At 61.1% G+C, this 95,717-nt stretch carries 82 protein-coding genes, 4 pseudogenes and 1 riboswitch (1 of these 87 running past the window's edge); of the genes and pseudogenes, 41 read left to right on the top strand and 45 right to left on the bottom strand.

What is annotated here, in order from left to right; genetic code table 11:
• Positions 1-85: 85 nt before the first annotated feature.
• A pseudogene (locus ASD03_RS17160) lies at positions 86-536 on the top strand (helix-turn-helix domain-containing protein); the annotation flags it as partial.
• A gap of 290 nt (positions 537-826) precedes the next feature.
• Here ASD03_RS17160 and ASD03_RS17155 read toward each other — a convergent pair.
• Both ASD03_RS17155 and ASD03_RS17150 read right to left on the bottom strand, forming a co-directional pair.
• Positions 827-1,864, bottom strand: coding sequence for an IS110 family transposase (locus ASD03_RS17155; RefSeq protein ID WP_025428935.1), 1,038 nt, complete (start codon positions 1,862-1,864; stop codon positions 827-829).
• Positions 1,865-2,312: 448 nt separating this feature from the next.
• Positions 2,313-3,344, bottom strand: a complete 1,032-nt coding sequence (locus tag ASD03_RS17150; RefSeq protein ID WP_057208601.1) for an IS110 family transposase — start codon at positions 3,342-3,344, stop codon at positions 2,313-2,315.
• A gap of 112 nt (positions 3,345-3,456) precedes the next feature.
• On the opposite strand from ASD03_RS17150, the pseudogene ASD03_RS17145 reads away from it, so the two are divergent.
• The 3 genes and pseudogenes from ASD03_RS17145 to ASD03_RS17135 all read left to right on the top strand — a co-directional run.
• A pseudogene (locus ASD03_RS17145) lies at positions 3,457-4,374 on the top strand (ISNCY family transposase); the annotation flags it as partial.
• A 393-nt stretch (positions 4,375-4,767) separates the two neighbouring features.
• Positions 4,768-5,316, top strand: a pseudogene (locus tag ASD03_RS17140) (IS30 family transposase); the annotation flags it as partial.
• 210 nt (positions 5,317-5,526) lie between these two features.
• Positions 5,527-5,949 carry a DUF4864 domain-containing protein gene (locus tag ASD03_RS17135; RefSeq protein WP_057214358.1) on the top strand — a complete coding sequence of 141 codons (423 nt, stop codon included), beginning with the start codon at positions 5,527-5,529 and terminating at the stop codon, positions 5,947-5,949.
• A 13-nt stretch (positions 5,950-5,962) separates the two neighbouring features.
• Here ASD03_RS17135 and tgt read toward each other — a convergent pair whose 3' ends face one another.
• The 5 genes from tgt to coaD form a co-directional block, all read right to left on the bottom strand.
• The gene (tgt, locus tag ASD03_RS17130) at positions 5,963-7,093 is read right to left on the bottom strand and encodes a tRNA guanosine(34) transglycosylase Tgt (protein ID WP_057208604.1); all 1,131 of its coding nucleotides are present in this window, start codon (positions 7,091-7,093) and stop codon (positions 5,963-5,965) included.
• Positions 7,094-8,176, bottom strand: a complete 1,083-nt coding sequence (gene queA / locus ASD03_RS17125; RefSeq protein WP_025427067.1) for a tRNA preQ1(34) S-adenosylmethionine ribosyltransferase-isomerase QueA — start codon at positions 8,174-8,176, stop codon at positions 7,094-7,096.
• Positions 8,177-8,254: 78 nt separating this feature from the next.
• A complete protein-coding gene (locus tag ASD03_RS17120; protein WP_025427068.1) occupies positions 8,255-8,764 on the bottom strand; it encodes a peptidylprolyl isomerase in 510 nt (169 codons plus the stop codon).
• A gap of 22 nt (positions 8,765-8,786) precedes the next feature.
• Complete coding sequence (locus ASD03_RS17115) at positions 8,787-9,359, bottom strand: peptidylprolyl isomerase (RefSeq protein ID WP_025427069.1); 573 nt, start codon at positions 9,357-9,359, stop codon at positions 8,787-8,789.
• A 35-nt stretch (positions 9,360-9,394) separates the two neighbouring features.
• Positions 9,395-9,889: a pantetheine-phosphate adenylyltransferase gene (coaD, locus tag ASD03_RS17110; RefSeq protein ID WP_025427070.1), complete on the bottom strand. Its 495-nt coding sequence runs from the start codon at positions 9,887-9,889 to the stop codon at positions 9,395-9,397.
• Between the two features lie 362 nt (positions 9,890-10,251).
• Here coaD and ASD03_RS41125 point away from each other — a divergent pair, with 362 nt between their 5' ends.
• Positions 10,252-10,380: a hypothetical protein gene (locus ASD03_RS41125; protein ID WP_255569870.1), complete on the top strand. Its 129-nt coding sequence runs from the start codon at positions 10,252-10,254 to the stop codon at positions 10,378-10,380.
• A gap of 122 nt (positions 10,381-10,502) precedes the next feature.
• Here the strand turns inward: ASD03_RS41125 and ASD03_RS17105 are convergent, their stop codons facing one another.
• From ASD03_RS17105 to ASD03_RS17095, 3 genes and pseudogenes are all read right to left on the bottom strand, one after another.
• Positions 10,503-11,900 carry an MATE family efflux transporter gene (locus ASD03_RS17105; RefSeq protein WP_025427072.1) on the bottom strand — a complete coding sequence of 466 codons (1,398 nt, stop codon included), beginning with the start codon at positions 11,898-11,900 and terminating at the stop codon, positions 10,503-10,505.
• 149 nt (positions 11,901-12,049) lie between these two features.
• A complete protein-coding gene (locus tag ASD03_RS17100; protein WP_025427073.1) occupies positions 12,050-13,342 on the bottom strand; it encodes a tetracycline resistance MFS efflux pump in 1,293 nt (430 codons plus the stop codon).
• 167 nt (positions 13,343-13,509) lie between these two features.
• A pseudogene (locus ASD03_RS17095) lies at positions 13,510-14,418 on the bottom strand (LysR family transcriptional regulator).
• Between the two features lie 115 nt (positions 14,419-14,533).
• Between ASD03_RS17095 and ASD03_RS17090 the strand changes: the two are divergent.
• Complete coding sequence (locus ASD03_RS17090; protein WP_025427074.1) at positions 14,534-15,529, top strand: aldo/keto reductase; 996 nt, start codon at positions 14,534-14,536, stop codon at positions 15,527-15,529.
• A gap of 221 nt (positions 15,530-15,750) precedes the next feature.
• On the opposite strand, the gene ASD03_RS17085 is transcribed toward ASD03_RS17090, so the two are convergent.
• Both ASD03_RS17085 and ASD03_RS17080 read right to left on the bottom strand, forming a co-directional pair.
• The gene (locus tag ASD03_RS17085) at positions 15,751-16,698 is read right to left on the bottom strand and encodes a neutral zinc metallopeptidase (RefSeq protein WP_025427075.1); all 948 of its coding nucleotides are present in this window, start codon (positions 16,696-16,698) and stop codon (positions 15,751-15,753) included.
• Positions 16,699-16,800: 102 nt separating this feature from the next.
• Positions 16,801-17,322 (bottom strand): DUF2306 domain-containing protein, encoded by a 522-nt coding sequence (locus ASD03_RS17080; RefSeq protein ID WP_057214355.1) that lies wholly within the window; start codon positions 17,320-17,322, stop codon positions 16,801-16,803.
• A 90-nt stretch (positions 17,323-17,412) separates the two neighbouring features.
• Between ASD03_RS17080 and ASD03_RS17075 the strand changes: the two genes are divergently transcribed.
• From ASD03_RS17075 to ASD03_RS17065, 3 genes are all read left to right on the top strand, one after another.
• Positions 17,413-18,276: a LytTR family DNA-binding domain-containing protein gene (locus ASD03_RS17075; protein WP_025427077.1), complete on the top strand. Its 864-nt coding sequence runs from the start codon at positions 17,413-17,415 to the stop codon at positions 18,274-18,276.
• Between the two features lie 521 nt (positions 18,277-18,797).
• On the top strand, positions 18,798-22,289 hold the full coding sequence (carB, locus tag ASD03_RS17070) for a carbamoyl-phosphate synthase large subunit (RefSeq protein ID WP_025427078.1): 3,492 nt from the start codon (positions 18,798-18,800) through the stop codon (positions 22,287-22,289).
• A 209-nt stretch (positions 22,290-22,498) separates the two neighbouring features.
• Positions 22,499-22,819, top strand: a complete 321-nt coding sequence (locus ASD03_RS17065; protein ID WP_038576103.1) for a hypothetical protein — start codon at positions 22,499-22,501, stop codon at positions 22,817-22,819.
• Here ASD03_RS17065 and ASD03_RS17060 read toward each other — a convergent pair whose 3' ends face one another.
• Positions 22,820-24,310, bottom strand: coding sequence for an MFS transporter (locus tag ASD03_RS17060; RefSeq protein ID WP_025427080.1), 1,491 nt, complete (start codon positions 24,308-24,310; stop codon positions 22,820-22,822).
• A 295-nt stretch (positions 24,311-24,605) separates the two neighbouring features.
• On the opposite strand from ASD03_RS17060, the gene greA reads away from it, so the two are divergent.
• Both greA and ASD03_RS17050 read left to right on the top strand, forming a co-directional pair.
• Positions 24,606-25,082: a transcription elongation factor GreA gene (greA, locus tag ASD03_RS17055; RefSeq protein WP_025427081.1), complete on the top strand. Its 477-nt coding sequence runs from the start codon at positions 24,606-24,608 to the stop codon at positions 25,080-25,082.
• An 87-nt stretch (positions 25,083-25,169) separates the two neighbouring features.
• Positions 25,170-26,225, top strand: a complete 1,056-nt coding sequence (locus tag ASD03_RS17050) for a glycosyltransferase family 4 protein (protein ID WP_025427082.1) — start codon at positions 25,170-25,172, stop codon at positions 26,223-26,225.
• Between the two features lie 23 nt (positions 26,226-26,248).
• On the opposite strand, the gene ASD03_RS17045 is transcribed toward ASD03_RS17050, so the two are convergent.
• The 4 genes from ASD03_RS17045 to ASD03_RS17030 form a co-directional block, all read right to left on the bottom strand.
• Entirely contained in the window at positions 26,249-27,271 is a 1,023-nt protein-coding gene (locus ASD03_RS17045) for a glycosyltransferase (protein WP_057214353.1), read from the bottom strand.
• Entirely contained in the window at positions 27,268-28,299 is a 1,032-nt protein-coding gene (locus tag ASD03_RS17040) for a glycosyltransferase (RefSeq protein ID WP_025427084.1), read from the bottom strand. The genes ASD03_RS17045 and ASD03_RS17040 overlap by 4 nt, the downstream gene beginning before the upstream one ends.
• Before the next feature lie 18 nt (positions 28,300-28,317).
• On the bottom strand, positions 28,318-29,127 hold the full coding sequence (locus ASD03_RS17035; protein ID WP_025427085.1) for a glycosyltransferase family 2 protein: 810 nt from the start codon (positions 29,125-29,127) through the stop codon (positions 28,318-28,320).
• 83 nt (positions 29,128-29,210) lie between these two features.
• Positions 29,211-29,681 (bottom strand): Lrp/AsnC family transcriptional regulator, encoded by a 471-nt coding sequence (locus ASD03_RS17030; RefSeq protein ID WP_025427086.1) that lies wholly within the window; start codon positions 29,679-29,681, stop codon positions 29,211-29,213.
• An 847-nt stretch (positions 29,682-30,528) separates the two neighbouring features.
• Here ASD03_RS17030 and trxB point away from each other — a divergent pair.
• The 5 genes from trxB to ASD03_RS17005 all read left to right on the top strand — a co-directional run bounded on the left by trxB (position 30,529) and on the right by ASD03_RS17005 (position 35,452).
• Entirely contained in the window at positions 30,529-31,503 is a 975-nt protein-coding gene (gene trxB / locus ASD03_RS17025; protein ID WP_025427087.1) for a thioredoxin-disulfide reductase, read from the top strand.
• A gap of 115 nt (positions 31,504-31,618) precedes the next feature.
• Complete coding sequence (locus ASD03_RS17020; RefSeq protein WP_038577011.1) at positions 31,619-32,515, top strand: LysR family transcriptional regulator VtlR; 897 nt, start codon at positions 31,619-31,621, stop codon at positions 32,513-32,515.
• 616 nt (positions 32,516-33,131) lie between these two features.
• On the top strand, positions 33,132-33,422 hold the full coding sequence (locus ASD03_RS17015; protein WP_025427089.1) for a metalloregulator ArsR/SmtB family transcription factor: 291 nt from the start codon (positions 33,132-33,134) through the stop codon (positions 33,420-33,422).
• A 40-nt stretch (positions 33,423-33,462) separates the two neighbouring features.
• The gene (locus ASD03_RS17010) at positions 33,463-34,584 is read left to right on the top strand and encodes an alkene reductase (RefSeq protein WP_025427090.1); all 1,122 of its coding nucleotides are present in this window, start codon (positions 33,463-33,465) and stop codon (positions 34,582-34,584) included.
• A gap of 67 nt (positions 34,585-34,651) precedes the next feature.
• Positions 34,652-35,452: an aminoglycoside phosphotransferase family protein gene (locus tag ASD03_RS17005; protein WP_025427091.1), complete on the top strand. Its 801-nt coding sequence runs from the start codon at positions 34,652-34,654 to the stop codon at positions 35,450-35,452.
• A gap of 2 nt (positions 35,453-35,454) precedes the next feature.
• Here the strand turns inward: ASD03_RS17005 and ASD03_RS17000 are convergent, their stop codons facing one another.
• Positions 35,455-36,024 (bottom strand): XRE family transcriptional regulator, encoded by a 570-nt coding sequence (locus tag ASD03_RS17000; protein WP_025427092.1) that lies wholly within the window; start codon positions 36,022-36,024, stop codon positions 35,455-35,457.
• 36 nt (positions 36,025-36,060) lie between these two features.
• Here ASD03_RS17000 and ASD03_RS16995 point away from each other — a divergent pair, with 36 nt between their 5' ends.
• Together ASD03_RS16995 and ASD03_RS16990 are read left to right on the top strand one after the other, a co-directional pair.
• Positions 36,061-36,570 (top strand): GNAT family N-acetyltransferase, encoded by a 510-nt coding sequence (locus ASD03_RS16995; RefSeq protein ID WP_025427093.1) that lies wholly within the window; start codon positions 36,061-36,063, stop codon positions 36,568-36,570.
• A 151-nt stretch (positions 36,571-36,721) separates the two neighbouring features.
• Positions 36,722-37,603, top strand: a complete 882-nt coding sequence (locus tag ASD03_RS16990) for a lytic transglycosylase domain-containing protein (protein ID WP_234907880.1) — start codon at positions 36,722-36,724, stop codon at positions 37,601-37,603.
• Here ASD03_RS16990 and ASD03_RS16985 read toward each other — a convergent pair.
• Positions 37,593-38,627, bottom strand: a complete 1,035-nt coding sequence (locus ASD03_RS16985; protein ID WP_025427095.1) for an NAD(P)H-binding protein — start codon at positions 38,625-38,627, stop codon at positions 37,593-37,595. The genes ASD03_RS16990 and ASD03_RS16985 overlap by 11 nt on opposite strands.
• 94 nt (positions 38,628-38,721) lie before the next feature.
• Here ASD03_RS16985 and ASD03_RS16980 point away from each other — a divergent pair, with 94 nt between their 5' ends.
• Positions 38,722-39,636, top strand: coding sequence for a LysR family transcriptional regulator (locus ASD03_RS16980; RefSeq protein ID WP_025427096.1), 915 nt, complete (start codon positions 38,722-38,724; stop codon positions 39,634-39,636).
• 46 nt (positions 39,637-39,682) lie between these two features.
• Here ASD03_RS16980 and gyrA read toward each other — a convergent pair whose 3' ends face one another.
• A complete protein-coding gene (gene gyrA, locus ASD03_RS16975) occupies positions 39,683-42,457 on the bottom strand; it encodes a DNA gyrase subunit A (protein WP_025427097.1) in 2,775 nt (924 codons plus the stop codon).
• A 334-nt stretch (positions 42,458-42,791) separates the two neighbouring features.
• Here gyrA and ASD03_RS16970 point away from each other — a divergent pair, with 334 nt between their 5' ends.
• Positions 42,792-43,421, top strand: a complete 630-nt coding sequence (locus ASD03_RS16970) for a MarC family protein (RefSeq protein WP_025427098.1) — start codon at positions 42,792-42,794, stop codon at positions 43,419-43,421.
• 262 nt (positions 43,422-43,683) lie between these two features.
• Here ASD03_RS16970 and ASD03_RS16965 read toward each other — a convergent pair whose 3' ends face one another.
• Positions 43,684-44,232, bottom strand: coding sequence for a single-stranded DNA-binding protein (locus ASD03_RS16965; protein WP_025427099.1), 549 nt, complete (start codon positions 44,230-44,232; stop codon positions 43,684-43,686).
• 280 nt (positions 44,233-44,512) lie between these two features.
• On the opposite strand from ASD03_RS16965, the gene uvrA reads away from it, so the two are divergent.
• The 5 genes from uvrA (at position 44,513) to ASD03_RS16940 (ending at position 54,430) form a co-directional block, all read left to right on the top strand.
• On the top strand, positions 44,513-47,434 hold the full coding sequence (uvrA, locus tag ASD03_RS16960; protein ID WP_025427100.1) for an excinuclease ABC subunit UvrA: 2,922 nt from the start codon (positions 44,513-44,515) through the stop codon (positions 47,432-47,434).
• 44 nt (positions 47,435-47,478) lie between these two features.
• Positions 47,479-47,952 (top strand): GNAT family N-acetyltransferase, encoded by a 474-nt coding sequence (locus tag ASD03_RS16955; RefSeq protein WP_057208748.1) that lies wholly within the window; start codon positions 47,479-47,481, stop codon positions 47,950-47,952.
• A gap of 35 nt (positions 47,953-47,987) precedes the next feature.
• The gene (locus tag ASD03_RS16950) at positions 47,988-48,791 is read left to right on the top strand and encodes a DUF72 domain-containing protein (RefSeq protein WP_025427102.1); all 804 of its coding nucleotides are present in this window, start codon (positions 47,988-47,990) and stop codon (positions 48,789-48,791) included.
• A gap of 684 nt (positions 48,792-49,475) precedes the next feature.
• On the top strand, positions 49,476-53,279 hold the full coding sequence (locus ASD03_RS16945) for a vitamin B12-dependent ribonucleotide reductase (RefSeq protein WP_057208619.1): 3,804 nt from the start codon (positions 49,476-49,478) through the stop codon (positions 53,277-53,279).
• 716 nt (positions 53,280-53,995) lie between these two features.
• Entirely contained in the window at positions 53,996-54,430 is a 435-nt protein-coding gene (locus tag ASD03_RS16940; protein ID WP_025427104.1) for a GNAT family N-acetyltransferase, read from the top strand.
• Between the two features lie 225 nt (positions 54,431-54,655).
• Here the strand turns inward: ASD03_RS16940 and ASD03_RS41120 are convergent, their stop codons facing one another.
• The gene (locus tag ASD03_RS41120) at positions 54,656-54,784 is read right to left on the bottom strand and encodes a hypothetical protein (protein ID WP_255569869.1); all 129 of its coding nucleotides are present in this window, start codon (positions 54,782-54,784) and stop codon (positions 54,656-54,658) included.
• A gap of 393 nt (positions 54,785-55,177) precedes the next feature.
• Entirely contained in the window at positions 55,178-55,420 is a 243-nt protein-coding gene (locus ASD03_RS16935) for a hypothetical protein (protein ID WP_025427105.1), read from the bottom strand.
• A 253-nt stretch (positions 55,421-55,673) separates the two neighbouring features.
• Between ASD03_RS16935 and ASD03_RS16930 the strand changes: the two genes are divergently transcribed.
• A complete protein-coding gene (locus ASD03_RS16930) occupies positions 55,674-56,594 on the top strand; it encodes a J domain-containing protein (RefSeq protein ID WP_057214350.1) in 921 nt (306 codons plus the stop codon).
• A complete protein-coding gene (locus tag ASD03_RS16925; protein ID WP_057208621.1) occupies positions 56,591-56,905 on the top strand; it encodes a chaperone modulator CbpM in 315 nt (104 codons plus the stop codon). The genes ASD03_RS16930 and ASD03_RS16925 overlap by 4 nt, the downstream gene beginning before the upstream one ends.
• Here ASD03_RS16925 and ASD03_RS16920 read toward each other — a convergent pair.
• On the bottom strand, positions 56,869-57,336 hold the full coding sequence (locus tag ASD03_RS16920) for a nuclear transport factor 2 family protein (protein ID WP_025427107.1): 468 nt from the start codon (positions 57,334-57,336) through the stop codon (positions 56,869-56,871). The two genes, ASD03_RS16925 and ASD03_RS16920, sit on opposite strands and share 37 nt — an antisense overlap.
• 432 nt (positions 57,337-57,768) lie before the next feature.
• Between ASD03_RS16920 and ASD03_RS16915 the strand changes: the two genes are divergently transcribed.
• Positions 57,769-58,125, top strand: coding sequence for a hypothetical protein (locus ASD03_RS16915; protein WP_025427108.1), 357 nt, complete (start codon positions 57,769-57,771; stop codon positions 58,123-58,125).
• Positions 58,126-58,153: 28 nt separating this feature from the next.
• Here the strand turns inward: ASD03_RS16915 and ASD03_RS16910 are convergent, their stop codons facing one another.
• Together ASD03_RS16910 and ASD03_RS16905 are read right to left on the bottom strand one after the other, a co-directional pair.
• Positions 58,154-59,140 carry a DUF1775 domain-containing protein gene (locus ASD03_RS16910; RefSeq protein WP_057214347.1) on the bottom strand — a complete coding sequence of 329 codons (987 nt, stop codon included), beginning with the start codon at positions 59,138-59,140 and terminating at the stop codon, positions 58,154-58,156.
• A gap of 95 nt (positions 59,141-59,235) precedes the next feature.
• Positions 59,236-59,619: a hypothetical protein gene (locus ASD03_RS16905; protein ID WP_057208627.1), complete on the bottom strand. Its 384-nt coding sequence runs from the start codon at positions 59,617-59,619 to the stop codon at positions 59,236-59,238.
• A 161-nt stretch (positions 59,620-59,780) separates the two neighbouring features.
• Positions 59,781-59,868, top strand: a riboswitch (glycine riboswitch).
• Between the two features lie 146 nt (positions 59,869-60,014).
• On the opposite strand from ASD03_RS16905, the gene gcvT reads away from it, so the two are divergent.
• Genes gcvT through gcvP form a run of 3 tightly spaced genes read left to right on the top strand, consistent with a single transcriptional unit; the run spans position 60,015 to position 64,397 of the window.
• Positions 60,015-61,154 (top strand): glycine cleavage system aminomethyltransferase GcvT, encoded by a 1,140-nt coding sequence (gcvT, locus tag ASD03_RS16900; protein WP_057214345.1) that lies wholly within the window; start codon positions 60,015-60,017, stop codon positions 61,152-61,154.
• A gap of 16 nt (positions 61,155-61,170) precedes the next feature.
• Complete coding sequence (gcvH, locus tag ASD03_RS16895; protein ID WP_025427112.1) at positions 61,171-61,533, top strand: glycine cleavage system protein GcvH; 363 nt, start codon at positions 61,171-61,173, stop codon at positions 61,531-61,533.
• Positions 61,533-64,397: an aminomethyl-transferring glycine dehydrogenase gene (gcvP, locus tag ASD03_RS16890; protein WP_025427113.1), complete on the top strand. Its 2,865-nt coding sequence runs from the start codon at positions 61,533-61,535 to the stop codon at positions 64,395-64,397. The genes gcvH and gcvP overlap by 1 nt, the downstream gene beginning before the upstream one ends.
• Before the next feature lie 46 nt (positions 64,398-64,443).
• Here gcvP and ASD03_RS16885 read toward each other — a convergent pair whose 3' ends face one another.
• The 9 genes from ASD03_RS16885 to ASD03_RS16845 form a co-directional block, all read right to left on the bottom strand.
• On the bottom strand, positions 64,444-64,872 hold the full coding sequence (locus ASD03_RS16885; RefSeq protein ID WP_025427114.1) for a response regulator: 429 nt from the start codon (positions 64,870-64,872) through the stop codon (positions 64,444-64,446).
• 10 nt (positions 64,873-64,882) lie between these two features.
• Entirely contained in the window at positions 64,883-66,388 is a 1,506-nt protein-coding gene (locus tag ASD03_RS16880; protein ID WP_158071672.1) for an ATP-binding protein, read from the bottom strand.
• A gap of 92 nt (positions 66,389-66,480) precedes the next feature.
• Complete coding sequence (sufA, locus tag ASD03_RS16875) at positions 66,481-66,873, bottom strand: Fe-S cluster assembly scaffold SufA (protein WP_025427116.1); 393 nt, start codon at positions 66,871-66,873, stop codon at positions 66,481-66,483.
• Between the two features lie 98 nt (positions 66,874-66,971).
• The gene (locus tag ASD03_RS16870) at positions 66,972-67,352 is read right to left on the bottom strand and encodes an SUF system Fe-S cluster assembly protein (RefSeq protein WP_025427117.1); all 381 of its coding nucleotides are present in this window, start codon (positions 67,350-67,352) and stop codon (positions 66,972-66,974) included.
• 71 nt (positions 67,353-67,423) lie between these two features.
• Complete coding sequence (locus ASD03_RS16865; RefSeq protein WP_057208634.1) at positions 67,424-68,665, bottom strand: cysteine desulfurase; 1,242 nt, start codon at positions 68,663-68,665, stop codon at positions 67,424-67,426.
• Between the two features lie 27 nt (positions 68,666-68,692).
• A complete protein-coding gene (gene sufD, locus ASD03_RS16860) occupies positions 68,693-69,970 on the bottom strand; it encodes a Fe-S cluster assembly protein SufD (protein WP_025427119.1) in 1,278 nt (425 codons plus the stop codon).
• Positions 69,971-69,992: 22 nt separating this feature from the next.
• Positions 69,993-70,748, bottom strand: coding sequence for a Fe-S cluster assembly ATPase SufC (gene sufC, locus ASD03_RS16855; protein WP_025427120.1), 756 nt, complete (start codon positions 70,746-70,748; stop codon positions 69,993-69,995).
• A gap of 77 nt (positions 70,749-70,825) precedes the next feature.
• Complete coding sequence (sufB, locus tag ASD03_RS16850) at positions 70,826-72,295, bottom strand: Fe-S cluster assembly protein SufB (RefSeq protein ID WP_025427121.1); 1,470 nt, start codon at positions 72,293-72,295, stop codon at positions 70,826-70,828.
• 152 nt (positions 72,296-72,447) lie between these two features.
• On the bottom strand, positions 72,448-73,614 hold the full coding sequence (locus ASD03_RS16845; RefSeq protein ID WP_025427122.1) for a cysteine desulfurase family protein: 1,167 nt from the start codon (positions 73,612-73,614) through the stop codon (positions 72,448-72,450).
• 224 nt (positions 73,615-73,838) lie between these two features.
• On the opposite strand from ASD03_RS16845, the gene ASD03_RS16840 reads away from it, so the two are divergent.
• Positions 73,839-74,516: an alpha/beta hydrolase gene (locus ASD03_RS16840; RefSeq protein WP_025427123.1), complete on the top strand. Its 678-nt coding sequence runs from the start codon at positions 73,839-73,841 to the stop codon at positions 74,514-74,516.
• 18 nt (positions 74,517-74,534) lie between these two features.
• Here ASD03_RS16840 and ASD03_RS16835 read toward each other — a convergent pair whose 3' ends face one another.
• Together ASD03_RS16835 and ASD03_RS16830 are read right to left on the bottom strand one after the other, a co-directional pair.
• Positions 74,535-75,734, bottom strand: coding sequence for a GGDEF domain-containing protein (locus ASD03_RS16835; protein ID WP_057208642.1), 1,200 nt, complete (start codon positions 75,732-75,734; stop codon positions 74,535-74,537).
• A gap of 137 nt (positions 75,735-75,871) precedes the next feature.
• The gene (locus ASD03_RS16830) at positions 75,872-77,008 is read right to left on the bottom strand and encodes an anhydro-N-acetylmuramic acid kinase (RefSeq protein ID WP_057208644.1); all 1,137 of its coding nucleotides are present in this window, start codon (positions 77,006-77,008) and stop codon (positions 75,872-75,874) included.
• A gap of 124 nt (positions 77,009-77,132) precedes the next feature.
• Here ASD03_RS16830 and tyrS point away from each other — a divergent pair, with 124 nt between their 5' ends.
• Positions 77,133-78,386 (top strand): tyrosine--tRNA ligase, encoded by a 1,254-nt coding sequence (gene tyrS / locus ASD03_RS16825; RefSeq protein WP_057208646.1) that lies wholly within the window; start codon positions 77,133-77,135, stop codon positions 78,384-78,386.
• Positions 78,387-78,436: 50 nt separating this feature from the next.
• Here tyrS and ASD03_RS16820 read toward each other — a convergent pair whose 3' ends face one another.
• Positions 78,437-81,832 carry a DUF3971 domain-containing protein gene (locus tag ASD03_RS16820; protein WP_057214332.1) on the bottom strand — a complete coding sequence of 1,132 codons (3,396 nt, stop codon included), beginning with the start codon at positions 81,830-81,832 and terminating at the stop codon, positions 78,437-78,439.
• A 320-nt stretch (positions 81,833-82,152) separates the two neighbouring features.
• Between ASD03_RS16820 and ASD03_RS16815 the strand changes: the two genes are divergently transcribed.
• The 5 genes from ASD03_RS16815 to ASD03_RS16795 all read left to right on the top strand — a co-directional run bounded on the left by ASD03_RS16815 (position 82,153) and on the right by ASD03_RS16795 (position 87,046).
• On the top strand, positions 82,153-82,620 hold the full coding sequence (locus tag ASD03_RS16815; protein WP_025427128.1) for a peroxiredoxin: 468 nt from the start codon (positions 82,153-82,155) through the stop codon (positions 82,618-82,620).
• A 20-nt stretch (positions 82,621-82,640) separates the two neighbouring features.
• The gene (locus ASD03_RS16810; RefSeq protein WP_057208648.1) at positions 82,641-83,510 is read left to right on the top strand and encodes a ferritin-like domain-containing protein; all 870 of its coding nucleotides are present in this window, start codon (positions 82,641-82,643) and stop codon (positions 83,508-83,510) included.
• 48 nt (positions 83,511-83,558) lie between these two features.
• Positions 83,559-84,890, top strand: a complete 1,332-nt coding sequence (locus ASD03_RS16805) for a M23 family metallopeptidase (protein ID WP_025427130.1) — start codon at positions 83,559-83,561, stop codon at positions 84,888-84,890.
• A 198-nt stretch (positions 84,891-85,088) separates the two neighbouring features.
• The gene (locus ASD03_RS16800; protein ID WP_025427131.1) at positions 85,089-86,600 is read left to right on the top strand and encodes a DEAD/DEAH box helicase; all 1,512 of its coding nucleotides are present in this window, start codon (positions 85,089-85,091) and stop codon (positions 86,598-86,600) included.
• Between the two features lie 8 nt (positions 86,601-86,608).
• Complete coding sequence (locus ASD03_RS16795) at positions 86,609-87,046, top strand: NUDIX domain-containing protein (protein WP_025427132.1); 438 nt, start codon at positions 86,609-86,611, stop codon at positions 87,044-87,046.
• 15 nt (positions 87,047-87,061) lie between these two features.
• Here ASD03_RS16795 and ASD03_RS16790 read toward each other — a convergent pair whose 3' ends face one another.
• The 7 genes from ASD03_RS16790 to ASD03_RS16760 all read right to left on the bottom strand — a co-directional run bounded on the left by ASD03_RS16790 (position 87,062) and on the right by ASD03_RS16760 (position 92,823).
• The gene (locus ASD03_RS16790) at positions 87,062-87,379 is read right to left on the bottom strand and encodes a TfoX/Sxy family protein (protein ID WP_025427133.1); all 318 of its coding nucleotides are present in this window, start codon (positions 87,377-87,379) and stop codon (positions 87,062-87,064) included.
• 4 nt (positions 87,380-87,383) lie between these two features.
• Entirely contained in the window at positions 87,384-89,000 is a 1,617-nt protein-coding gene (locus ASD03_RS16785; RefSeq protein ID WP_025427134.1) for an NTP transferase domain-containing protein, read from the bottom strand.
• Positions 88,997-89,704, bottom strand: coding sequence for an XdhC family protein (locus tag ASD03_RS16780; protein WP_025427135.1), 708 nt, complete (start codon positions 89,702-89,704; stop codon positions 88,997-88,999). Before ASD03_RS16780 ends, ASD03_RS16785 begins: the two co-directional genes overlap by 4 nt.
• Positions 89,705-89,707: 3 nt before the next feature.
• Positions 89,708-90,040, bottom strand: coding sequence for an XdhC family protein (locus ASD03_RS16775; protein WP_025427136.1), 333 nt, complete (start codon positions 90,038-90,040; stop codon positions 89,708-89,710).
• Between the two features lies 1 nt (position 90,041).
• Positions 90,042-91,319, bottom strand: coding sequence for a VWA domain-containing protein (locus ASD03_RS16770; protein WP_057214329.1), 1,278 nt, complete (start codon positions 91,317-91,319; stop codon positions 90,042-90,044).
• Positions 91,320-91,321: 2 nt separating this feature from the next.
• Entirely contained in the window at positions 91,322-92,251 is a 930-nt protein-coding gene (locus ASD03_RS16765; protein WP_025427138.1) for a MoxR family ATPase, read from the bottom strand.
• Positions 92,252-92,373: 122 nt separating this feature from the next.
• Entirely contained in the window at positions 92,374-92,823 is a 450-nt protein-coding gene (locus ASD03_RS16760) for a flavin reductase family protein (protein ID WP_081788855.1), read from the bottom strand.
• A 339-nt stretch (positions 92,824-93,162) separates the two neighbouring features.
• Between ASD03_RS16760 and ASD03_RS16755 the strand changes: the two genes are divergently transcribed.
• The 3 genes from ASD03_RS16755 to rpe all read left to right on the top strand — a co-directional run.
• Positions 93,163-94,251, top strand: a complete 1,089-nt coding sequence (locus tag ASD03_RS16755) for a branched-chain amino acid ABC transporter substrate-binding protein (RefSeq protein WP_025427140.1) — start codon at positions 93,163-93,165, stop codon at positions 94,249-94,251.
• Positions 94,248-95,255, top strand: coding sequence for a P1 family peptidase (locus tag ASD03_RS16750; protein ID WP_025427141.1), 1,008 nt, complete (start codon positions 94,248-94,250; stop codon positions 95,253-95,255). The genes ASD03_RS16755 and ASD03_RS16750 overlap by 4 nt, the downstream gene beginning before the upstream one ends.
• Before the next feature lie 76 nt (positions 95,256-95,331).
• On the top strand, positions 95,332-95,717 hold the 5' portion of the coding sequence (gene rpe, locus ASD03_RS16745) for a ribulose-phosphate 3-epimerase (RefSeq protein WP_025427142.1). 289 nt of this gene lie beyond the right edge of the window; only the first 386 of its 675 coding nucleotides appear in the window; it begins with the start codon at positions 95,332-95,334; its stop codon lies beyond the right edge, outside the window.

The following is a 95,717-nucleotide window of genomic DNA, read 5'->3' as shown; positions in this document are numbered from 1 at the left end:
CGTGTAGCCGCAAAGTTGAAGTGTCCTGATCCTGCAAAGTAAGAATGTCACTCTCCCCGGGTTTTGATGACCTGGGAGATTGCGGATGGGATTGATTGCGATGAGCGAGCGTGACCTGCAGCGGATYGAGRTYTTGTCGAAAGTGAYYGCCGGGCGSATGACGYTGGTGTCGGCRGCSCATGTSCTKGGCTTRAGTACCCGCCAGGTGCGTCGTCTGTTGGACCGGATCGGCGCTGGCGGTGCGGCGTCGATCCGGCACCAGGCGATCGGCCGGCCATCGAACAACCGGATCTGCGACGGCGTACGCGATTACGCCATGGCGATCGTGCGCGAGCGCTATGCGGACTTTGGTCCGACGCTGGCGGCCGAGAAGCTTGCGGAGCGTGATGGTCTGACGGTGTCGCGCGAGACCTTGCGCCAATGGATGTCGGAGGCCGGCCCTGTCGCGCAAGCAGCGACGGACGTTCCATCAGCCGCGGCTGCGGCGCGAGGCCTACGGCGAGCTGGTTCAGATCGACGGTTCCGAGCATCGCTGGTTGTCTTCTCTATTCGGCGTGGTGAGGTCAAGCACCTTCTGACTGTCCGTAGCTATGGTTGATTGATGTCTTCGCAGTATCGCGCTTCTCTCCGGGATCGGCCTGCGTGGCCCTCCCACTATGGGACCAGAAGAATGAGGCGGAACAATCTAATCGGCGACCTGATCGCAATAGACGACCGTACCAAGACAACCAGCGAACTCACCCCATCCGTCGTCCTGCGAAGGACATCTTTCCACCGTCGGCGGAATCTTCTTGTCTCCTTTTGTTCTTGTCACCTTGGTTGCTAATTACGCAGCAACAGGCAAGCTCTCCCGTGTCCAACAGAATTCGGTTCCGTCACTCCACATGCGATGCATGATCACAGCAAGCCGTCGGGCCAACGCTACAACCGCCTTTTGCCTCCCGCGGCGTCTGGCGATATTCATCGCCCACGCTTTTAGCCACGACCATTTCTTAACGTTTACAAGCAGGACTTGCGCTGCTTCGTACAGCAGGGATCGCATCATCGCGTCACCGCAACAGGATACTCGCCCGACCCGTTTGCTTTCACCAGACTCGTTCAGTTTCGGCGTCAGCCCGAGCACAGAACCGACCGCCTTTGAATGTGCAAACCGGCCAGGAATATCGATGGTTGCCGTGTAGGTGAGAGCGACAACAGGGCCGACACCAGGGATCGTCGTCAATCGGCGACAGACTTCATCCTCGCGGACCAAATCCAAAACCTTCTTGTGCAGCTTGGTGAACTCGGCGCGCAGTAGTTTGCGTGCAGCCAACAATGGCTGCATGATGTCGTGTAGATCAGGCCTGTCTTCGACGAGCTCATTGATCCGCTCCTCGAATTTGATCTTGCCGACCAATCCGACTTTCAGACCGAAGTTGCGCAACAATCCGCGAATGTCATTCGCGATGGCGATGGCTTTTTCCTGCAAGAGTTTGCGCGCGGTCAGCAATGCTCGGTGCTTCTGGCTCGTCAATGTCTTCACATGCACAGGCCGATAGAGATTGACGCGCATCATCTGGGCCATGCCACGCGCATCGTTGCGGTCCGTCTTATTCGGTTGGGCTTTCAAAAATGCCTTGGCATGCCTGGTCTCGATGCAGATCACCGGCAATCCTGCCTTGGCGAGCCCTTCATAAAGCCATTGCGACAGTGGTCCGGCTTCAAGACCGATCCGCTCAATCTGCCACTTCGAATCCTTGATCACCGAGATCAAATCCTCAGGGTGAGTAGCAACTTTCGACTCCCGGCAAATCTTGCCTGTCTCATCAACAATGCAGACCGCGGTCTCTTTCACCGATACATCCAGTGCACAATAGTGTTTCACTGCGCTTCTCCCTCTGACGTTTGAGGCTGTTGAAAGACATGACCTCATTTTACCATCAGTCAGAAGCGCAGCACCGCAATCCACAACGGTCAACGCTGAAACGCAAAGCCGAATATCCCATCTAATCGCACTCCATCCGTCAAGCTGGTTTGAGCACGCAATTCCCTTGCCGGCTTGCGAGAGAGGCAACACGGCTGGAACGGATTGAATGGACTGCCCTCACCGGCCATGTCCTTCAGAGCTATCCAGTGCTGGGAGCAGGGTTGTCTCCGCGGTCGACAAATGTCGCCGCACAATGGTCTTCGCAGGTGGGATCTTCCTAATGTTCGAAACGCAGTCTCAACGAGCTGCAGCCAGCGATAGCGGAATGATCCTGCCCACGTCCGCAGCAGGGACGCTCAGCACGCAAAGTTACATGGCGCGCTGAGGGACGAAGGCTGAGCGTCTCCTATATGGTCGCGCCAGCCGATGCGTTGAACACTTCTCCCGTCTTGAGCATGCTGTGCATGATGACCGCGAGTTTCCGGGCGACGGCCACAGCGGCCCGCTTGAAGCCAAGTCGCTCCCGCAGCTTAAGTCCCCAACTCTTGAGACTGCTCTCGGTCCTGGCACTGGTTCTCGTCAGCAGCGCTGTCGCCGCTTCATAAAGCAGCCCACGTAAACGATTGTCACCCCTTCGCGAGATATGGCCGTCACAATCGACTTCGCCTGATTGGTAGCGCCGGGTTGTCAACCCAAGCCAGGCGCCAACCGACCGCGACGTTCGAAAGTTTCCTGGGTCTTCAATTGCCGTAACGTAGGATACCGCCGTGACTGCGCCGATGCCCGGGATTGTCATCAACAGCTTCGTGGCTTCGCTCTCACGTGCCACTATCAGCAACTGGCGACCAAGATCGGCTGCGCGCTTGCGGATATCGTGCCACGCCTCCAAAAGAGGCAAGATAATCTTCGCAAGCTCGTTGTTCCCATCCAAAAGCTTCCGCACATCGCCATCAAACACTCGCCCCTTCGTTTTCGGGATGATCAGACCGAAGGTCTTCATCAGGCCGCGGATTTGATTGCCAAGTTGTGTCGAGATGTTCAGGAGTTGTTCGCGGGCAGCCACCAATGTGCGGGTCATCATAGCGTCAAACGACTTGACGCGAACCGCTTTGTAAAAGCCCGCTTCAGCGAGTTGCGCTAAACCATCCGCATCGTTGGCATCAGTTTTGTTGAGCGTCTCGCTCAGTACCTTTTGCGCGTGTCGCGCTTCAATGCAGATCGCCGGCAACCCCTCGCTCGTCAGCGCGTGATAGAACCACGTCGACAGCGGTCCCGTTTCGAATACCACGCGCTGGGCGCGCGGAGCTTTTTTGCGGATCATCTGTGCGAGAAGATTGGGATCCGAAGGACATTTCCCCCGCCAGATCCGCTTCCCGTCTTCCCGGATCGAGATTGCGGTGTCTTTCAATGAAACATCAAGCCCAATATATTGGTTCATGGTTGCCTCCATCCGATGTTTGGGCCCGGTTCCAATCGAGAGCCCGTTTTTTCATCCTATCGGGGGCAACCACCCTCGCCAGCCAAAAAGCCAGAGACGGTCGCGCCGCGAGTTCGAAGATCGCGGTGATCCATGTTCATTACTGGTGTTCATCGATGATGCGACCGGCAAGCTGATGCAGTTGCGGTTTGTACGATCGGAAAGTGCGTTCAGCTACTTCGAGGCGCTGGAACTCTATCTGAAGGCGCATGGTGCTCCAGTCGCCTTCTATTCCGACAAGCAYTCGGTGTTCCGGGTTGCGAAGAAGGATGCCAAGGGCGGCCAGGGCATGACCCAGTTCGGGCGTGCACTTTGCGAGTTAAACATCGAGATTCTTTGCGCAAACTCGAGCCAGGCCAAGGGCCGSGTCGAGCGGATGAACCGGACGCTRCAGGACCGGTTGATTAAGGATCTGCGCCTGGAGGGCGTCTGCGGCATGGACGACGGCAACGCTTTCCTGCCTCGGTTCATGGAGCGCTATAACCRSCRGTTTGCCATTACCCCTGCCAGATCTGATGATCTGCATCGGCCGCTGAACCTTGCCCCGGATCGGCTGCGCGACGTGCTATGCAAACGTGAGCAGCGTTATGTCGGTGCCCAGTTGACGTTTTCGTTCGAGCGCCAGCGGATCATRCTGGAAGAGAACGAGGTGACGCGCGGGCTGGTCGGTCGCTATGTCGAGACCTACGCGCTTGCCGACGGCAGGCTGGATGTGCGTTGGAAGGGGCATTCCCTACCCTACCGGGTGTTCGRCAAGGACCAGCGGGTGACGCATGCGGCGATCACCGAGAACAAGCGGCTCGGTGAACTCCTGACCTACATCAAGGAACGTCAGGAGCAGCAGACGAAGCCCGCCGTGAAGACGAACAGCGAGAAGAACGGCTACGTTCGACGCGCGCGCGGCCCGGGACGTCGGAAGGATTTCATGAACGATCCTGCGGTCATTGCCCGGCGGCGACAGGCGCTCTCTGACCTCGATGCGGCGGAATGACCGGCTGCTTCAACTGTCCAAGCTAAAGCCGAAGGGGAGCGTCTCATCCGCCCCCTCCCTTCCCTTGCAACCCGGNCTGACCTCGATGCGGCGGAATGACCGGCTGCTTCAACTGTCCAAGCTAAAGCCGAAGGGGAGCGTCTCATCCGCCCCCTCCCTTCCCTTGCAACCCGGYCCAGCCGGTCCGGTCGGGGGCTTGCCTCAGCGCCAGTGGAGATGTCGAGTGTCGCATGTCTAAATGGCTGACGACGCGCCGCCCAAAGTGACATTTCTACTTTGCGCCAACGTGGACAGTTCAACCTTGCTGCCACATCTCGTGTAGCSGGGTACATTCTAATTCGAAGTGCGACTTGCGATAGATACCAATGGGTTGTCACGCGCAAGGAATGGCTCATGAGACGCACCTACTCCCAGATCGATATGGATGAACGCCGCAAGATTGCCCGCTGGCGATCGGCTGGCATCAGCGTTGACGTAATCGCTGAGAAACTGCACGGACATCGTTCGACGATTTTCCGCGAACTCAGGCGCAATACTTTTGTTGATCCGCAGATGCCAGACCTTAGCGGCTACTATTGCGTCACCGCCAACGCGATGGCGCGTGAGCGCAGAGCCAAGCTACGCAAGCTTGCTCGTTTCTCGCATGTGCGCCAATCGGTGATCGAGCGCATCATGCATGGCTGGTCGCCGCAGCAGAACGCCGGCCGCATGCGGCTGGAGCGCGATCCAGTTTCTGTCAGCCATGAGACGATCTACAAGTACGCCTATTCCGCGGATGGGCACGCGATCAAGCTCTGGCGGCATCTGCCGGAGCACCGCGCCAGACGTCGGCCGCGGCATGCCAGGCGTCGTCATGGCAGGCGGTTCAGCCCGGATGTCAACATTCTCTACCGTCCCGACACCGTCGCCGAGCGCAAACAGTTCGGCCATTGGGAATGCGATTGGGTGCGCTCAGGTGACAATTGCGAATATCACTAAGTTATGATGTTTGAAAGATTAATTTAGAAGTTCCGTTTAAGGCATTGAATATGAACGATATTGTATATATGTGCTTGGTGTGAAGAAGCGCACGGCGCTGTCCGCGCCATTTCCAGAACGTGCAAACGACCTATGCTTTCAGGAGCAGGCAGAAACGTCTGGTGGAGATCGGTGATGATCAGGACATTTGCCATTGCCTTCGGTATCGCAGCGCAACTCGCAGGCGCGGGCCTTTGTCGGGCGGAAGAACCGGTCGATACGGCACGCTCGATCATCCAGGATCAGATCGCGGCTTTCCTCAATGACGATGCGGACGCCGCCTACTCCTTCGCTTCGCCGGCGATACGCGGCAAGTTTCCCGACAAGACGGCCTTCTTCGACATGGTCACGCGCGGCTACCAGCCGGTCTATCGGCCCGGAAATTTTGCCTTTGGCCGCTCCAAGGTGGTGGGCGATCAGGTCATTCAGGAGGTGCTGATCTCGGCTCCCGATGGTAAGGACTGGACGGCGGTCTACCAGCTGATGAAGCAGCCCGACGGCAGCTACAAGATCAACGGCGTCATGATGCTCCAGTCGGCCCCAGGTCCGGAGATCTGAGCAGGTCTGGTCCTCAGAGTGGCGCCAGATCCCCTCGCCGCCAGGTTTCCTGGGTTTCGGCCATGAAGTCGGCAAAGCGGCCCTCTTCGATTGCCAGGCGAATGCCCGCCATCAGTTCCTGGTAATAGGCAAGGTTGTTCCAACTGAGCAGCATGCCCCCGAGTGACTCATTCGAGCGGATCAGGTGGTGCAAATAGGCGCGCGAATAGTCGCGCGTCGCCGGGCACGAGGATTGTTCGTCTAGCGGCCGCAGGTCTTCGGCATGGCGCGCATTGCGCAGGTTGATGCGGCCATGGCGGGTGAAGGCCAAACCATGTCGTCCGGAGCGGGTCGGCATGACGCAGTCGAACATGTCGATGCCGTGTGCGACCGACCTTAGGATATCGTCGGGCGTGCCGACGCCCATGAGATAGCGCGGCTTTTCGGCAGGTAGCTCGGGGCATGTGATGTCGAGCATTCTGAGCATCACCTCCTGCGGCTCGCCGACCGCAAGTCCACCGACGGCGTAGCCCTTGAGATCCAGCCCCTTCAGGGCTTCCGCCGAGCGCACGCGCAGTGCCGGAATGTCGCCGCCCTGGACGATGCCGAACATCGCCTTGCCCGGTTGGTCACCAAACGCCACCTTGCAGCGTTCCGCCCAGCGCAATGACATTTCCATTGCCCGCTCGATCTCCTTGGGCTCGGCCGGCAAAGCCACGCACTCGTCCAGCTGCATCTGGATATCGCTGCCGAGCAAGCCTTGAATTTCGATCGACCGTTCCGGCGACATGTGGAACAGCGCGCCGTCGACATGGCTCTTGAAGGTGACGCCCTGCTCGTCGAGCTTGCGCAGCCCGGCAAGCGACATCACCTGGAAGCCGCCGCTGTCGGTGAGGATCGGACCCTGCCAGCGGATGAGGTTGTGCAGACCGCCAAGCCGCGCCACGCGTTCAGCACCAGGGCGCAGCATCAGATGGTAGGTGTTGCCGAGGATGATGTCGGCGCCGAGATCCTTGACCTGATCGAGATACATCGCCTTGACCGCGCCGACGGTTCCGACTGGCATGAAGGCAGGCGTACGGATGGTGCCGCGCGGCATGGAAACCTCACCGAGGCGCGCCTTGCCGTCGGTTGCGTGCAGCTTGAACTGGAAGGTTTCGGTCATCTAGTCTTTCCGAAAAAGCAGGCTGGAATCGCCATAGGAATAGAAGCGGTAGCCGCTCTCGATCGCGTAGGTATACGCCGCGCGCATCGTCTCGAGGCCACAGAAGGCCGAAACCAGCATGAACAGCGTCGATTTCGGCAAGTGAAAATTGGTCATCAGCATGTCGACGGCGCGGAAGCGGTAGCCGGGCGTGATGAAGATGCCGGTCGGGCCTGACCAGGGATGGATGATACCGTGTTCGTCCGCCGCACTTTCGATCAGCCGTAGCGACGTCGTACCGACGCAGACCATCCGGCCGCCCCTCGCCTTGACGGCATTGAGGCGTTCGGCGGTTGCGGCATCGACCTGGCCAATCTCCAGGTGCATCACGTGGTCGTCGGTATCATCGGCCTTGACCGGCAGGAATGTCCCGGCGCCGACATGCAGGGTGACGAAATGACGTTCGATGCCGAGTTCGTTCAGCCTGGAAAACAGCCGCTCGGTGAAATGCAGGCCAGCGGTAGGGGCGGCTACGGCGCCCTCCTCACGGGCGTAGACCGTTTGGTAGTCGACGCGGTCCTGAGCATCCTCTGCGCGTTTGGAGGCGATATATGGCGGCAATGGAATGTGCCCGACGGCCATGATCGCTTCGTCGAGCAGCGGTCCGGCGAGATCGAAGCGCAGCGTCACCTCACCGGCGTCGCCCTTTTCCTCGACAGTTGCGTCGAGTGTGCCGAGCATGCAGCTGTTGCCGCCGTGGCCAAAGGCAATGCGGTCGCCGACCTTGAGGCGGCGTGCCGGCCGGGCAAACGCCTTCCAGCGATCCGGCGCGACCCGCATATGCAGGGTCAGCGAGACGGGCGTGGTAATCTCTTCGCCGCGTCGACGAATGCCTTCGAGCTGCGCCGGAATGACCTTGGTGTCGTTGAACACCAGTGCGTCGCCGGGACGCAGGAAGGACGGCAGGTCGAGCACGCCGTGATCCGTCAGGAGTTCCGGCGCCTGCGGGTCGACGACGAGCATGCGGGCGCTGTCGCGCGGATTTACGGGCCGCAACGCAATCGAGGTTTCCGGAAGGTCGAAGTCGAACAGGTCTACGCGCATGGATCGTTTCTGAAAAAAAAGCAAACCCGCCCCAGGGCCTTTCGGCGCGACCGGGGCGGGTTTGTGCATTAGCGCAAATCAGGCGTCGGCGGCAACCCGCATGGACACGATGGTGTCGGGATCACGCACCGGTTCGCCGCGCTTGATCTTGTCGATGTTGTCCATGCCTTCGATGACCTGGCCCCAGACCGAGTACTGCTTGTTCAGCCACGGAGCATCGGTGAAGCAGATGAAGAACTGCGAATTGGCCGAGTTCGGCATCTGGCTGCGCGCCATCGAGCACGTGCCACGAATGTGGCTGACGTTCGAGAATTCAGCGTTCAGGTCCGGCTTGGATGAGCCGCCCATGCCGGCACGCGACGGGTTGAAGTGCTCGCCGCCGGTCTTGCCGTACTGGACGTCGCCGGTCTGTGCCATGAAGTCCTCGATCACGCGGTGAAACACCACGCCGTCATAGGCGCCTTCGCGTGCCAGTTCCTTGATTCGGGCGACATGACCCGGAGCCACGTTCGGCATAAGCTCGATGACGACCTTGCCCTTGGTGGTCTCCATGATGATCGTGTTTTCCGGATCTTTGATCTCGGCCATGGGTTTTCTCCTTCTGTTGACTTTACTTGCCGACCTTGACGCTGATCATGCGGTCGGGATCGGCGACGGAGCCGTTGTTGGCGTCGTCACCGAGTTTGATCTTATCGACGTTCTCCATGCCGGAGACGACCTTGCCGACGACCGTGTACTGGCCGTTGAGGAAGTCGCCCGGGGCAAACATGATGAAGAACTGCGAATTGGCGCTGTTGGGATCCTGCGAACGGGCCATGCCGACCGTGCCGCGCTCGAACGGTACGTCGGAAAATTCGGCCGGCAGGTCCGGCTTGGACGAACCGCCCGTGCCCGCAGCCTGGGGCTGGAAGCCGTTTTCCATGTCGCCGTACTGGACGTCGCCTGTCTGGGCCATGAAGCCCTTGATGACGCGGTGGAAGGCGACGTTGTCGTATTCGCCGGCTGTTGCAAGCGCCTTGATCTGCTCGACGTGCTTCGGCGCGATATCAGGGCGAAGCTCGACGACAACAGGGCCATCCTTCAGCGTGATTGTGAGGAAGTTGTCGGCCGACTGCGCAAGCGCCGTTCCCGTCCAGGACGCAAGCGTGACGGCACCGGCGAAAGCGAGGTGGAGGATTTTCATGGTTTCTCCCTGAGTGGTGAATGGAGTGTGGCGGCTCAGGCCTTGCGTTTGGCCTGCAGCGCCGCGTGAACAGCCTTGGGCACGAAGGCACTGACGTCGCCGCCCATGGCCGCGATCTGGCGGACCAATGTGGCTGTAATGGGCCGCGATGCCGTGCCAGCCGGCAAAAACAAGGTCTGGACATCCGGCGCCATCTGCCGGTTCATGCCAGCCATCTGCATCTCGTAATCGAGGTCAGTGCCATCGCGCAAGCCGCGCACAAGCAGCTTTGCGCCGCTTTGCCGCGCAGCGTCGACCACGAGATTGTCGAAGGAGACGACGTCGATGTCGGCGGCACGCTCGGGCAGAAACTCGAGCAGCGACTGGCGAATGAGGTCCGAGCGCTCGTCGAACGAGAAAAGCGGCGCCTTGCCCGGATGGATGCCAATTGCCACGATGACTTTGCGCGCCACGTTCAGCGCCTGAACAAGTACGTCGAGATGCCCGTTCGTCATCGGATCGAAGGAGCCGGGGTAGAATGCCGTCGTCATCGCACCTGTTTCCGTTTGGTGAAGCCTTTTGTCATGGACGGCGACAGATCGCAAGAGTTGTGCAGGAGCGCGGGCCTGTTCCCTGGGAAACAGTGGCACCAAAGAAATGAATGCTAGATGAATGCCATGTTCAAGAGTGTTTCACGTTGCAATCGGTAATGTGAAGCAAGAAAGAACGGAACCTTTTTGAAGATACTGCCGTTTAGGAACCTGAAAGGATGACGGCTATGGGACTTGCTCTGTTTTCGATGACGATGTTTTTCGCAATGATATTTGCGACGATACATGCACTCCGCGACGAGTCCCGTGAGCAACGTGACCGTTCAAGCAACCGTAAGATCTTCGGCTAAAGGTATCATGTCATGGCGACAGTCTTCATGACCGCCGCGGCGGTAATCAGTTTCGTCTTTCTCGTCGATTTTGCCCGCACGATACGCGACCTCCAGCGCGATCGACTGGGCTCCAATGAGACCGGCGGGTTCAACGTTTAGAGACCTTGAGAAACTTCCTCCAGGAGTTTCGGAATAAGCGACCGACATTCTCCCCTGATGTGGTCGCCTTTTGTAAGCCGGACGGCATCCCCTGCCCGTCCGGCTTTTTCTTTGGTCGATGCTTAAGCCGCCGTCACCTTGTGGTCGCGGATCATCCGGAAGAACCGCCAGTTCAGGAACAATGCTGCAGCGGCAAGTCCCAGCACGAAGCCGAACCACACGCCGATGCCGCCGAACTTGAGCGGGAACGCGAAGGCCCAGGCGCAAAGGAACCCGATCGGCCAATAGGAGATCATCGCCAGGATCATCGGCACCTTTGTGTCCTTGAGCCCGCGAAGCATGCCGGCGGCGATTGCCTGCAATCCGTCCACCAGCTGGAACGCGCCGGCGATCACGATGAGCGGAGCGGCAAAGGCGAGCACTTGCGCGGCATCCGGCCGGTTGGTGTCAAGATAAAGGGCGGCGAGCTGGCTCGGGAAGAGAGCGAAGATGGCGCTGCCGATGATCGCAAAGATGGCTCCGAGCACCAGTGCCGAGATCGCGGCACGCCGGACGCCGAGCATGTCGCCACGGCCGTAGGCAAGGCCGACGCGCACGGTTGCCGCCTGCGCAATTCCGAGCGGGATCATGAAGGCGAGCGAGGCGAACTGCAGCGCGATGCCGTGTGCGGCAAGCTCGATCGTGCCGATGGTTCCCATCAGCAACGAGGCGACGGTGAACAGGCTGACTTCGGCAAGAATGGTCAGCGAGATCGGTATGCCGAGATAGACGACTTCCCTGAAGGCGGGCCAATCCGGGCGCCAGAAACGCACGAACAGCTCATACTGGTTCAGTTCCGGTTTGCTCTTGATATAGGCGATGGTCAGCACCGTGCCGAGCACGGCCACGCCAAGGGCGGCGACGGCCGCGCCGAAGATGCCCAGCTGCGGAAAGCCGTAGTGGCCGTAGATCAGCACGTAGCAAAGCGCTGCATTGAGAACCAGCGTTGCCAGTGTGACATAGAGAATGATCCCCGCCCGCTCCAGACCGCTCAGGAACGCCCGCAGCACCATGAAGATGAGGCCGGGAAAGATCGCCCATTGCGCAATGTGCAGATACTCGGCCGCGAGTGCCGCGACCTCCGGCTGCTGGCCGGCAAGCAGCAGGATCGGTTCCGCCAGCCAGAGCACCGGCGCCGTCAGCACGCCATAGCACAGCACCACCCAGAGACCCATGCGCACGGAGCGACGCACGGAGACCTTGTCGCCCCTGCCCTGGGCTTGCGCGGCCATCGGTACGACCGCGTTGGCGAAGCCGCTGCCGAAGATGTAGATGGTAAAGTACATCTGCGTCGCCAGGATGATTGCCGCAAGCTGCGTTGCGCCAAGCTTGCCCACCATCAAGACGTCGGTTGTGTTGATCGCAAGCTGCGCCAGCTGTGCGCCGATGAAGGGCACCCCGAGATAGAGGCTTGCACGATAATGAGTGCGCCATGAATTGTCGGTTTGCACCGGGGTCGGGCTCGCAGTGGCGGTCAGCATGACGGATTCCTGGATGTCGACGCGGCCGAAATGCGGCAGGTCAGAACGAAGGCAAGGATGACCGAAATAGATCACGGCCGGCAAAAGAACCAGTAACAAAGCTCCGACTGCTCAATTTTTCATCCAAAGATCACGAATATTGATCAATTTCAGTGCATGGCACTGCGATCGGAGTAGCGCGGTTCGGCCATGGACACTGCGGGCTCGATATGTTCAGCCGCGACCGCGAGCCGTTTTGGTGCCTTGAGCCAGAACACCGCGAGCGCACCGACGACGAAGCAACTGGCGAGTGCATAGGGGGCGCCTGAGAAGGAGACCGTGGTCGTCGGGCTCGTGAAGTAGCCGAAGATCTGGGTGAAGATCAGCGGGCCGATGATCGTCGTGATGCTGCCGATACTGGTGAGCGCCCCTTGCAACTCTCCCTGCGCCGACGGCGGCACATGGCCGGCGGCGATGCTGCGCAGCGGCGGATCGGCGAGGCTTTCGAGCGCGGTGGCGATAATCACGGCATAGATCATCCAGCCCTGCCAGGCAGCAGCGTAGCCCGCGGCACCGAGTGCCGTGAAAATCAGGCCGAGGACGGCCGTCCGCCACTCGCCAAGCCGCGGCACGACGCGCGGCAGTACGAACGCCATCACCATGGCACCGCCGATGCCGAAGATGCCGAGCGACAGGCCGATTTCCCCCTCGCTCCAGCCGTACCGGTAAGACGATACGAACGACCAGACGGACGGATAAACCGAATGCGCCATCCAGAACAGGAAGAACACCAGCCCGACCCAGCCGATGCCGGGATAGTTGCGCATCTGCCTGAGCGCGCCGAGTGGATTGGCGCGCCGCCATTCGAAGCGGCGACGATGCGCCTTGTCCAATGTCTCCGGCAGCAGAAAAACGCCGAGCAGGAAGTTGATGAAGGAAAGTGCCGCGGCACCATAGAACGGCACACGCGGACCCAGTTCGCCAAGCAGCCCGCCAATGACCGGCCCCAGTGCAAAGCCGGATCCGAACGCGATTCCGATCAGGCCGAAATTCTTCGCCCGGTTTCCGTCATGGCTGATGTCGGCGATATAGGCCGAAGCGGTGCCGAAGCTGGCGCCGCTGATGCCGGCGAGCACACGGCCGACGAAGAGCATCCAGTAGCTGGTCGCGAGAGCGCAGATCAGATTGTCGATGGCGAAGGTGAGCACGGAGGCAAGCAGGATCGGCCGGCGTCCGAAACGGTCGCTGAGGTTGCCGATGAGGGGCGCGAACAGGAACTGCATCGCGGCATAGACGAGCAGCAGCCAGCCGCCGTCGATCGCCGCGTCGCTGACATTGGCGCCGGTCAGCTCCTCCAGATAGGTGGGCAGCACCGGCACGATGATGGCGATGCCGATGATGTCGAGAAGCAGGATGAGAAAGACGAGGAACAGGCCGCGCCGCACGAACTTTTCGTCGAGCATGAAACTCTCCCTGCGCCATCCGTCGCCAGCGCGGAGACAGAACGTGAACGACGTTACCAATTTAGGTGTAACGCATGATTTTAGTCGAAACAATACGTGAACATCTCAAAGTTTTTTATGAGAACAATCGCGTTTGTTGATCCATTGCTCCCCAAAATGGCCGCCATTCAGCGCACCCCTGACCGTTGCTCGGCCTTGAGAAAGTCGACGAAGGCTCGAAGCGGCGCCGGCATGTGGCGGCGGCTGGCATAGTAGAGAAACGGCCCTGGAAAGGGCGTCACCCATTCGTCGAGGATCGTCACGACGGCGCCGGATTTGAGATGCGGCGCCAGGAACTCCTCGAACGTCCGGATGACGCCGAGACCTTCGACTACAGCGGCAATTTCAAGATCGACCGAGTTCGCGATGACGACAGTCGGAGGGGCGATCGAGATTGCTGCGTCTCCGTCACCGAACTCCCAGGCTAGGCTGACGCCGCTTGCGAAGCGATGCCGGATGCAGGCATGCTCCAGAAGATCGTGCGGGTGTTGCGGCAAGGCCGTGTCGCGCGAGATAGTCCGGCGACGCGGCAGTGATGTAGCGTTGCTGCCGCGGTCCGATCGGAATGGCGATCATGTCGCGCTCGACCCGCTCTTCGTAGCGGATGCCGGCGTCGAAGCCGGCGGCAAGGACGTCGATGAAGCCGTCGTCTGCCGTCACCTCCAGCAAATGGCAGGATTTACCTTCAGAAAGCGCCCAATGATCGAGGGCAGGATCACGCGCGCGACGACCGTGGGCACGTTCAGTTTCAGGGTTCCTGCGGGACTGTCGCGCAATTCGCTCACCTGGTCGAGCGCGCCGGCAATCTCCCCGAGTGCCGGCTGCAGGCGCTCGAGTAGCCGCATGCCGGCTTCCGTCGGTGTTACACTGCGGGTCGTGCGGTTGAGGAGCCGCACATCGAGTTTGGCTTCGAGCCGCCGCAGCGCTTCGCTCAGCGACGAAGCGGAAACGCCCCGCTTCTCGGCGGCAGCGCGAAAGCTGCGCTCGCGCGCAACGGCGGTGAAGGCATCGAGGTCGGCGAGAGGAAGATCGTTCATTGTGCGAAATGCCGTACGGCTTGTTCTGACTGTACGGGATTATCGCACGATAGGACCGGGCGTAACAATGGGGACGAAGAAGGGCGCAAAGGCGCGCCGCCGAAGGAGAACGAGAATGGATCAGGTTTCGCTCGGAAAAGTCGGCCCTATGGTTTCCAACATCGGCCTTGGCTGCATGGGCATGTCGGGCATGTATGGCCCGTCGGATCGTACGGAAAGCATCGCCACGTTCCATGCGGCGCTCGATGCGGGAATTACGCTCATCGATACCGGCGACTTCTATGGCATGGGCCACAACGAGATGCTGATTGGCGAAGCGCTCAAGGGCCAGGACCGCGATCGGGTCGTTCTCAGCGTGAAGTTCGGTGCCTTGAGAGACGCTGGTGGCAGTTGGGTGGGCTATGATTGCCGACCGAAGGCGGTGCGCAACTTTCTCGCCTATACCCTGCAGCGGTTGGGCGTCGACCATATCGACATCTACCGCCCTGCCCGTCTCGACCCGGACGTGCCGATCGAAGAAACAGTGGGCGCAATCGCTGATCTGGTGCAGGCAGGTTATGTCAGGCATATCGGGCTTTCGGAAGTCGGATCCGAGACCATCCGAAGGGCAGCGGCCGTCCATCCCATCGCGGATCTGCAGATCGAATATTCGCTGATCTCGCGCGGCATCGAGGACGATATCCTGCCCACGTGCCGTGCGCTCGGTATCGGCATTACCGCCTATGGCGTGCTGTCGCGCGGCCTGATCAGCGGCCATTGGCAGAAGGATGCGGTCGCACGTGGCGACTTCCGCGCGGCCAGCCCACGTTTTCAGGCGGGCAATGTCGACACAAATCTGGCCCTTGTCGACGCGCTGAAGCGCGTGGCGGATGCGAAGGGCGCCACCGTGGCACAGATTGCGATCGCCTGGGTCGCAGCCCAAGGCAAGGATATCGTGCCGCTCATCGGTGCACGTCGTCGCGACCGGCTGGCCGAAGCGCTGGCATCGCAAGCGGTACATCTGACACCGGAAGATCTGGCCGCGATCGAGCGGGCGGTGCCGAGGGATGCGGCCGCAGGCGCGCGCTATCCCGAGGCGCAGCTCGCCCATATGGACAGCGAGCGCCATTAGAGCATTTCCAGGAAAAGTGCGAAGCGGTTTTCCGTCAGGAAATGCGTGAAAACATGCAGCAATTCAAAGTGCTACAGCGATCTTTGCGCGTCGAATAAGACGCGCAGCGCTGTAGAGTGTTCTCTGCAACTTTGTCTAACCCAGAGCGCTCTAATCCCGGGTAACGAAAGGGGCCGACAGTTCTCGCCGGCCCCTTTGCTTTTTCCCTGGACGGTCTGGAATCAGACCTGGCCGGAGAAGGTGTCGCAGGCCGCCATCTTGCCGCTGTCGAAGCCGCGCTTGAACCAGCGCATGCGCTGCTCCGATGTGCCGTGGTTGAAGCTTTCCGGGACGACGTAGCCCTGCATGCGTTTCTGCAGCGTGTCGTCGCCGATCTGGGTGGCGGCGTTCAGCGCCTCTTCCAGATCGCCCTGCTCCAACAGGCCCTTCTGCTGGGTATACTTGCCCCAGACGCCGGCGAAGCAATCAGCCTGCAGTTCGACGCGAACCGACATCTGGTTGGCTTCGGCTTCACCCATCGACTGGCGCATCTGGTTGAACTTCGGCAGCACGCCGATCAGGTTCTGAACATGGTGGCCAACTTCATGCGCAACGACATAGGCCTGCGCGAAGTCGCCAGATGCGCCGAACTTCTGCTCAAGCTCGTCGAAGAAACCCATGTCGAGATAGACCTTGCGGTCACCAGGGCAGTAGAACGGGCCGGACGCTGCCGAGGCAAAGCCGCAGGCGGAGCGCACGGAGCCGCTGAACAGCACCATCTTCGGCTCTTGATATTGTTCGCCGCTCGCCTGGAAGATGCCGTTCCAGGTGTCTTCGGTTTCGGCCAGCACCGTCGACATGAAGGCTTTCATCTCTTCTTCCTGCGCCGATCCGCGGGGTACCGGCGAGCCATCGCTCTGCTCGAAGCCCGGCTGCGCGACCGGACCGCCGCCGCCGTTCAGCACCTGCAGCATGTCGATGCCCAAGGCCTTCAGGATGAAATAGAGCACGACCAGAAAGATGATGGTGCCGAAGCTCATGCCGCCGCCGGCGCCACGCATGCCTCCGCCACCGCCGGGCATGCGGAAGCCACCACCGCGGCCGAATGGATTACCGCCCAGACCGCCGCCGGGGCTCGCCCCGCGCTGGTCCTCAACGTTTCCGGATTGGCGGCGGCCTTTCCATTCCATGATCTGTCCTCCCGGCATGGATCGATACGCAATATCGGTCAGACCTTTTATATGCCGGGCCGAATGCCGTTGTAAAACGCAATCAGGCCCGTAAGGTTGCGATCAAGCTAATCTTTTCGAGGACTTGCGGCGACCGAAGAGACGACCCTGTCGGATCGACAGGACGGCTGCGGAAATGAGCAGCGCAGCCAGCAGAGCCGCCATCACCGCTGACTGCCAGATCGAAAGCTCGGAGAACAGGCTCGCATGCAGCAGCCTTCCGGGCAGCAGTGTGAAGAGGCCGGCAACGACAATGCCGCCGAGATACATGCCAGCCACATGCCCGCGATGCGCGGGGATGTCGTGCCGCCGGGCGGCCGCAATCGTCTGCCAGCTGCCGAAGAGCACATAGATCGACAACAGGTGAATGGGGTTGAAACCGCCGACCAGCTTGATTTCATGGATGAAGAACGTGGAGAATGCGGTCACGACCATGAGTGCGAGCCAGATTTTGCCGAGCAGCCTATGCAGGCGTGTGCCCTTCGGACGGGCAAGCAGGAAAGCACCAAGGATGGCAGCCGGGATGACGGTCGCGACGTGCAGCTGCACTGCGAACGATGCATGGAGAAGAGGTGAAAATGTCATGAAAAATTTCTATGCTGTTGATTTTCCCCGAACTTGCGGCAGGCTCCGGGCTGCGCTCAAACGCTTTGACTGGAACGGACGGAAAACTTCGTGAAACGCCCATTTCTGCAATCCACGCTTCGTGAGCTGCATCTTGTCGTCAAGGCGCCACGCCTCTGGGCAACCTTTGCTGCAGTCGTGCTGATCTTTTGGGTCACGGGGCCCTATGGCACTGCCGAACGCCTGGCTGTCGTGCCGCGGCTCGGGTTCTGGCTCGTGCTGCACGCCGTCACCTGGGCGATCGCAATCGTTTCGGCCGTGCTTGCCAATGGCCTGCTGCGCGAAAAGGTTGCCTCCGGTTTCGTTCGCATGATGATCGGTGCAGCCGTTGCCAGCATACCGATCGGCCTCGTGACCACCGCGATCGGCTCGGCGACCTTTTCGGCCATTCCAACAGTCGCTGACGTCATGACGGACATCGCGACCGGCCTGTTCCTGTCGCTCTTGTTCTGCACCTTGACCTGGATGACGATGAACACTGAATTCGCCTTGGAGCTGAATGACGCCGGCACCACCGCAATCGCGTCCGACGAGGCCGGGCAACAGACGTCCCGCAACCCGGCTCTTCTCAAGGAGACGGGCCGGGTACCGCTGCTTCTGCGCCTGAAACCCGCCAATCGCGGCCTGCCGCTGCACGTGACGGTTAGCGATCACTACACGGAAGTGACGACCACTCTCGGCCGTGAACTCGTCCTGTTGCGCTTCGCCGATGCGCTCGGTGAACTCGGCCCGGTGGCGGGCCTGCAGGTCCATCGTTCCCATTGGGTGGCGGACGCGCATGTTGCACGCCTCGTCCGTGATAACGGTCGCATGACGATCCTGCTTTGCGATGGAACCGAAGTGCCGGTGAGCCGCACCTATGCTGCGGCCGTGCGGCAGCGCTGGGGTTATCGCCTTCCTCGATCGCGTCCTTGACCGTCCCGCTTTGACAATCCTATTGGCACCAGGGAAATTGTGGAGGGAGGCATGGTCATGAAGGCGTTGCGGCTCGAGGCGATTGACGACCTGTTCCTGGGTGAAGTGAACTTCCTGCGTAAGGTGGACGCCTGCTCCCGGCCCTGGTGACCTGCTGGTGCGCGTCGAGGCGTGTGGCACCGACAGGCACCTCTTGCACGGAGGATCGCGCGGCACGTTTCGCTCGATGAAGCCGCCAGCGTGATTGCCCATCCGCCTGCTGCCGGCGAGGTCGAGGTTCTGGTGGTACCGGGCGTGATTTGACGGCCCGCATGCGGCTTTGGGACCGCCGTCCGACACGTTGCAAAAGCCCATGCCGAAATATGTCGGCTTTCCTGTCGATTCCGGAATTTTCGGGGTTTCGCTTGCAGATACATTTGCCTATAAGCCGCTTCTAGCCTGAAAAGACCATCAATGCGTGCCCGGCCGGTGACCTCCCACTTTGGCCGGTTTTTCGCGCAGCTAGAAACGGATGACCGACCATGCCGAAGCGCCAAGATATCAAATCGATCCTCATCATCGGCGCGGGGCCGATCGTCATCGGTCAGGCATGCGAATTCGACTATTCCGGCACCCAGGCCTGCAAGGCGCTGAAGGAGGAAGGCTACCGCGTCATCCTCGTCAACTCCAACCCGGCAACGATCATGACCGACCCGGGTCTGGCGGACGCAACATACGTCGAGCCGATCACCCCGGAAGTCGTTGCCAAGATCATTGCCAAGGAGCGCCCAGACGCACTGCTGCCGACCATGGGCGGCCAGACCGCGCTCAACACCGCGCTGTCGCTGCGCCGCATGGGCGTTCTCGACCGCTACAATGTCGAGATGATCGGCGCCAAGCCGGACGCGATCGACAAGGCAGAAGACCGCGCGCTCTTCCGCGAGGCGATGGCCAAGATCGGCCTGGAGACGCCGAAGTCGCGCCTGGCGAACGCCACCGACATCAAGGACCACGACCGCAAGGTGCATGAGGCCGAACGCGCCGAACTGAAGGGCCGCCTTTCCGGGCCGGAACTCGACACGGCGCTCGACGAACTGGAAAACCAGTGGAACCTCGGCGAAGGCGATCGCAAGCAGCGCTACATGAACCATGCGATGGCCATCGCCGCGCAGGCGCTCGACGATGTCGGCCTGCCGGCGATCATCCGCCCGTCGTTCACACTCGGCGGCACCGGCGGCGGCATCGCCTATAACCGCACCGAATTCTTCGACATCGTCGGCAGCGGCCTCGACGCATCGCCGACCACCGAAGTGCTGATCGAAGAATCGGTTCTCGGCTGGAAGGAATACGAGATGGAAGTCGTCCGCGACACGGCGGACAACTGCATCATCATCTGCTCGATCGAAAACATCGACCCGATGGGCGTGCACACCGGCGATTCGATCACCGTTGCTCCGGCGCTGACGCTGACGGACAAGGAATACCAGATCATGCGCAACGCCTCGATCGCGGTGCTGCGCGAGATCGGCGTCGAGACCGGGGGCTCGAATGTGCAGTTCGCCGTCAACCCCAAGGATGGTCGTCTCGTCGTCATCGAGATGAACCCGCGCGTTTCGCGCTCCTCGGCTCTCGCTTCCAAGGCAACCGGCTTCCCGATCGCCAAGATCGCGGCCAAGCTCGCCATCGGCTACACGCTCGACGAACTCGAGAACGACATCACCGGCGGCGCGACGCCGGCATCCTTCGAGCCGTCGATCGACTACGTCGTCACCAAGATCCCGCGCTTTGCCTTCGAGAAATTCCCAGGCGCCTCGCCGGTCCTGACCACTGCGATGAAGTCGGTCGGTGAAGTCATGGCGATCGGCCGTACCTTTGCCGAATCGCTGCAGAAAGCGCTGCGTGGCCTTGAGACCGGGCTCACCGGTCTCGATGAAATCGAAATCCCTGACATGGACGAGAACGGCGATGGCCGTAACGCTATCCGTGCCGCGATCGGTACGCCGACGCCGGACCGTCTGCGCATGGTTGCCCAGGCGCTGCGTCTCGGCATGAGCGAGGCCGAAGTTCACGAGGCAAGCAAGATCGACCCGTGGTTCATCGCCCAGTTCAAGGCGATCGTCGACATGGAAGCGCGCGTCCGCGAGCACGGCCTGCCTCAGGATGCTGAGAACCTGCGCATGCTGAAGGCCATGGGCTTCTCCGATGCCCGGCTGGCAACGCTCGGCGGCAAGCGCCCGAAGGAAGTGGCAGAACTTCGAAACGCGCTCAACGTCCGCCCGGTCTATAAGCGCATCGACACCTGCGCCGCCGAATTCGCCTCGCCGACCGCCTACATGTACTCGACCTACGAGACGCCTTTCGTTGGTGCGGCCCGCTCTGAGGCTGATGTCTCCGACCGCAAGAAGGTCGTCATCCTCGGCGGTGGTCCGAACCGGATCGGCCAGGGCATCGAGTTCGACTATTGCTGCTGCCATGCCGCCTTCGCTTTGAAGGACGCTGGCTATGAAGCGATCATGATCAACTGCAACCCCGAGACCGTTTCGACCGACTACGACACGTCGGACCGGCTCTACTTCGAGTCGCTGACCGCTGAAGACGTGATCGAGATCATGCGCGCCGAGCAGGAAAAGGGCGAACTGGTCGGCGTCATCGTGCAGTTCGGCGGCCAGACGCCGCTGAAGCTGGCGGAAGCACTGGAAAAGAACGGCATCCCGATCCTCGGCACCGCACCCGACATGATCGACCTTGCCGAAGACCGCGACCGCTTCCAGAAGCTGCTGATGAAGCTCGATCTCAACCAGCCGAACAACGGCATCGCCTATTCGGTCGAACAGGCACGCCTCGTTGCCGCCGAAATCGGCTTCCCGCTGGTCGTGCGTCCGTCCTACGTTCTCGGTGGCCGGGCCATGCAGATCATCCATTCGGAAAGCATGCTGCAGACATATCTGCTCGATACAGTTCCGGGCCTCGTTCCGGAAGACATCAAGCAGCGTTACCCGAACGACAAGACCGGCCAGATCAACACGCTTCTCGGCAAGAACCCGCTGCTGTTCGACAGCTACCTGAGCAACGCCACGGAAGTCGACGTCGACTGCCTCTGTGACGGCAAGGATGTGTTCGTCTCGGGTATCATGGAGCACATCGAGGAGGCCGGCATTCACTCCGGCGACAGTGCCTGCTCGCTGCCGGTTCACACGCTCGACAACGCGATGGTCGACGAGCTGGAACGCCAGACGACGGCGCTGGCCAAAGCACTCAATGTCGGTGGTCTGATGAACGTCCAGTTCGCGATCAAGGACGGCACGATCTACGTGCTCGAAGTCAACCCGCGCGCCTCGCGCACCGTGCCCTTCGTCGCCAAGACCATCGGTGCGCCGATCGCCAAGATCGCTGCCCGCGTGATGGCCGGTGAAGCGCTGGATGTGGCGATCGCCGCCTACGGCGAAAAGCCCGACCCGCGCAACCTGAAGCACATCGCCGTCAAGGAAGCCGTGTTCCCGTTCGCCCGCTTCCCCGGTGTCGACACGCTGCTCGGCCCGGAAATGCGCTCGACTGGCGAAGTCATCGGCCTTGATACCGACTACGCGCTTGCTTTTGCCAAGTCGCAGCTCGGTGCCGGCGTCGATCTGCCGCGCGACGGAACGGTGTTCGTATCCGTCCGCGACGAAGACAAAACCCGCGTCCTACCGGCGATCCGCATTCTCGTCGACATCGGCTTCAAGGTGATGGCGACCGGCGGCACCGCCCGCTTCCTCGGTGAAAACGGCATTGCCGCCGTCAAGGTCAACAAGGTCCAGGAAGGTCGTCCGCATGTCGAGGACGCGATCCGCAACCGGCAGGTCCAGCTTGTCATCAACACGACGGATGGCAACAAAGCGATCTCGGATTCCAAGTCGCTTCGCCGCGCGACATTGATGCAGAAGGTGCCCTACTACACCACCATGGCAGGTGCAGAGGCGGCAGCGCGCGCGATCAAGGCGCTCAAGGCCGGCAACCTCGAGGTTCGCCCGCTCCAGAGCTACTTCAAGGCCTGATCGAACGACGGCTGCGCGCATCTTTGGGTGCGCGCAGTTGGGCCGCTGACGAGCGGCGGCTCGATGCTCAGCCGAAATCGCTCTACGAGTGCGCAATCTCCCCCTCATTGTTGTGAACGCCACCTGAACGCCGGGTTCAGCCTAGGTTCGGTCGCCGGGTGCTTACATGCCCACATGCGCTCCCAAGTCGGAAAGATCCGGCACTGCGCATGGGATGGGGCAACATCGTGCAGGTCTATTTCTTCGATTTGTATTGGGGCGACGAGCGCTTTGTCGACGAGGACGGCATCAGCCACTTCGACGAAGGTTCCGCCCTGTATTACGGCCAGCGAATTGCCGACAAGATTGGCCGCGATGCCGACTATGGATCGCTGAGGGTCCATGTGCGCTCGGGCAGCGGCGAGATTCTGGCGACGATTGCGCCGTCAGACGGTCGTGGCCGTGAACAGGACGCTTTGATCGGTCGAGGCAGCCTTGGCGTATTCCGCCGCCCCACCGAAACCGCCGCCGCCCTGCCCACGGCCTGGTGATCAATCGACCGTCACGGGCCGCTGTGCCCGAGCCTCGCTGCGTGTTGGCCTTCGGCTGCGCGCAAGCCGGACAGTCCTGATGCCGAAGAACAACGACGCAACCGAGATCACGCAACTCAAGGCAAACACCGCTAACAGCGCGTCGCGCATGACGGCCAACCGTGCGCCTTCATCGAAGCCGCGTATGTTGGCGGTCAGCCCGAAGACGGCTGCGCCGACTGCGTAACCTGCGGATTGCAGCGTCGGCAGCAGTGCCGAAGTCTTGTCTCGCTCAGGGGGCGGCGACACATCCATCAGCAATTGGCTGAGCGTGCCCCAGCAGACGCCGAAGCCGGCACCAATGGCAATTTGACCTGCGAAAACCAACCGAAACTCCGCTGTCGCGATCGCGACCGTCAGGCCGATGAGCCCGAGGCAAAGCAGCAGTGGCCCGACCCAGATCAATCGTACACGCAGATCATGCGAGCGCAGGCTCGCCACCAGAATGGCGGTCAAGCTCCACGACATCGCCATCAGCGCGCTCGAGAATCCGGCGGCCGTCGGGCCGAAATTCCAGAGGTGTTGCAAGCCGTAGACGAGATAGACGGAGCCGGAAGCCTGCGCCAACGGCATCAGCAGAATGATCCAGAGGCCGGTGCCGAGCGGGCGCCCGATCGAAAATGCGCCAAGCGGGAGAATTGAGTGCCTGGAGCGACGGTCGAGATGCACAGTGTTGACGAGAACGGCGATCGCTACGACCACGAGCGCCGCCATGGCAAATCCGTTCTGGAGCATATTCGAAACCGAGATCAGCAGTATGCCCAGGCCAAATGCGATCAGGCGAAAAAGCGGAATGGGTTGCACGATCTGCGCCGAAGCCGACCGTCTGGGTACGATGGCAAGGACCAGCGCAATAAAGATGGCGGCGGCGGGAATGTTGACGAAGAAGGCCGCACGCCATGACCAGTGTTCGGTGAGAAATCCTGAAATGAGCGGACCGGCAAAGGCAGCACTTGCCCAGACGATGGCCTCTGCACCGAAGACCTTCGGCACGAGCCGAGGCGGGAAAAGCTCCGGGATCAGTGCATAGCAAATAGCGGCAATGATGCCCTCGCCCAGCCCTTGAAACAGCCTTCCGACCAGGACCTGCGGCATGCTCGTCGCCAGCGTCGCAATCACTGTGCCGGTGACGAAGACAAGCGCTGCTGCGATCAACGCATTGCGGGCGCCGAAGCGCGCCTTGAGATTGGCAGCCAATGCCCCGCCGATGATTGCAAAGACGAGATAGAGGGTGAAGGCCCAGGAGAGCAGTGCCGCACCGCCAAATTCCTCGACTGCCGTCGGGAGCGCGGTCGAGATGAAGAACTCGTTGAAGGCAAAGAGCGCGACACCGAGGCAAAGCGTCACGGTCGCCGCCAGATGGTTGGGTTGCAACAACTCGGCCCAACGCCCTTCCGCTTCTGAATGGCCCTCGGCTTTCCCTGCGTCGCGGTCGTCTTTTGTCGTGCTCATCCTGTCATTTCCGTGTGTTCGTCGTTTCGGAAACAGAACTGTTACGACCTCAACCGCGGTTGAGGTAAAGCCCATTATCGAGGATGTCAAATTGGTAGGAGCGTCTGCAAGTTGCGCCCCCCAAGTGAAGGACGCGGTGGATCATGGCGAAAAATCTGGCATTGGCAGTTTCCTTTCTGCTATAAGAACGGTTCGGATATTTCGGACGGTTCCGGTGCTTGCGCGCCGGAGACCGTTTTCTTTTGCGTTGGCGCCGCCCCCAAGCGGCGCCTCGTGCTTGATGAAGGACATTGAAATGGTCGACAAAGTGCCGATGACACAGGGTGGATTCGTCAACCTGCAGGAGGAGCTGCGCTGGCGCCAGCAGGAAGAGCGACCACGAATCATCGAGGCCATCGCCGAAGCACGCGCGCATGGCGACTTGTCGGAAAATGCCGAGTACCATGCCGCCAAAGAGGCTCAGAGCCACAACGAGGGTCGCGTCGGCGAACTCGAAGACCTGATCGCGCGCGCCGAAGTCATCGACCTGTCGAAGATGTCCGGCTCCAAGATCAAGTTCGGTGCCAAGGTGAAGCTCGTCGACGAGGACACCGAGGAAGAAAAAACCTACCAGATCGTTGGCGATCAGGAAGCGGACGTTAAGGCTGGACGCATCTCCATCTCGTCGCCGATCGCCCGCGCGCTGATCGGCAAGGAAGTCGGCGATTCCATCGAAGTGAACGCACCCGGCGGTTCCAAGGCCTACGAAATCCTCGCGGTAAACTGGGGCTGATCGCCCCTTTGGGGCGACGGTTCCGCTTCGCCCCGATCCCCCTGCCTCCAAGACATTGACTGTCGCATGCGCAAGGAGAGCGATTCCGTGGCTGACATCCGGGACGTCGAGGTGATCGCTCCCAATTTCAAGCGGCGCCTCTCGGGCGTTACCTCGACAATCATCCAACTCATCCCGATCCAGCGCGCGCTGGGTCAGAAGATCGCGGTGCTCGGTCCGGGTCTTCCCGACAGTCTGCCTTCGATCAGGTTTCTCGATCTCCTGCATCTCTGGAAAGCGCCCGACGGCCGGCGCTGCCGCGTCTGGCACGCTCGGCGCAACGTCGAGATGTTGCCGGCGATCATCCTGCGCGATCTCCTGCGCATGAAGTTGAAGATTGCCTTCACCTCGGCATCCCAGCGCCGCCATACGGGCTGGAGTAAATTTCTGATCGGCCGTATGGATGCGGTGATCGCGACAAGCGGCAAGACAGCCGCCTATCTCGAAGTGCCGAACGACGTCATCCTGCACGGGATCGATACCATACGGTTCCAGCCGCCCGTCGATCAGCATCAGGCGAAGGCCGCACTTGGCGTCGATCCGGCCCAGAAATTCGTCGGCTGCTTCGGGCGGGTCCGCCGTCAGAAGGGCACCGATCTCTTCGTTGATAGCATGATCGCCCTCCTGCCCTGCCGTCCAAGCTGGAGCGCGATCGTTGCCGGTCGGGCGACGGGTCCGCATGTGGCATTTGAAAACGAGCTCAAGGAGCGCGTCGCCAAAGCCGGGCTTGCCGAGCGTATCCTGTTTGTCGGTGAACACACCAACATTCCCGACTGGTACCGGGCGCTCGATCTTTTCGTCGCGCCGCAGCGCTGGGAAGGATTCGGTCTGACACCGCTCGAAGCCATGGCAACGGGCGTTCCCGTCGTGGCGACCGATGTCGGCGCATTTTCCGAACTGGTTGTGAGCGGTGCAGGCGAAACCGGGACGATCGTCCCGGCCGATAACCTTCAAGCCATGGTCGAGGCGACGGCCGCGTTCATGGATGGTGACCGGCGGCGCACAGCAGCGGGTGCGAATGGCCTTGTCCGCACCGCCACTTCGTTTGCGATCGAAGGCGAAGCGGCCGCCATCAATTCAGTGTACGAACGGCTGATGCGCTGACCGGCCTAGTGGCCGACTGCCGCCTATTTCTTCGAGGCGAACAGCTTCAAATAGGCGTTGGTGATGGCCTGTTTGGAAAACTGGTTCATCAGCGTTTCGTAGCCGCGTTCTGCCAAACGCGACCCGATCTGTCGGTCGTTTGCTATGCGCTCGATGGCGTGGCCGAAACCCTCGGCATCGCCGATATCGACCATCAGGCCGTTTTCACCGTCGCGCATGAACCATTGCGGTCCTTCAGAGCGGCTTGAAACGACTGGCGTGCCCTGCGCCCAGGATTCGAGAATAACGTTGCCGAGTGGTTCATGGCTTGACGCCATGACGAAGATGTCTGCGGCGGCCAGGAACGCACGCGTGTCCTTTTGCCAGCCGGCAAATCGCACCCGGCCCGAAACACCGAGATCGATGGCAAGCTTTTCGAGGTTTTCGCGCTCTTCCCCATCTCCGACAAGCCAGAGATACGCACCCGGCACCTTGGCGATCGCTTCGATCAGCGTATGGAAGCCCTTGCGCTCAACGAAGCGGCCCATCGACATGACGACCGGCGCGTCGTTCGGCGTATCCAGCGTGGCGCGGCTGACGGCAGCGACGCGTTCGGTATTGGTGAAATTGGAGATAACCTCGACGTCGCGCTTCCAACCGATTTCGCGCACATGCGCGGCGATGCCAGGAGTGTTGCAGACGAGGCAGTCGGTGTTGCGGAAGTAGTCGAGCCGCGGCGGGTAGTCGCCGAGCCGCGAGATCTTGATGCAACCCTTGTAGTTCGGCATCAATTCGCTGGCACGGGGCGCCCATGCCATAAGAGCATCCGGCTTCCACGTCTTGGCGAGCCGTGCTGTCTTCCATGGAAGAAGGATGCGGTCGACCGACAGGTTCCGGAAATGGCTCTCTTTGATTCCGACGGAAGGGCTGATGTCCTTGCGCCAGATCCGATCCGGTCGAATGATCGCCTTCTGTTCAACGCCGCGCTCGGCAAAGGCATTGACGAGATGGACGAAGAAACGCTCGGCGCCACCATCCTTGCCGAAGTGAAAATGGACGAGTTTCATGTTTGCTTCGAACCCCGGGCAAACAGCTCGAGGTAGGTCTCTGAGATCACCTGCTCCGAAAAACGCTTGGCAAGCGTATCGCGCCCACCTTCGCAGAGGCGCGTGCGAAGCGCCGGGTCGTCGCGCAGCCGTTCGATAGCGATTGCCAGACCCTCCGCATCGGCACAATCAACCATCAGTGCGTCCTGGCCATCCGTCATGACCCAGGACGGCCCCTCGGCGCGAGACGCAATAGTGGCTACTCCCGCACCCCACCCCTCAAAGCAGACGTTGCCCAAAGGCTCATGCAATGATGTGATCGCGAAGGCATCGCCCGCCGACAGGTAGCCATAGGCGTTCGTCTTCCAGCCAGGAAAGCGCACACGGTCCCTTATGCCGAGTTCTTCTGCAAGCCGTTCGAGGTTGGCGCGTTCGGGACCATCGCCCAGCAGCCAAAGATAGGCGCCATTGACCTTGGCGACGGCGCGCAGCAGATGATCGAAGCCCTTTCGCGGCACGAACCGCCCCATGCCGACGACGACAAAGGCATCCTCCGGCGTTTCGAGGTCTCGGCGCTCTATCGCGGCCGCCGGCGTTGCCCGTGTGAAGTTGGCGATCACTTCGACCCCACGCTTCCAGCCGAGCTTTCTGACGCGATCGGCGATATCGGGTGTTATGCAGACGAGCGTCTCGACATTCGTGTAGTAACCGAGGTGCTCCGGATAATCGCCAAGTCGGGAAATGCGGAAGGCCTTGTTGTAGACAGGCATGAAACGGCTTGCGCGAAGCTGCCAGGCCATGATCACGTCGGGTTGGAACTCCCGCAATATCCGCTGCATGCGTGCCTGAAGGACAAAGCGCGAGAGCGAAATTCGGCGAAAGACGCCTTCGTAGATCTTGCCGCAATGCTCCAGCTCTTGACGCCAGCTTCTGTCGGGCCTGATCAGCATGCGCTGCTCGACACCACGATCATGCAATGCGTTGACGAGATTGACGAAGAACCGTTCCGCTCCACCGTCCTTGCCAAAATGGATATGCATCACTTTCATAAAATCACCTGGATGCTTTCAATGCAGAGCGGCATCATCGTTGTTGGGACGCTTACTGAGTGCGTGCCTCTGATAGATTTTTGCGGCGGTCAAGAATGCGTATACGGCGCCCGTCATGGCTTCGATGAAGCCCGGAAAGCCACAGCGCCAAAGCCCGTTTCGGAAATAGAGACGATAAAAGTAAAGCGGTGGGCTGAACAGCATCTTGTATGGCCGCGGTGGTTTTCCGGCCGCTGCCTGCTGATCCGCCTTCAGCGTGGAGTACTTGTTTTCCTTCAGGATCTGTTCGTCGATAACAAGCGGACGATAATGAAGCAGGCTGCCTTTGCTGGCGGCGCCAACATGACCATCGGGTACGATACCCTCGTGCACTTTCTGACTGAGGTCGTAGCGTCCCCTGCCCTTGCGGATCAGGCGCAGATTTCGCCTCTCATGCACGCGCACCGGCGTATAACCGTAACCGATCAAATAGGGGCGGCGCGCCACGCGCCAGCCGACCGTCTCGGCCGGCCCGTCAAGCAGCGACGGCAGAAGCGCCTTCAGCGGTTCATCAAGGCGTTCGTCGGAGTCGATGTTGAAGCACCAGGGTTGCGTGCACTGGTCCAGCGCGAACTGTTTCTGGCCCGCATAGCCCCGCCAGGGCTCGTGCATGAAGCGGATCGGCCATCCATTATCGATGAAGGATTGCACGAGCGCGGCAGTGCCATCCGTCGATCCCGAATCGACGATGACGATCTCGGCGCACTGCTCGAGGCTCTCGATGCAGTTGCCGAGGTAGGCCTCTTCATTCTGGCAAATGATGAAGGCGGAAAGCGGAAGTTTGCTCATGGATGACGCCACTCAACTTCGGTCGTGTCTGCGTTCTCCAAGGGAGCCTCGCTGCCGTTGCGGATCCGCAAGTGTTCCGGATCCTAGATCTGGACCAGCCCGATATCCTTGACCTGACGAATGGTCAACATCGTGCGAACCGTATCGACGCGCTCGTTGGCGGTCAAAACCTCGATGACGAAATCCTGGAACGCGGTCAGGTTCTCGGCGACGCAATGAAGCAGAAAGTCGCTTTCGCCCGAGACTGTCCATGCCTGGCGCACGATCTGCCATTCCGCGGTTGCCGCGGCGAATGCCTTGAGATCCGCCTCCGACTGCCGCTTGAGACCCACCATGCAGAAACCCACCAGATCGAAGCCGAGCGCCGGTGCGTTCAGCAGCGCGTGGTAGCCCTTGATAACGCCGGTTTCCTCGAGTTTGCGCACCCGTCGCAGACAGGGGGGCGCCGAAATGCCAACACGCTGGGCGAGATCCACATTGGTCATCCTGCCGTCACGCTGGAGCTCGCGAAGGATCTTGAGATCGATTGCGTCGAGCTCGACTTGTTTCGTCATGAAGGTTCGTCCTTTTCACAAAGCGACTTTGATGCATGGGGCAAAGCCGAAGAGGAGTATCTTTGCTTGGATTGCCCGGTAGGTTGTCGTCACCGAGCCGATTTTATCAGGTTGGCCATAGAGAATTGATCGACAGTCGACCGTCCGTTCGACCTGCACGTAGTGACGGACCCTGCGTGTGCAGTTCTCGCTCGTAGCGCGTGAGCCTTGTGTTATCGGCGGGCGATCTTGGAGGCGTGGAGGCGTATGTTTGCGATCCGGTTCCCGCACTGAAGGCGAGGCTACTCTCCGGTCGTGAATTGCCGAACGCGGCGAGTTCGCGGTCGAGCCAAACGCGGCTTGCATTCAACCCCATATGCCTCTCCAGCAAAGTGAATCCGCGTGAAATATCGCCAAACCGATCCGACAACAAGCATCTGCGCCGACTATTCGCGGGAAAACCGGCGTTCAGAGGCGGTCGCGCCCGGTTGACGTCGATTCTTTTGGGGGCGTTCGTCGAAAAACCTGTGGCGATCCACGCCTTCGCGCCCGTCCTAGGTCTTCCGTCAGGCGTGTAAGGGGGCAATGTCGTGTTGCCCTCGATCCCTGTATCTCATGTTCCGTTCGCTGGATCCGGTTCTCATGCGATGTCATCACGGGCTTGTGACGTGAAGAAGGGGGACGCAAGCGGTGCAAAAATGCCTGATCTGGTGTCAAATCGGCGCCTTGGGCTCAAGCACTTGTGTGTATCACCGCGACCGCCCTTGAAAGTCCCGGGGGGGAATACCTAAAGTATGGCACTATTTGCCTGTGATGTAACGGAACCGGACAGGGCCCTTCGGCCATTCGGTGAGCGAAGGACAAGACCATGACTGCCCGCCACGTAAAAGCGCTGATCATCGGCTCCGGCCCGGCCGGTTATACCGCCGCCATCTACACGGCGCGCGCGATGCTGGAACCGGTCCTGATCGCCGGCATGGAACAAGGCGGCCAGTTGATGATCACCACCGATGTGGAGAACTATCCGGGCTATGCCGATCCGGTTCAGGGTCCGTGGATGATGGAGCAGATGCTGAAGCAGGCGACGCATGTTGGCGCCGAGATCGTCAATGATCTGGTCACGGATGTTGACCTTTCCGTTCGCCCCTTCCGCGTCAAGACCGACAGCGGCAACGATTGGACGGCTGACGCCTTGATCATTGCCACCGGCGCCAAGGCAAAGTGGCTCGGCATCGAAACCGAGCCGACTTTCATGGGCTTCGGCGTTTCGGCCTGCGCCACCTGCGACGGGTTCTTCTATCGCAACAAGGACGTCATCGTCGTCGGCGGCGGCAATTCGGCCGTTGAAGAGGCTCTTTACCTCTCCAATCTCGCAAAGACCGTCACCGTCGTTCATCGCCGCGATTCGTTCCGCGCCGAAAAGATCCTGCAGGAGCGCCTGTTCGCCAAGCCCAACGTCAAGATCATCTGGGACCACGAGGTCGTCGAATATCTTGGTGCCGCCCCCAAGCCGCCGATGCCTGCATCGGTCAATGGCGTGAAGCTGCGCAACACCAAGACGGGCGAAACGAGCGACATGGTGACCGACGGCGTCTTCGTCGCAATCGGTCATGCGCCGGCTGTCGAACTGTTCAAGGGCAAGCTCCGGCAGAAGTCCAATGGCTATCTCTGGACGGCCGCTGATTCGACGGCGACCGATATACCCGGCGTTTTTGCCGCAGGTGACGTCACCGACGACATCTACCGCCAGGCCGTGACGGCTGCAGGCATGGGATGCATGGCGGCGCTCGAGGCCGAGAAATACCTGGCGGGTCATATGCCCGTCGCAATTGCAGCCGAATAGAAGCTGCGAATCGGGAAGCTCCAGGCAAGGAGCCTTCCCGTATGGGAACAGATGCATCAGCCGCACGCGGAGGACATGATCCCGTCCCCCGGGGTGGTTTCATATGGGGGACTTCATGTCGCTGGATTGGGACAAACTGCGCATTTTTCACGCGGCGGCCGAGGCTGGGTCGTTCACGCATGCGGCAGACAAGCTCCATCTCTCTCAGTCGGCGATCAGCCGTCAGGTGAGCTCGCTTGAGCAGGATGTCGGCATCAAGCTGTTCCACCGCCACGCGCGCGGCCTGATCCTGACCGAGCAGGGCGAGATCCTCTACCGGACTGCGCACGAAGTGCTGATGAAGCTCGAAAGCGTCAAGGTTCAGCTGAGCGAGACGACCGACAAGCCGAGCGGCAAGCTGCGCATCACGACGACCGTAGGCCTTGGCCAGGGCTGGCTGACCGACAAGATCCAGGAGTTCATGTCGCTGCACCCTGATGTCCAGGTACAGTTGATCCTCGATAACGAGGAGCTCGACGTGAACATGCGCCATGCCGACTGCGCCATACGCCTGCGCCAGCCGCAGCAATCCGACCTGATCCAGCGCAAGCTCTTCACCGTGCATATGCACGTCTATGCGGCGCCCTCCTACATCAACAAGCACGGCGAACCGCAGTCGCTCGACGATCTCGACAACCACCGCATCATTACCTTCGGCGAACCTGCGCCAAACTACCTGCTCGACGTCAACTGGCTCGAAATCGCCGGCCGCGATTCCGACAACCCGCGGACCTCGCATCTGCAGATCAACAGCCAGACCTCGATCAAGCGCGCCTGCCTGCTCGGCATCGGCATAGCGATGCTGCCTGACTATATCGTCGGCCGCGATCCAGGCCTGATACAACTTCCGATCAGTGCCGACATTCCGTCGTTCGACACCTACTTCTGCTATCCCGACGAGATGAAGAATGCTGCCAAGCTCAAGGTCTTCCGCGATTACATCGTCGCCAAGGCCAGGAACTGGAGCTTCTGACGCCAAAGGCGCCATTGCTCGATTTGTGAGCATTTGCCGGATGGCTGATTAGCTCGTTGTTTTATAATCGTAATTTAGATCGTGCGGCGCATTTGGTGCGCCGCATTTTGTTTGTGCGGTGCAAAAATGAGCAGTGATGCGCACATGGCATGGCTGACATGCATATTAAATGATTGCTGCTCGCCCAAAAAAGCAGCATACCACCCTCAGCTGATGCATCTTTGGTGGCTTCTCCTCCCAGTGCCACCGCAGCAGCTGTTCCCCTCTGGAGGTTTAATTACCTTCACAACTATAAGGGCCCAAGTCATCTTGTGGCCCTCTTTTTTTGTCTACTGTGTGGACACGGGCGAGCCGTGACGAAATTCACAGCCGGCTATTGAAAGCTGGTACTTCGCTTCCCATATCAAAATGTAGCTGATGCATTCTTGGTGGCTTTCTCCTCCCCGCCACCGCAGCAGCTGTTCCCCTCTGGAGGTTCTAATTACCTTCACAACTACAAGGGCCCAAGTTTTCTTGCGGCCCTCTTTTTTTGCTCATTTCCTCCTCACGCTCTTGTGATTTGAATATCGAGTGTAGCCGATACATCTATCGATAAAACACGATATGGCGATAGACGATGGATCGAGACGAAATCTTCAAGGCCCTGGCACACCCGGCAAGAGTGAGCATCCTTGCTTGGTTGAAGGAGCCCGAGGTGCACTTTCCGACCCAGGAGCATCCGTTTGAGATGGGCGTTTGCGCGGGGCAGTTCGAGCGCTGCGGCCTGTCGCAATCGACCGTATCCTCCCATCTCGCCATTCTCCAGCGCGCTGGCCTGGTGACAACCCGCCGTCTCGGCCAATGGGTTTTCTACAGGCGCAACGAAGAGACGATTGCCGCGTTCCTGAAGGACATCGGCAGTCTCTGACACCCCCCCCAAGACCAAACTGAAACCGAAAGGACCTGCAATGGCTACCCTATTCGATCCCATCACCATTGGTGACATCACCCTGAAGAACCGCATCGTCATGGCGCCGTTGACGCGCAATCGTTCGCCGAAGGCCGTGCCGAACACACTCAACGCCACCTATTACGAACAGCGCGCATCGGCTGGCCTGCTGATCACCGAGGCAACTGCGATCACCCAGCAGGGCCAGGGTTATGCCGATGTGCCCGGGCTCTACACATCCGAAGCCCTCGAGGGCTGGCGCAAGGTCACCGATGCCGTGCATGCCAGGGGTGGCCGGATTGTCGTACAGATGTGGCATGTCGGCCGGATCTCACATGATTCGCTGCAGCCGGACGGTGGCAAGCCGGTTGCACCTTCAGCGATAAGGGCAAAGTCCAAGACCTATCTGATCAATCCCGATGGCACGGGTTCGTTTGCCGAAACCTCCGAACCGCGTGCGCTCGACATCAGCGAACTCGACGGGATCGTTGAGGACTATCGCAAGGCTGCCCGCGCCGCGATCGATGCCGGCTTCGACGGTGTCGAGATCCACGCCGCCAATGGCTATCTCATCGATCAGTTCCTGCGCTCCGGTTCGAACCAGCGCACCGACGCCTATGGCGGTTCGATCGAGAACCGCGCCCGCTTCCTGTTCCAGGTAGTTGATGCCATCACCTCGGAGATCGGCGCCGGCCGTGTCGGCATCCGTCTCTCGCCGGTGACGCCCGCCAACGACGCCTTCGATCCGGAGCCGCAGGCGCTGTTCAGCTATGTCGTCAAGAACCTGGCCCGTTATCCCCTCGCCTATCTCCACATCATCGAGGGTGCGACCGGCGGTCCGCGCGATCACCAACAGGGCGAGCGTCCGTTCGACTACCACGCTCTACGCGCCGTCTATGCCGCTGCCGGCGGCAAGGCTGCCTGGATGACCAACAACGGATATGATCGCGATCTGGCGGCAAAGACAGTTGAAAGTCGCGAGGCCGATCTGGTCGCCTTCGGTAAGCCGTTCATTGCCAATCCTGACCTTGTCGAGCGCCTGCAGGAGAACGCTCCGTTGAATGCGCCGGATCAAGCGACGTTCTATGGCGGCGGCGCAAAGGGCTATACCGACTACCCGTCTCTTGAACAGGTCGCCTGATACCACCACATCCCTCAAGCCCCGCCGGTCGGCGGGGCTTGATCGCCAACGGACCATCCCTCCTTGTATGTTTGCTCCCTACCTCGAAAAATGGTCGCTGCAGCCGGACGGTGACCGGGTCTCAACGCGATCGAGCCAACTGCTGCCGGTGCGCTGGCGCGGCCTGCCGGCAATGCTGAAGGTCGCTCACGAAGTGGAAGAGAAGCTCGGCCGGTTGCCGATGCTCTGGTGGGCCGGCCAGGGTGCTGCCGAAGTCTATGCCGACGACGAGGATGCGCTTGTGATGGAGCGTACCGACAGCCGGCGATCGCTGTTTCATATGGCGATGACGGGAAGCGACGAGGTGGCGACACGGATCATCTGCGGGACGGTGGCTGCGCTCCATGCGCCCCGCGATGCGGCCATTCCCGATCTCGTCCCGCTTGAGAGATGGTTTGCGGCACTGGCGCCGGCAGCACGAACCCATGGCGGCGTGCTGGCGCGTTCGCTTGCGGCGGCCGAGGCCTTGTTTTCCGATCCGCATCCGCCGGTCGTGCTGCATGGCGATGTTCACCACGGCAACATTCTCGACTTCAGTGCCCGTGGCTGGTTGGCGATCGACCCGAAGCCGGTCTATGGCGATCCGGGTTACGACTATGCCAATCTCTTCTGCAATCCGGAACTGGCTGTGGTGAGCGAGCCCGGTCGCCTGCAACGCCATCTCGCTATTGTCGCAGAGGCGACTCGACTGGCGCCGCGCCGTATCCTTTCCTGGATTCTGGCCTATGCGGGTCTCTCTGCCGCATGGTTTCTGGAGGATGATGACGACTTCGATGTCGAGGGCGAAATGCTGGTCGCGCGGATCGCTGCAGCCGAAATCGACAGGTAGCGTCAGCGGCTGCTTAAGAGGATCACCGCATAGACACATAACGTATCGTTGCCATTGCGGAAGATGCAGTCCGTGGGTGGTCCGAGCTCAAGGCAATCGCCTGCTGCCAGCGCATGCGTCTCCTCGCCTTCCGTGAAGGTCAAGGCGCCCTGCTTCACCCAGATCAACTGGCGAAACATTGCATAGGCGGCCGCCGGCATAGGCACGTCCGCACCCGCTGGCAGTTCGACCTCGATCAGTTCCAGCGGCAGCTCGGAGTTCGGTGAGACATGCCGCCTGAGATATCCGCTTTGCGGATCGCGCCAGACCGGCTGGTGCTCGCGCCGCGACAGGCGACCCTCCTGAATTTCCGCGCGGGCGATCAGCGTCGACATGGTCAGGCCGAAGGCACCGGAAAGCCGCGCAAGCAATGTTGCCGTCGGACTGCTATCTGCGCGCTCGATCTTGTGGATCATCGTGCGGGAGACGCCGGAGCGTTCCGCAAGCTCGCTCAGTGACCAGCCGCGGATTTCCCGCTCGAGACGAATGCGATCACTGATGCGTTGATCAAGGCTGTACACTTTAGTATCCATGACGTAGTCATATGGTGTACGAACATGCGGGGCAACATGCTGACCAGGCAAGCAACGAAAGATGACCTGCCGGTCATCTGCGACATCTACAACGACGCGGTGGCCAATACGACCGCCATCTGGAACGACACGATCGTCGATGTCGCCAATCGAGCTGCCTGGCTCAGGGCGCGAAGCGATGCCGGATACCCGGTCCTGGTCGCGGTGGCAGACAGCGGCGATATCGTCGGCTATGCCTCCTTCGGCGACTGGCGTGCGTTTGACGGTTACCGGCACACGGTCGAGCATTCCGTGTATGTCCACCGCAAAAGCCGTGGCGGCGGCATCGGCCGCGAGCTGATGGTTGCCTTGATCGCCGAGGCCGAACGTCTCAACAAGCATGTGATGGTGGCGGGGATCGAGTCGGAGAATGCCGCCTCGATCCGGCTTCACCAACGGCTGGGTTTCACAGAGACCGGTCGAATGCGCGAAGTTGGAACGAAGTTCGGCCGTTGGCTCGACTTGACCTTCATGCAACTGGTGCTCTCCACCGGCTCACCCGCCTGAAGGACCTGTTTTTCCTGACCTCGCGAGATGCTATGTATAAAGCCGGTCTGTTTCGATGAGGCATTGCGGGCGGTACGGCATGGGGAACGGCAGCTCAAAAGGTCTTGCGTTTGCCGCCAGAGGGCTGCTGGCGCTTTTGATGGCCGTGAGCATGGGGTCGCCGGATATCGCTCAGGCTCGCATCGACGAGCTGCCGGTGCGCGCCAAGTGCATCTATGTCGGCCGGTCGGTGACGGACCCGGTTAAATCGCTGTGCATCAGCAAGGAAAGCTTCGAGCGCGATGTTTGCGGCGTCATCGATCATTATGCCGCCGCCAATGACTTGCCTTCAGCCTTCTTTGCGCGCCTTATCTGGCGCGAAAGCCTGTTTCGGCCGAATGCGGTCAGCCCGAAAGGGGCGGAAGGCATCGCGCAGTTCATGCCGGGAACGGCGAAAATGCGTGGCCTTTCCAACAGTTTCGATGTCGTTGCCGCTCTGGGAAAATCAGCCGAATATCTTGGTGAGCTGAAGTCGCGCTACGGCAATCTCGGTTTTGCCGCCGCCGCCTACAATGCCGGTGAAAATGGGCTGGAGCGTTTCCTCGAAGTGGACTGGCTGCCGACGGAGACACGCAACTATGTGCTGGCGATCACCGCCTACAGCGTCGAGGACTGGCGGGACAATCCGCCAAAGACACTCGATCTGACGCTCGACAAGAGCAAGAATTTTCTCGACGGCTGCGTGGCGCTGGCCAGCACCCGCCAACTGCGCGAGATCGACGTGATCGATGAGGCGGAGTGGGCGCCCTGGGGCGTACAGCTTGCGGCGCATTTTCAGAAATCGGTGGCGCAGCGGCTCTTCGTCAACGCTGTCAAACGTCTGCCGGCCCCGATCCGTAGCGAGAAGGCCCTGCTCCTGCGCGAACGCAATGCCAGCTTCGGCCGCCGCATTCGTTATGCCGCCCGAATCGGCCGCGATAGCCAGGTGGAAGCCAATGCGCTTTGCGCCACCATTCGGAAAAATGGTGGCGCTTGCTTGGTCTTCAGGAACTGATCGCCATTTTGGCTGGGGTGAGTCCCTCGCCGGCGCCGATTTGTCCGGCACTCTGCGGCAAGCAGCCGAGCGCCTTGAGGGTTTTGGCCACCGCTTCATCGATCGGTGTACGCGGCTCCTCGCCGAGCAAGTCCAGCAATCGATTGTTCGGCATCCGTAGCGGTTGGCGCCAGAGGTAGCGCATCTTGCGCAACTCCCGAAAGAGCGGGACGAAGGGGGAAGCCAGCGTCACCAGCCACCATGGAAAGGCACGTGCCGGAAGCCTTTGCTGTCCCGCTGCGCGCCGGATGGCGGCGATCATCTTCGTGCCGTCATCATCGACGAAACCGCCCATATGGTAGACGGCAAAGGCCGGCAGATCCTCGGCACGCTCGACCAGACGGATCATCGTCTCGGCCACATCGGGCAGATAGGCCCATTGGTGGGCGACGCCCTTCTTTCCGGGATAGCTGATCGCGGTCAGCGGCTTGCCCGGCTTGACCAGCCCTTGCGAAAACCAGTTGTTGGCGGCATCGGGGCCGAAGAAATCTCCAGCCCGCAGGATGATCACGCCGACACCGGCGTCTGACGCAGCTTTCAATCGAAGTTCCATCTCCTTGCGGATCATGCCCTTGTCCGTATGCGGGTTCTGCGGGCTGTCTTCGGTCAGAAGCGGGAAGGCATCCTGACCGAAATTGTAGATCGTGCCCGGCAGCAAAATGCGCGCGCCTTCCGCTTTCGCGGCGGCAATGGTGTTGTCGAGCATCGGCAGTACCAGCTTGCCCCAGTTGCGGTAACCGGGCGGATTGACGGCATGAACGATCAGTTCGACGCCTTCTGCGGCGGCGCGAACGTCCAGCCGCTTCATCGCATCGCCCTCCACCCATTCGTACGCGGGCGCCTTCTGCGCGGCCTTGGCGATATTGCGATTGAGTGCGCGCACTTTCCATCCCCGCTGGCTGAGGCCGCGGGCGACGGCACCACCGATGCCGCCGGTCGCGCCCAATACCAGGACTGTTCTTGCCTTTTCCAGATTGTCGGTCATTGCGTCTGCTCCATCGGTTCTGATGGAGGAAATGTCGTGCAATTCCGGGATAAACGGAATTGTCGTTTTCTGTTTCATTGCTATACTTTTATGTATGAGCAAGATCGAGCCGAGCTGGGACTACTACCGGACTTTCCTGAAGGTGCTGAAAGAAGGCTCGCTGTCGGCGGCGGCGCGCGAGCTCGGCCTGACGCAACCGACGGTCGGGCGCCATGTCGATGCAATGGAGGAGATGCTCGGCTTTCCGCTCTTCACTCGCTCGCCGCAGGGACTGTTGCCGACCGATGCCGCCCGCGCGCTTCAACCCTATGCCGAAGCGCTCGCAGCAACATCAGCGGCCCTGCTTCGCGCTGCCTCCGGCCAGCAGGATACGGTCAGCGGAACGGTGCGCATCAGTGCCAGCGAAGTGATCGGTATCGAGGTGTTGCCGCCGATCCTTGCCGAGCTGCATGTGCAATATCCGGATCTGACCATCGAGCTGTCGGCTTCCGATGCGATCGAGGACATCCTGCGGCAGGAGGCGGACATCGCCGTGCGCATGGCGGTGCCCAGTCAGGATGCGCTGGTGGCGCTTCATATCGGCGCGGTGCCGCTCGGTTTTCACGCCCACCGGCGATACCTCGACCGGCGCGGCACCCCGGCCACGCTTGCCGATCTGAGCCGCCACAGCCTGATCGGCTATGACCGCGAGACGGCGGCGATCCGGGCAATCATCGCCCGCACACCCGGCCTGCCGGACGTGCGCTTTGCGCTGAAGGCAGACAGCAACCTCGCGCAGCTTGCCGCCATTCGCGCCGGTTTCGGCATCGGTATCTGTCAGAATGCGCTTGCTGCCCGCGACCCCGATATTCTCCCGGTACTGGCAGACGGGTTCGTAATGAAGCTCGAGACATGGCTCGTCATGCACGAAAACCTGAAGGCGGCGCCGCGTTGCCGGGTGGTCTTCGATGCGCTGGCCAAGGGCCTGAGAACCTACATTCGCCCGCCGGAAATCATGGCTGCCCAATAAAAAAGCCCGCCGATCGGCGGGCTTTTCAGTCGGTTGGAGCCGCCTATCAGGCTTCGGCTTCCGGCGTTTCCGGTGCGCCGTTTTCGGCTGCCACCAGGTCCTCGCCTTCTTCGTCACCTTCCGGTTCGCTGATGCGCTCGACCGAGACGACCTTTTCGTCCTTGGCCGTCGAGAAGATCGTCACGCCCTTGGTGGCGCGGCTGGCAAGCCGGACGCCATTGATCGGCACGCGGATCAACTGGCCGCCATCGGAAACGAGCATGATCTGATCGTTGTCTTCGATTGGGAAGGCCGCGACGAGTACGCCGATCTCCGTCGTCTTCGAGGTGTCGGTGGCGCGGATGCCCTTGCCGCCACGACCCGAGGTGCGGAAATCGTAGGACGACGAACGTTTGCCAAAGCCCTTCTCCGAAACCGTCAGAACGAACTGTTCGCGCGCCTTCAGCTCTTCGTAGCGCTCGTTGGTGAGTTCGCCACCTTCGGTGACTTCCTCGCCGACCAGAGCGATTTCTTCTTCCTCGCCGTTCGTGCGCCGCTCGGCGGCTGCGCGCTTCAGGTAGGCCGCCCGTTCCCATGGCTCAGCATCCACATGGCCGAGGATCGCCATCGAGATGATGCGGTCGCCGTCACCAAGGTTGATGCCGCGGACGCCGATCGAGTTGCGGCCGGCAAAAACGCGCACGTCGTCGACCGGGAAGCGAATGCACTGGCCGAGCGCCGTCGTCAGCATGACGTCGTCATGCTCGGTGCAGGTGTCGACCGAGAGGATCTCGTCGCCATCCTCCTCCAGTTTCATCGCGATCTTGCCGTTGCGGTTGACCTGGACGAAGTCGGACAGTTTGTTACGGCGCACCGTGCCGCGCGTCGTCGAGAACATGACGTCGAGGTTTTCCCACGTCGTTTCGTCCTCGGGCAGCGGCATGATCGTCGTGATGCGTTCGCCGGGTTCAAGCGGCAGCATGTTGATCAGTGCCTTGCCGCGCGATTGCGGCGTGCCGATAGGCAGGCGCCAGACCTTCTCCTTGTAGACGATGCCACGGGAGGAGAAGAACAGAACCGGCGTATGAGTGTTGGCAACAAATAGCCGGGTAACGAAATCCTCGTCCCTGGTTGCCATGCCGGAGCGGCCCTTGCCGCCGCGGCGCTGCGCGCGATAGGTGGTCAGCGGCACGCGCTTGATGTAGCCGAGATGCGAGACGGTCACGACCATGTCTTCGCGGGCGATCAGGTCCTCGTCGTCCATGTCGGGACCGCCTTCGGCGATCTCGCTGCGACGCGGCGTGCCGAACTCCTCGCGAACGGCGGTGAGTTCGTCCTTGACGATGGTCATGATGCGGAGACGCGACGACAGGATATCGAGGTAATCCTTGATTTCCTCGCCGATCTTGTTGAGTTCGTCGCCGATTTCGTCACGACCAAGCGCAGTCAGGCGCTGCAGGCGCAGGTCGAGAATGGCGCGCGCCTGCTCTTCCGACAGGTTGTAGGTATTGTCTTCGTTGATCCGGTGACGCGGGTCGTCGATCAGCCGGATGAGGCTGTCGACGTCATGCGCCGGCCAACGGCGCTCCATCAACTGTTCGCGCGCGGTCTGCGGATCGGGCGCATGCCGGATCAGCTTGATCACTTCGTCGATGTTGGCAACCGCGATGGCGAGACCGACCAGGACATGCGCACGGTCGCGCGCCTTGCGCAGCAGGTACTTCGTTCTCCGGCTAACGACTTCCTCGCGGAACGAGACGAAGGCGCGCAGCATGTCGAGCAGCGTCATCTGCTCCGGCTTGCCGCCGTTGAGCGCCACCATGTTGCAGCCGAAAGACGACTGCAGCGGCGTGTAACGGTAAAGCTGGTTCAGGATGACGTCGGCATTGGCGTCGCGCTTGAGTTCGACGACGACGCGGTAGCCCTGACGGTCCGATTCGTCGCGCAGATCCGAGATGCCTTCGATGCGCTTATCGCGCACCAGTTCGGCCATCTTCTCGATCATCGTCGCCTTGTTCACCTGGAAGGGAATCTCGGTGATGATGATCTGCTCGCGGTCACCGCGCATCGGTTCGATATGGGCACGACCGCGCATGATGACCGAACCGCGGCCGGTCTCGTAGGCCGAGCGGATACCCGAGCGGCCGAGGATGAGCGCACCGGTCGGGAAGTCCGGCCCCGGGATGATTTCCATCAGCTCCGGCAATTCGATCGCCGGGTTGTCGATCAGCGCCATACAGCCGTTGATGACTTCGACGAGGTTGTGCGGCGGAATGTTGGTCGCCATGCCGACCGCGATGCCGCCGGCGCCGTTGACGAGCAGGTTCGGGAACTTCGCGGGCACCACCACCGGCTCGCTCATCGTGCCGTCGTAGTTGTCGCGGAAATCGACCGTTTCCTTGTCGAGGTCGTCGAGCAGCGAGTGCGCTGCCTTCTGCAGGCGGCACTCGGTGTAGCGTTCTGCCGCCGGCGGGTCGCCGTCGACCGAGCCGAAGTTGCCCTGGCCGTCGATCAGCGGCAGCCGCAGCGACCAATCCTGGGCCATACGTGCCAGCGCATCGTAGATCGCCGAATTGCCGTGCGGGTGGTATTTGCCCATCACGTCCCCGGTGACACGGGCGCATTTGACGTACTTCTTGTTCCAGTCGATGCCGAGTTCGCTCATCCCGTAGAGGATGCGGCGATGAACGGGTTTCAGGCCGTCACGCACGTCTGGAAGCGCGCGGCTGACGATGACGCTCATGGCGTAATCGAGATAGGACCGCTGCATTTCCTCGATGATGGAAATCGGCTCGATGCCTGGCGGAGTCTTTCCGCCGCCGGGAGTGCTTTGCTCAGTCAATTGTGATCACGATCTTTGTTCAGAATCAGTCGGATATTTATAGCCGAATGCGCCTGGAAGCGCCAATTTTGGCCCGTGGTTGTGAACAGTCTTTTGCCGTCGGAACAGGCTTTTCTAGGGCATTGCAGCGGAAATCGGAAGTGCTGGCGACAAAGTCGGCTGCCCGGCCTGAACGGCTGTGAGAAGGTTCCGTCACATCCTCATTAAGCTATTGCTCAAGCTTTGGCCACCGACCCCTTCCCAAGCCCCCTCCGCTTGCCTAACAATGCCGATCTGCCACCGGGAAAACTCGGGGCGCGCGCGCACGCACGCGACAATCCGGAAGGGGAAACGGATGTTCAATGTCGACCTCCTGGTCAACGCACTCACCACCCTGCTCGTCACGCTCGATCCGCCGGGGCTCGCCCCGATCTTCCTGAGCCTCACCGTCGGCCTCAGCCGGCAGGAACGCTTTCAGGTCGCCACACGCGGCTCGCTGATCGCCTTCTTCATCCTTGCCGCCTTCGCCGTCTTCGGTAACGGCATTCTCGGCCTGCTCGGCATATCCATCGGTGCCTTCCGCATCGCCGGCGGTCTGCTGCTGTTCTGGATTTCCTTCGAGATGATCTTCGAGAAGCGTCAGGAGCGAAAGGAAAAGACCGGCGAAAACGCCACCACCAAGGACCACATCCACAATATCGCGGTGTTCCCGCTTGCCCTGCCGCTGATTGCCGGGCCGGGCGCGATCTCCGCGACGATCCTGCTTGCCGGCTCGTTCCCGACGGCGGTCGAGCGCACGCAGCTGTTGATCGTCATCGCGCTGTCGATGGTCAGTCTTTTCCTGGCGCTTGTCATCGCCGAACGCATCGACCGTTTTCTCGGCGTCACCGGCCGGGCAATCCTCACGCGCCTGCTTGGGGTCATCCTGGCGGCACTTGCAGTCCAGTTCGTCGTCGACGGCGTGAAATCGGCAATGGCGGTCTGAGGCCATCGGGACGTTTGAGCGCTTCCGCTTTGGATAGAGTTGCGGAAGCGTCCCGTCTCCTGGTCATACGCACTTCCGGACGGAAAACCGCTTCGCACTTTTCCTGGAAATGCTCCAACCGACAGAAACGTTCATTCGAACGCAAAAAGGGCCGGTTTCCCGGCCCTTTTTCAATGTCACGATATTGCCATTAAAGGCCCGTGCCGTTCCAGTCTGCTCACCAAAGGGCGTCCGCAACTGAAAATCGCCGTGTTCGCGTGGCTCAGAACGGGATGTCGTCGTCGAGATCGCGCGAGAAGTTGCCGCCACTCTGGCTGCCCTGACCACCCTGGCCGCCGCCGGAGCGACCGCCGCCGGAGGACTGGCGCGGCTGCTGATCGTAGTCGTCGTAGCCGCCGCCAGCGCCGCCACCGAAATCGCTGGAGCCGCCACGGCCGGCGCCGGAGCCGCCGCCCTCGCCGCGACCATCAAGCATGGTCAGCGTCGAGTTGAAGCCCTGCAGCACGATTTCGGTCGAGTAACGATCATTGCCCGTCTGGTCCTGCCATTTGCGGGTCTGCAGCGCGCCTTCGATATAGAGCTTCGCGCCCTTCTTGACGTATTGCTCGACGACCTTGCACAGGCCTTCGTTGAAGACGACGACGGTGTGCCATTCGGTCTTTTCCTTGCGCTCGCCGCTGTTGCGGTCACGCCAGGTTTCCGATGTGGCAATGCGCAGGTTGGCGATCGGCCGGCCGTCCTGCGTGCGCCGGATTTCCGGGTCCGCCCCGACGTTTCCGACCAAGATCACCTTGTTGACGCTACCAGCCATATTGCTTTTCCCGTGGTTTTGCCGCGCCGCCGGCACGGCTTTCGAATTTCAAGAACGCGTATCTTAGCGGTCCGCTGCCGCGGATACGCCCCGCATCGTACATAATCCACAACAGATTTAGTCGATTTGCGTGTTGTTTGTTCTTTCTTTGTTCTAATATTTCCCTATGATCCTGTCAACCGAATCGAAATGGCCACCAGTTTTGCCGATTGCGCCTCGACATGGGCGTTAGCGTCATTACATAGGGGGCTTTCAACCGACATGCAAAAGCTGGCTTCCGATGAGCGAACTCAAGACCATCTCCATTCGTGGCGCGCGCGAGCACAATCTCAAGGGCATCGATCTCGATCTGCCGCGCAACAAGCTGATCGTGATGACAGGGCTTTCCGGCTCCGGCAAGTCGTCGCTCGCCTTCGATACGATCTATGCCGAAGGCCAGCGTCGCTACGTTGAGAGCCTGTCTGCCTATGCGCGCCAGTTCCTCGAGATGATGCAGAAGCCGGATGTCGACCAGATCGACGGCCTGTCGCCGGCAATCTCGATCGAGCAGAAGACGACCTCGCGCAACCCGCGCTCGACGGTCGGCACCGTGACCGAGATCTACGACTACATGCGCCTGCTGTTTGCGCGCGTCGGTGTGCCCTATTCGCCGGCGACCGGCCTGCCGATCGAAAGCCAGACAGTCAGCCAGATGGTCGACCGTGTGCTCGCCTTCGGCGAAGGCACGCGTCTTTATATTCTTGCGCCGCTCGTGCGCGGCCGTAAGGGCGAGTACAAGAAGGAACTCGCCGAACTGATGAAGAAGGGCTTTCAGCGCGTTAAGGTCGACGGCACCTTCTACGAGATCGCCGAGGTTCCTGCCCTCGACAAGAAGTACAAGCATGACATCGACGTCGTCGTCGACCGTGTCGTCGTGCGGCCCGATCTCGCCTCGCGGCTTGCTGACAGCTTGGAAACATGCCTGACGCTGGCCGACGGTCTCGCCGTTGCCGAATTCGCCGACAAGCCGCTGCCGCCGGAAGAAACCGCGGCCGGTGGCTCGGCCAACAAGTCGCTCAACGAAACCCATGAGCGCGTGCTGTTTTCGGAAAAGTTCGCCTGCCCGGTCTCCGGCTTTACGATTTCCGAGATCGAGCCGCGCCTGTTCTCATTCAACAATCCCTTCGGTGCCTGCCCGACCTGCGATGGCCTCGGCAGCCAGCAGAAGATCGACGAGGCGCTGATCGTACCAGAGCATAACAGGACGCTGCGTGATGGCGCGATCGCGCCTTGGGCCAAATCGTCGTCGCCCTATTACAACCAGACGCTGGAAGCGCTCGGCAAGGTTTTCGGATTCAAGCTCGGCAATCGCTGGAGCGAACTGTCCGTCGACGCGCAGAAAGCCATCCTGCACGGCACCGAAGAGAAGATCGTCTTTCATTATGAAGACGGCGCTCGCTCCTACAACACCACCAAGAATTTCGAAGGCATCGTGCCCAACCTCGAGCGCCGCTGGAAGGAAACCGACAGCGCCTGGGCGCGCGAGGAGATCGAGCGCTATATGTCGGCTGCCCCCTGCCCGGCCTGCGCTGGCTTCCGCCTGAAGCCGGAGGCGCTCGCCGTCAAGATCGACACGCTGCATATCGGCCAGGTCACCGAGATGTCGATCCGCATCGCACGGGACTGGTTCGAGGCATTGCCGGGACATCTCAACACCAAGCAGAACGAGATCGCCGTTCGCATCCTCAAGGAGATCCGCGACCGCCTGCGGTTCCTCAACGATGTCGGTCTCGAATATCTCAGCCTGTCGCGCAACTCCGGCACGCTGTCGGGTGGTGAAAGCCAGCGTATTCGCTTGGCATCGCAGATCGGCTCTGGTCTGACGGGCGTGCTCTACGTGCTCGACGAACCGTCGATCGGCCTGCACCAGCGCGACAACGCCCGCCTGCTCGAGACGCTGCGCCATTTGCGCGACATCGGCAACACGGTCATCGTCGTCGAGCATGACGAGGACGCTATCCTGACGGCCGACTATGTCGTCGACATCGGCCCGGCCGCCGGCATCCATGGCGGCGAGGTCATCGCCCAGGGTTCGCCTGCCGACGTGATGTCCAATCCGAAGTCGCTGACCGGCAAGTATCTCTCCGGTGAACTGTCGGTTGCCGTCCCGAGCGAACGCCGCAAGGCGAAAAAGAAAAAGGAAATCACCGTCGTCGGTGCACGCGCCAACAACCTGAAGAACGTCACGGCGTCCATTCCGCTCGGCATTTTCACCGCGGTTACGGGCGTGTCCGGTGGCGGCAAGTCCACCTTCCTGATCGAGACGCTCTACAAGGCCGCCGCCCGCCGTATCATGGGCGCGCGCGAAAACCCGGCCGAACACGATCGCATCGACGGCTTCGAGCACATCGACAAGGTGATCGACATCGACCAGTCGCCGATTGGCCGCACGCCGCGCTCAAACCCGGCGACCTACACCGGTGCCTTCACCCCGATCCGCGACTGGTTTGCCGGTTTGCCGGAAGCCAAGGCCCGCGGTTACCAGCCCGGTCGCTTCTCGTTCAACGTCAAGGGTGGGCGCTGCGAAGCCTGCCAGGGCGACGGCGTCATCAAGATCGAGATGCACTTCCTGCCGGATGTCTACGTCACCTGCGACGTCTGCCACGGCAAGCGCTACAACCGCGAAACGCTGGACGTGCATTTCAAGGGCAAGTCGATCGCCGATGTGCTCGACATGACCGTCGAGGAAGGCGTGGAGTTCTTTGCTGCCGTTCCCGCAGTGCGCGACAAGCTGGTGACGCTGAACCAGGTGGGGCTTGGCTATATCAAGGTCGGTCAGCAGGCAAACACGCTCTCGGGCGGCGAAGCCCAGCGCGTCAAGCTCGCCAAGGAACTGTCGAAGCGCTCCACCGGACGCACGCTCTATATTCTCGACGAACCGACAACCGGCTTGCATTTCCACGATGTGGCAAAGCTTCTTGAAGTTCTGCATGAACTCGTCAACCAGGGCAATTCGGTCGTGGTCATCGAGCACAATCTCGAGGTGATCAAGACGGCCGATTGGGTCATCGACTTCGGTCCCGAAGGTGGCGACGGCGGCGGCGAAGTCATCGCCAAGGGCACGCCGGAGGATGTCGTCAAGGAGCCGCGTTCCTATACCGGCCAGTTCCTGAAGGAGCTTTTGGAGCGTCGTCCGATGAAAAAGGTTGAGGCGGCCGAGTGAGCGTCTCGGGCAATAGGCGGAGCGACACCGTCGCCGGCTTCGCGATGATGCGGCCGGCGACGCTAGATGACCTGCCCGCCGTGCGGGATATCACCGTTGCCGCCTACGCGCCTTATACCGACCTGCTCGGTGGACTGCCTTTGCCGGTTACCGAAGATTACGTGCCTCGCATCGCCCGCGAAGAGGTCTGGATCCGTGACGATGGCGATGCGGTTTCTGCGATTGCCGTTTTCGAACGGCATGCGGATCATCTTTTGATCTTCAGCATTGCCGTTGCGCCCTCCTTCCAGCGTCAGGGGCTAGGGAGCGAGCTGTTGCGGTTTGTTGATGCACAGGCGGAGGAATGCGGCGTGGCAGACGTGCGGCTCTATACCAATGCGCGGATGGAGCGAAACATCGCGCTTTATCGTGCCTATGGTTTTCAAGAAACGGGTCGCCGCCCGAACCCCTATCGGCCAGGGTGGACGCTGGTGGATATGGCCAAGCCCGCGGGGCAGATGGCGTCCGAACGAAACTAGTTGCGGCTTGAATTCGCCGCCATGAGGAGGATGGGATGACGAAATCCGGAAAGATCCGCGTTGGTATCGGCGGTTGGACCTTCGAGCCTTGGGAGGGCACGTTTTATCCCGACAGCCTGTCGAAGAAGCGCCAGCTCGAATTTGCCGGCAAGGAGTTGCGAGCGATCGAGGTCAACGGCACCTATTATTCATCGCAGAAGCCGGAAACTTTCGCCAGGTGGGCAGCCGAAGTCCCTGATGATTTCATCTTCTCGCTGAAGGCCAGCCGCTTCGTCACCAATCGCAAGGTTCTGGCCGAAGCTGGTGAATCCATGCAGAAATTCCTGACGCAGGGGCTGACAGAATTAGGACCCCATCTCGGGCCGATCCTGTGGCAGTTCGCGCCGACGAAGAAGTTCGAGCCGGAAGATTTCGAAGGCTTCCTCAAACTTTTGCCGGAAAAGCAGGACGGTCTGCCGCTGCGCCACGTCGTCGAAGTGCGCAATCCAACGTTCCAGGCGCCCGAGTTCGTCGACCTGCTGGAAAAATACAAGGTGGCCATCGTTCTGGCAGAACATGCGGACTATCCGATGATCGCCGATGTCACTGCCGATTTCGTCTATCTGCGCCTGCAGAAGGGCAGCGACGATATCAAGACCTGCTATGCCGCCGACAAGCTTGATCTCTGGGCGGATCGCGCGAAAACCTTTGCCGCCGGCGGGGAGCCGGGTGATCTCGCCAAGAACGCGCCCGATCGCAAGGCAAAGAAGGAGCCGCGCGATGTCTTTGCCTTCTTCATCACCGAGGGCAAGGTGAACGCGCCGAATGGCGCGCGTGAGCTGCAAAAGCGCGTTGATTGATGTCAAGTTCAGGCGCGGGGGACCTTCCCGCGCCTCTCCACGCGACCCTAATTGCTCACCCCCAAAACCTGAAAACGAATCAATTTGTAGTGCCCCTCACATCGGCGTTGGTTGTGCAATCGCGGTTGCCCCTGGGGATGCTATTTATGTGCTTTTTTACCCTTCAAAAGTTTGATTTTTCGCCTGCCGCTGCGGCAGTGTCACAGGCAACCTGCCGAAGTGCCTGATTTACAAGGCATTGGCCGCTGTCCCCGTTTTCCACAGCCGATCCACACAACATCTAGCGCTCAAACTTCCGTCACAAACCACCCCTTGACGCCTTGGGACGATTCACGGTTAATGGATTTCACGTTGCGACGGCGGCGGACCGGATTGTTTTGAGCCCGGTTCATTTCACGAAATCGTCGGTTCTGACATGCGGCAAACGCGGGTTCCCCGCTTGAGCCGCAGTGAGGAATCCTGTGCGCTTTTTCGGGCCCGCTTGAGCAACTTTTGGCTGGCATAAAGAAGCTGTTGATACTATATTTAGTGTTTGCAGGCAGCCTACCTCACAAGATACAGGGTCACCCAGATCTGGGTTTCCCTTCATGGATGGAAGCTGAGACTGGCTGCGGAATGCCTCCGCGGTCGGGCGGGGACACTTGCGCCTGTGGCGGGCGCTCGCAACACGAAGGACACGGGATAATGCTGATCGAACGTCGTTTCACCAAGGCTGGGCAATCCGCCTATGCGGAGATCGAATTCCGCAAGGCTACGAGTGAAATCAAGAATCCCGACGGCTCGATCGTGTTCCGTCTGGCCGATATCGACGTGCCGGCCCAGTTCAGCCAGGTTGCCGCCGATATCCTTGCCCAGAAGTATTTCCGCAAGGCCGGCGTGCCGGCGAAGCTGAAGCGCGTCGAGGAGAATGATGTCCCCTCCTTCCTCTGGCGCTCGGTTCCCGACACGGATGCGCTGAAGGCGCTGCCGAAGGACGAACAGTACGGTTCCGAAACCGATGCCCGTCAGGTTTTCGATCGCCTGGCCGGTACCTGGGCCTACTGGGGCTGGAAGGGCGGCTATTTCGCCAGCGAAGAAGACGCCTCCGCCTTCCGTGACGAACTTGCTTATATGCTCGCCACCCAGCGCGTTGCGCCGAACTCCCCGCAATGGTTCAACACCGGCCTGCATTGGGCCTATGGCATCGACGGCCCCGGCCAGGGCCACTTCTATGTCGATCCCTTTACCGGCAAGCTGACCAAGTCCAAGTCGGCTTACGAACACCCGCAGCCGCACGCCTGCTTCATCCAGTCGGTTGCCGACGACCTCGTCAACGAGGGCGGCATCATGGACCTGTGGGTGCGTGAAGCGCGCCTGTTCAAGTATGGCTCCGGCACCGGCTCCAACTTCTCGCATCTGCGCAGCGAAGGCGAAAAGCTCTCGGGCGGCGGCAAGTCCTCGGGCCTGATGTCCTTCCTGAAGATCGGCGACCGCGCAGCCGGCGCCATCAAGTCGGGCGGCACCACCCGTCGCGCCGCCAAGATGGTCGTTGTCGATATCGATCACCCGGATATCGAGGAATACATCAACTGGAAGGTCAAGGAAGAGCAGAAGGTTGCAGCGCTCGTCACCGGCTCGAAGGTCGTCGCCAAGCATCTGAAGGCGATCATGAAGGCCTGCGTCAACTGCGACGGCACGGACGACGCCTGCTACGACCCGAAGCAGAACCCGGCGCTCAAGCGCGAGATCCGCGCTGCCAAGCAGTCGCTGGTGCCTGAAAACTACGTCCAGCGCGTCATCCAGTTCGCCAAGCAGGGTTACAAGGACCTTGAGTTCAAGACCTACGACACCGACTGGGATTCGGAAGCCTATCTCACGGTTTCGGGCCAGAACTCGAACAACTCCGTCTCGATCAAGGACGACTTCCTGCGCGCCGTCGAAGCTGATGGCGACTGGCACCTGACCGCCCGCAAGGACGGCCGGGTGATGAAGACGCTGAAGGCACGCGACCTCTGGGAGTCGATTTCCTACGCCGCATGGGCGTCGGCCGATCCGGGCCTGCACTTCAACACGACGATGAACGACTGGCACACCAGCCCCGCCGCCGGTCCGATCCGCGCGTCGAACCCGTGCTCGGAATACATGTTCCTCGACGACACCGCCTGCAACCTCGCCTCGCTGAACCTGATGATGTTCAAGGACGCGGCGACGAAGCGCATCAACATCGCCGATTACGAGCACGCCGTGCGTCTGTGGACCGTCGTTCTCGAAGTTTCGGTGATGATGGCGCAGTTCCCGTCCCGCGAGATTGCCGAACTGTCCTACGAATACCGCACGCTCGGCCTTGGCTATGCCAATATCGGCGGCCTTCTGATGTCGTCGGGCATTCCCTATGACTCGACCGAGGGCCGCGCCATTGCCGGTGCGTTGACGGCGATCATGACCGGCGTTTCCTACGCCACGTCGGCGGAAATGGCGGCCAAGCTCGGTCCGTTCCCGGGCTTCGCGCCGAACCGCGACAACATGCTGCGCGTCATCCGCAACCACCGCCGCGCCGCTTACGGCGAGACGACGGGCTATGAAGGCCTCTCGGTCAACCCGGTTGCGCTGATCCATGGCGAAAACCCCGACCAGGACCTCGTCATTCACGCCATGAGCGCCTGGGACAAGGCGCTGGAACTCGGCGAGAAGCACGGCTACCGCAATGCCCAGGCAACCGTCATCGCGCCGACCGGCACGATCGGTCTTGTCATGGACTGCGACACGACTGGAATCGAGCCCGATTTCGCGCTGGTGAAGTTCAAGAAGCTCGCCGGTGGCGGCTACTTCAAGATCATCAACCGCGCCGTTCCCGAGGCTCTGCGTTCGCTCGGTTACTCCGAGAGCCAGCTTGCCGAGATGGAGGCCTATGCCGTCGGCCATGGCAACCTCAACCAGGCGCCTGCCATCAACCCCTCGACGCTGAAGGCCAAGGGCTTCACCGATGAGAAGGTCGAGGCCGTCAACGCTGCCCTGAAGTCGGCCTTCGATATCAAGTTCGTCTTCAACCAGTGGACGCTCGGTGCGGACTTCCTCAAGGGTGCGCTGAAGGTTACCGACGAGCAGCTCGCCCAGATGGACTTCAACCTCCTGGAGCACATGGGCTTCTCGAAGAAGGACATAGAAGCGGCCAACATCCACGTCTGCGGTGCGATGACGCTCGAAGGTGCGCCGTTCCTCAAGAACGAACACCTGCCTGTCTTCGATTGCGCCAACCCCTGCGGCAAGATCGGCAAGCGTTACCTCTCGGTCGAAAGCCACATCCGCATGATGGCTGCCGCCCAGCCGTTCATCTCGGGCGCCATCTCCAAGACGATCAACATGCCGAACGAGGCGACCGTCGAGGATTGCAAGAACGCCTACATGCTGTCGTGGAAGCTGGCGCTGAAGGCCAATGCGCTCTATCGCGATGGTTCCAAGCTGTCGCAGCCGCTCAATGCCTCGCTGATCGAAGACGAGAATGACGAGGATGCGCTGGAGGATCTGATCCAGGCGCCGGCCGCTGCCCAGGCCGTGACCATCACGGAGAAGATCGTCGAGCGCGTCATCGAGAAGGTGATCCGCGCCCGCGAAAAGCTGCCGAACCGCCGCCAGGGTTACACCCAGAAGGCTGTCGTCGGCGGTCACAAGGTCTACCTGCGCACCGGCGAATTCGGCGATGGCCGCATCGGCGAGATCTTCATCGACATGCACAAGGAAGGCGCTGCCTTCCGGGCGATGATGAACAACTTCGCCATCGCCATCTCGCTCGGCCTACAATATGGCGTGCCGCTCGAAGAATATGTGGAGGCCTTCACCTTCACCAAGTTCGAGCCGGCCGGCATGGTGCAGGGCAACGACGCGATCAAGAACGCGACGTCGATCCTAGACTACGTCTTCCGCGAACTGGCCGTGTCCTACCTCGGCCGTCACGATCTGGCCCATGTCGACACGTCCGACTTCAGCAACACGGCGCTCGGCAAGGGTATCCAGGAAGGCAAGACGAACCTGATCTCCACCGGCTGGACCCGCGGCTACAAGCCGACCATCGTCGGCGGCACGGCTGATCGCACCAGTGAGCCGAAGGGTTCGGCGACAGCAGCCCCTGCCCGCGCCTCCTCCAGTGCAACGGTAACCTCGATTGCCGGCAACACCGTCCGCAAGATCGAACAGACAACGTCGATCGCAACTTCTGAAATCGTTGCCTTCAAGCGCGACTACGAAGAGCGCGCCGCCGAACTTGCCGAAGAGATCCCCGAGGAAACAGTCGAGACGGTAACGGAAGTGACGGCTCTGTTCTCCGACAAGGCGGCCGCAGAAGCGGCATCGGCCAAGTCGGACGCCAAGAAGCTCGAAGCCGAACGCCGCGCCCGCTCGATCATGCAGGGTTACACCGGCAACATGTGCTCCGAGTGCCAGAACTTCACAATGGTGCGCAACGGCACCTGCGAGAAGTGCGACACCTGCGGCGCCACCAGCGGCTGCAGCTGATCAGCTACGACACTGAAGCCACGTGGTGTAAGATGCGTGCAGTGAGACATTGAAGAAACAAAAGGCGCTCCTTAGAGCGCCTTTTGTGTTGGGGCAGGCTCCGGATTTCTGCCTGACCTTGCTTCCCGCATTTGAAACGTTACGGATTTGGTTTCTCTCTGACAGGAGAGGCAGGTGTAATGAGTGCATTCCGTCTATTGCTACTGCTGCCGCTTGTCTTGCCGGCTAGCTGCGCCTACCCGATTTGCAAGCAACTGAAGCCGGCAGCTCGTGTCTCCGTCCACGACACCAGCGAGGTCCCGATTGCGGGCGCGAAGGTGCATCTTTGGACAATTGTTCATCCTCATAATCGCCGCGGACTTGCCGAGGTGACGGAGACGGACGCATCAGGAATCGCACGCTTTCATAAGAAGGTGAATGGCGTGTTGAGGCGCTGGTCGTGCATGGCTACGACGTGTTCTCTTGGCGGTGGTGTGTCGCCAAACCCGGCTACGAGACGCGCCATCTCAGTTACGATGAGTGGCTCAGCACCAAATCGCCGATCGTCCTACGAGAAGGCGTATCGCAACCGTGTAAGGCGCCAGAGCCGTCGGGATGAAACACTTGGCAGCCAGCACAGATTATGTATCTGTTGCGGCTAGAGAGGCACCGCCGACCGTCGCAATTGTGCATCCGCAGTCTTTACCCATTCGCCCCGCTTATCTGGCTCGTTCCAAATGACAGCCCCCATCATCGACATCACCCTCGAAGATCCGAGCAAGGATGATCTGCGTGCGATCGTCACGACGCTTGACGCCTATAACGATGCGCATAGCGGCATGGTCGATCAGCCCGGTTTTGCCGTCTTCATTCGGGATCCCGAAACGAAGGCGGCAATCGGCGGGCTCTATGCGACCGATGGCTATGGCTGGGCTTTCATCCGCTATCTCGCCATACCGGAAAACCTTCGCGGCCAAGGTCTGGGACAGCGACTGATCGCCGAGGCGGAGAAGATCGCGCGGGATCGCGGCTACATCGGCCTATGGCTCGATACGTTCGAATTCCAGGCGCGGCCTTTTTACGAAAAGCTGGGTTTTGTGGTTTTCGGCCAGCTGGAGGGCGCGCCGGGCGCAATAGCGCGTTACTTCCTGAAGAAGCGGTTTGAGAATTAGCCGACAGCCAAAGACAGGTGGCATGCAGCTTCGCTGCGTATGATCAATGCGGGATGGATCAGTTACGGAGAGCGCCGCAGAGTTGTGGCGCGTCGACAAGAGTTCTGCCGTTCTTGGTGCGAGTGTTGCTTCGGTTGATCGGTGCGTGGGAGAGCGCAACCGTGCAACCGAAGCCTTTTTGGTGAAAAGCCCACTTCCATGGGATTTCAGGCTGCCTTCACCGGATTATTTCGGTGTAACGATGCCCTGGTAATAGTCGCCGTCGCCGCTGACATAATTCACACCACCGCCGCCCGTGGTTTGCGCACAGGCCGCCAAGGTGGAGAGAACGAGTAGCAACATCGCAGTTTTCATAGGCATTTGCTCCTTCAGCGTCGTTTGATCTTCGGCCGTGCGCTACGCCGAAGCGACGCATGACGATTTGACCCGCCAATTCTATGATACTCAACCGGGCATCTATCAAGGGCATTGATTGTTTAAAGCTAATTTGTGCTTGCCTGTGATGTGTTCAACGTCTGCGCGCATATTGGGCGCGGCAAATCGTTGGCGCTTTTGCACTCACAAGGGTGAGCGGGGCAAACAGCAGCACGCTTCTTTCAGCTTCTACAGCGCCGCGCGTCTTAGACGCGCAAAGGTCGCTGTAGCACTTTGAATTGCTGCAGGTTTTTATCCTTAAAACGAATAGGATTTAAGGAAACATGCAGTAGAACTCAGCCGCCTGCCCCTGGGAAAAGCCGAGGCGAAGGTTCACGTCGACAGGTGTTTGCCCGGCTGCTCGCGCTCCCGCCAGTAACGCAGCCTGAGGCGTGGAGCCATCAGCCAGGCGATGAAAGGCGTGAGGATGAAACATGTGACGACCACGACTGGCAGAGAATACTTGGCGTTGTCGGCGAGCACCGGGATGGAAAGCACGATCACCGCACCGATGCCGAAGAGCACGGCGTTGATCATCAGTCCAACCATGATGGCAAGTTGCAGGCGCACGGACATGTCGGCCTCCGTTGAAAAACCACCCAATGGGAACGCTGCCTTTTTCGAATGGTTCCGAAATCCCGATTGTAGCAGAAACGGCCTACTCGCGAAATGAGAGCACAAACCGGCCGCGGTTCGTTTTCTCCCTGTCGTTTCCGCACGGGTGCCCTATGCTTGTAGTCAAGCGACCGATCACCCGATTGGATTGGGATATGTGAGCTGTACCGCACAGCCCGATCCACTGCCGATCGCTTCAGTTTGAGGGAGACCCATGCCGAGCAGTCCATACGAAACCCTGGGCGTCAGCCGGGACGCCAAGCAGAAAGATATTCAGAGCGCCTACCGCAAGCTTGCCAAGAAACTACATCCCGATCTCAACCCCGGGGACAAGGGAGCCGAGGATCGCTTCAAGTCAGTTTCGGCCGCTTATGCGCTCTTAAGCGACGAGGAGAAGCGCGGCAAATACGATCGCGGCGAGATCGACGAAACCGGCGCGGAAACGGCGCCTCGGAACTTCTACCGCGATTATGCCGGCGCCAACGACACCGCCGGTCGCTACGAAAGCGCTCACGGCTTTTCGGATTTCGGCGATTCGGACGATATTTTCTCCAACTTCTTTTCTCGTCGTGGTCGGGGCCAACAATCGATGCGCGGGCGCGATGCACATTTCTCGATGGAGATCAGTCTGCTCGAGGCGGTCAATGGTGCCAAGAAGCAGATCAGCCTGCCGGGGGGCGGGCCGGCCCTTGATCTGACGATTCCGCCGGGCACACGCGACGGCCAGACGTTGCGCCTGCGCGGCAAGGGAGAGCCCGGCTCCAACGGCGCGGCTGCCGGTGACGCGCTGATCGACATCCGTGTGCGGCCGCATCCGCTGTTCCAGGTGGATGGTGAGGATGTGCGCTATGAGATCCCGATTTCGCTGAGCGAAGCCGTGCTTGGCGGCAAGATGCGCGTTCCGACCATGGATGGCGCCGTCAACGTCACGATCCCGCCGAACTCCAACACCGGCAAGGTCTTGCGGTTGAAGGGTAAGGGCATGCGCAAGCCGGGCGGTGGCCACGGCGATGCCTATGTGACGCTGAAGATCACGCTTGCGCCGCAGGCCGATCCGGCGCTCGCCGCCTTCGTCGAGGGCTGGGCAGCCGGAAAGGCGGAGGATCCACGCAAGAACCTGGGAGGCAACGCATGAACGACAGCGAGTTTTGCGAACACCTCGAAATCGAGGTCACGGTGCTACGGGTCTGGGTCGAGCAGCGCTGGCTTGTGCCGCGCCATGCCGACAGAGGTTGGATATTCGAAGACGATGATCTTGCCCGCGCCCGCCTGATCCAGGACCTGACTGGCCCCATGGGCGTCAACGACGACGGCGTCGACGTCGCCATGCAACTGCTCGATCAGATTCACGGCCTACGCGGCCGGTTGAGTGCGTTGATGACGGCAATCCGCAGCCAGGATCCGGATATTCAGAGGCTGATACTGTCTCGTGTGGACGACGAATAATCCACCGCGATCGCCGGCATCGCGACAAGACCGACGGTTTCGGCAACAAGCAAGGTGTCGACGAATTCCGTCAGGTCAGCCATCCGGTCGTCGCTGAAGCTGAACCTGTCCAGGATTTCCGTATCGAACCATGTGTCGGAAGGAACGAAGCGGATGGGCCCAACCCGATGGGCGTAAACCGTGTTACCGTCGACGTCGAGCTGAACCGTCTTCATCTGGCTCAAATCCCAGGCGTCGACCAGGCCGCGAAAAGCGGAGCGCACTGCTTCCGGATTGCTGACCTTCTGGGTCATGGCCCCAAGACGGCCGCTACCGACGATACGGAAGCTGAAGGTTGGATGCAGACAGGCCAGCATGGCCTCAAGGTCGTTGGCATCGCGCGCTGCATAGAGCGAGTGCACGGTTTGCTCGAGCGCGGTGCGATCTGGCATCAAATTGCTCCCTTGTGAAATCTGGGCACGCCTTTTGTATCCGGGGTGAGTGTGCGCGTATTTAAGGCATGTCGCAAGTATATGCGAAGGCTGCAGTACAACCTCAGCCTGGCGTTCGTCTTTGCTGGCCTGTGGTGGCAACGCCTGCCGTCGCCCGGGCGACTGACCCAAGCGTCGAGGCAAAGAGAGCAATCAGGGTGGTCTTCAACCTGTGCGTTCCCCCGTCGGGGATGCCCGAAGTGTCCGGCCTTCATGCCCGAGGGATGGATCGCATGGGCGCATCCCGACATAGACTCTTCGAAAACCGATCCGCACCGCCCTTAGAAGCAATCGTTAGGATTCGACTAAAAGGCGACCGCCAATTTTCACCCAGCTTCAAGCGAAACAGCGCAAAAAGGAAAGGATTAATAGCAAGGAAGGCAGGGGAACAAGGTGGTACAGGTCGTCACGGTATCCGCGACCACAGCGGCTTATGCGGCGGAAGCCGTCAAGCCGAAGGCGCGCGTGTCCGGCGATGGCCCGGCCGATGAGGCGATCACCTTGCTTTCGACCCGCCGTTCCAGCGAGCCGACGATCACCCAGGCATCTATTCCCAAGATGAAGGGCGCCCTGCCCCTGTCGTTGATGCTGATGAGCGCCGATGGCCGCCTGCCGCAGCAGAGCGAGGCGGAAACGCTACGCCGATATCTCGAATACATGCGCGACGACGGGGACATGCCAGAATGGCGCGAAAACGAAAGCCGGCAGGAAGATCCCGCCGGCCAAGAGGATGAGAACGGCGCCGCCTGAGGCAAAGCCCTTCGTCTCATCAGGTCCTTCAGTGGTGCTTGTGCCCGCCGGTTGCCGCAGCGCCGCCGGCCGCCGTTCCCACGGCAAGCGTGGCATCGACCTTGCCAGCCTTCTCGAAGACCAGCGTAACCGGCACGGTTTCACCCTCGGCAAACGGCTTCGACACCTGCATGAACATCAGATGCAGGCCGCCGGACTTGAGCTCGACGGTCTCGCCGGCCGGGATGGCAACGCCGTCATCGAGCTTGCGCATCTTCATCACGTCGTTTTGCATCGCCATTTCGTGGATCTCGACGCGACCCGCGACCGGGCTCTCGACTGCGACCAGGCGATCGTCGGCGCCGCCGCCGTTCTTGATCGTCAGGAAGCCGCCGCCAACCTTGGCGCCCGGCAGCATCGCCTTGGCCGCGCCGCCAAAGATTTCAAGGTCGCCCAGCTTGACCGGGCCGTCCGTGGCCATCTGCCCGCCGTGTCCGGCATGCTCGTCGCCACCGGCGGCAAGCGTCACCGTCACCGTGGGCGCCGGGCTCTTCAGGTCATGGGCGCTCTGCCCCTCGGCTGCTACCTCGTCCCACACCACCTTGCCGTCCGTGCCGCACAGCTGAACCGTCGGGAAGGCAAGCACGGTTTCCTTGTCGAAGCCCGAGATCTTACCTTTGACGACGAAGGTATCGTAGAACTCTTCGGGCAGATTGCCGCCCTTCCAGCGGATCTCGATTGGGCCGGAAGAGACCTTCTCGCCGTGATTGTCATAGGTCTTCTGGTAGTCGCCCTTGATGATCTCCAGCTCCCAACCCGGTTTCGGCTGCGGCTTGGCGAAGACGAAGCCTTCCGGCAGCTTCATCTGCACCTCGGTCGTTGCCTTGCCATCGCAACCGTGCGGAACCTGCAGCACCGCCTTGAAGCTCTTTTCGGATTGCGCGCTGTCGGTTTCGAACGTCGCATGGGCGTGGGCGACGCCAGCGGTTGAAAGCGCCAGGCCGAGGGAAAATATAGTCAGTGCGGTCTTGTTCATGTCGTACACTCCTGACCACGTGCCGGTCAGAGCCCGGTTCTGTCGTGGTCGATGCCGCCATCGCGGCGCATTGAAATTGAATGCGTGGGGAAGCGTTACGACTGGTGGGGAGGTCCGCGCGGCGGCGGCAGAAGGCGCAGATGCCGGACGGTAATTTCGTCTTGCGCGCGGTGCAAATCGGCAAGCCAGTTGCCGGTCTCGGCGCGTTCGCTATGTTGCGGCGGCGTCGGCAGCAGGGCAGCCACCGCAAGCCGGCAGGCCTCGCAGACCGGCGCCATCGATGGCGATTTGCCGTTGTCGATGCCATCCATGCCGAAGCAGATATCGGCGATGGTGCCATCGGGTAGCTGATAGGCTGCGATCTCTGCAGGCGTCAGGCTTTTTGCCATCGCCGGCTTGTGGGCGAAGGACAGGAAAACAAGCGCGAAAGCGGCGACGATGCGCACAGCGATCCGCAAATGTCCCTTACACCTAGTCATTGTCGTCCCCGGTATCGATCCTGAGTTATCCTCAAGCGGAGGAGAATGCAAAGACAGAATTGACGCACCCCCAGTCCGGCGATGGGAAGTGCTGCGACAAAAATGTGTTTGACCGCGACACCGCCCCCTTGCCAAGTTCACAGGTTCGCCGTTATTTGGAGGCGATCTTGTTGGGAGAAACCGGTTCGTTCCGGTGCCGAAGGAGCAACCGCCCCGGAAACTCTCAGGCCAAAGGACCAGCAAGGTGCCGGTAGGACTCTGGAGAGAAGCGTTTTTTTGCGCTCGCCGAAGGGATAACAATCTCAGGCAAAGGGACAGAGGGGGCTCGAATTTGACGGCGTTTGACGCCGGAAGTGTGAGCCGGCGCGCGTGCGCGCCAGACCTGGAGGCCGGAGTTGGAAGAGATTTCCCATTTGAAACATACGCCGCTGCATGCGTTGCATCTGTCGCTGGGTGCCCGCATGGTGCCCTTTTCCGGCTACGACATGCCGGTCCAGTACCCTGACGGCGTGATGAAGGAGCACCTGCATACGCGCACCGCGGCAGGTCTGTTCGACGTTTCTCACATGGGCCAGGTCATCGTTCGGCCAAAGTCCGGCAAGATTGAGGACGCAGCGCTGGCGCTGGAAAAGCTGGTGCCCGTCGATGTGCTCGGCCTTGGTGAAGGCCGGCAGCGCTATGCGATCTTCACCAATGCCGAAGGCGGCATTCTCGACGACCTGATGATCGCCAACCGCGGCGACCACCTCTTCCTGGTGGTCAACGCCGCTTGCAAGGATGCCGATTTCGAGCACCTGAAGAAGGGCCTCGCCGACACCTGTGAAGTCACGATGCTCGACGACCGTGCGTTGATCGCGCTGCAGGGCCCCCACGCAGAAGCAGTTCTTGGCGAATTGTGGGCCGATGTTTCGGCCATGCGCTTCATGGATGTCGCCGAAGCCGACCTGCACGATGTAGCCTGCATCATCTCCCGGTCCGGCTATACCGGCGAAGACGGTTTCGAGATTTCCATTCCCTCGGTATCGGCCGCCGACGTCACGCAGCGGTTGCTCGAACACCCTGATGTCAAGCCGATTGGCCTTGGCGCGCGCGATTCGCTGCGTCTCGAAGCCGGACTTTGTCTCTATGGCAACGATATCGATACTTCGACCACACCGGTCGAGGGCGCGATCGAGTGGGCGATGCAGAAGGCGCGGCGCGCCGGCGGTGCCCGCGAGGGCGGCTTTCCCGGTGCGGACCGGATTCTTGGCCAGTTCGCAGACGGCGCCAAGCGCCGTCGCGTCGGCCTGAAGCCAGAGGGCCGCGCGCCCGTGCGCGGTGGTGCCAATCTTTTTGCCGACACCGAGGGCAAGACGCTCGTCGGCAAGGTGACTTCGGGCGGCTTCGGCCCCACCGTCGATGGCCCGATTGCCATGGGCTATGTCGACGCCACCCATACCGACAACGGCACGACGGTTTATGCGGAGGTGCGCGGCAAATATCTGCCGGTCGTCGTCGCCGCCCTGCCCTTTGTCAAACAAACCTACAAACGCTGATCAGGAGAGAGCGCAAATGTTGAAGTTCACCGACGAACACGAGTGGCTGAAGGTCGAAGCTGGCGTAGCAACGGTCGGCATCACCGAACACGCGGCCGGCCAGCTCGGCGACCTCGTTTTTGTGGAACTGCCGGAAACTGGCTCCACCTTTGCCAAGGGCGACACGGCGGCAACGGTTGAATCCGTCAAGGCGGCATCCGACGTCTATTGTCCACTTGATGGCGAAATCGTCGAAGTCAACCAGGCGATCGTCGACGACCCGTCGCTGGTCAACAGCGATCCGCAGGGCGCTGCCTGGTTCTTCAAGCTGAAACTCGCCGATCCGAACGCAGCCGACGCCCTTCTCGACGAAGCGGCCTACAAGGAGCTCGTCGCCTGATGAGCATGCCCAAGGACTTCACCTTTACCGACTACAAGCCGTATGACTTTGCCAACCGGCGTCATATCGGCCCGTCGCCGGCGGAAATGGATGAGATGCTGAAGGTCGTCGGTTATCCGTCGCTCGACGCGCTCATCGATGACACCGTGCCGCCGTCGATCCGTCAGAAGACGCCTTTGGCCTGGGGCGCGCCGATGACCGAGCGTGAAGCGCTCGACAAGATGCGCGAAACGGCCAACCGCAACCAGAAGCTCGTGTCGCTGATCGGCCAGGGCTATTACGGCACGATCACGCCGCCGGTCATCCAGCGCAACATCCTGGAAAATCCGGCCTGGTACACGGCCTATACGCCCTATCAGCCGGAAATCAGCCAGGGTCGTCTCGAGGCGCTGCTCAACTACCAGACGATGGTCTGCGACCTGACCGGCCTCGACGTTGCCAACGCTTCGCTGCTTGACGAAGCGACGGCTGCCGCCGAAGCCATGGCGATGGCCGAACGTGTGTCGAAGTCCAAGGCGAAGGCCTTCTTCGTCGACGAGAGCTGCCACCCGCAGACGATTGCTCTGTTGAAGACCCGTGCCGAGCCGCTCGGCTGGCAGATCGTCATCGGCAATCCGTTCACCGATCTCGATCCGGTCGACGTCTTCGGCGCCATCTTCCAGTATCCGGGCACCTACGGCCACGTGCATGACTTTACCGGCCTGATCGCCCGCCTGCACCAGGCCGGCGCGATCGCGACGGTCGCGGCCGACCCGCTGGCGCTTGCCCTCTTGAAGTCGCCCGGCGAAATGGGTGCCGATATCGCCATCGGCTGCACCCAGCGCTTTGGCGTTCCGGTCGGCTACGGTGGTCCGCACGCTGCCTACATGGCCGTCAAGGACGCGCACAAGCGCTCGATGCCCGGCCGTCTCGTCGGCGTCTCGGTCGATGCACGCGGCAACCGCGCCTATCGCCTTTCGCTGCAGACCCGCGAACAGCATATCCGCCGCGAAAAGGCGACGTCGAACATCTGCACCGCGCAGGTGCTGCTGGCCGTCATGGCCTCGATGTACGCTGTTTTCCATGGACCGAAGGGCATCAAGGCGATCGCTCAGAGCGTTCACCAGAAGACCGTTCGCCTCGCCATGGGCCTCGAAAAGCTTGGCTACACTGTCGAACCGGACGTGTTTTTCGACACGATCACCGTCGATGTCGGCAAGCTGCAGGGCATCATCCTCAAGACTGCCGTCGCCGAGGAAGTGAACTTGCGTAAGATCGGCGAAACCAAGATCGGCATCAGCCTCGACGAGCGCTCGCGCCCCGTCACGCTCGAAGCCGTCTGGCGCGCCTTTGGTGGTGACTTCAAGGTAGAAGAGTTCGAGCCGGGCTATCGCCTGCCGCAGCCGCTGCTGCGCACCAGCGAATACCTGACGCATCCGATCTTCCACATGAACCGCGCCGAAAGCGAAATGACGCGTTACATCCGCCGTCTTTCGGACCGCGACCTGGCGCTCGACCGGGCGATGATTCCGCTCGGTTCCTGCACGATGAAGCTCAACGCTACGGCGGAAATGCTGCCGATCACCTGGCCCGAATTCGCCGAAATCCATCCTTTCGTTCCGAAGGATCAGGCGGCCGGCTACCAGCACATGATCGAAGACCTGTCGGATAAGCTCTGCGCCGTCACTGGCTATGACGCGATTTCCATGCAGCCGAACTCCGGCGCACAGGGCGAATATGCCGGTCTGTTGACGATCCGCGCATACCACCTGGCACAGGGCAACGACCATCGCGACGTCTGCCTGATCCCGACTTCGGCGCACGGCACGAACCCGGCGTCCGCCCAGATGGCCGGCATGAAGGTCGTCGTCATCAAGGTGAGCGACAACGGCGACATCGATATGGATGATTTCCGTGCAAAAGCCGAGCAGTACGCGGAAAACCTCTCGTGCTGCATGATCACCTATCCCTCGACGCACGGCGTGTTCGAAGAGAACGTCCGTGAGGTCTGCGAGATCGTGCACAAGCACGGCGGCCAGGTCTACATGGACGGTGCAAACATGAACGCCATGGTCGGCCTTGCCCGCCCCGGCGACATCGGCTCCGACGTCAGCCACCTGAACCTGCACAAGACCTTCTGCATCCCGCATGGCGGCGGCGGTCCTGGTATGGGCCCGATCGGCGTCAAGGCGCATCTGGCACCCTACCTGCCGGGTCACCCGGAAACGGATGGCAATGACGGTGCGGTTTCGGCTGCTCCTTTCGGCTCGGCCTCGATCCTGCCGATCTCCTGGAGCTACTGCCTGATGATGGGCGGAGAAGGCCTGACCCAGGCGACGAAGGTGGCGATCCTCAGCGCCAACTACATCGCTGCTCGGCTGAAGGGCGCCTACGAAGTGCTCTACAAGTCGTCCAAGGGTCGTGTCGCGCATGAGTGCATCATCGACACCCGCCCGCTGGTCGAAAGCGCCGGCGTGACCGTCGACGACGTGGCCAAGCGCCTGATCGACTGCGGTTTCCACGCTCCGACCATGAGCTGGCCGGTTGCCGGCACGCTGATGATCGAGCCGACGGAATCGGAGACCAAGGCTGAGATCGACCGCTTCTGCGAGGCAATGCTGGCAATCCGCGAGGAAGCCCGCGCCATCGAGGAAGGCCGGATGGACAAGGTCAACAACCCGCTGAAGAACGCTCCGCACACGGTCGAAGACCTGGTCGGCGATTGGGATCGTCCCTACTCGCGCGAACAGGCCTGCTACCCGCCAGGCGCTTTCCGGGTCGACAAGTACTGGTCGCCGGTCAACCGGGTCGACAACGTCTTCGGTGACCGAAACCTGGTCTGCACCTGCCCGCCGCTGGAAAGCTACGCGGAAGCAGCGGAATAAACCGATGACAAGCGGGGCGCGCCCGATGGTGCGCCCCGATCTTACCCTACTGATCAAGCACGACGCCGCGCGGCGGCAGGGTGTTTTCTATCCAGAAGCGGACGAAGGCCTCGGCGAATTGCCTGTAGCCCGAAAGCGACGACGGCTTGGCCGCATAGGCGTTTGCACCGGCCTTGTAGGACCGGAAAACGTCGCTCGGATTGGTGGACGACGTCAGCACGATGACCGGCACCACCGATGTGCCCTCATTGCTGCGAATGCGCTCCAAGAGTTCCATCCCGTCGACACCGGGCATCTTGATATCCAGAAGCACATAGTCGAAGTGCTCGTGCCCGAGGCGCGCCACGGCCTCGTCGGCGTGGGTGACATGGACGATGTCGAGCGTGTCGTCGGTCTGTGAAAGGGCACGCGTGACGAAACGCGCGTCGTGCACGTTGTCCTCCACCACAAGCAATCGCTTCGGTGACTTGGCCAATCTTGTCGCCTTACTTGGTCTTCCGCATGCGCTTGGGAAGCGTCACCACAAATCGTGCGCCTTCGGTGAAGCTCGTGTCAAGATGGATCGATCCGTTGTGGCTTTCGGCGATCCGCTTGGCAAGCGCAAGGCCGATGCCCGTGCCGCCATAGGTGCTTTCGTCGTGGTGCAAGCGCTGGAACACTTCGAAGATGCGCGTGGCGAATCGCGGGTCGATGCCGATGCCATTGTCCTCGACCGCAAGCTCCACCTGCTGGCCGACGGCGCGGCCGTTGACGCGCACGATAGGCCCGCGATCCGGATGTCGATACTTGATGGCATTGCCAACAAGGTTTTGCACCAGCCGGCGCAACAGTTCCGGATCGCCCTGGACCTTCGGCAGCGGACCGATCTCGAAGGCCACATTCGCCTCGCGCGCGTGACCGCCGAGAACGCCCAGAGTATCGGCGACGATGTCGCCGAGGTCGACATCGGACCATGTGCTGATCTGATAGGCAATCTGCGAATAATCGAGCAGGCTGTCGATCACCCGGTTCATCCGCCTTGCGCTGTCGCGCAGATGGCGGGCGCTGGCCGAAACCTCATCCTGATTGCCGGCGGCCAATTCATCCTCGATCATCTCGGAGAACATCGAAATGTGCCGCAAGGGTGCCTTCAGGTCATGGGAGACCGTTGCCGTGAACTGATCGAGGGCCTCGTTCTTGTGCTCGAGCTCCTGTCGCTGGCGCTCGAGCGTCAGTTCCGCGCGCTTCAGTTCGGTCACATCGACGCGCAGGACGACGGTGTTTCCGTCCTTGGTCTTGATATTTTCAACCCTCAGCCAGCGGTCGCCGGCGTAGCGGTAGATCTTCGCCCTGTTGTCCGGTTGACGAAAGTCCTGCAGCCGATGCGCCACCCAGGCGGGCCAATCCGGGTTACCGGGCAAGGCTTCGGGATAGTGCCCCTCCTTCTGCGCAAGCAGAAGGATCTCTTCGGCGGTCATGCCAGGGTGAAGCAAGGGGCCGGCTGGGCCGCAGATCGTCACATAGGCGCGATTGTAGACCAGCAACCTTTCCTCGGCATCGAAGATTGCGAAACCTTCCGGCATAACGTCGAATGCTGCGTCGAGCATGTCGGACGCCCGCTGTCTCTCAAGCACGGCCTTGGCGAGATCTGAGACGTCGCGGATGATGCCGATCAGGGCCAGTTCCCGTCCGGCGGCATCGATCAGCGGCGTGGTGCGCAGATGGCCCGAGAATGTCGAGCCGTCGCGCCGGATATAGCTGTAGGTCGAGGTGCGCGCGATCGTCTCGTCGACCCTTGCCGCGCGATTGCGCAGCCGCCTCAAGTATTCGTCGTCGTCAGCATAGATAAGGCGCGCCGGTTGGCCGATGAACGCGTCGGCCGCATAGCCGAATTGCGTGAGTGCAGCTGGGTTGGCGGAGCGAATGATGCGCTCAGCGTCGAGGATGATCACCGGATCCGGAAAGGTCTCATAGAGCGCATTGAAGACAAGTTCCTCGTCGAACGCCGTCACGCCCATCTCCCCCAGTTACGCGACCGCATATCAGCAGAAAAAAGGCCCGGCGAAAACCCGGGCCTGCCATCTCTCGAAACACAAGGAGCGTATCAGTTCGCGCGCACCACGGCGTCGCCGCGCTCCGCAAGCGCTGCCAGATCGGCCGGCTTCAGCTCGACCGATTCGCCGCATCCGCAAGCTGACGTCTGGTTGGGGTTGTGGAAGGTGAAGCCGGAGCGAAGCGTCGTCACCTCGAAATCCATCTGGGTGCCGAGCAGGTAAAGCACCGCCTCCGGCGCAACCCAGACCTTGGCACCAGCGTGCTCGATCAGATCGTCCTTTGGATTGGGCTCGGTGACGAGATCCACGGCATACTCCATGCCGGCACAGCCGCCCTTCTTGATGCCGACGCGGATGCCCAGGGCATCGCCACCTGCATTTTCAACGATCGACTTGACGCGCCCGGCGGCTGCATCGGTCAAGCTCATCACGGCAAAGCCCATCGGCCTTTTCTCCTTGTCGTCACCGGGGTAAAGGCCCGGCGCCTTCCAGAATCAAATGTAGTGTCCGCAGCTTAACGGATCAATATGGCGCCTTGCGGTCAGTACCAACCGATGGCCACCTGTGCCTCTTCCGACATGCGGTCAGGCGTCCACGGCGGATCGAAGGTCATAGAGACCTCGACTCCCGACACGCCTTCGACGGCGCCCACCGCATTTTCGACCCAGCCGGGCATCTCGCCGGCGACGGGGCAGCCCGGCGCGGTCAACGTCATGTCGATCTTGACCATGCGGTCATCTTCGATGTCGATCTTGTAGATCAGGCCGAGCTCGAAGATGTCGGCGGGGATTTCCGGGTCGTAGACGGTCTTCAGCGCGCTGATGATATCGTCGCTCAGACGTGCCAGTTCTTCGGACGGGATTTCCGAATGCACGATGCCCTCGCGCACGTCGATCTTGTCTTCCGTTGCATCCAGGCTCATGTCGGCCTCCTAGACTTTCTCTTTCAGTTCAGATGCTTGAGTTGAAACTCTGAACCATTTTCCAAACCCGATCAGGCGAAGAACTTGCGCGCGTACTCAAGCGCGTCAGCCAATGCGTCCACTTCAGCCCGCGTATTGTAGAGGCCGAAGGATGCGCGGCATGTGGAGGTGACGCCGAAGCGTTTCAAGAGCGGCTGCGCACAATGGGTGCCCGCGCGAACTGCGACGCCGGCGCGGTCGATCACCGTCGAGATGTCATGGGCGTGAACGCCTGCGATCTCGAAGGAAAAGATGCTGCCCTTATCAGGCGCATTGCCGAACACTTTCAGCGAGTTGATCCTCGACAGGCGCTCGCGCGCATAGGCGGTCAGGTCGGCTTCGTGCCTGGTGATCGCCGCCCGGCCGATCTTTTCCATGTAGTCGAGCGCGTAGCCAAGCCCGATCGCCTGGACGATCGGCGGCGTTCCGGCTTCGAAACGATGCGGCGGATCGTTGTAGGTGACGCGGTCTTCGGTCACTTCCTCGATCATTTCACCGCCACCCATGAACGGGCGCATTTCCTTCAGGCGGTCCATCTTGCCGTAAAGCACGCCGATCCCCGAGGGACCGTAGAGCTTGTGGCCGGTCATCACGTACCAGTCGCAGTCGATGTCCTGCACGTCGACAGGCATGTGGACTGCGCCCTGGCTGCCGTCGACCAGCACCGGAATGCCGCGCTCGCGGGCAATCCGGCAGATCTCCTTGACCGGTACAACGGTGCCCAGAGCATTCGACATGTGGGTAATGGCGATGAGCTTGGTGCGCTCCGTCAGGCACTTGACGAAATCTTCGATGTGGAACACGCCATCGTCGTCGATCGGCGCCCAGACCAGCTTGGCGCCCTGGCGTTCGCGGATGAAATGCCAAGGCACGATGTTAGAGTGGTGCTCCATGATCGACAGCACGATCTCGTCGCCCTCGCTAAGCTTCGGCATACCGTAGCCATAGGCGACTGTATTGATCGCCTCGGTGGAGGATTTTGTGAAGATGATGTTGTCGGCCGATGGCGCGTTCAGGAAGCGGCGCACTTTCTCGCGCGACGCTTCATAGGCCTCGGTGGCGGCATTCGAGAGGAAATGCAGGCCCCGATGCACGTTGGCGTATTCGTTGGCGTAGGCATGGCTCACCGCGTCGATGACTGACTGCGGCTTCTGCGCCGATGCGCCGTTGTCGAGATAGACAAGCGGTTTGCCATAGACAGTCCGGGACAGGATCGGAAAATCCTTGCGGATCGCTTCGACGTCATAGGCTGGCACCGGCACAGTGTGTTCCATGTCTTTCAATCCAATCAGTCGCGCCTGTCAGGCATGCTTCACGAGCCAGGCCGAGATTACGCCTTCCAGCGCCTCGACCAGCGGCTCGTCGTCGAGTTCCTCGACGATTTCGGCGACGAAGGCGTTGACGAGCATCGCCCGCGCCTTGTTTTCCGGAATACCGCGCGCAAGCAGATAGAAGAGCTGCGTGTGGTCGATGTCAGTAACCGTCGCGCCGTGACCGCACTGCACGTCGTCCGCAAAGATCTCCAACTCGGGCTTGGACGAAAGGTCGGCATCGTCCGAAAGAAGCAGCGTGTTGCACGCCATCCGCGCGTCAGTCTTCTGCGCGTCCTTGGCAACCAGGATCTTGCCCTGGAAGACGCCTTTGGCGCGATCGAAGACCACGTTGCGGATGATTTCCGTCGATGTGGTGTGCGGCACGTTATGGCCAAGCGTGAAGGTGACGTCCGTGTGGCTTTCGCCGCCGAGCAGGTTGATGCCGCGTAGCTTGAAATCAGCGCCTTCGCCGCTCGTCTTGCCGTGGATCTCCTGTCGCACCAGCTTGCCGCCGGCATTGATGACGAAAAGATACAGCTTGGCGTCCTTGGCGAGATCGAAGCGCATCTGCCCGAGATGGGTGTCTGCGGCTCCCTGCTGCTGCAGGATGATCCAGATGATGTCGGCACCCTCGCCAACCGCAACGTCGCTGACCGTTGAGACCAGGCTCTCGCCGGCATCGGTTGACAGGTGACGTTCGATCACAGTCGCCTTGGTGTTCGCACCGAAGGAAACCGGGAAGCGCGTGTGCGACTGGCCGATGCTCTGCACCAACTGAATTTCAAGCGGGTCTTCCAGCTCGGTTCCGTCTGCGATCGCAAGCTCGATACCACCGCGCACGAGGCCGCCGTTGATGCGGCCGATTGCGTCGTCCGAGCCGAGCACCGCAAGGCCGGCAGCAGCCGACCCGTCGAGCAGGCTGTCGGTGTAGGAGCGCATCGTCACGCCCTCGGGCGCATTGCCCTTGAGGTCGGCATGGCCGTTGCGCACCGCAAGTACTGTCGAGCCGGCGACAAGCGCCTCGACGCGATCAGCAAAAGCCGTCGGGTCGGCGGCAGGTACCGCACGCAGCAGCGTGCGAAGATCGGTATAGTGCCAGGACTCGACGCGGCGCGTCGGCAGGCCTGATGTCCGCAGTTCGTGCACCAAGGTGTCACGAACCGACAGCACCGAGCCGTCGCCGGGTAGATCGCCGATCTGCGCGGTATAGGCATCGACGAGCGCCGTTTCGGCTGCCGTCATCTTGATTGCCTGTTGCATATTCATTCGAACACTCCTTCAACAGGCCCTAGGCTGCAGCCTCGATGATATCAGCGTAGCCGTTGGCTTCGAGTTCGTGTGCAAGCGCCTTGTCGCCCGACTTGATGACCTGGCCCTTGTAGAGCACGTGCACCGTGTCCGGAACGATGTAGTCGAGCAGGCGCTGGTAGTGGGTGATGACGATGACGGCGCGGTCGGGCGAACGCAGTGCGTTGACGCCGTCGGCGACGATCTTCAGCGCATCGATGTCGAGGCCGGAGTCGGTTTCATCAAGCACGCACAGCTTCGGCTCGAGCAACGCCATCTGCAGGATCTCGGCGCGCTTCTTCTCACCGCCGGAGAAGCCGACGTTGAGCGGGCGACGCAGCATTTCCGGAGCGATCTTGAGCTCGGCAGCGGCTTCCTTGACACGGCGCATGAATTCCGGTGTCGTCAGCTCGTCTTCGCCGCGATACTTGCGCTGCTCGTTCATCGCCACCTTCAGGAACTGCATGGTGGCAACACCCGGGATTTCGACCGGGTACTGGAAGGCAAGGAAGATGCCCTTGGCGGCGCGCTCGGAAGCCTCCAGCTCAAGGATGTTCTCGCCGTTGTAAAGGATCTCGCCTTCGGTCACTTCGTAGTCTTCGCGGCCCGACAGGATGTAGGACAGCGTCGACTTGCCGGAGCCGTTCGGCCCCATGATGGCGGCGACTTCGCCGGCCTTCACCGTCAGGTTCAGGCCACGGATGATTTCAGTGCCGTCTTCGGCGATGCGGGCGTGCAGGTTCTTGATTTCAAGCATTATATCGTCCTCTTGGGAAACGAACGTCTGTTTGCGCGCAAAGCGGATGCGCGCCATTCAATAATCAGTTCAAGGCCTCAGCCGACCGAGCCTTCGAGCGAGATGCCGATCAGCTTCTGCGCTTCGACGGCAAACTCCATCGGCAGTTCCTGGATCACTTCCTTGACGAAGCCGTTGACGATCAGCGCGATCGCCGCTTCAGTCGGGATGCCGCGCTGCAGGCAGTAGAACAACTGGTCCTCGGAGATCTTCGAGGTCGTCGCTTCGTGCTCGAACTGTGCCGTCGAGTTCTTTGCCTCGATGTAGGGCACGGTGTGCGCGCCGCATTTGTCGCCGATCAAAAGCGAATCGCACTGGGTGAAGTTGCGGGCGTTCTCGGCCTTGCGGTGGGCCGAAACCTGGCCGCGATAGGTGTTTTCCGAAACGCCGGCAGCGATGCCCTTGGAGACGATGCGGCTCGACGTGTTCTTGCCGAGGTGGATCATCTTGGTGCCACTGTCGATCTGCTGATGGCCGTTCGATACGGCGATCGAATAGAACTCGCCGCGCGAACCGTCGCCGCGCAGGATGCAGGATGGATACTTCCAGGTGATCGCTGAGCCGGTTTCCACCTGGGTCCAGGAGATCTTGGAGTTCTTGCCGCGGCAATCGCCACGCTTGGTGACGAAGTTGTAGATACCGCCCTTGCCGTGCTTGTCGCCAGGGTACCAGTTCTGGACCGTCGAATACTTGATCTCGGCTTCATCGAGGGCCACGAGTTCGACGACAGCTGCGTGCAGCTGGTTTTCGTCGCGCTGCGGCGCCGTGCAGCCTTCGAGGTAGGAAACGTAGGCGCTTTCTTCGGCGATGATCAGCGTGCGCTCGAACTGGCCGGTGTTCTTCTCGTTGATGCGGAAGTAGGTCGACAGCTCCATCGGGCAGCGAACGCCCTTCGGCACGTAGACGAACGAACCATCGGTGAAGACGGCGGAGTTGAGCGTCGCATAGTAGTTGTCGGTCGGCGGAACGACAGTTCCGAGATACTTCTTGATCAGATCGGGATGCTCGCGGATCGCCTCGGAGATCGACATGAAGATCACGCCGGCCTTCTTCAGCTCTTCCTTGAAGGTCGTCACCACCGAAACGCTGTCAAAGACGGCGTCGACGGCGATCTTGGACTTCTGCACGCCGGCGAGGATTTCCTGTTCCTTCAGCGGGATGCCGAGCTTTTCGTAAACCTTCAGAATTTCCGGGTCGACTTCGTCGAGCGACTTCGGACCCGTCGTGCCCTTCGGCGCGGCGTAGTAATAGATGTCGTTGAAGTCGATTTTCGGATAGTTGACGCGCGCCCAAGTCGGCTCGTCCATCGTCAGCCAACGGCGATAGGCCTCAAGACGCCATTCCAGCATCCATTCCGGCTCGCTCTTCTTGGCAGAGATGAAACGGATGATATCTTCGGAAAGGCCCTTCGGCGCCTTTTCGACTTCGATGGTGGTTTCAAACCCGTATTTGTACTGGTCCACGTCGATCTGACGGACCTGATCAATGGTCTCCTGCACGGCAGGCATGTCGTTCTCCAATCTTGCCGGATCCAAGGTCCGGTAGCTTGTCAACACGATGCGAACTTGGCGCACCGCTTATGTAATGGCTAAAAGGCGCTTTTCACCCCGTTTGCCAAGCGGAAAATTGCTTTTCCGCAATTTCGTTCAACCGCGCGTTCTCACGCGGCCTGACCTGTCGTTCGGCGCCTTGCGGCGACCTTGGCGAACACCGCCGCGCAACGCTCGATCTCGGCCTCCGTGGTGGCCGGGCCGATCGAGATGCGCAGTGCCCCCTGACGGGGGTCGTAACCCATTGCAGTCAGCACGTGGCTCTGACCGACCTTGCCGGATGAGCAGGCGGAACCCGCCGAAAGTGCGACACCCTCGAGGTCGAAGGCGATCTGTCCGGTTTCCGCTTTCATGCCAGGAAGCGTGAAGAAGATGGTGTTGCCAACGCGCGAAACGTCGCGGCCATGGATCACCACATCCGGCGCCGAGGTCTGCATATCCTGTTCCAGCCGATCGCGAAGCGCTGCGACCGATGCCATGCGATCATCGAGGTTGTCGGCAGCCTTGCGCGCCGCTGCAGCAAAGCCTGCGATCGCAACCGCGTTCTCGGTACCTGAGCGATGGCCCTTTTCCTGGCCGCCGCCCCGGATCAACGGTGCCGGCATCATGATCTCACCCCGGGCGACAAGCGCGCCAGCGCCCTTGGGGCCGCCGATCTTGTGCGAGGAGATGATGAGAAAATCCGCACCCAGTTCTTCGATAGATAGCGGCAGCCGACCGGCCGCCTGTACGGCGTCGACGAGGAGAATACCGCCATGGGTGCGAACGATCGCGGCAATCTCGGAGATCGGCTGAATGATGCCGGTTTCGTTGTTGACCAGCATCACCGCGACCATCGGCAGGCCGCTTTCGCGGTCGTGGGTGTCGAGAAGCGCACGCAGGGCCTCGAGATCGACGACACCGGCGGTCGTCACCGGGATTTCCGAAACGTTCTCGCGCGCAAACCGCCCGCCTTCGCGCAATGCAGGATGCTCGATCGCCGAGGCATAGAGTCGGCCAATCTTCAGCGGCGTGCGGCCCATGCGGAAATCGGGCGTCAGCACCATGTTGGCCGCTTCGGTCGCGCCGCTGGTGAAGATCACGCTTGCCGCCTTGGCGCCGCAAAGCGCGCCCACGTCGCGGCGGGCATTTTCGATCAGCGTGCGGATCGTCCGGCCCTCGCCATGGACGGAGGAAGGATTGCCGACCAGATCGAGCGCAGACAGGCACGCGTCGCGCGCTTCGGCAAGAAGCGGCGCCGTGGCGTTCCAGTCCATATAGATGCGCGAGGTCGACATAATTTCCTTCGCTAGAACAATAGGCTCACCGCCGACAACCACCGACGATGCATTTTCCTTGAATTTTCCGCACCGCTTGCCTTATGAGACGAAGCACACGGCGGAATGCCCGCACAGAAGTTTTGAACGGTTCTAAACTAGGTTTTAGAAAAGCTGAGTGCTTTCGTCAAGACTCATCGCGATCCGAAACCAAGATTCGAACCAGGAACACCCCCGGAGAGCCAATGCCCGAAATTATCTTCAACGGACCTGCCGGCCGCCTCGAAGGCCGCTATCAGCCTTCGAAGCAGAAGAGCGCCCCGATCGCCATCATCCTGCACCCGCACCCACAGTTCGGCGGCACGATGAACAACCAGATCGTCTACCAGCTTTTCTACATGTTCCAGAAGCGCGGCTTTACGACGCTGCGTTTCAACTTCCGGGGCATCGGCCGTAGCCAGGGCGAGTTCGACCATGGCGCCGGCGAGCTTTCGGATGCCGCATCTGCGCTCGACTGGGTGCAGAGCCTGCATCCCGATTCGAAGAGCTGTTGGGTTGCCGGTTATTCCTTCGGCGCCTGGATCGGCATGCAGCTCCTGATGCGCCGTCCGGAAATCGAAGGCTTCATGGCCGTCGCCCCGCAGCCGAACACCTATGACTTCTCGTTCCTGGCGCCCTGCCCGTCCTCCGGCCTCATCATCAATGGTGATTCGGACAAGGTGGCACCCGAGAAGGACGTGAACGGACTTGTCGAAAAGCTGAAGGCGCAGAAGGGTATTCTCATCACCCACAAGACCGTGCCGGGAGCCAACCACTTCTTCAACGGCCAGGTCGAAGGCCTGATGGCGGAATGCGAGGATTATCTCGACCGCCGCCTCAACGGCGAACTGACGCCGGAGCCGGCTGCCAAGCGCATCCGCTGATACCGATGCGGGCGGCTCTTAAGGCCGCCCGATCCATTGTGGGGGCAATGGGTTGACCACATTTTGTAGCGCCTCGGCGCATTCCACACGATTGCGCCCGTTTTCTTTTGCCGCATAGAGAGCCTTGTCGGCCCGCTGCATCGCCTGTTCGAGCGGTTCACCCTTGGCAATCGCCGCAACGCCGAAGCTTGACGTCACTCTCGCCTGCTCCGCAAGACCGTCGATCTTTTGCGACATCATCGCAGCGCGCATTCCGTGCGCCACCACCCGCGCCTCCTCCAGATCTGTGGAGGGCAGGAAAACCACAAACTCCTCGCCGCCAAGACGACCGGCAACTGCGCGGTTGGGCATGACATCTTTCAGGACGCGCGCAAACTGGCGGATCACCTCGTCACCTGTGTGGTGTCCGTAGCTGTCATTCACCAGTTTGAAACGGTCGAGGTCGGCCAGAATCAAGGTGCCCGGCTGACGGCCCTCGCGCAGCTGGAGCATAGGGATGACGCGTTCGGTGAAGCCACGCCTGTTATAGAGCCCGGACAAGAGGTCTATTTCCGAGCGTGCGCGGGCATCATCGACGATCTCCTTGACCATGACGCCGAGCATCGCAAGACCGGTGCTGACGATCAGCACGGCGCCAAGCGCCTGGGAAATCAGCGCGAACGGGCTCGATACATAATCCTGCGCGGTTGCCCCGGAACCGGCCGCGACGGCCGCGTAGATTTTCAGGAGATAGTAGCCAGAGGTCAGTACCAGCAGCGAGAGCAGGATCCAGTCCGCCGCCGAGCGCCGTTTGGAGCGGATGACGACGGAGGCCGACCACGCCTGGATGACAAAGAATGGCAACTGGTAGGGGGCGGCATGCTGCAGCGTTCCCCTAGGAAGATCATAGATCGCGAGGTCGAGCGTCACCGAGGCCAGGAAGAAGGCGACAAGCACCTGCCAGTTGGCTGGCACGCGATAGAACAGACCAAGGCCGAAGCGCAGCAGACAGAAACCGGCAAGCACGCTCGCAAATGCACCGATGGCAAAAAAACGGGGAAAGGATGTGAAGGGCACGACGGTTTCGAATACCGCCGCGAGCGAGGCAACGGCAAAGCCGCCGGCGCAAAAGAGCGCGGCCCTTCTGGACCGGCTCTTGGCGGCAATGACAAGAAATGCTGCAGTGAATATCTGGGCGATAACGAAGTTCACAGCCAGCAGAGAAATCGCACCACCCATCGACGAACCCGAATTGTCTGTTGCCACGGCAGGGCCGCTTTGTGCCACCTCATGTGGCAGCACCGGACGATACTATCGGTGGCAGGCGAAAATTTGATTAATCGGGCAAAGGGAATCGCGGCAGGCGGTACCTGCCGTCAGCCTGCGGTGCGGGATGCGAATTTGCCGCCGGTGACCGGTTGGCGCACCCCGGTTGTGCCGGGATAGGTGAGCGGCAACCCCCGCTGCGCACGCACCGCGAGATAGGCCCAGGCCTCTGCCTCCATCGAATCACCGTTGAAGCCGACCGCTTCGGCCGCAAGCACGTTTGCACCATGGGCTGTCGCCTCCGATGCCAGATCCCGCATGATCACCGGATTGAGCCGGCCGCCGCCGCACACGATGTAGGTTCGGGGCGCTGCTGGCAGATGACTGGCCGATTTGATGATCGCAGCCGCCGTCACATAGGCGAGCGTTCGCGCTCCGTCTTCGAGATTGGCGTCCTTTCCCTTTGGCGGTGCGAAATCGTTGCGATCGAGCGAACGGCGCCTGTCCGAGGAGAAGAAGGGATTGAGCAGATAGCGTTCGGCAAGATCCGGCAGCACGCTGCCTTCGCTGGCAATCATGCCGCCCTGGTCAAAGGGAATGCCGGCATGTGCCTCCACCCATTGATCGATCAGCGTGTTGCCGGGCCCGCTGTCGTAGGCAACCAGTCCGACGTCGGCGCCGATGAATGTCAGATTGGAGATGCCGCCGATGTTGACGAAAACGACCGGCTGAACCAGTTCGCCATTCGCTGCGGCGTTCCGGGCGAGTGCTGCATGATAGGCCGGAATGAGCGGTGCGCCCTGGCCACCATGCTCCATGTCGTTGGCGCGCATGTCATAGACGACATCGATGCCCGTTTCGCGGGCAAGCAGCGCCCCGTCGCCGATCTGGACGGTCAGGGCATCGTCTGGCCGGTGAAGCACGGTCTGGCCGTGAAACCCGATAACATCAACACTTTCGCGCAAGATGTTGTTCTGCCGGAGAAATGCCTGAACCGCTTCGACATGCCTGAGCGTCAGTTCCCGCTCGAGATCGGCCAAAATTCCTGGCCGTTGCTCGCGGCTGGCGATCGACTTTGCGTCTTCGAGACCCTGTTTCAGCCGGTCGCGGAAGCGTGCCTCATAGGCGTATCCCGCCGAAGGTCCCTGCTCGACGATCGCATCGCCGTCGGTGCGCAGCAGCGCCACGTCGATCCCGTCCATGCTTGTCCCGCTCATCAAGCCGATCGCGGTCATGATCTTGCCCATGCATTCCTCCAAGGCGTTGCCCATCTACATAGCAAAAACATCGGCCAAGCAAAGACGTGCACTTTTGCCCAAACAGTGCTAAACGCCGCGCGCAGACGTTCTACCCAGCCGAAAGAGACAGGTCATGTCCGAGTTCAAGTCCGATTTCCTCCACACCCTCAGCGAGCGCGGTTTCATTCATCAGATTTCCGACGAATCTGGTTTGGACGAACTGCTGCGCAAGGAAACCGTGACTGCCTATATCGGCTACGATCCGACCGCTTCGAGCCTGCATGTTGGCCACCTGACACAGATCATGTTGCTGCACTGGTTCCAGGCAACCGGCCATCAGCCGATTTCGCTGATGGGCGGCGGTACAGGCATGGTTGGCGACCCTTCCTTTAAGGAAGAGGCGCGCAAGCTGATGACCGTTGAGATAATTGAGGACAATATTGCCTCTCTCAAGCATGTCTTCGCCAACTACCTCGACTACGACAAGTCCGAGACCCCGGCACTGATGATCAACAATGCTGAGTGGTTGCGCGGGCTTAACTACCTTGAATTCCTGCGTGACGTTGGCCGCCATTTCTCGGTCAACCGCATGCTGTCGTTCGACAGCGTCAAGACCCGGCTTGATCGCGAGCAGTCGCTGTCGTTTCTCGAGTTCAACTACATGATCCTGCAGGCCTACGACTTCGTCGAACTGCACAAGCGCACCGGCTGCCGATTGCAGATGGGCGGCTCGGATCAGTGGGGCAACATCATCAATGGTATCGACCTGGGCCACCGCATGGGAACGACCCAGCTTTACGCCCTCACCTCGCCGCTTCTGACGACGTCGTCCGGTGCGAAGATGGGCAAGTCGGTCAATGGCGCTGTTTGGCTCAACAAGGACCTGCTGCCGATCTATGACTTCTGGCAGTATTGGCGCAATACCGAGGATGCCGATGTCATCCGCTTCATGAAATTGTTCACCACTCTTCCCATGGCCGAAATAAATCGTCTCGCTGCCTTAGGCGGATCGGAGATCAACGATGCCAAGAAGATTCTGGCAACGGAAGTGACCGCAATCTTGCACGGACGGCAGGCAGCGGAGGAAGCTGCTGAGACCGCCCGCAAGACCTTCGAGGAAGGGGCAGTCTCCGAAAACCTGCCGTCGGTCGACGTGCCTGCGTCGGAACTCGAAGCCGGCATCGGCCTGCTGACGCTTGTCGTACGTGCGGGGCTTGCCTCGTCCAACGGCGAAGCCCGCCGTCACGTTCAGGGCGGCGCCGTGCGCATCAATGACGAGGCCGTCAGCGATGAGCGCCGCCTGATCGGCAGTGGCGATGTGACCTCGGATGGCATCGTCAAGCTGTCGCTCGGCAAGAAGAAGCATATCCTCGTTCGCCCCGCATAAGCCGGTGCACTCCTAGAGAATCTCGAAGGCCGGCCATTGTGCCGGCCTTATTATTGAAACTCGAAGATGCTGCGGAAGACGCCGGGCGCGATGATCGAAAGCGGGTTGATCGTCAGCTTCGGCTGGTTGAATGGGCCATTGAGTTTGAAGGTGATACCGAGCAGGCCACGGTCGCGGCCATTGCCGAGCAAGACGCCGATCAACGGCAGTTCGCCAAAAATTCGGTTCAAACCGTAGGCGGGCATGAAGGTACCCGTCATATCCATGATGCCGTTGCCGTCACGCACTGTTCCCTGGAAAGTCGCGCCGACATCGGTTCCCCTGAGGACGCCGCCATCGACCCGAATGGCGCTGCGGTCGAGGGCAAGCTGGGCAAAACCGCGCTCGAATCGCGCCGTGCTGACATCGATGTCGCGCTTTACCGCCTGGTTGAGGCTCCGTCCGTCCTGTCCAGCCGGCGTCGACACCATCGACTGCAGCCGTTGCTCGCCGACCAGCTGGAACTTGCGGATGTCGACCGAGCCGCGCCATGACCGGCCGCCACGATCACGCAACTTCATGTTCAACAGACCACCGCGCATGTTGCTATAGATGTCGGCGAACCGAGCAAGCGAGCCGGCGTCGCCGGTGGTCAGTTCAAGAATGTTGTCGGCACCGGATTTGGCGAGCCGCGCCACTACTGCCTGGCCGCTTCCGGTGACTGCCGACAGATTGATGTCTTCGATCTGTTGGCCACGCTCCGAATAGACCAGGTTCACATTCGAAAGCACTTCGCCGTTGAAGCCGGCGACGCGACCGAGCTGACCCTGGATGGTGATGTCGTCACCGGCGCCACCGTCGCCGTTCGAGCCGCTCTTCATCTGGGCAAGGATCGGACGAATGTCTGCCGCGGCACCGCTCAGCGTCACGACATGGATGCCTTTGCGGCGATCGATGGCAACGTTGAAATCGTCGCCCTGCGCCAGACGGACATTGCTGAGCTTTGCATTAACGATGCCGGCGCCATCGACCTGCAGATTACCGCGTGCGCCGAAACCGTCACCGGCGATTGCAAAGTCCTTGATGGTTGTAACGCTGTCGTTGATGTCGGATGTGAAGCGCACCTCGGCTGGTATGCCTGCACCTTTGTTCCAGCCGATCCAGGGAAGCGAGAGCCTGGCCTTGGTCAGATCGACGGTAACGTGCTGAACATCAGCCTCGTCGATCACCAGATCGACGTCCATCGGCCCGAAGATGATCTTCGACAGGCCGGGGGTCAGCTTCTCCCGGGCTGCCGCATCGAGTGTGCCGCTGATTTCGCGTTTGCGTTTGACCTTCGATTTGCTGTCGACCGGTTCGGTGAGCGCGATCTTGACCTTTGCGCCTTCAACAACCGCATCGGCATCGAGAACCGCTTGCTCGTTGTCGACCCGGAACGTGCCGGAAAGATTGGAGACGCCGCGTCCGGCGATCGGGCGCGTGACGGTGACGTCCTCAAGCTGCATCTCCACTTGCCAGAGCGGCGGTGGCGGGTGCTGGTCGGTGACAAGGCCAAACCGCGCTCCGACCTGTGCGGTTAGCGGGCCGGTAAAGTCGCCTGGGACAAACGGTGTCTTTTGCAGCGCCTGAATCGGCTTGTAGGTGACGAGCTCGGCGATCGCGTCTGCCTCGCCGCCAACTTCGATCTTCATTTCCGCGATCAACGGCTTGGTGTAGACATCGGGAATGATGAAATCGCCGCCATTGAGCGCGACGGACCGGCCGGAGGGAAAAAAGGCCGCCCCCTGCTTTACGCCCACTTCCATGCGCTGGCCGCTCAGCTTGAACGTGCCCGATGTGTCGCGCAACGGCGGTATCTCACCAGCAATGTTGATCCGCGTTTCGTCGATGTTGAACGTGATGTTCAGTTCTTTCTCGTCGAGCTTCAGCTCGCCTTCGTTCTGGGCGATCCGCCCCTCTGCCACCGAAACCTCGATGCGCGCATCAGTGACCGTGCCGCCGAAGAGATTGCGGATCGCCCAGCGGCGCGCGCCCTTGGCGATCCACCAGGGCCAAAGCTGCTTGACGGCCGTCGGTTGCATCTGGTCGCTGACGGCGGCAAAGCTGACCTGCGGCGAAGTCTTGCCGAAGGCGACCGAAAGCGAACCGAACATCGAGCCGAGCGGGCTGGAAACGGCGAGCTGATCGAAGATCAGGCGGTGGCGCGCATCCGAGGTGAAGCGGCCGCTTGCCTTCGCATCGAAGATCAAGGGACGTTCGGTAATGTCCTCCGGCGCGGAACTTGCATTCCTGAACAAAAGATCGATGGCAAAACCCTGATCGGTTGCGCCTGCTGTTCTGTCGAGGTCTTTCACTGCACCAGTAAACGGGAAGATCGAGCGACCGATATTGACCGTCGACGGCAGCACCTCGACGGCAGCCCGCTCAAAGTCATAGGCGATATCCATCTGGGAGGGATTGATCGTCGAAACCAGCCCACCGGCGTGGAATGCACCTTCCGACGTCCTGACGGCCACGCGAAGGTCGGGCTTGGCGCCTTCGGCGGCGCGTGTCGCCGTGAGGGTCAGCCCCGCGGTCGCATCGATGCCGAAGGCGGCCTCCTTGCCGAAGGGGCCGTGATAGAAGAAGGGCTTCAGCGGAATGTTCGAGATTGCCGCTTCGAAGCCGGACATATGACCCTTTGCACCAAGAGCGTTGGCGCTGAGATCGACATCGACTCCATCGACGGTCACGCTGCCTTTGACGTGCATGGAGCCATCGGCATCACGATTGAACTCCAGCTCCTTGGCATCGACCGGCACGACACGGTTACGTGCACCGGCGACTGTGAACGAAAAGTTGGAAAGCAACACCGTCTGGTCGCCACGCCCTGCCGCCATCTTCGACATGCGGTCGACATGGGCAAAAAGCTGCTCCAGTGCGTCGCCGACATCGGCGATCTTGATCTTCGTCAGATCGACCGGCTCGCCGCGTGGCAGGAGGCCGGTGTCGAAGTCGCCACCTTCGGCTTCAAGACGTGAAACCGAAATCCTGCCCGTCAACAGCGCCAGAGGGTCGAGGGCAATGGATATCGAACTCAACTTTGCGACAGGTTGGCCGGACGTGGCTTCGCTCAGCGCCACTTCCCGCGCCTTGAGCGCCAGCGCGCCGTTCGAGGTCATGCGAACGACGGTGCTACCGACCTCAGCGCGATAGGCGCCGCCGAGTGCCGCGTTCAGCGCCGTGCGGGCGCGCGCGTTCAGTGTGCTGTCGATCGCCCCGCTCTCGACGACGGCGATGAGGCTGGCCGCAGTGATGAAGGCGAGCAGTAAGCCGCAAAGGGCAATCTTGCTGAGAAAGCGCAAGAGCCCGCGTTTGTGCGGGGCATGCACGATGACGGGTTCGTGTGCCTGCGCCGAGGGCAACGCATGCAACGCGACGATGTCTTTCTTGCGAAAGCCGACTTTTTCGCCGCGGATCTCACTCATCGGCGCGGACGCCCTCCAGTTCATACGGGAAAGCCCGCCTCTCCCGTCGACGCATCATGCGGCAGCGGGTCGACGGATCATTGCCGTCACGTAGACCACATCTGGCCGGACGGTGTCATCACGTCTGGCCGACCATGCTGTGGAAAGCATTCACACATCCGTGGGTTTCGTGTGCGCGAATGCCGGGCAAAGGGTCCTATCGACGCAACCCGTCCGGAACCTGTCAAATCTAGCACAAATCCGCTGGACTGCGGTCGCCGATTCTCGATATGCCCTAGCCGGCGATTGTTCACAAAACTTGGCGCAAGGAAGGTTTATTCATGGCAAGCCTCACCCCCGGAGATCTCGCTCCCGACTTCACGCTTCCCCGTGACGGCGGCGGCACGATTTCGCTTTCTGCCTTGCGCGGGCGTCCGGTCGTCTTGTTCTTCTACCCCAAGGACGACACGAAAAGTTGCACCTTGGAAGCGATTTCCTTCACCGAACTCGCCTCCGAGTTTGCCGCTGCAGGCGTTGAGTTGATCGGGCTCTCGCCCGATTCGGTGAAACGTCACGATCGCTTTGCGAAGAAATATGATCTGGCAGTCACGCTTGCTGCCGACGAGGAAAGATCCGTCGTCAACGCCTATGGTCTATGGGTGGAAAAGAGCCTCTACGGGCGCAAATATATGGGCGTCGAACGCACCACCTTCCTGATTGCCGCCGACGGCCGGATTGCGCGCGTTTGGGAGAAGGTCAAGGTCAATGGCCACGCCAATGAAGTGCTCGAGGCCGCCAAGGCGCTCTAAGTCAAAACGACGAGGCCGCAATGAAGACGCTTCCCAACTTTCACAGTCTACGCGGCGCTGCCGTTGAGGCGATCAGTGCTGCCGACCTGACCGTCAAGACGGAACTGGCCCAGGAAGCGGCACGGCGCTGGCAGCGCCGTGCGCTGTCGCTGCGTTCGCCGCTGGATCGCCCCGTTCCTCTGCGTCCGGGTCGGCCGGAAAGGCCTGTTCTGACGCCACCCACGCAGGTGAAGAAGCGCTCGCTCGGCTCGCTCAAGGGCCGGATCGCGCTCTTGCATTCGATCGCCCATATCGAACTCAACGCCGTCGATCTCGCGCTCGATATCGTCGCCCGCTTTGCGTCCGAATCGGTGCCGAATTCGTTTTTCGACGGCTGGATGAAGGTTGCATTCGAGGAGGCCAAGCATTTCCGCATGGTTCGGCAGCGCCTGAACGACCTTGGCGCCGACTATGGCGACCTGCCCGCGCATGACGGGCTCTGGCAGGCGGCGCACGACACCCGCAACGATCTGACCGCCAGGCTGGCCGTCGTCCCGCTTATCCTCGAGGCGCGCGGGCTCGACGTGACGCCGGCGCTGCAGGCGCGCATGCGCGAGACCGGAGACTTCGAGACTGCCGCGGTACTCGACGTCATCTACGAAGACGAGAAAGGCCATGTGGCCGTCGGTGCCAAATGGTTTCGTTTCCTGTGCGCGCGGGAGCGGAAAGATCCGGCAGCGACTTTCCAGCAGCTCGTTCGCGCCAATTTTCGAGGTCCCCTCAAGGCGCCATTCAACGATATCGCCCGCGCCGAAGCCGGGTTGACGCCATCGTTCTATCGCTCGATGACGGCTTCCACAACCTCTCGTAGCGCGAGCACTCAACCAAATATTAACCCTAACGAAGTGTAATGCCCGTCAAGCAATGCGAGACAATTCGCACATGGCGGGAGCGGTGGAGTGTCTGAACGTTCGGCAAATCGCACCTTCGGAAATCGCGCGCAGAATCACGTCCTGATCCTGGCGAGCGGCGACAAGGTTCGTCACATGACCGTGCGTCCTTGGATGGCGGCCCTTGCCGTTTCTGCAGCCGGTGTGTTCAGCATCGGTTACCTCGCCGCCACATCCTACCTTGTTCTTCGCGACGACCTCATCGGTGGCACGATCGCCCGCCAAGCGCGCATGCAGCACGAATACGAAGATCGAATCACCGCGTTGCGAGCGCAGGTCGATCGCGTTACGAGCCGGCAGTTACTCGATCAACAGGTGGTCGAAGAGAAAGTCGAAAAGCTGCTTCAGCAGCAGCAGGCGCTTTCTTCTCGAAACGGCAAACTCGGCGCGCTGATCGAACGGGCTGAAAATTCTGGTCTGTCGACCGATTTCACCCAACCTGCACCGGTCGAACCCCTCGCCTACGAAGAACGTGCCGATGCCACGGGCGGTGTGCAGGCAATCGAAAAACTGATGGGGCTGAGCGGCACACAGGGTGCCGCGCCCGCCCGAGTTGCGGCCCTCGCCTATGCCCGGCCTGCCACGGTTGAAAGCACCTCCGATCGCGCCGATCGGCTTTTTTCGAAAGTGACGCTCTCGCTGAAGGATGTTGAGCGCGACCAGATGTTGCGGCTTGAGCAACTGACCGACGGAGCCGCCAAAACGTCCGAGGCGATCCGCAAGATCGTCGGTCGCACAGGTGTTGCCCTACCAGAAAATGACGTCGCCGAATTGCCGCCCTCAGATGAAACCACCGGTTCCATAGATAGCGCGATCGGCGGACCTTTCGTAGAGCCCGTCAATGACGACGGCTTCGGTCGATCGCTTGCCGCGCTTGACTCGGCGCTTGTCGAGCTCGAGCGGACGCGCGCACAGGTCCGGGAGTTGCCATTCGGCAACCCGTCGCCCGCAAGTGATATCACCAGCGACTTCGGCAACAGGCTCGATCCCTTTCTCGGGCGGTTGGCGCTGCATGCGGGCATAGACTTTCGCGCCACCGTCGGCACCCGCATCCGCGCGACGGCTCCGGGCACCGTGACGACTGCCGGGCTGACGGGTGGCTATGGAAACATGGTCGAGATCGATCATGGCAATGGCGTTTCCAGTCGCTATGCCCATCTCTCGACGGTGCTCGTCAAGGTCGGCGACCGGATCAAGGCCGGTGATGTCGTTGCCAAGTCCGGCAACACCGGTCGTTCGACAGGCCCGCACCTGCACTATGAGGTCAGGCTGAACGGTCAGGCAGTCGACCCCATGCGGTTTCTCAACGCCAGTAGCAAGCTCGCGAGCTACATGAAATGAGCATCATGCCGACCCGCTCGGCCCGTGCTACTTGACAAGAAACGCAACAGATTCGTTGCCATCAACCTTTTCCAGCTTCAACGTGCTGGATTTCTTGACTTTCGACGGCATTCGGCTTAAGAGCCCGGCCACGCGGTGGTGTGTTTTCCACCGATCGAGCAGTGTTCTTCCCGAACCGGAACGGAAACAGATTTCCCTTTGACCAATTTTGCTGACCTTGGCCTTAGCCAAAAAGTTCTCTCCGCAGTTACCGATGCGGGCTACACAATCCCGACCCCGATCCAGGCTGGTGCCATTCCCCCGGCACTGCAGCGCCGTGATATCCTCGGCATCGCGCAGACGGGAACAGGCAAGACGGCATCCTTCGTGTTGCCGATGCTGACCCTGCTCGAAAAGGGTCGTGCACGTGCGCGCATGCCGCGCACGCTGATTCTGGAGCCGACGCGCGAACTGGCGGCCCAGGTTGCAGAGAACTTCGACAAGTACGGCAAGAACCACAAGCTCAACATCGCACTTCTGATCGGCGGCGTCTCGTTCGACGAACAGGACCGCAAGCTGGAGCGCGGCGCCGATGTGCTGATCTGCACGCCCGGCCGCCTGCTCGACCATTTCGAGCGTGGCAAGCTTTTGATGAGCGGCGTCGAAATCCTGGTCATCGACGAAGCTGACCGCATGCTCGACATGGGCTTCATTCCTGATATCGAGCGCATCGCCAAGATGATCCCGTTCACGCGCCAGACGCTGTTCTTCTCGGCAACCATGCCGCCGGAGATCCAGAAGCTTGCCGACCGCTTCCTGCAGAACCCGGAACGGGTCGAAGTTGCCCGTCCGGCATCGACGGCACAGACGGTGACGCAGCGCTTCGTCGCGACGCACGCGAAGGATTACGAGAAGCGCGCCGTGCTGCGCGATCTGATCCGCGCCCAGGACGAGCTGAAGAACGCCATCATCTTTTGCAATCGCAAGAAGGATGTCGCCGACCTCTTCCGGTCGCTCGAGCGTCATGGCTTCTCGGTTGGTGCTCTGCATGGCGACATGGACCAGCGCTCGCGCATGGCCATGCTTGCCGGCTTCAAGGACAACAACATCACATTGCTGGTCGCATCCGATGTTGCTGCCCGCGGCCTCGACATCCCCGATGTCAGCCATGTCTTCAATTTCGACGTGCCGATCCATGCGGAAGACTATGTTCACCGCATCGGCCGTACCGGCCGTGCTGGCCGCTCCGGCGCGTCCTTCACGCTGGTGACCAAGCGCGACACGAAGTTCTCCGACGCCATCGAGAAGCTGATCGGCCAGAAGGTCGAGTGGCTGAACGGTGATCTGTCGAACCTTCCCGAGCCGATGGAAAGCCACGACACCGGTCGCCGTGAACGCGGTCGTGACGGTCGCAGGGACCGTAATAAAAAAGATGGGGACCGGGCGCCACGTGGCCGTTCCGATCACAAAACCGATACGGTTCGTGCCGATAGTGAGGCCGAAATTGAAGCAGTCGTGGAAAGGGTAGAATCGGTGAAACCGGCACGCAACGCAGAGACGAAGCAGAGCAACGGCCACCGTCCGGAACGTCCGGTCCGCGCGGCAAACCCTGCCAATGACGACAACCGCGATCGCCGCAGCCGCCACCGTCGCGATCACGACGACGGCCCGACACCTGTCGGTTTCGGCGACGAAATCCCCGCATTCATGCTGATCGCCGGCAAGGCCTGATCCTATCAATGGGTCGGCCAGGCATCGACTTTCCGGGCTTCGGTTGCGGACTAGCGATCATGCGCGATGGCAAGCTGTTGTTGTGCAAGCGTTTGAAGGCGCCCGAGGCCGGCCACTGGAATATCGTGGGCGGCAAGGTCGATCACATGGAGCGCAGCGAGCTTGCTGCGCGCCGTGAGGCGGAAGAGGAAAGCGGCCTGTCTATCCGCTCGACCCGCTTTCTCTGCCTCAGCGAACAACTGATCGAAGCAGATCGTCAGCACTGGATCTCGATGATCTACGTGACCGACGACTTTTCGGGCGAACCGCAACTGACCGAACCGGACAAGCTTTCCGACATCGGCTGGTACGATCTCGATGCCCTGCCCCAGCCGCTTTCGCGGTTTGCCGCCGACGCCGTCCGTGCCATTCGCGTGCAGACGAAGGCGCTGGTTGACGCCAATTAAACTCCGTCGTCGATTCTATTTTTTGGCCCGCAGCGACGCCTCATAGGCAAGCCTGACCCACCGCGCCATTTCGTCCGGATCGTCGTACGCTTCTTCCGGGATGCTCCAATAGGGCATCTTCACCGTTTTCCCCTTGCCGTCATAGGCCCATTGTCTGGATCCGGCCGCTTCGAAGGTCGGGCCTGTCCTGTCGTCGCCCTTCAGCAATATTTCGCCATCGACTTCAAGCGCGAAGATGATGCCTTCGAAATAGACGCCCTTGCCGCCGAACATGCGTTTGATGGTCACGGCCCCAAGCGTTTCGAACATCTCTTCGATTGCCGCATTGTCCATGCTGTCACTCCTCCAATATGCCGCCGGCAGCGATGATCTGCTCCGGTGTGTCGAGGTCGAGACGCGCAGCTGCTCCAAGCTCGACGTCGACCACCGACAGTCCACATCTCTCGACGATATGCCTTGCGCCGACATCGCCAACCAGCTGGCTGATGGCAGCAAATGTCTGGCGCGGCAGGATAACCGGGTTGCCGCGCTGGCCATCGGCCGTTGCTCGAATCACTGCCCGCCCGCCTTCAGCGGTAAATGTATCGACGAGCCGGCGCAGATCGCCTGCCGTTATCCCGGGCATGTCGGCGAGCATCACCAGCATGCCGCCCGCTCCTTGATCGAGTGCCGAAAGCCCTGATGTCAGCGACGATGCCATACCGGACATGTAATCGGGATTGGAAACGAGCGTCACCGGCAAATCGCCGAGTGCCGCGCGGATTTCGGCCTCCCGATGGCCGGTGACAACGATCACCCGGCCGATATCGGCTGCAAGCGCGCTGACGACGGTGCGACGGATGAGCGGGACGCCATCGAAGGTCGCGAGCAGCTTGTGGCCGCCCTCCGGCCCCATGCGGCTTGCACGACCCGCTGCCAGCACGACGGTTTCCACCGGGCCCAGAGCTTTGGAGGCAACGGGCTCTCGCGGCTGCGGGCGGGTGGGTATCTCCTTCAGCAGGCCGCCGACGCCGAGCCCGGTAATGTCATGCGGGCTTGGCCATTCGCCGGCGAGGATGCGATCAAGCACCCAATCGAAGCCGTTTTCACGCGGGCTCCGCGCACAGCCGGGCGCTCCGACCACCGGCACCGTGCCGACGCGGCCGAGCACGATGAGATTGCCGGGATCAACAGGCATCCCGACATGGTCGACAGTGCCGCCCGCACGGCGGATGGCGGCCGGAATGACATCATCCGAATCGGCAACCGCCGACGCGCCGAAGACAACGATGAGGTCGTGGTCGGCCTTCAAATCGCCGATGGCTGCAGCCACGGCGTCTTCCGTATGGGCGACGCGCCGCTCGGTCGTTAGCCGGCTTGCGGATTGCCGCAGCCGCGCAGCCAGCACGGCATGGGTCTTATCCATGACCTGGCGTTTCAGCGATGGCAACTCGGTTGCTATTAGTGCCGCGTCGCGCGGGGCGAAGGGTTTGACCTCGAAGGTTGTGTGTTGGCGTAGCAGCGTTTCCGCCTTCGCCACGAGCGAGCCTGCCACTGCAAGCGGGATGATCTTGATCGTCGCCACCATGTCGCCGGGCTGCACCGGCACATGGTCCGCAAGGCAGGCGAGCGTGATGGCCGGGTCGATGCGGTTCAACTCGTCGACGGTCCCGCGGGTGGCGACGAACAGTCCGTGTACGCGGGAATAGATGTTTACGCGGCCGGTTGCCGCTGCCGAGAACCGCAGATGGTCGGGCGCGATCGCCGCAGCGATCCGGGCCGCCGCTTCATCCTCCAGCAGATCACCCCGATCCGGCTGGGCGACGATAACTTCGTCGGTGCCCGCCTGAACCAATGCAGCAATATCGGCTGAGGTCAGGACGTGCCCCTTCGGCAATCGAAGATTGCCAATCTTGACCGCGTGCGCAAGCACGGTGCCTTCGGCCGCTGAAACACTGAGGCTCCCAAATCTCATCGATGTTCCTCGCTGCCGGACATGATGTCCCGGCGCCTGAGCGCTTCGATGATTTCGGCAAGGATAGCAACGGCGATCTCCGCTGGGCTCGCCGCGCCGATGTCAAGGCCGATTGGCGCCCTGATCCGCGCGATCGCATCGTCGGTGAGCCCCAGGCGACGCAGGCGTTCGGCGCGGCCTGCATGGGTCTTTCTGCTGCCAAGCGCACCGACATAGAAACAGCCGGCACTAAGGGCCGCCCGGATCGGTTCGTCATCGATCTTCGGATCATGCGTGAGGGCGACCATGGCCGTGAACTGATCAAGCGGCCGGACGTTGAGAACATCTTCGGGCCACTCCGCTATCAGCTCTACGCCAGCAAAGCGCTCGGCCGTCGCAAAGGCCGTGCGTGGATCGATGATAGTAAGGTCGAAGCCTGCTATGGGCGCCATGCGCGCGAGCGCCTGGGAGATATGGACGGCGCCGACAACCAGGATGCGCGGTGGCGGCAGGTAGACATTGAGGAAAAAGGACCGCTCACCTACGACGATCATTCCGGGCTTGCCGGAGCGAAGTGCTGCCGACATCGCCTCGGTCCATTCGGCCGGACAGCGCTCGCCTTCGACGCAGAGCACGCTTTGGCCGGTCTCGAGATCGCTGAAGACGACAGCCGCTTGCCGCCCCGTCCGGGCTGCATTCAATGCCTGAAGGGTTGTGAGGTCCATGGCTCAGCCGTCAACCCGCTCGACAAGCACCCGGATCCGGCCGCCACAGGAAAGACCGACACGCCATGCCGTCTCGTCGGCAACGCCGAATTCCAGGATCCTCGGATTTCCCGTCTCAAGAATATCAGCGGCTTCGCTGATGACAGCACCTTCGACGCATCCGCCGGAAACGGAACCTTCGAAATTGCCGGCACCGTCAATCACCAGATGACTGCCGACCGGCCGCGGCGCAGACCCCCAGGTTTCGATCACCGTTGCGATCGCCACCCGGCGGCCCTCGCCGACCCAGGCCTCGGCGACTGCGAGCGGATCGAGGACGTCAGCTGATATCTGCATTTTACTTGCCTCCCAGCACGGCGCGATGCTCGCTCATGAACCGTCGAGGGTCGGCCTCTCCGGACCTTTGACCCGACAGCGATCTGACTAGCTCGCCCACGGACTCAAGATTGTGCACGGCACGGAATTCGTCAACATGCGGCAGCATCGCCTTGACGCCGCGCGCCCGCGCCTCGAAGCCGTCGAACCGCAACAGCGGATTAAGCCAGATCAACCGACGGCAGGATCGATGCAGACGATCGATCTCCTGCTCAAGCTCTGTCGTATCGTCCCGCTCGAGCCCGTCAGTAATCAAGAGCACGATGGCGCCCTGCCCCAGGACGCGCCGCGACCAGCGTCGGTTGAACTCATGCAAAGTTTCGCCGATGCGCGTGCCACCCGACCAGTCCTTGACCGCGGATAGGCATTCGTCGAGCGCGACATCCGGGTCGCGGTTTCGCATCGGTCGAGAAACATTGGTCAGCCGCGTGCCGAAGAGGAAGGTGTGAACGCGCTGGCGCTTTTCGCTCAAGGCATGGAGAAAGTGTAGAAAGATGCGGGTGTATTGGCTCATCGAGCCGGAAATATCGGCAAGCACGACCAGCGGCGGATGAACGAGACGCCGTTCGCGAAAGCGCGGCAAGATCAGTTCGCCGCCGAAGCGCATCGCATCGCGCATCGTCGCGCGCGGATCGATCCGGATCTGCCGCGCCGAAGGCCGGTATCGACGCGTACGCACCCGATCGAGTGGCAGCACCAAAGCCGATAGCGCCCGCCTCGCTTCGGTGATCTCGGCAGCCGTCATCTGGGCGAAATCGGCTTTGCGGAACAGCTCCTGGCCCGAGACCGTATAGCGCGCATCGACCTCGATCTCGGGTTCGTCACGTGGCGGCCGGGTGTCATCGTGGCCGGACATCAGTGCGTCGCTAACGCGCGTCTCGCCGGCCCGTCGGCGCTGGCGCTCGCTCTCGCGTTGCGGCGCGAGCGGAGACATCATCGCAATCATTTTCTCGACGAGGCCGCGCGAGCGCCAGAACAGGCGAAAAGCCTCTTCGAACACGGGCTGATCCTCGTGGCGCTTGACGAAGATGCACTGAAGGGCGGCGTAGAACTCCTCGCGGGCGCCGATGCCGATCAGGGCCACCGCGCCGATGGCGTCGGCCACCGCCCCGGGTCCGATCTTTATCCCGGCGCGTCGCAGGGCGCGGGCAAAGTACACGATGTTGTCAGCCAGCCTTCCATCGCCGGGCAGGATCGGCGGGAGAATGGCACCATCAGGCGGATGTTCTCCCGGCTCCATCGTCAACCAGCCGCCAGCAGTTCGGCCTTGACCTCGGCGAGCAGCCTGCGCCCCTCGGCTCCGTCGATCCTGGCGATGTCGTCCTGGTATTTGAGCAAGGTGCCGAGCGTATCGGCGATCGTTTCGGGGTCGAGCGCGAGCCGGTCGAGCTCGGTCAGGGCCGTTGCCCAGTCGATCGTTTCGGCGACACCCGGGTTCTTGAAGAGATCGATGGTGCGAAGCCGCTGCACATAGGCGATGATTTCGCGCGACAGGGCGGCGTTGCAGCCCGGAACCTTGCGGCGGATGATTTCGAGTTCCTGTGTTGCCTTCGGATAGTCGACCCAATGATAGAGGCAGCGCCGCTTCAAGGCGTCGTGGATCTCGCGCGTGCGATTGGTGGTGATGATGACGATAGGCGGCTCAATGGCACGGATGGTGCCGAGTTCAGGAATCGTGACCTGGAAATCCGAGAGGACTTCGAGCAGGAACGCTTCGAAGGCTTCATCCGTGCGATCGAGTTCGTCGATCAGGAACACCGGCGCCCGCCCGTTCTCAGCGGAAATCGCCTGAAGTACCGGGCGTCGAATGAGAAATCGTTCGGAGAAGATGTCGCTTTCGACCCTGCGTCGGTCGACCGCTCCGGCCGCTTCCGACAACCGGATCTCCAGCATCTGCGCAGGGTAGTTCCACTCATAGACGGCAGAGGCGACGTCGAGCCCCTCGTAGCACTGCAGGCGGATCAAGGGCCGATCGAGGGCACGAGCCAGCACCTTGGCAATCTCGGTCTTGCCGACACCGGCCTCGCCCTCGAGAAAGAGCGGGCGTTTCATCCGCAACGCGAGAAACAGCACGGTCGCAAGCGCCGTGCCGGCGAGATAATCCTGTGCCTCCAGCATCGCCATCGTTTCATCGATGGATTGGGGCAATACGCCTGTCGCCGGTGCCGTCATGCATCCTCCGCCACGGCCAGTTTCAGTTGTAAGCTATTTCGGTTGAAGTAATGCCTTTATATCAGTAAGTTGCAGGCGTTTTCTCAATCAAGCGCAGAGAGTGAATTACGCCTCGTGAAAACCTACAGCGAGTGATATCCGCGGTCTACATAAATGAGCGGCGGGCGCGGCGGGCCAAGCGCGACGTCCACGACCTCGCCGAACAGCACCAGATGCGTCGCAATGGTCTTGACCTCGATCAGCCGGCAATCGAACGCGGCCGTCGCATTGACGAGGATCGGCGAACCGGTTGCCAGCTGCCTCCATTGGCCAAGCGCAAAGCGACGATCCATGTCGAGCTGGTCACGGCCGGAAAAGGCGTGGGCGAGCGCACGGTGTTCGTCACCGAGCAGGTTCAGCGCAAAGCTGTCGCCGCGCACGAAGATGTCGTTGCGCGGGTTGGCGCCGTTCAGGCAAACGAGAACGGTCGGCGGACTGTCGGAAACCGAGCAGGAAGCAGTGACCGTGACGCCGCGGCGCTCGCCGCCATTGGCAGCGGTGATGAGCTGCACGTGGCCGGCCAGGCGGCTCATGGCGTCGCGATAACTTATCGGGTCCAGTCGGGTTCTCTCCAACACATCTCTCTCCGGGCGAGGTCAGGCACATATAGACGCTGGCGTAAATTATGAAACCCGCCGGCTGGAGATTCTTTCAGATCCGCGACATGGCCATGGCGCGGATCGGATGCCCGTTGTTTCCACTCGCATCTTTTCCTTTGACGCCGGTGGCCACATCCTTAAAACATGCGGCCACTACAGCGCTGCGGGTGATTGAGTTCATGCCAAGGATTGCGGTAGCATTTTTGGACTCGCTGCATAATCTTTCCTTGAAACCAATCCGAGCTTGGGAATTATGCAGTAGCGGGGAATTGCATGCTTCGATCGATCGTTTTGAGCCTCATCGTAGCGGGAATGGCGCAAGCCGCACCTGCCGCCGCTGCCGGCGTCAAGGTCGCGGTCGTTGCCCCCGTTGAAGGGCCATTTGCCCTTCTCGGCAAACAGATCATCGATGGCGCCTCTTTCCAGGCCGGCGATCGCGGCAGCGAAATCGTCGTCATCCCGGAAACATGCGACGCGGCCGGTGCAGAAGCGCTGACCAAGGCGCTTGTGGCAGCAGCTGCAGAGGCGGCCATCGGCTTCCTCTGCGTCGAGAGCCTCGACGCGACACTGCCCGCCCTCGCCGAGGCCAATATACCGGCGGTGACGTTGAGCGTACGGTCCGACATCCTGATGGAAGACGTACTCAAGAAGCATTGGCCGCTGTTCCGCCTGGCGCCGAGTGGCAAGGCCGAATCGGCAGCCGTCGTTGCTGCGATCACCGCGCGTTGGAAGGACAAGCCGATCGCCTTGATCGACGACGGCACGATCCATAGCCGCGAACTGGTCGAGAGCGTGCGCGCAGCGCTCGGCGAAATCGGATTGACCCCGGTCTTTACCGACACTTATCGCCCCGCCCAGGAGCAGCAGATCAATCTCGTACGACGGCTCGTCAAGAGCGGCTCCACCCACGTTTTCACCGGCGGCGACCGGCAGGATACTGCCGTGATCGCGCGCGACGCGCAGGAGGAAGGCGCGAACCTCACCTTGCTCGGCGGTGACACGCTGAATGCAGCCGACGTTGCCGTGCCGCTCACCGACGGTGTCCTGGCGCTGACGTTGCCCGATGCGGCGCGGTCGCCCGAAGGCAAGCCCATAGCCGAGGCCATGCGTGCCGCCGGCATCGAGCCCGATGGCTATGTGCTCCAGGCATTCGGCGCCATGTCTGTTCTCGAGCAGGCCAAGGATCAGGCTGAGAAGGATGAAAAGCCGTTGACGGAGGCGCTGCTCAAAGGCCCATACCAGACGGTTCTTGGGCCGATTGCTTTCAATGCGGGGCATGAACGCGCCGGCAACCCCTATCGCTTGATGCAATGGCAGAGCGGCCGCTTCGTGCCGGTTGCCGACGCCGCCGGAGTGCAATGATGCTGCCTGGTCCACGCAACCTTATCACCGACGTCGCCGGCCTTTCTGTCGGCAATGCCGAAGATCATCGCTTGAAATCGGGCGTGACCGCCATCGTCTGCGATCCACCGGCAACGGCCGCCGTCCAGGTGCTCGGCGGCGCGCCCGGCACGCGCGAAACGGATCTTCTCGAACCGCACAACACCGTGCAGACAGTCGATGGTATCATTCTGTCCGGCGGGTCAGCGTTTGGGCTGGATGCCGCCTCCGGGGCGCAGGCGGCGCTGAGGGAAATGGGACGTGGGTTTGTGATCGGCCCGCACCGTGTGCCGATCGTCCCGACCGCCATCCTGTTCGACCTGATCAATGGCGGCGACAAGGATTGGGGGCAGTTTCCGCCCTACCGCGAACTTGGGTATGAGGCTGTACAAAAGGCTGACGCTGATTTTGCCACCGGCTCGGTCGGCGCCGGCACTGGCGCCTTGACCGCGACCTTCAAGGGTGGCCTTGGCTCCGCCTCAATCGTGCTGCCGAACGGCATTACCGTCGGCGCGCTCGTGGCCGTCAATGCTTTGGGTTCTGCGACTGTCGGCAGCACCCGGCACTTCTGGGCCGCCCCTCACGAGAAACAGGACGAGTTCGGTGGGCTCGGCCTTCCCCACCCCATGCCGGCGAATGCATCCGAGGTCCGCACGAAAATGGGCGCAAATTTGTCGGCCGCCGCCAACACCACGATTGCGGTCATCGCCACAGATGCGGTGTTGACCAAGGCCGAGGCCAAGCGCCTGGCGATCGCCGCGCATGATGGCTTCTCGCGGGCAATATGGCCGGCGCACACGCCGCTCGACGGCGACCTCATTTTCGCCCTTGCCACCGGCGCAAGCGGCCGGACGCTGGAGCTCGCAGACTTCCTCGATCTGGGTGCTGCCGCCGCCGCGACGATGGCGCGCGCGATCGCCCGCGGCGTCCACGACGCCACACCTGCCGAAAACGATCCCTTGCCGTCATGGTCGAGCCGCGGCTAAGGCGCGATTAGCACCAGCGCATGTTGTTTGCGCGGCTGCGGAGTGCTATTGCGCGGGAAACAGCCGGAGCCTTCTCATGACCCATCCCATCCGCATTGCCCCGTCGATCCTGGCGGCCGATTTCTCGAAGCTCGGACAGGAAGTCCGCGATGTCGTCGATGCCGGCGCGGATTGGATCCATCTCGATGTCATGGACGGCCATTTCGTCCCGAACATCACGTTTGGGCCCGACGTGATCAAGTCGCTGCGCCCCTACACCGAAGCGACCTTCGACTGCCATCTGATGATCTCGCCCGCCGACGGCTTTCTCGAAGCCTTCGCAAAGGCCGGCTGCGATATCCTGACGGTTCACGCCGAAGCCGGGCCGCACCTGCACCGCTCGCTGCAGACTGTCCGGTCGCTCGGCAAGAAGGCCGGCGTCTCGCTCAACCCGGCAACACCCGAAAGCGCCATCGAATATGT

Source organism: Ensifer sp. Root127 (assembly GCF_001425225.1).
Classification (GTDB): domain Bacteria; phylum Pseudomonadota; class Alphaproteobacteria; order Rhizobiales; family Rhizobiaceae; genus Ensifer; species Ensifer canadensis.
The sequence above is the reverse complement of the archived record's forward strand: the minus strand, read 5'-3'. Positions and strand labels throughout refer to the sequence as shown.

Excerpts from the sequence above, each read along its gene's own strand:
- ASD03_RS16905 (WP_057208627.1), bottom strand. The coding sequence starts at position 59,619 with ATGACTAGGTGTAAGGGACATTTGCGGATCGCTGTGCGCATCGTCGCC.
- ASD03_RS16970 (WP_025427098.1), top strand. The coding sequence starts at position 42,792 with ATGTTCAATGTCGACCTCCTGGTCAACGCACTCACCACCCTGCTCGTC.
- ASD03_RS16830 (WP_057208644.1), bottom strand. The coding sequence starts at position 77,008 with ATGGGCAAGATCATGACCGCGATCGGCTTGATGAGCGGGACAAGCATG.
- ASD03_RS16930 (WP_057214350.1), top strand. The coding sequence starts at position 55,674 with ATGCCGAGCAGTCCATACGAAACCCTGGGCGTCAGCCGGGACGCCAAG.
- gcvH (WP_025427112.1), top strand. The coding sequence starts at position 61,171 with ATGTTGAAGTTCACCGACGAACACGAGTGGCTGAAGGTCGAAGCTGGC.
- greA (WP_025427081.1), top strand. The coding sequence starts at position 24,606 with ATGGTCGACAAAGTGCCGATGACACAGGGTGGATTCGTCAACCTGCAG.
- ASD03_RS17080 (WP_057214355.1), bottom strand. The coding sequence starts at position 17,322 with ATGACATTTTCACCTCTTCTCCATGCATCGTTCGCAGTGCAGCTGCAC.
- gcvP (WP_025427113.1), top strand. The coding sequence starts at position 61,533 with ATGAGCATGCCCAAGGACTTCACCTTTACCGACTACAAGCCGTATGAC.
- sufA (WP_025427116.1), bottom strand. The coding sequence starts at position 66,873 with ATGGGCTTTGCCGTGATGAGCTTGACCGATGCAGCCGCCGGGCGCGTC.
- ASD03_RS16775 (WP_025427136.1), bottom strand. The coding sequence starts at position 90,040 with ATGCAGATATCAGCTGACGTCCTCGATCCGCTCGCAGTCGCCGAGGCC.
- ASD03_RS16780 (WP_025427135.1), bottom strand. The coding sequence starts at position 89,704 with ATGGACCTCACAACCCTTCAGGCATTGAATGCAGCCCGGACGGGGCGG.
- ASD03_RS17020 (WP_038577011.1), top strand. The coding sequence starts at position 31,619 with ATGTCGCTGGATTGGGACAAACTGCGCATTTTTCACGCGGCGGCCGAG.
- ASD03_RS16770 (WP_057214329.1), bottom strand. The coding sequence starts at position 91,319 with ATGGAGCCGGGAGAACATCCGCCTGATGGTGCCATTCTCCCGCCGATC.
- ASD03_RS17000 (WP_025427092.1), bottom strand. The coding sequence starts at position 36,024 with ATGGATACTAAAGTGTACAGCCTTGATCAACGCATCAGTGATCGCATT.
- carB (WP_025427078.1), top strand. The coding sequence starts at position 18,798 with ATGCCGAAGCGCCAAGATATCAAATCGATCCTCATCATCGGCGCGGGG.
- ASD03_RS16840 (WP_025427123.1), top strand. The coding sequence starts at position 73,839 with ATGCCCGAAATTATCTTCAACGGACCTGCCGGCCGCCTCGAAGGCCGC.
- ASD03_RS16870 (WP_025427117.1), bottom strand. The coding sequence starts at position 67,352 with ATGAGCCTGGATGCAACGGAAGACAAGATCGACGTGCGCGAGGGCATC.
- ASD03_RS17100 (WP_025427073.1), bottom strand. The coding sequence starts at position 13,342 with ATGCTCGACGAAAAGTTCGTGCGGCGCGGCCTGTTCCTCGTCTTTCTC.
- ASD03_RS16980 (WP_025427096.1), top strand. The coding sequence starts at position 38,722 with ATGAGCAAGATCGAGCCGAGCTGGGACTACTACCGGACTTTCCTGAAG.
- coaD (WP_025427070.1), bottom strand. The coding sequence starts at position 9,889 with ATGACGACGGCATTCTACCCCGGCTCCTTCGATCCGATGACGAACGGG.
- ASD03_RS16940 (WP_025427104.1), top strand. The coding sequence starts at position 53,996 with ATGACAGCCCCCATCATCGACATCACCCTCGAAGATCCGAGCAAGGAT.
- ASD03_RS16955 (WP_057208748.1), top strand. The coding sequence starts at position 47,479 with ATGATGCGGCCGGCGACGCTAGATGACCTGCCCGCCGTGCGGGATATC.
- ASD03_RS16920 (WP_025427107.1), bottom strand. The coding sequence starts at position 57,336 with ATGCCAGATCGCACCGCGCTCGAGCAAACCGTGCACTCGCTCTATGCA.
- ASD03_RS17035 (WP_025427085.1), bottom strand. The coding sequence starts at position 29,127 with ATGAGCAAACTTCCGCTTTCCGCCTTCATCATTTGCCAGAATGAAGAG.
- ASD03_RS16995 (WP_025427093.1), top strand. The coding sequence starts at position 36,061 with ATGCTGACCAGGCAAGCAACGAAAGATGACCTGCCGGTCATCTGCGAC.
- trxB (WP_025427087.1), top strand. The coding sequence starts at position 30,529 with ATGACTGCCCGCCACGTAAAAGCGCTGATCATCGGCTCCGGCCCGGCC.
- ASD03_RS16785 (WP_025427134.1), bottom strand. The coding sequence starts at position 89,000 with ATGAGATTTGGGAGCCTCAGTGTTTCAGCGGCCGAAGGCACCGTGCTT.
- ASD03_RS16795 (WP_025427132.1), top strand. The coding sequence starts at position 86,609 with ATGGGTCGGCCAGGCATCGACTTTCCGGGCTTCGGTTGCGGACTAGCG.
- ASD03_RS17085 (WP_025427075.1), bottom strand. The coding sequence starts at position 16,698 with ATGGAATGGAAAGGCCGCCGCCAATCCGGAAACGTTGAGGACCAGCGC.
- ASD03_RS17065 (WP_038576103.1), top strand. The coding sequence starts at position 22,499 with ATGGGATGGGGCAACATCGTGCAGGTCTATTTCTTCGATTTGTATTGG.
- ASD03_RS17010 (WP_025427090.1), top strand. The coding sequence starts at position 33,463 with ATGGCTACCCTATTCGATCCCATCACCATTGGTGACATCACCCTGAAG.
- ASD03_RS16945 (WP_057208619.1), top strand. The coding sequence starts at position 49,476 with ATGCTGATCGAACGTCGTTTCACCAAGGCTGGGCAATCCGCCTATGCG.
- uvrA (WP_025427100.1), top strand. The coding sequence starts at position 44,513 with ATGAGCGAACTCAAGACCATCTCCATTCGTGGCGCGCGCGAGCACAAT.
- ASD03_RS16765 (WP_025427138.1), bottom strand. The coding sequence starts at position 92,251 with ATGACGGCACCGGCGACAGGCGTATTGCCCCAATCCATCGATGAAACG.
- ASD03_RS17090 (WP_025427074.1), top strand. The coding sequence starts at position 14,534 with ATGGATCAGGTTTCGCTCGGAAAAGTCGGCCCTATGGTTTCCAACATC.
- ASD03_RS17105 (WP_025427072.1), bottom strand. The coding sequence starts at position 11,900 with ATGCTGACCGCCACTGCGAGCCCGACCCCGGTGCAAACCGACAATTCA.
- ASD03_RS17150 (WP_057208601.1), bottom strand. The coding sequence starts at position 3,344 with ATGAACCAATATATTGGGCTTGATGTTTCATTGAAAGACACCGCAATC.
- ASD03_RS17115 (WP_025427069.1), bottom strand. The coding sequence starts at position 9,359 with ATGAAAATCCTCCACCTCGCTTTCGCCGGTGCCGTCACGCTTGCGTCC.
- ASD03_RS16760 (WP_081788855.1), bottom strand. The coding sequence starts at position 92,823 with ATGAGCCGCCTGGCCGGCCACGTGCAGCTCATCACCGCTGCCAATGGC.
- ASD03_RS16820 (WP_057214332.1), bottom strand. The coding sequence starts at position 81,832 with ATGAGTGAGATCCGCGGCGAAAAAGTCGGCTTTCGCAAGAAAGACATC.
- ASD03_RS16810 (WP_057208648.1), top strand. The coding sequence starts at position 82,641 with ATGAAGACGCTTCCCAACTTTCACAGTCTACGCGGCGCTGCCGTTGAG.
- queA (WP_025427067.1), bottom strand. The coding sequence starts at position 8,176 with ATGCGCGTAGACCTGTTCGACTTCGACCTTCCGGAAACCTCGATTGCG.
- ASD03_RS16815 (WP_025427128.1), top strand. The coding sequence starts at position 82,153 with ATGGCAAGCCTCACCCCCGGAGATCTCGCTCCCGACTTCACGCTTCCC.
- ASD03_RS16755 (WP_025427140.1), top strand. The coding sequence starts at position 93,163 with ATGCTTCGATCGATCGTTTTGAGCCTCATCGTAGCGGGAATGGCGCAA.
- ASD03_RS41125 (WP_255569870.1), top strand. The coding sequence starts at position 10,252 with ATGGCGACAGTCTTCATGACCGCCGCGGCGGTAATCAGTTTCGTCTTT.
- ASD03_RS16990 (WP_234907880.1), top strand. The coding sequence starts at position 36,722 with ATGGGGTCGCCGGATATCGCTCAGGCTCGCATCGACGAGCTGCCGGTG.
- ASD03_RS17015 (WP_025427089.1), top strand. The coding sequence starts at position 33,132 with ATGGATCGAGACGAAATCTTCAAGGCCCTGGCACACCCGGCAAGAGTG.
- ASD03_RS17060 (WP_025427080.1), bottom strand. The coding sequence starts at position 24,310 with ATGAGCACGACAAAAGACGACCGCGACGCAGGGAAAGCCGAGGGCCAT.
- ASD03_RS16925 (WP_057208621.1), top strand. The coding sequence starts at position 56,591 with ATGAACGACAGCGAGTTTTGCGAACACCTCGAAATCGAGGTCACGGTG.
- ASD03_RS17040 (WP_025427084.1), bottom strand. The coding sequence starts at position 28,299 with ATGAAAGTGATGCATATCCATTTTGGCAAGGACGGTGGAGCGGAACGG.
- tgt (WP_057208604.1), bottom strand. The coding sequence starts at position 7,093 with ATGACCGAAACCTTCCAGTTCAAGCTGCACGCAACCGACGGCAAGGCG.
- tyrS (WP_057208646.1), top strand. The coding sequence starts at position 77,133 with ATGTCCGAGTTCAAGTCCGATTTCCTCCACACCCTCAGCGAGCGCGGT.
- ASD03_RS16910 (WP_057214347.1), bottom strand. The coding sequence starts at position 59,140 with ATGAACAAGACCGCACTGACTATATTTTCCCTCGGCCTGGCGCTTTCA.
- ASD03_RS16935 (WP_025427105.1), bottom strand. The coding sequence starts at position 55,420 with ATGTCCGTGCGCCTGCAACTTGCCATCATGGTTGGACTGATGATCAAC.
- ASD03_RS17120 (WP_025427068.1), bottom strand. The coding sequence starts at position 8,764 with ATGGCCGAGATCAAAGATCCGGAAAACACGATCATCATGGAGACCACC.
- ASD03_RS17030 (WP_025427086.1), bottom strand. The coding sequence starts at position 29,681 with ATGACGAAACAAGTCGAGCTCGACGCAATCGATCTCAAGATCCTTCGC.
- ASD03_RS16835 (WP_057208642.1), bottom strand. The coding sequence starts at position 75,734 with ATGGGTGGTGCGATTTCTCTGCTGGCTGTGAACTTCGTTATCGCCCAG.
- sufC (WP_025427120.1), bottom strand. The coding sequence starts at position 70,748 with ATGCTTGAAATCAAGAACCTGCACGCCCGCATCGCCGAAGACGGCACT.
- ASD03_RS16750 (WP_025427141.1), top strand. The coding sequence starts at position 94,248 with ATGATGCTGCCTGGTCCACGCAACCTTATCACCGACGTCGCCGGCCTT.
- sufD (WP_025427119.1), bottom strand. The coding sequence starts at position 69,970 with ATGAATATGCAACAGGCAATCAAGATGACGGCAGCCGAAACGGCGCTC.
- ASD03_RS16985 (WP_025427095.1), bottom strand. The coding sequence starts at position 38,627 with ATGACCGACAATCTGGAAAAGGCAAGAACAGTCCTGGTATTGGGCGCG.
- ASD03_RS16950 (WP_025427102.1), top strand. The coding sequence starts at position 47,988 with ATGACGAAATCCGGAAAGATCCGCGTTGGTATCGGCGGTTGGACCTTC.
- ASD03_RS16845 (WP_025427122.1), bottom strand. The coding sequence starts at position 73,614 with ATGTCGACCTCGCGCATCTATATGGACTGGAACGCCACGGCGCCGCTT.
- ASD03_RS16965 (WP_025427099.1), bottom strand. The coding sequence starts at position 44,232 with ATGGCTGGTAGCGTCAACAAGGTGATCTTGGTCGGAAACGTCGGGGCG.
- ASD03_RS16865 (WP_057208634.1), bottom strand. The coding sequence starts at position 68,665 with ATGGAACACACTGTGCCGGTGCCAGCCTATGACGTCGAAGCGATCCGC.
- ASD03_RS17135 (WP_057214358.1), top strand. The coding sequence starts at position 5,527 with ATGATCAGGACATTTGCCATTGCCTTCGGTATCGCAGCGCAACTCGCA.
- ASD03_RS17005 (WP_025427091.1), top strand. The coding sequence starts at position 34,652 with ATGTTTGCTCCCTACCTCGAAAAATGGTCGCTGCAGCCGGACGGTGAC.
- sufB (WP_025427121.1), bottom strand. The coding sequence starts at position 72,295 with ATGCCTGCCGTGCAGGAGACCATTGATCAGGTCCGTCAGATCGACGTG.
- ASD03_RS17045 (WP_057214353.1), bottom strand. The coding sequence starts at position 27,271 with ATGAAACTCGTCCATTTTCACTTCGGCAAGGATGGTGGCGCCGAGCGT.
- ASD03_RS41120 (WP_255569869.1), bottom strand. The coding sequence starts at position 54,784 with ATGAAAACTGCGATGTTGCTACTCGTTCTCTCCACCTTGGCGGCCTGT.
- ASD03_RS16790 (WP_025427133.1), bottom strand. The coding sequence starts at position 87,379 with ATGGACAATGCGGCAATCGAAGAGATGTTCGAAACGCTTGGGGCCGTG.